The sequence below is a fragment of the Streptomyces sp. NPDC097595 genome (genome assembly GCF_044761525.1).
In the GTDB taxonomy this organism is placed as follows: domain Bacteria; phylum Actinomycetota; class Actinomycetes; order Streptomycetales; family Streptomycetaceae; genus Streptomyces; species Streptomyces drozdowiczii_A.
The window spans coordinates 57,672-171,156 of record NZ_JBIWCN010000013.1 but is presented as its reverse complement, the minus strand read 5'-3'; the positions used below and the strand labels follow the sequence as shown (position 1 = coordinate 171,156).

Sequence of the window (113,485 nt, the reverse complement as noted above, 5' to 3'; positions counted from 1 at the left end):
GGGGGCGGGGGTTAGGAAATGCGCTGGGCGCTCGCACGCCGGAGCGATTAACGAGGCCCCCATGACGAGTGAACTCCCGTCCTGAAGAGGCATGTTGGTACGAAGCACCCCCGGGACTGCGTCATGATCGTCCCGAAATGGTGGACACCTCTCGGGGCGACGCCCCCGCACCCCCTGGCGAAGAGCCGCGCGGCTGCCTCTTCGCGCTTTCCCAGCCCCCTCTGATGATCTTCCTCACGGTCATCGGCAGCCTGCTGCTGATGGCCGCGTTGCACGATCTCTTCCTGCTGTGAGCCGTCAGCCGGCCGCTTCCCGGCGGCGCGCCCGGTACGCGGCCACGTGCAGGCGGTTACCGCAGGTGCGGCTGGAGCAGTAGCGGCGGGAGCGGTTGCGCGAGAGGTCCACGAAGGCGTTCCGGCAGTCCGGCGCCTCGCACCGCCGCAGCCGCTCCGTCTCGCCCGCCACGATGATGAAGGCGAGGGCCATGCCGCAGTCGGCCGCCAGGTGGTCGGCGATCGAGGCGTCCGGCGAGAAGTAGTGCACGTGCCAGTCGTAGCCGTCGTGGGCGGTGAGCTGCGGCGTGGTGCCCGCGGCGGCCACCAGGGCGTTCACCAGCCCGGCGGCGGTGCGCGCGTCCCCGGCGGCGAAGACCTCCGCGAACCGGGCGCGCACGTCGTGCACGGCCTTCAGGTCCCGCTGGTCGAGCACGCCGATCCCGCTCACCCGGTGGCGTACGGCGAACGCGTGGAGCGCCGCGATGTCGGCGAGCCCGTCGGCAGGCGCCCCGCCCCCTTCCGGCTCGCTGTCCGGCGCGGTGTTCACCAGATCGACCACTAGGTCGAGGGCGATCCGGGTGTCGTGGGGGATCAGCACGCTTTCGCTCCCTGGCCTCCGGCGTGCGGGCGCCCGCCGATGCCGGACGACTCTACTGGCTCGGCCGGGACGCGGACCGGCGCCGGTCACCACGGTGGATCCGTGGCACCGGCGCCGGTGTCAGCCGTATGAGGTTGTCCGCGCGACGCCGTCTCCCCGAGTCGGACGGCGTCTCGCAGCTCTCGGCCTGGCTCAGCTCTCGGCCAGGATGTGTGAGAGCTCCGTATCGAGGTCGAAGTGACGGTGTTCGGTGCCCGGTGGAACCGCGGCGTCGGTCCGCTTCAGGAACGACTCCAGGGCCCGTGCCGGGGCCTCGAGCAGTGCTTCGCCCTCTGGGGAGCTCAGCGCGATGCAGACGACGCCCTGGCCGTGACTTCGGGATGGCCAGACACGTACGTCTCCGGTGCCGGTGGGCCGGTGCAGCCCCTCGGCAAGGAGGTCGCGGGCGAAAACCCACTCGACCGTCTCCTCCGCTCCGGTGTGGAAGGTGGCGTGCACGGCATACGGATCGGCCGTGTCATACCGCAGGCCCGCGGGTACAGGCAGTGAGGACTCGCTCGACACAACGAGGCGCAGGTGCAGCTCGCAGCTGACCGTGGTGTTCATAAGCGCCAGGGCCTTTCGCTCAGTGTGCGCTCGGGGATTCGCACGTCGGCGAAATCGACATGCCACCTACGGTGGCGTTGTAAACCCCTCTGACCGTTTTGAGATGCTTCGGGTAGCTCGTACAGCGGTGTGTAACTTTGCGTCATGCGGCCATTCAAGTGAACGCGAGCCGGTCCGGTAAGTTGGATACATGAATGCGGAGAGTGACGAGCGGGACGGTGTCGCCGCGGCGCAGACACCGGCTCCCGCCGCGGGGGAAACGCCCCGCGATGCGACGGGGGACGTCATACCGGGAGTGACCAAGGAGGAGCCGGCGCTCGGCTCCAGAGCGCCCGGCTTCATCAAGGCGTCCCGGGCACTGCACATCAGCTGGCAGGTCGGCGTCTTCGTCGTCGGCCTCGCCGTCGTGGTGGCCGGCATCATCATGCTGCCGCTGCCGGGCCCCGGCTGGCTGGTGATCTTCGGCGGCATGGCGATCTGGGCGACCGAGTTCGTCTGGGCCCAGCTGGTCCTGCGCTGGACCCGGCGGAAGGTCACCGAGGCCGCCCAGCGGGCGCTCGACCCCAAGGTCCGCCGGCGCAACATCATCCTCACGGTCATCGGACTCGTGATCATCGCGGTGCTCGTCGGGATCTACGTGTGGAAGTTCGGGATCGTCATGCCCTGGAAGATCCACGAGTGACCCGAGAAGTGGTCGGGGAGCGCCGCTGACATGGGGTAATGTTTGCTGTGCGCCCGGGCGATTAGCTCAGTGGGAGAGCGCTTCGTTCACACCGAAGAGGTCACTGGTTCGAACCCAGTATCGCCCACCCGGACCGAAGGCCCGGAAGCTCCAAGAGCTTCCGGGCCTTCGGCGTTCCCGCCCTCACCGCATCCGCCCCAGCGCCTCCCTCAGCCGCCGGGCGTCCCGCAGCCGCTTCTCGTACGTCGCCCCCACCGCCAGCAGCAGCACCCCGGCCAGCGCCGGCACCACCCAGCGCGGCAGCGCCCCCGCCACCTGCACCACGTACGGCGCCAGCTCGTGCAGCGCGTCCAGCGCCAGCACCGCACCGCCCAGCACCAGCAGCGCCTGGAGCCGCAGCCGCGCACCCACCAGCGTGACCCCCAGGGCCGCCACCCCGAGGAGCAGCGGACGCGTCCAGTGCGGGTCCGTCCAGGCCGCGCCCAGCGACGGCACCAGCGTCACCGCGAGCCCCGCCCCGTACGCCGCCCACGACGAGGCCGACGGATCACGGCGCCGCCGCAGCACCCCGATCACCAGCGCCGGCACCGTCACCGGCAGGGTGTACGCCTCCGGGGCCGAGACCCCCGACACCGCGAGGCGCACCCACGCCGCCAGCACGAACAGCACCGTCGCCAGGTACCCCGCGAACACCCGCCGCTCCGGGCGCAGCGCCGTCCCCGCCGCGAGCACCCCGCACAGCGCGAGCACCAGCGCCAGGAACCGCGCGTCGCCCACCGCCATGGCGACCGCCACCCCACCCGCCGCCGCACCGGTCACCTCGACCGGCACCGCCACCGGGTGACCCTTCAGCCGCGCCCCCACCAGCACCGTCACCGCCGGCACCACCAGCACCGGCACAGCCGCCTCGTACACCGCGAAGCCCAGCGAGGCCCCCAGTGCGGCCATCGGCACCACCGCGCACGCCACGGCCGCACACGCCGCCGCCGACACCACCACCGGCGAGGCGCCCGCCTGCCGGTCCAGGGCCACCGCCAGCGCCACGAAGGCCACCACCAGCAGACCGAACGCCGTGTATGTGGCCGCCTCCGTCGCCAGCGACAGCAGCCCCGCGCCCACCGCACCGGCCGCCCCGACCGCACCGGCCGTCACCGCCACACCCCGCGCCCCGGCCCGCAGCCCGGCCACCGCCAGGCCGAACGCCGCCACGGCCAGGACCAGCTGCCCCGCCTGGCCCGCCGCGAAGGACAGGTCCAGCGCGGCCGGCAGCACCATCAGCCCCGCCCAGCCCAGCGCCACCCCGGCCGCCCCCGCCGCACCCCGCCACGCGGGCCGGGGCACCGGCACCGGACCGGCCCACCGGAGCAGACCCTCCCACCAGCGGTACGCGGCACCGAGCGCCATGGCCACCAGCAGCAGCACCACCGGGGCGGACGCCATCGCGTCCCACGGCAGGTCCGTCGCACCCGCCGCGCCCCGGGCCCCGCCGCGCGGCGCACCGGACCACACCGCGCCCAGCCGCGACACCGGGCCGACCGCGACCACCATCACCGGAGTGAGCGACACCAGCACCGCGCCGCCCGCCACGACCGCCGACGCCCACGCGAGCCCCCGGGCCGCCGCGACGCCCAGCGGAGCCCGTACGGCCGTCACCAGCGCCCCGGCGCACAGCAGGTACACCAGCACCGGCCAGCCGTCCGGCACCGCCGCGGTGGGCACCCCGCCCACCGCGGCCACCGCCGAGAGACCGGCCACCAGACCGCCGGCCGTCGCGAACGGCACCGGAGCCCGGCGCGCCCCCACCAGGGCGAGCGCCGCACCGGCCAGCAGCAGCGCCCCCGGCGCCACCGCACCGGCGGGCCCGGCGGCCGCCAGCGACTCCACCAGCGCCACCAGCAGCCCCGCCCCGCCGGTCGCGCACAGGGCGACGCACGCCACGACCCGTACCGAAGCCCGCCCAACCGCCAGCGCCACCGCGCCGTCCAGCGCGGCCGTCACCAGCAGCGCCCCCGAGAACCACAGCGGCCCGCCGTCCGCCGCCCACACCCACAGCACCAGCGGCAGCTGCGCCGAGACGACCGCCAGCGGGAGCGGCAGCCGCAGCTTGCCCAGGAGCAGCCCGTAGGCCGCCCACAGCAGCGCGAGCACCGCGGCCGCCGTCCCCGAGTACGCGGCACCGTCCGCGTCCGGCACCGCCACCGCGTACACCGCGTACGCGTCGAGCGCCATCAGCACCGACGCCACCGCCACCAGCGCCTCCGCCGTCGCGGCCAGACCCCGGCGCAGCAGCGTCACCGGAGCGGCCAGCGCCCCGGCCGTCACCGCGGACAGCACCGCGCTGCGCCCGCCGATGCCCATGTCGCCCCAGCTGACCAGGGTGAACGCCAGGGCGGCGACCGCGAGGAGCAGCCCGCCGAGGACCAGCAGCACGTTCTGCACACTGCGCTTCGAGGCCGGACGCGCCGGACCGAACCCGCCGGATCCCCAGGGCGCGACAGAGCCCTGAGGAGGCCCCCAGGGAGCGGGGCCGGTGGCTTCCAGCGCCCGCAGCAGCCAGGCGCGGCGGGTCAGCAGCTGTGCCCGGCGGGCGTCCAGCCGGGCCAGTTCACTATCGAGGAGCGCCAATTCCTCGGCGGGCGGCGGCACATGTTCCATGGACGCGAGTGTGCTGCGCGCCACGCGGCCGAACATGCGTCCGCGTACTCAGATACCCGCCTGAGTACGCGCATCCTGGGGAAATGAACTGGAACCACTACCGATTCGTCAGCGTATGGGAGTTCCGGGCGCCGCCCGACGCCGTGTACGCCGAACTCGAACGCGTCGAGCACTATCCGCAGTGGTGGCCGCAGGTCCGCGAGGCCACCCGGTCCGGCGATGACTCAGGTACGACCCGCATCCGCTCCGTTCTCCCGTACGACCTCGTCACCACCGTGCGCGAACAGCGCCACGACCCGGCGCACGGCGTCCTCGAAGCCGCGCTCGGCGGCGATCTCGACGGCTGGGTCCGCTGGACGGTGACCCCGCACGGCTGCGGTACCCGAGTCGTCTACGAGCAGGAGGTGGAGGTGCGCCGGACGCTGCTGCGGGTCCTCGCGCTGCCCTGCCGGCCGGTGTTCCGCGCCAACCACGCCCTGATGATGCGGGCCGGGCGGCGCGGGCTCGCGGCCCGGCTGGAAGCGGTTTGAACCAGGGCCGCCGGGCCCTGTATGGTTCAACCCGTTCCCGGGCGATTAGCTCAGTGGGAGAGCGCTTCGTTCACACCGAAGAGGTCACTGGTTCGAACCCAGTATCGCCCACCCCGGAGAGGCCGGTCCGTCAGCACCAACGACGGACCGGCTTCTGTGTGTCCGGGCGCCCGACCGCTCACGCCGCCGTGCGCAGCTCCGGGCGCAGCGGCCAGGCCGGGTCCACCGTCTCCGGCGTCCCGCTCCGCGCGAACCACGCCTGGAGCCCCCGCGCCTGAGCGGCGTGCCACACCGCCTGGAGCGTGTGCAGCTCCGCCGGGGTCAGCCGTTCGAGCCGCGTCGAGAAGCGCCGCCCCACCGCCCGGACCAGCTCCAACGAGGCCGCCGCGTCCGCCGCCGCGTCGTGCGCACCGTCCAGCAGCACGCCGTACAGCTCGCACAGGTCCGTGAGCGTGCGCCGGCCCTTGCGGTAGCGGTCCAGGTGCTTGTCCAGCACCCGGGGGTCCAGCACGCACAGCGGCGACCGCTCCAGGTACGTCCCCAGCGACGACGCCCGGTGCCGCTTCAACTCCCGGTCCAGCAGCGTCAGATCGAACGGCGCGTTCATCACGACGAGCGGCCGCCCCGCCGCGCACTGCTCGGCCAGTGCCCGCGCCATCTCCTCCACCGCCGGCGCCGGCCAGCGGCCGTTGCGCTGGAGATGGTCGTCGGTCAGCCCGTGGATCTCCGTCGCCCCCGGAGGCACCGGCACCCCCGGATTCACCAGCCAGCGGGTGACGCGCACCGGTCCGTCCGCCCGGTCCTGGATCACCAGGGCGGCCGAGACGATCCGGTCCTCCTCGACATCCACACCCGTCGTCTCCGTATCGAAAGCGGCCAGCGGCCCTTCGTACCAATGGATCATCGCCGAACTCCTCGCGCACGCACGGCAGATGGCGGGATTCCTCCGCCCGGTTCGGTGATACCCGCACCCTTTGCCTGATACGCCGTTTGCGCACGGTCCCGTGCGGTGACAACACAAGTACCGGCAGCGGAAGTTGACCGCCCGGCACCGCTCGTCCCCAGTTCATCCCCATCGGTACGGCCCGGAAGGCTTACGGAGCCATGGCGCTCGCGCAGCCCGAACCGAGCGGGCTGCTGCCCCAGCGGACCGCACCGCTGCGCGGCGGACTCGCCACCACCGCCTGCATGGAGACCCTCCAGGTGGGCTACCTCCACGCCGTCGCCGCGGCGGCGGGCTGCTCGCTGTCGCAGCCCTTCCCCGACAACGGCATCGACTGGCACGTCAGCCATGGCTCCCCCGGCCATCTCGTGGACGACGAGGTGACCATCAAGGTCCAGCTGAAGTGCACCTACCAGATACCGGCCCGGCCGCCCGGCCCGACCTTCGCCTTCACGCTGGACAACGCCCACCTGGTGAAGCTCGCCCGGACGCCCGTCTCGGTGCACAAGATCCTGGTCGTGATGCTCGTGCCGCGCAGCCAGGACGACTGGCTGCGGGCCGGCCCGGACAGCCTCGACCTGCGGCACTGCTGTTACTGGACCAACCTGGCCGGCCACCCCGTGACCGGCCGTCACCGGACCACCGTGCGGCTCCTGACCTCGCGCGTCTTCGACGACCGTGCGCTCTGCGAGATCATGACCCGCGTCGGGGCGGGAGGGAGACCCTGATGCACGAGTCCGTACGCGTCCACGGCGAGGCCGCCCCGCCCTCCTGGGGCCTGCCCGACCCCGCCCGCGTCGACCCCGCCGTCCTCGGCGCCCTGCTCACCCGGCACGGCTGGCAGCGGCGCGGCCCGGGCACCGGCCCCTACAGCCGCTGGACCCCGCCCGGCGGCACCGCCAGCCTCCTCGTGCCCCGCACCAGGACCTTCCCCGACAGCGAGGACCTGATCGGCGAGGCCCTCACCGCCCTCGCCCACAGCGCCGCCCCCTCCGCCCGCGAGATCCTGGTCGCCCTCGCCGTCCCCAGCGACGAGATCCGCTGGCGCCGCGAGGTCCCCGAACCCGCCGCCGGGGCCGCCGACTGGCTCGGCGCGGAGCAGCTGCACGGCGCCGCCCGGCAGATCCTGCTGGCCGGCGCGCTCGCCGTCCGGGGCCCCGCCGGCTACCACGGCGCCCGCCGCCGCAGCCGCGCCCTCGCCGCCCTCGGCCCCGTACTGACCGGCCCCGGGCCCGGCGGCCGGTCGCTCACCGCCTTCGTCCCCGTCGATCCGGGCCGCCCCGTCGCCGTCCGGCTCCACCACGCCCTGCACGCCACCCGCGAGGCGGTGGATTACCAACGGGCCACCGGCGGCATGGAAGCCTTCGACAACGCCGTCGCGGCGGGCGTCAGCCGGGAGCTGACCGAGGCCGTCGTCGCCCTCGTCCGGGGCTCCGAGGGCGCCGCGATCGCGCTGGACTGGGCGCCCGCCGCCGGAACGCCCGCCGGCTGCCCCGCACGCCCCGAGCCCGTCGAGTTCTCCCCGGGCGACCTGCCCGCGCTGCGCCGGGCCGGCGCCCGCTACCTCCGCGACGAGCCCGCCGTCGCCGTACGGATCACCGGGGCGGTCGTCCGGCTGCGGCGGTCCGGGCCGCGCGGGGCGGGGATCGTACGGCTGCGGGTGCTGGCCGGGGCCGAGGTGCCGCACGTCCGGATCGAGCTGGACGAGGAGGCGTACCGGATCGCGGGCCAGGCCCATCTGGTCGGGCTGCCGGTCCGGGTGGAGGGGCGGCTGGAGAGCCGGGGCGGTTTCCGGCGGCTGACCGGGGCCTCGCAGGTCGTCCCCGTGCAGGTGGACGACGAGGAGCGGGACCGGCTGATGAAGTCGCTCCAGGAGAACGTGGACTTCTTCGAGGAGGCGTGTGCGGGGGAGTAGGGGGAGCAGCACTTTCGCGATGGGGGCCGCAGGCTCGGTACTATCGGTTTTCGCCATGGGGCCACCATGGCTATTCGGGTAGTTTCTGAGTCAGGAGAGACCGGTGTCAGACGTCCGTGTGACCATCCAACGCGATTCCGAGCGGGAAGAGCGCGTGGTGACGACGGGCACTACGGCGGCCGAGCTCTTCCCCGGCGAGCGCACCGTCGTCGCGGTCCGCGTCGGCGGCGAGCTGAAGGACCTCGCGTACGAGCTCAAGGACGGCGAGACCGTCGAGCCCGTCCAGATCTCCTCCGAGGACGGCCTCAACATCCTGCGCCACTCCACCGCGCACGTGATGGCCCAGGCCGTGCAGGAGCTGCACCCCGAGGCCAAGCTCGGCATCGGCCCGCCGGTCAAGGACGGCTTCTACTACGACTTCGACGTCGAGAAGCCGTTCACGCCCGAGGACCTCAAGGCCATCGAGAAGAAGATGCAGGAGATCCAGAAGCGGGGCCAGAAGTTCTCCCGCCGGGTCGTGACGGACGAGGCCGCCCGCGAGGAGCTGGCCGACGAGCCGTACAAGCTGGAGCTCATCGGCATCAAGGGCTCCGCCTCCTCGGACGACGGCGCGGACGTCGAGGTGGGCGGCGGCGAGCTGACCATCTACGACAACCTCGACCCGAAGACCGGCGAGCTGTGCTGGAAGGACCTCTGCCGGGGTCCGCACCTGCCGACCACCCGGTTCATCCCGGCCTTCAAGCTGATGCGGAACGCCGCCGCGTACTGGCGGGGCAGCGAGAAGAACCCGATGCTCCAGCGCATCTACGGCACCGCCTGGCCGACCAAGGACGAGCTGAAGGCGCACCTGGAGTTCCTGGAGGAGGCCGCCAAGCGCGACCACCGCAAGCTCGGCAACGAGCTGGACCTCTTCTCCTTCCCGGACGAGATCGGTCCCGGTCTCGCGGTCTTCCACCCCAAGGGCGGCGTCATCCGCCGGGCCATGGAGGACTACTCGCGCCGCCGGCACGAGGAGGAGGGCTACGAGTTCGTCTACTCGCCGCACGCGACCAAGGGCAAGCTCTTCGAGAAGTCCGGCCACCTGGACTGGTACGCCGACGGCATGTACCCGCCCATGCAGCTCGACGACGGGGTGGACTACTACCTCAAGCCGATGAACTGCCCGATGCACAACCTGATCTTCGACGCGCGCGGCCGTTCGTACCGTGAACTGCCCCTGCGCCTCTTCGAGTTCGGCACCGTGTACCGGTACGAGAAGTCGGGCGTCGTGCACGGCCTGACCCGCTCGCGCGGCTTCACGCAGGACGACGCGCACATCTACTGCACCCGCGAGCAGATGGCGGAGGAGCTGGACCGGACGCTCACCTTCGTCCTGAACCTGCTCCGCGACTACGGGCTCACCGACTTCTACCTGGAGCTGTCCACCAAGGACCCGGAGAAGTACGTCGGCTCCGACGAGACCTGGGAAGAGGCCACCGAGACCCTGCGCCAGGTCGCCGAGAAGCAGGGGCTGCCCCTGGTTCCGGACCCGGGCGGAGCCGCGTTCTACGGCCCGAAGATCTCGGTGCAGTGCAAGGACGCCATCGGCCGTACCTGGCAGATGTCGACCGTGCAGCTCGACTTCAACCTGCCCGAGCGGTTCGACCTGGAGTACACCGGTCCGGACGGCTCCAAGCAGCGCCCGGTCATGATCCACCGCGCGCTGTTCGGCTCCATCGAGCGCTTCTTCGCGGTGCTGCTCGAGCACTACGCGGGTGCGTTCCCGGTCTGGCTGGCCCCGGTCCAGGCGGTCGGCATCCCGATCGGCGACACCCACATCCCGTACCTCCAGGAGTTCGCGGCCAAGGCCCGCAAGCAGGGGCTGCGGGTGGATGTGGACGCCTCCTCGGACCGCATGCAGAAGAAGATCCGGAACCAGCAGAAGAACAAGGTTCCCTTCATGATCATCGCGGGTGATGAGGACATGGCCAACGGTGCCGTCTCCTTCCGCTACCGCGACGGTTCACAGGAGAACGGCATCCCGGTCGACGAGGCCATCGCCAAGATCGCCAAGGCCGTCGAGGACCGCGTCCAGGTCTGATCCGAGCCTTTTCAGGGGCCCCCGGCCGAGCTACCCGCTCGCCGGGGGCTCCTTCTCGTCCTGCCTCCGGAACACCTGGATCAGCCACGACGAGAAGGAGCCCGTCACCGCCCCCAGCAGCGCCAGGCCGCATGCCATCAGGCCCGCCGCGATGATCCGGCCCCCCAAGGTGACCGGCACCACGTCCCCGTAACCCACCGTCGTCAGCGTCTCGCACGCCCACCAGACCGCGTCCCCGAACGTGCGGATCGAGGCGCCCGGGGCGTCGTGCTCCCAGTGGTACACGCTGAGGGCCGCCGAGAGGCCGAGGAGCACGGCCGTCAGGCCGGCGTACGAGATCACCCGCGCGTACAGGCCGAGGCGCGGGCGGTCCCGCTTCTCCTGGACGGCCGTGTAGACCCGCACCATGCGCAGCGGGCGCAGCAGCGGCAGCACGAGGACGACGGTGTCGAGCCAGTGGACGCGGACGAAGCGGGGGCCGAGGCCGCTGAGCCGCAGGCGCACCGCGTAGTCCAGGACGAAGAGCAGCCAGGTCGCGCCGACGAGGGCGAGGGAGATGTCGTGCCAGGGCTCGGCGTCGTACGGGGCGAGGACGCGGAACGCGTAGCCGGCGAGGAAGACCAGGGAGGCGGCGAGGAGCGGGACCTCGGTGCGCCGCTCCCAGCGGGTGAGAGCGGGAGGGGGCCGGTCCGGGGTGCGCGCGCTCATCGGCCCAGCATCGCGGGGCGGGTACGGGATCAGCCCCGGCGACACGCTCCGCACAGGTGAAGCAATATGCTGGCCGGCATGACGAGTGAGCCGGAGCAGCAGATCGGAGTGGGGACGCCCGACGCGTTCCAGCGCCTGTGGACGCCCCACCGGATGGCGTACATCCAGGGCGAGAACAAGCCGACCGGCCCGGAGGCGGGGGACGGCTGTCCGTTCTGCGGGATTCCGGAGAAGTCGGACGAGGACGGGCTCGTCGTCGCGCGCGGTGCGAAGGTGTACGCCGTGCTGAATCTGTACCCGTACAACGGGGGGCACCTGATGGTGGTGCCGTACCGGCATGTCGCGGACTACACGGAGCTGGACGGTCCGGAGACTGCGGAGCTGGCCGATTTCACGAAACGGGCGATGCGCGCGCTGCGGGCGGCCTCCGGTGCGCACGGCTTCAACATCGGGATGAACCAGGGCGCGGTGGCGGGGGCGGGCATCGCCGCGCACCTGCATCAGCATCTGGTGCCGCGGTGGGGTGGTGACGCCAACTTCATGCCGGTGGTGGGGCACACCCGGGTGCTGCCGCAGCTGCTGGCGGACACCCGGAAGATGCTGGCGGACGCCTGGCCGGCCGCTTGATCCGCCTGGGTCCTTTCGCTCGCCGTGCGGGGCGCTCCGGATGTCTTCCGGGGCGCCCCGTTCGCGTACGCGGGCTGCTACGCGTCGTAGAGGTCGGCCTTGCCGGGGATGGGCTGCTGGACGAGGCCGCTCAGGACCGACGAGCGGCTGTTGAAGCGCTCGGTGTCCACGCCGTGCTCCTCCAGGACCTTGATGGCGGCGTTGTGCACGACGCGCAGGACGGGTGTGGCGGCGCGCATGGCGTCGTCGGCCATGAAGCGGTGGCGCCAGGGCTTCTCGGCCCAGGCGTGGCGGAGGCCGAAGGGCTCGGGTAGGGCGATCTTGCCGCCGAGGTAGTCCAGGAGCGGCGGATACCAGGTGAAGGGGGCGCGCAGGGCGAGGCGGGTGACCTCGTGGGCGTCGACCAGGGAGAGGGTGATGTCGCGGGTCTCCCAGAAGCGGACGGTCTTGTTGACGGTCCGGGTCTTCGCTGCGGGCTTGGAGGTGAAGAGGGAGTGGACGGGGCCCAGGGCGTGTCCGGTGACCTCGATGCGCAGGGTCTCGTAGAGGACGGTGACGGTGATCATCATGGTGATGACGAGCTGGCCGTCCCAGAGGGTGAACTGCACGCCGAGGTAGTGGCGGTTGCCGCCGCCGAACTGCTGGTGGTTGCAGATCCGCTGTATCTCGTGGGGCTTGATCTGGTAGGTGGCGACGTCCTCGCCCTGGGGGCGGGTGACGGCGTCGGCGTTCTCCCCGATGGGGGTGACGATCCAGTGGGTGACGGAGGGGGCGGGGAATCCGCCGGTGTTCAGGGGGCCGCGTTCCAGCAGTTTGAGCTGGTCGTGGATGACGCGGATGACGTCCCAGCTGCGGAACTGGTGGATCTCCTTGCCGGGTTCCTTGGGGAGGAGGTCCTCGGCGAGCTGCCAGCTGCCCCAGCGGGTGCCCATGCCGAGGATGCCCTTGGGGCCGGCGTAGAAGACGGAGTTGGACTGCTGTTCGGCGGAGAGCTTCTCCAGTCCCTGGCGCAGGGCCTCGCGGGCGGTCTCGCTGGGGTTCTTCGGGACGGTCTCGGGGATCTTGGCGGTGACGCCGCCGCCGGAGAGCAGGCCCTCCCAGCGGGCGCGCATGTCCTGGGCGGATCGTTCGGCGATCCGTTTGGCGATGTACCAGCCGATGACCGGGGCGACGAACATCGCGCGCAGGTAGAGGCCGAGGAGTCCGGTGAGGGGGAGCCGGACCATCAGGAAGACGATGCCGATGCCGACGAGGGGCAGCAGGCTGTTGCCGAGGGTGGTGAGGAGCCGGTCCTTGGTCTTGGCGAAGCCGTCGCGCAGCCGGAAGACGATGACCCACAGCAGCATGCCGGGCAGGAACAGGAAGCCGAACAGCACGGTGACGGCGGTGAGTCGGGTGTCCCGTGCCTTGCGGAGGCTGTTGGCGGAGAGGCAGTGCTCGACCACGGTCTGCGGGTCGGTGCCGAAGGACTGGATGAGGTCCTTGCGGGCGCCGCCGAGCATGCGCTCCTGTACGGCGCGGGCGAACGCCTCGCCGAGGTTGGGCTTGAAGTAGTCGGACTTGAGGAAGCCGGAACGGCCCCCCTTCACCTCGGACTTGTGCCACTCGCTGTTGGCTTTGAGGATGTCCTCCACCGGGCTGTCGCGGTACGCGGCGGAGGCGAGGGCGTTGGTCGCCACCGCCGCGCCTCCCGAACCCTGGAGCGGAATCTGCGCTCCAGGTGAGAAATCGAATCCGTTGCTGGCCACTGTCGCCCCCACTCGCCACCGAGGAACCGCTCCTGCGGCTGTTTCCCAACTGTCGTGCCCGGCACACTTTCTGAGCTGGGGTCTCAGCGTATCGTCCGGATACGTCCGCCGTCCGGCCCTGTGGACAACGCTCGCGGGAGTGGGCGCTTTCGCGTCACCCCTGCTGGGCGAGGACGCGGTCGGCGAGCCGCGGGGGCATGGGTTCGTGGCGGGCGTACGAGCGGTCGAAGCGTCCGGTGCCGTGGGTGAGGGCGCGCAGGTCCACCGCGTACCGTCCGATCTCCAGTTCGGGCACGTCGGCGCGGACGAGGGTGCGTCCGGAGCCGGACTGTTCGGTGCCGGTGACCCGGCCCCGGCGGCCCGAGAGGTCGCTCATGACCGGGCCGACGTAGTCGTCGGGCACCAGGACGCCGACCTCGGCGACCGGTTCCAGGAGCTGGACGTGCGCCTCGGCGGCGGCCTCGCGCAGGGCCAGGGCGCCGGCGGTCTGGAAGGCGGCGTCCGAGGAGTCCACGGAGTGGGCCTTGCCGTCGCGCAGGACGACCCGGATGTCGACCAGGGGGTGTCCGGCGGCGACGCCCCGGGCGGCCTGGGCGCGGACGCCCTTCTCGACGGAGGCGATGAACGCGCGGGGGACGGCGCCGCCGACGACCCGGTCCTCGAATGCGATGCCGGAGCCCGCGGGCAGGGGTTCGACGTCGATCTCGCAGACCGCGTACTGGCCGTGGCCGCCGGACTGCTTGACGTGGCGGCCGCGTCCGGTGGCGGGTCCGGCGAAGGTCTCGCGGAGGGCGACGCGGTGCGGGACGGTGTCGACCTGGACGCCGTAGTGGTCGCGCAGCCGGTCCAGGGCGACGTCCAGGTGGGCCTCGCCCAGGCACCACAGGACGAGCTGTCCGGTGTCCGGGTTCTGTTCGAGGCGCATGGCCGGGTCCTCGGCGACGAGGCGGGCCAGGCTGTGGGAGAGCTTGTCCTCGTCGGCCTTGCTGTGGGCCCGGACCGCGAGCGGGAGCAGGGGGTCGGGGGTGGTCCAGGGTTCGAGGAGGAGCGGGTGCCCGGTGCCGGAGAGGGTGTCGCCGGTCTCGGCGGTCTCCAGCCGGGCGACGCAGGCCAGGTCGCCGGCGACGCACGCGTCGAGGGGACGCTGCTGTTTCCCGAAGGGTGAGGTGAGGGCGCCGACGCGGGTGCGCTCCTGGTGGCAGGGGATGTCCTCGTGCGTGGGCGATGCGAGGCCGTGGCCGTAGATGTGGACGGTGTCGTCGGGGCGCAGGGTGCCGGAGAAGACGCGGACGAGGGAGAGCCGGCCGACGTAGGGGTCGGAGGACGTCTTGACGACCTCGGCGACCAGGGGCCCTTCGGGGTCGCCGTCCAGGGCGGGGAGCGGGGAGCCGTCCGGGGTGGTGACGGCGGGCAGCGGGTGTTCGAGGGGGGTCGGGAAGCCGCCGGTGATCAGGTCGAGGAGTTCGACGGTGCCGATGCCCTGGCGGGCGCCCTCGGCGGCGGGGGCGGCGGCGAGGACGGGGTGGAAGGTGCCGCGGGCCACGGCGCGTTCGAGGTCGGTGATCAGGGTGCCGGTGTCGATGGTCCCGCCGCCGAGGTAGCGGTCCATCAGGGTCTCGTCCTCGCTCTCCGCGATGATCCCCTCGATGAGGCGGGCCCGGGCCTCGGCCAGGGGGGCCTGCTCGTCGCCGGACGGGGGGTGTTCGGTGCGCGCGCCGCCGGAGTAGTCGAAGATCCGCTGCGTGAGCAGGCCGGTGAGGCCGGTGAGCGGGGCGTGCCCGTCGGCGGCCTCGGGGCCGAGCACGGGCAGGTAGAGGGGGAGTACGGCGTCGGGGTCGTCGCCGCCGAAGAGCTCCCCGCAGATCCGGGTCATGGCGTCGAACGGGGTGCGGGCGGTGTCGAGGTGGGTGACCACGAGGGCGCGGGGCATGGCGACGGCGGCGCACTCCTCCCACAGGGCCCGGGTGGTCGCGGCGACGGCCTCGGCCTCCTGGGCGGCCGAGACGACGAAGAGGGCCGCGTCCGCCGCGCGCAGCCCGGCCCTGACCTCCCCGACGAAGTCGGCGTACCCGGGGGTGTCCAGCAGGTTGATCCGGTGCCCGTCCCAGTCCACGGGGACCAGGGAGAGCTGGACGGACCGGTTCTGGCGGTGCTCGATCTCCTCGTGGTCGGAGACGGTCGTGCCGTCCTCGACCCGGCCCGCCCGGCCGAGGGCGCCCGCGGTCTGCGCGAGGGCCTCGACCAGCGTGGTCTTGCCGGAGCCGCTGTGGCCGACCAGTGCCACGTTGCGCAGGGCGCGGGGGTGGTGGCCGGCCGCCGGTGTCCCTCCGGCGGCTCCGGTGCGTGCGTGTGCCTTGTCGCCCATGATCATGCCTCCCGTCGGTGGCGCACGGGCACGCGCTCAGGGGCGGCGACGCCCGCGGTATTTCGAGCTTGGCACTGCCTGGGGGCCGCGTCCACAGGGGCGTCCGGGGTGCCCGGACGGTGGACGCCGCAGAGCGTGACTACGATGGGCGCGGAGGGTGCTGAAGGCCCTGGCCGGGCTCGCGGCGCCCGGCACGCACGTCTGCGGCGTTGCCGAAACGCCTTCATGGCTCCGCCATGGAGACGCTCCGGCGCCTTGCAGCCGCACGCACCGGCCACCGCTCCCTGATCCGGCCAGGGCCTTCAGCACCCTCCAGCCGGTGGCCGACGGGGTCACGCGGCCCAGCTACCCCTCGGGAAGGCCATGCTGAACAAGTACGCGCGTGCCTTTTTCACGCGTGTCCTCACGCCGTTCGCCGCACTGCTCCTCCGTCTCGGCGTGAGCCCGGACGCGGTCACCCTGATCGGCACGGCCGGGGTGATGGCCGGTGCGCTGGTCTTCTTCCCGATGGGGGAGTTCTTCTGGGGCACGATCGTCATCACGATCTTCGTGTTCTCGGACCTCGTCGACGGGAACATGGCGCGCCAGGCGGGCGTCTCCAGCCGGTGGGGCGCGTTCCTGGACTCCACCCTCGACCGGGTCGCCGACGGTGCGATCTTCGGCGGCTTCGCCCTCTGGTACGCGGGCAGCGGCGACGACAACATCCTGTGCGCGGTCGCGATCTTCTGCCTGGCGAGCGGCCAGGTGGTCTCGTACACCAAGGCGCGCGGTGAGGCGATCGGGCTGCCGGTGGCGGTCAACGGGCTCGTGGAACGCGCCGAGCGCCTGGTGATCTCGCTGGTGGCGGCCGGTCTCGCGGGTCTGCACAAGTTCGGGGTGCCGGGCATCCAGGTCCTGCTGCCGATCGCGCTGTGGATCGTCGCCGTCGGCAGCCTCGTGACGCTGGTCCAGCGGGTCGTCACCGTGCGCCGCGAGTCCGCCGAGGCGGACACGGCGGACGCGGCCGGGCAGTGAGCGTGGCCGGCGCCGACGCGCGGCCCGGCGCGAAGGAGCGGCTGAGCGGCGCGCTGTACGGGCTGGGCTGGGCGGCGGTCAAGACGCTGCCCGAACCGGCCGCCCGGGCCCTCTTCCGTACCCTCGCCGACCAGGTGTGGAAGCGGCGCGGCAAGAGCGTGCTGCGTCTTGAGGCCAACCTGAAGCGGGTCGTGCCGGACGCCGATCCGGCCCGGCTGGCCGCCCTGTCGCGGGCCGGCATGCGTTCGTACATGCGCTACTGGATGGAGTCGTTCCGGCTGCCCACCTGGAGCCCGGCGCGGATCAAGGCGTCGATCGACGTCACGGACGCGCACCGGCTGACGGACGGGCTCGACTCGGGGCGCGGGGTGATCCTCGCCCTGCCGCACCTGGGGAACTGGGACCTGGCCGGGGCGTGGGTGACCACGGATCTGAAGGTGCCGTTCACCACGGTCGCCGAGCGGCTGAAGCCGGAATCGCTGTACGACCGGTTCGTCGCCTACCGCGAGGGCCTGGGCATGGAGGTGCTGCCGCACACCGGCGGTGCCGCGTTCGGGACGCTGGCCCGGCGGCTGCGGTCGGGCGGTCTGGTCTGCCTGGTCGCCGACCGCGATCTGTCCTCGTCGGGCATCGAGGTGTCGTTCTTCGGCGATACGGCCCGGATGCCGGCCGGGCCCGCGCTGCTGGCCCAGCAGACCGGCGCGCTGCTGCTGCCGGTGACGCTCTCGTACGACGACACGCCGGTGATGAAGGCACGCATCCATCCGCCGGTCGAGGTGCCGGAGTCGGGCGACCGGGCCGCGAGGACGTCGGTGATGACACAGGCCCTGGCCGACGCGTTCGCCGTGGGCATCGCCGCGCACCCGGAGGACTGGCACATGCTGCAACGGCTCTGGCTCGCCGACCTCGAACCCCGTGGAGACCGGAGCGGAGACCCGACGTGAAGATCGGCATCGTCTGCCCGTACTCCTGGGACGTTCCGGGCGGTGTGCAGTTCCACATCCGCGACCTGGCCGAGCACCTGATCCGGCTCGGCCACGAGGTGTCCGTGCTGGCCCCGGCCGACGACGAGACACCGCTGCCGCCGTACGTGGTCTCCGCGGGCCGGGCCGTGCCGGTCCCGTACAACGGCTCGGTGGCCCGGCTGAACTTCGGGTTCCTGTCGGCGGCCCGGGTGCGGCGCTGGCTGCACGAGGGCACGTTCGACGTCATCCACATCCACGAGCCGACCTCGCCGTCGCTGGGGCTGCTGACCTGCTGGGCGGCGCAGGGGCCGATCGTCGCCACGTTCCACACGTCCAACCCGCGCTCCCGGGCGATGATCGCCGCGTACGCGATCCTCCAGGCCGCGCTGGAGAAGATCAGCGCGCGGATCGCGGTCAGCGAGTACGCCCGCCGGACCCTGGTCGAGCATCTGGGCGGCGATGCCGTGGTCATCCCGAACGGGGTGGACGTCGACTTCTTCGCGCGGGCCGAGCCCCGCCCCGAGTGGCAGGGCGGCACGATCGGCTTCATCGGCCGCATCGACGAACCCCGCAAGGGCCTGCCCGTGCTGATGCGCGCGCTGCCCGCGATCCTGGCCGCCCGCCCGGAGACCCGGCTCCTGGTGGCCGGCCGGGGCGACGAGGAGGAGGCCGTCGCCTCGCTGCCGAAGGAGATGCGCTCGCGCGTGGAGTTCCTGGGCATGGTGAGCGACGAGGACAAGGCGCGGCTGCTGCGCAGCGTCGATCTGTACGTGGCGCCCAACACCGGGGGCGAGAGCTTCGGGATCATCCTGGTCGAGGCCATGTCGGCGGGCGCGCCGGTCCTCGCCAGCGATCTGGACGCCTTCGCGCAGGTCTTGGACCAGGGCGCTGCGGGCGAGCTGTTCGCCAACGAGAACGCGGACGCGCTGGCCGATGCGGCGGTCCGGCTGCTGGGCGACCCGGAGCGGCGCGCCGGGCTGCGCGAGCGGGGGAGCGCCCATGTGCGGCGCTTCGACTGGTCGACGGTCGGGGCGGACATCCTCGCGGTGTACGAGACGGTGACGGACGGCGCCGCCTCGGTGGCGGCCGACGAACGCACGGGGCTGCGGGCCCGGTTCGGGCTGGCCCGGGAGTGACCGGCCGGGGCCCGCGCCCCGGTAGCCTTGCCGCCCGTGACCGTAACCCTCATCATCTGGGCCGTCGTGGTGCTCGTCGCGATCGGCCTGTACCTCAGCTGGACCGCCGGCCGCCTCGACCGGCTGCACACCCGGATCGACGCGGCCCGGGCGGCCCTCGACGCGCAACTGCTGCGCCGGGCCTCGGTCACCCAGGAGCTCGCCACCTCCGGCGTCCTCGACCCGGCCGCGTCGATCGTGCTGTACGAGGCCGCGCACGCCGCGAGGCAGTCGCCGGAGGACCACCGCGAGGTCGCCGAGAGCGAGTTGAGCACCGCCCTGCGCGCGGTGTTCGGCGAGAGTGCGCAGGTGGAGGCGGTACGGGAGATCCCCGGGGGCCAGGAGGCGGCGTCCGAGCTGGCGGCGGCGGTGCGGCGGGTGCCGATGGCGCGCCGCTTCCACAACGACGCGGTCCGGGCGGCGCGGGCGCTGCGCCGGCACCGTACGGTGCGGTGGTTCCGGCTGGCGGGGCACGCGCCGTTCCCGCTGGCCTTCGAGATGGACGACGAGCCGCCGGTGGCCCTGGCGGACCGGCCGGGCAGCTGACGGACAGTGGCCTGCCCCCGTCCGAGGGGGCGTAGGCGAAAACGATCCACCGGCCTCCTATTGGCCCTTGCTGTGGACTGGTGCGGGGGAGTTTGCTCGGGACCGCGTCATTCGGCGCGTCCGCATTCGCTCCCCCCAGTGAGGTCATCCGTGTCCACGCTTCCCAGCACCCCGCAGTCCGCCGACGCCCCGGCCACCGGCACCGCCCGCGTCAAGCGCGGCATGGCCGAGCAGCTCAAGGGCGGCGTGATCATGGACGTCGTCAACGCCGAGCAGGCGAAGATCGCCGAGGACGCGGGCGCCGTGGCGGTCATGGCCCTGGAGCGGGTGCCGGCGGACATCCGCAAGGACGGCGGCGTGGCCCGGATGTCCGACCCGAACATGATCGAGGAGATCATCGAGTCGGTGTCCATCCCGGTGATGGCCAAGTCCCGCATCGGTCACTTCGTGGAGGCGCAGGTCCTCCAGTCCCTCGGCGTCGACTACATCGACGAGTCCGAGGTCCTGACCCCGGCCGACGAGGTCAACCACAGCGACAAGTTCGCCTTCACCACCCCCTTCGTCTGCGGCGCCACCAACCTGGGCGAGGCGCTGCGCCGTATCGCCGAGGGCGCGGCCATGATCCGCTCCAAGGGCGAGGCCGGCACGGGCAACGTGGTGGAGGCCGTCCGCCACCTGCGCCAGATCAAGAACGAGATCGCCCGGCTGCGCGGCTACGACAACAACGAGCTGTACGCCGCCGCCAAGGACCTGCGCGCCCCCTACGAGCTGGTCAAGGAGGTCGCGGAGCTGGGCAAGCTGCCCGTCGTGCTGTTCTCCGCGGGCGGTGTCGCCACCCCGGCCGACGCGGCGCTGATGCGCCAGCTCGGTGCCGAGGGCGTCTTCGTCGGCTCCGGGATCTTCAAGTCGGGCGACCCGGCCAAGCGTGCCGCGGCCATCGTGAAGGCGACCACCTTCTACGACGACCCGAAGATCATCGCGGACGCCTCCCGGAACCTGGGCGAGGCCATGGTCGGCATCAACTGCGACACGCTGCCCGAGGCCGAGCGCTACGCCAACCGCGGCTGGTAGTCACCGATGAACGACACCCCTGTGATCGGAGTCCTGGCCCTCCAGGGCGACGTACGGGAGCACCTGATCGCCCTGGCCTCGGCGGACGCCCTGGCCAGGCCGGTCCGGCGTCCCGAGGAGCTGGCCGAGGTGGACGGCCTGGTCCTGCCCGGCGGCGAGTCCACCACCATGTCCAAGCTGGCCGCCCTCTTCGGCATGCTGGAGCCCCTGCGCGAGCGGATCGCGGCCGGGATGCCGGTGTACGGCACCTGCGCCGGGATGATCCTGCTGGCCGACAAGATCCTCGACCCCCGGTCCGGCCAGGAGACGCTGGGCGGCATCGACATGATCGTGCGCCGTAACGCTTTCGGGCGGCAGAACGAGTCCTTCGAGGCGGCCGTCGACGTCGCCGGCATCGACGGCGGGCCGGTCGAGGGCGTCTTCATCCGGGCCCCCTGGGTCGAGTCCGTGGGCGCCGGCGCGAAGGTCGTCGCCGAGCACGGCGGTCACATCGTGGCCGTACGGCAGCAGAACGCCCTCGCCACCTCGTTCCACCCGGAACTGACCGGGGACCACCGGCTCCACGCGTACTTCACCGAGATGGTGCGCGCGGCCGGGTGACTCGATCCCGGTAGGATCTCTCGGGTTCGTACGGAATTTGGTGACGCGAAGGAGAAGGCAGATGTCCGGCCACTCTAAATGGGCTACGACGAAGCACAAGAAGGCCGTGATTGACGCCAAGCGCGGCAAGCTCTTCGCGAAGCTGATCAAGAACATCGAGGTCGCGGCCCGCACCGGTGGTGTGGACCCCGAGGGCAACCCGACCCTCGTGGACGCGATCCAGAAGGCGAAGAAGAGTTCGGTCCCGAACAAGAACATCGACTCCGCGGTCAAGCGCGGTGGCGGTCTCGAAGCGGGCGGCGTCGACTACCAGACGATCATGTACGAGGGTTACGGCCCCAACGGTGTCGCGGTGCTCATCGAGTGCCTCACCGACAACCGCAACCGCGCCGCGTCCGACGTCCGGGTCGCCATGACCCGCAACGGCGGTTCGATGGCCGACCCGGGTTCCGTCGCGTACCTCTTCAACCGCAAGGGCGTCGTCATCGTCCCCAAGGGCGAGCTGGCCGAGGACGACGTGCTCGGTGCCGTCCTCGAAGCGGGCGCCGAGGAGGTCAACGACCTCGGTGACTCCTTCGAGGTCGTCAGCGAGGCCACCGACATGGTCGCGGTCCGCACCGCGCTCCAGGAGGCGGGCATCGACTACGACTCGGCCGAGGCCAACTTCCTGCCCACCATGCAGGTCGACCTCGACGAGGAGGGCGCGCGCAAGATCTTCAAGCTGATCGACGCGCTGGAGGACAGCGACGACGTGCAGAACGTCTTCGCCAACTTCGACGTCAGCGACGAGGTCATGGCGAAGGTCGACGCCTGAGCCGCGTCCGACGCAGCCGTTGTGGACGGGCCGGCGGGGGACACACCCCGCCGGCCCGCCGCATTGTCGGTGCCGACCGATAGCCTGCTGAAACACGGGAACAGTTGACCGATCGGCAGGGAGGGACGAGCGTGCGCGTGCTCGGCGTGGACCCGGGACTGACCAGGTGCGGGGTCGGCGTGGTCGAGGGCGTCGCGGGCCGCCCGCTCACCATGCTCGGCGTGGGTGTCGTGCGCACCCCGGCCGACGCGGAGCTCGGCGACCGGCTCGTGGCGATCGAGCGCGGCATCGAACAATGGCTGGACGAGCACCGCCCCGACTGCGTCGCCGTCGAGCGGGTCTTCGCCCAGCACAACGTGCGTACGGTGATGGGCACCGCCCAGGCCAGCGCCGTCGCCATGCTCTGCGCCGCCCGGCGCGGCCTCCCCGTAGCCCTGCACACGCCCAGCGAGGTCAAGGCCGCCGTCTCCGGCAGCGGACGCGCCGACAAGGCGCAGGTGGGAGCCATGGTCACCCGGCTCCTGCGGCTGGACGCCCCGCCGAAACCGGCCGACGCCGCGGACGCCCTGGCGCTCGCCATCTGCCACATCTGGCGCGCCCCCGCCGTCAACCGCCTCCAGCAGGCGCACGCGGCGGCCGCCGCCCGCACCCCGCGCGTCCCGCGCACCGCAGCCGTACCCGTCCGGAAGGTCCCCCGATGATCGCCTTCGTCACCGGCCCCGTCGCCGCGCTCTCCCCGACCACGGCCGTCATCGAGGTCGGCGGCATCGGCATGGCCGTCCAGTGCGCCCCGAACACCCTGGCCACCCTGCGCATCGGCCAGGAGGCCAGGCTCGCCACCTCACTCGTCGTCCGCGAGGACTCGCTGACCCTCTACGGCTTCGCCGACGACGACGAGCGGCAGGTCTTCGAGCTCCTCCAGACCGCCAGCGGCGTCGGCCCCCGGCTCGCCCAGGCCATGCTGGCCACGCACACCCCGGACGCCCTGCGGCTCGCCGTGGCCACCGGTGACGAGAAGGCGCTCACCGCCGTTTCCGGCATCGGCAAGAAGGGCGCCCAGAAGCTCCTGCTGGAGCTGAAGGACCGGCTCGGCGAACCGCTCGGCACCCACGCCCCCGGCCAGGGCATCGGCGCCGCCGTCTCCGCCTCCTGGCGCGACCAGCTCCAGGCCGCCCTGATCGGCCTCGGCTACGCCACCCGCGAGGCCGACGAGGCGGTCGCCGCCGTCGCGCCCCAGGCCGAGGAAGCCCTCGCCGCCGGGGGCCAGGCACCCGTGCCGCAGCTGCTGCGCGCCGCCCTGCAGACCCTCAACCGGGCGCGCTGAGCGGCACGGGCCACCCTTCACACCCGGCCGGGCACCTGCGGCGGGGCACCGAGACATCCGAGGCGGGACAGGACGAGATGAACTGGGACGACACCGGAGCCGGCATGGACGACCGGCTCGACGAGCGGCTGGTCGACGCCGGCGCGGACGGCGACGACACCGCGGTCGAGGCCGCGCTGCGCCCCAAGGACCTCGACGAGTTCGTCGGCCAGGAGAAGGTCCGCGAACAGCTCGACCTGGTCCTCAAGGCCGCCCGCGCCCGCGGCGCCACCGCCGACCACGTCCTGCTCTCCGGCGCGCCGGGCCTCGGCAAGACCACCCTCTCCATGATCATCGCGGCGGAGATGAACGCCCCGATCCGGATCACCTCGGGCCCCGCCATCCAGCACGCCGGCGACCTCGCGGCGATCCTCTCCTCGCTCCAGGAGGGCGAGGTCCTGTTCCTGGACGAGATCCACCGCATGTCCCGGCCCGCCGAGGAGATGCTGTACATGGCCATGGAGGACTTCCGGGTCGACGTCATCGTCGGCAAGGGCCCCGGCGCCACCGCGATCCCGCTGGAGCTGCCCCCCTTCACGCTGGTCGGCGCCACCACCCGGGCCGGCCTGCTGCCGCCCCCGCTGCGCGACCGCTTCGGCTTCACCGGGCACATGGAGTTCTACGCCCCCGCCGAGCTGGAACGGGTGCTCCACCGCTCCGCCCGCCTGCTCGACGTCGAGCTGGACGCCGAGGGCGCCGCCGAGATCGCCGGGCGCTCCCGGGGCACGCCCCGTATCGCGAACCGGCTGCTGCGCCGCGTGCGGGACTACGCCCAGGTCAAGGCCGACGGCCGGATCGACCGGGAGATCGCCTCGGCGGCCCTCCGGGTGTACGAGGTCGACGCCCGGGGACTGGACCGGCTGGACCGGGCGGTGCTCGGGGCGCTGCTCAAGCTGTTCGGCGGCGGTCCGGTGGGCCTGTCCACGCTCGCGGTCGCCGTGGGGGAGGAGCGCGAGACCGTCGAGGAGGTCGCGGAGCCCTTCCTCGTACGGGAAGGACTGCTGGCCAGGACGCCGCGCGGACGGGTCGCCACCCCGGCCGCCTGGGCCCACCTGGGAATGGTCCCGCCGCAGCACGGCGTAACGGGACAACAGGGCTTGTTCGGGGCGTGATGCGTCACAGGTTGACCGGAAGCGGAACCACGGTGCCATGCTGGGCGTTGTTCCATCGATGCGGACTCGCTTAGACTCCGCCGATGCCGCCCGTAACGGGTCGGTGTACCCACCCCCGTAGACCAGGCCGTTCTCCAGTGCGGTCGTGCGAAGGAAATTCGTCCCGTGAATCCCGTGACTCTCCTCCCCTTCATCGTGCTCATCGGGGCCATGTTCCTGATGACGCGGTCCGCCAAGAAGAAGCAGGCGGCGGCTGCGGCCATGCGCAGTGACATGCAGCCCGGCACCGGCGTCCGCACGATCGGGGGCATGTACGCCACCGTCAAGGAGCTTCACGACGACACGGTCCTCCTTGAGGTCGCCCCCGGCGTCCACGCCGTGTACGCGAAGAACGCGATCGGCGCCGTCCTGGACGACGCGGAGTACAACCGCATCGTCCACGGCGACACCCCGGAGCTCGATGTCGACGGCGCGGTCGTGCCCGACGACGCCTCCTCGCTGACCGAGGCCGACGACGCGAAGACCGACCTGGTCAAGAAGACCGACTCGGACGACGACGACGCCGACGCCGAGGCCGCGGACGACAAGAAGTCCGAGGGCAAGGCCGACGGCGAGGCCGACGCGAAGTAGTACGCAGCGACCCGGGGATGCCGTGAGCCCAGAGGCGTCCGGCACCCCGGTCCGCGCGTGGCTTCGCGGGGGCGGGTCCCCACTAAACTTCGTGGCCGCTTGGGCGCATACCCCGCGCGGGGCGGTTGGACAGGGAGAAACGACAAGGTGGCAGCACCGAAGAAGGGCCGAGGCGCGGCCGGCGGTCAGGGGAACCCAGGGCGTTCCCTGGCGCTGATCCTGATCGCCATGGTGGCCCTCACGGGCGGGATGTTCCTGGCCCACCAGCCGACGCCGCGACTCGGCATCGACTTGGCGGGCGGCACCTCCATCACGCTGGAGGCCAAGGCCGAGCCGGGCCAGGAAAAGGCGATCAACAAGACCAACATGGACACCGCGGTCGACATCATGAACCGCCGTGTCAACGGTCTCGGGGTCAGCGAGGCCGAGGTCCAGACCCAGGGCAATCGCAACATCATCGTCAACATCCCCAAGGGCACGAACTCCGCCCAGGCCAGGGAGCAGGTCGGCACCACCGCCAAGCTGTACTTCCGGCCGGTGCTGACCGTCGCCCAGGGCGCGCCCACCCCCGAGCCCAGCGCCTCGCCCTCCGGCAAGGCCAGCGGTTCGCCCTCGCCGAAGGCGTCCGCCTCCGAGAAGGCGACGGACGGTGACAAGGCCACCAGCCCGTCGCCTTCCGCCACCACCCAGGGCCGCGCGGTCACCGGCGCCCTGAAGGCCGACTCCTCGCCGTCGCCGAAGGCCAGCGCCACGCCGAAGGCCAGCGAGTCCGCGTCCGCCGAGGACCAGGCCGCCGCCGCCAAGCTCCAGAAGCAGTTCGAGTCGCTCGACTGCTCCAGCAAGGCGTCCCGCTCCAAGGCGGCCCAGGGCGGCAAGGCCGGCGACACGGTCGTGGCGTGCAGCCAGGAAGGCGACGCCAAGTACGTGCTCGGCCCCGCCGAGGTGTCCGGCACCGAGGTCAAGACCGCCAAGGCCGCCTTCGACCAGCAGCGCGGCATGTGGATCGTCCAGATGGAGTTCAGCGGCAAGGGCTCCAAGCAGTTCCAGACGATCACCAAGAAGCTCTCCACGCAGCAGGAGCCGCAGAACCAGTTCGCCATCGCGCTGGACGGCGAGGTCGTCTCCGCCCCCCGCGTCAGCGAGCAGCTGAGCGGCAGCGCCGAGATCTCCGGCAGCTTCAACCAGGACTCCGCCGAGGCCCTGGCCAACCAGCTCTCCTACGGTGCGCTCCCGCTGTCCTTCAAGGAGCAGAGCGTCACCACCGTCACCGCCGCGCTCGGCGGCGAGCAGCTGAAGGCCGGGCTCATCGCCGGCGCCATCGGCCTCGCCCTCGTGGTCATCTATCTGGTGGCCTACTACCGCGGTCTGGCGTTCATCGCCCTGCTCAGCCTCCTGGTCTCCGGCATCCTCAGCTACACGATCATGTCGCTGCTCGGCCCGGCCATCGGCTTCGCGCTGAACCTGCCGGCCGTCTGCGGTGCCATCGTGGCCATCGGTATCACCGCCGACTCCTTCATCGTGTACTTCGAACGCGTACGGGACGAGATCCGCGAGGGCCGTACGCTGCGCCCCGCCGTGGAACGCGGCTGGCCGCGCGCCCGGCGCACCATCCTGGTCTCCGACTTCGTGTCGTTCCTCGCCGCCGCCGTGCTCTTCGTGGTCACCGTCGGCAAGGTCCAGGGCTTCGCGTTCACGCTGGGTCTCACCACCCTGCTCGACGTCGTCGTGGTCTTCTTCTTCACCAAGCCGCTCATGACGATCATGGCGCGCAAGAAGTTCTTCGCCAGCGGCCACCCGTGGTCCGGTCTGGACCCGAAGCGCCTCGGCGCCAAGCCGCCGCTGCGCCGCTCCCGCCGTGTCAACGCCCCCACCGAACCGAAGGAGGCGTGAGATGTCGCGACTCGGGAATCTCGGCGCCCGTCTCTACCGAGGCGAGGTCGGCTACGACTTCATCGGCAAGCGCAAGATCTGGTACGGCGTCTCCGTCCTGATCACCATCACGGCCATCCTCGGCCTGGTGGTCAGCGGCCTGAACATGGGGATCGAGTTCAAGGGCGGTGCCGTCTTCACCACCCCGAAGACGAGCGTGTCCGTCTCCGAGGCGGAGGACCTGGCCTCGGACGCCTCCGGCCACCAGGCCATCGTCCAGAAGCTCGGCAACGGCGGTCTGCGTATCCAGATCACCGAGGTCGACACCCAGAAGTCCGACGAGATCCAGGACAAGCTCGCCAAGGACCTCGACGTCCCGCGCGAGAAGATCGCGGCCGACCTCGTCGGTCCCAGCTGGGGCGAGCAGATCGCCAACAAGGCGTGGACCGGCCTCGGCGTCTTCATGGTCCTGGTCGTGATCTACCTGGCCATCGCCTTCGAGTGGCGGATGGCGGTGGCGGCCCTCGTCGCACTGATCCACGACATCACCATCACGGTCGGTGTCTACGCCCTGGTCGGCTTCGAGGTCACCCCGGGCACCGTGATCGGTCTGCTCACCATCCTCGGTTACTCCCTCTACGACACGGTCGTCGTCTTCGACAGCCTCAAGGAGGGCACGAAGGGGATCACCAAGCAGACCCGGTGGACGTACAGCGACGTCGCCAACCGCTCCATCAACGGCACGCTGGTCCGCTCGATCAACACCACCGTCGTCGCGCTGCTGCCGGTCGCCGGTCTGCTGTTCATCGGCGGCGGCGTCCTCGGCGCCGGCATGCTGAACGACATCTCGCTCGCCCTCTTCGTCGGCCTCGCGGCCGGTGCGTACTCCTCGATCTTCATCGCCACCCCGCTGGTCGCCGACCTCAAGGAACGCGAGCCGCAGATGAAGGCCCTGAAGAAGCGGGTCCTCGCCAAGCGCGCGGCCTCCGCCGCCAAGGGCGAGACCGATGAGGACGACCGGGACGAGGGCGACTACGAGGACGCCGCCCCCGCCGGTGCGGTCGTCGGACAGCGCCAGCAGCCGAGGGGCCACGGCCGTACCCCGGGGAAGCGCTGATGACCAGCACCACCGAGAGCACCAGGGAGCTCCTGCTCAGCCGCATCCGTGACGTGGCGGACTACCCGAAGCCGGGCGTGATGTTCAAGGACATCACCCCGCTGCTCGCGGACCCGGTCGCCTTCACGGCCCTCACCGACGCCCTCGCGGAGCTGTGCCTGCGGCACGGCGCCACGAAGATCGTCGGCCTGGAGGCCCGCGGCTTCATCCTGGCCGCGCCCGTCGCGGTCCGGGCCGGCCTCGGCTTCGTACCGGTCCGCAAGGCCGGGAAGCTGCCGGGCGCCACGCTCAGCCAGGCGTACGAGCTGGAGTACGGCACCGCCGAGATCGAGATCCACGCGGAGGACCTGTCCGCCGACGACCGGATCATGGTCATCGACGACGTGCTCGCCACCGGCGGCACCGCCGACGCGTCCCTGGAGCTCATCCGGCGGGCCGGCGCCCAGGTCGCCGGGGTCGCCGTCCTCATGGAGCTGGGCTTCCTGGCCGGCCGGGCCCGCCTGGCCGACAGCCTGCGCGGGGCCCCGCTGGAGGCCCTGATCACGGTCTGAGGACCTGCCGCACCGACGCCGACGGGCACCCGGGAACAACCGGGTGCCCGTCGGCGTTGTCAGGGCTCTCACGGTCCCCGGGGGAGGACCGGCCGCCGGGTCGTTACGATGGCCCTTCCGGGTGTGTCCGGATCCGCACGAGGAGCGCTCTTGCCAGACGAGGCCCAGCCAGTCGCCGCCCCGCAGCCCGACAAGCCCGAGGCGGCCTCCGCCACGCCCGCGAAGCAGGAGCCCGCGGAGAAGCCGAAGCCTCCGGCGCCCCAGCCCGGCACGGGCCCGGCGTCCGCCGAGGCCAACGGCCCCGCGCCCGCTTCCCCCGCCCAGCCGGCCGAGCCCGCCCCGACCGCGCCCAAGCCCCCCGCGAAGCCCGCCGCCGGGTCCACCTCGCCCACCGGCCCGGCCTCCCGCTCCGGCGGCTCCTCCAACCGTGTCCGGGCCCGCCTCGCCCGTCTCGGCGTCCAGCGCTCCAGCCCGTACAACCCGGTCCTCGAACCGCTGCTGCGGATCGTCCGCGGCAACGACGCCAAGACCGAGACCTCCACGCTGCGCCAGATCGAGCGGGCCTACCAGGTCGCCGAGCGCTGGCACCGCGGACAGAAGCGCAAGAGCGGCGACCCGTACATCACGCACCCGCTCGCCGTGACGACGATCCTCGCCGAGCTGGGCATGGATCCGGCCACCCTGATGGCCGGGCTGCTGCACGACACGGTCGAGGACACCGAATACGGCCTGGACACCCTGCGCCGCGACTTCGGCGACCAGGTCGCCCTGCTGGTCGACGGCGTCACCAAGCTGGACAAGGTCAAGTTCGGCGAGGCCGCGCAGGCCGAGACCGTGCGCAAGATGGTCGTCGCCATGGCCAAGGACCCGCGCGTCCTGGTCATCAAGCTCGCCGACCGCCTGCACAACATGCGCACCATGCGGTATCTCAAGCGGGAGAAGCAGGAGAAGAAGGCCCGCGAGACGCTGGAGATCTACGCCCCGCTCGCCCACCGCCTGGGCATGAACACCATCAAGTGGGAGCTGGAGGACCTCGCCTTCGCGATCCTCTACCCGAAGATGTACGACGAGATCGTGCGGCTGGTCGCCGAGCGCGCGCCCAAGCGCGACGAATACCTCGCCATCGTCACCGACGAGGTCCAGGCCGACCTGCGCGCCGCCCGCATCAAGGCCACCGTCACCGGACGGCCCAAGCACTACTACAGCGTCTACCAGAAGATGATCGTGCGGGGCCGCGACTTCGCCGAGATCTACGACCTGGTGGGCATCCGCGTCCTCGTGGACACCGTCCGCGACTGCTACGCGGCGCTCGGCACCGTGCACGCGCGATGGAATCCGGTCCCCGGCCGGTTCAAGGACTACATCGCGATGCCCAAGTTCAACATGTACCAGTCGCTGCACACCACGGTGATCGGTCCCAGCGGCAAGCCCGTCGAGCTCCAGATCCGTACGTTCGACATGCACCGCCGCGCCGAGTACGGCATCGCCGCGCACTGGAAGTACAAGCAGGAGGCCGTCGCGGGCGCCTCCAAGGTCCGCACCGACGTCCCCAAGAACACCGGGCGCGGCCAGGACACCGTCAACGACATGGCGTGGCTGCGCCAGCTCCTGGACTGGCAGAAGGAGACCGAGGACCCCAGCGAGTTCCTGGAGTCCCTGCGCTTCGACCTCTCGCGCAACGAGGTCTTCGTCTTCACGCCCAAGGGCGACGTCATAGCGCTGCCGGCCGGGGCCACCCCCGTCGACTTCGCGTACGCCGTCCACACGGAGGTCGGCCACCGCACGATAGGAGCACGGGTCAACGGCCGGCTCGTGCCGCTGGAGTCCACGCTCGACAACGGCGACCTGGTCGAGGTCTTCACCTCGAAGGCGGCCGGTGCCGGGCCCTCCCGCGACTGGCTGGGCTTCGTCAAATCGCCCCGGGCCCGCAACAAGATCCGCGCCTGGTTCTCCAAGGAGCGCCGCGACGAGGCGATCGAGCAGGGCAAGGACGCCATCGCGCGGGCCATGCGCAAACAGAACCTGCCGATCCAGCGCATCCTGACCGGCGACTCGCTGGTCACCCTGGCGCACGAGATGCGGTACCCCGACATCTCGTCCCTGTACGCCGCGATCGGCGAGGGCCACGTGGCCGCCGCCGGCGTCGTGCAGAAACTGGTCCAGGCCCTCGGCGGCGAGGACGCGGCCAACGAGGACCTGGAGGAGAGCACCCCGCCCTCCCGCAGCCGCACCAAGCGTCGCTCCAACGCCGACCCCGGGGTGGTCGTCAAGGGCGTCGACGACGTCTGGGTCAAGCTCGCCCGCTGTTGTACGCCCGTGCCCGGCGACCCCATCATCGGCTTCGTCACCCGGGGCAGCGGCGTCTCCGTGCACCGCGCGGACTGTGTGAACGTCGACTCGCTCTCGCAGCAGCCGGAACGGATCCTGGAGGTCGAGTGGGCGCCCACCCAGTCCTCGGTCTTCCTGGTCGCCATCCAGGTCGAGGCCCTGGACCGCTCCCGGCTCCTGTCGGACGTCACCCGGGTCCTCTCGGACCAGCACGTCAACATCCTGTCCGCCGCCGTCCAGACGTCCCGCGACCGGGTCGCCACCTCGCGCTTCACCTTCGAGATGGGCGACCCGAAGCACCTGGGCCACGTCCTGAAGGCGGTACGGGGCGTGGAGGGCGTCTACGACGTCTACCGGGTGACCTCGGCCCGCCGCCCGTAGCACGCGTACAGCAGAGGGGCCCTTCCGCGTCGTGCGGAAGGGCCCCTCTGCTGCGGTACGGAAGCCGGATCAGCCGCCGAACTCCTCCAGGCCCTTGAGCGCCTGGTCGAGCAGGGCCTGCCGGCCCTCCAGTTCACGGGCCAGCTTGTCCGCGCGGGCGTTGTTGCCCGAGGCACGGGCCGCGTCGATCTGGCCGCGCAGCTTGTCCACGGCCGCCTGGAGCTGACCGGTCAGACCCGCGGCGCGGGCCCGCGCCTCCGGGTTCGTCCGGCGCCACTCGGTCTCCTCGGCCTCCTGGAGCGCCCGCTCCACCGCCTGCATCCGCCCCTCGACCTTCGGACGGGCGTCACGCGGTACGTGGCCGACGGCCTCCCAGCGCTCGTTGATGCCCCGGAACGCGGCCCGGGCCGCCTTCAGGTCCGTCACCGGCGCCAGCTTCTCGGCCTCGTCGGCGAGCTCCTCCTTCAGCTTGAGGTTCTCGCCCTGCTCCGCGTCGCGCTCCGCGAAGACCTCGCCACGGACGGCGAAGAAGACGTCCTGCGCACCGCGGAAACGGTTCCACAGCTCGTCCTCGGCCTCGCGCTGGGCGCGGCCCGCCGCCTTCCACTGGGTCATCAGGTCGCGGTAGCGGGCGGCCGTCGTCCCCCAGTCCGTGGACCCGGAGAGCGCCTCGGCCTCCACGACCAGCTTCTCCTTGACCTTGCGGGCCTCCTCGCGCTGGGCGTCCAGCGAGGCGAAGTGGGCCTTGCGGCGCTTGGAGAACGCCGAGCGGGCGTGCGAGAAGCGGTGCCACAGCTCGTCGTCGGACTTGCGGTCGAGCCTGGGCAGGCCCTTCCACGTGTCCACGAGGGCGCGCAGCCGCTCGCCCGCGGAGCGCCACTGCTCGCTCTGCGCCAGCTCCTCGGCCTCGGCGACCAGGGCCTCCTTGGCGTGCTTCGCCTCGTCGGCCTGCTTCGCCTTCTGGGCCTTGCGCTCCTCGCGCCGCGAATCGACCGTCGCGACGAGCGCGTCCAGCCGCTTGCGCAGCGCGTCCAGGTCGCCGACGGCGTGGTGCTCGTCGACCTGGGTGCGCAGGTGCTCGATGGCGGCCGTCGCGTCCTTCGCGGACAGATCGGTGGTCTTCACCCGCCGTTCGAGGAGGCCGATCTCGACCACAATGCCCTCGTACTTGCGCTCGAAGTAGGCCAGGGCCTCCGCCGGTGAACCGGCCTGCCACGATCCGACAACCTGCTCGCCGTCGGCTGTACGCACGTACACGGTGCCCGTCTCATCGACACGGCCCCACGGGTCGCTGCTCACAGCGCCTCCTCCACCTGATGCCCGCGAGGGGATCACCCCCCTGGCATCGTCCACAGTTTCCTGGGGCGGGCACCGCCCGCCCTGCACGACGCCAATCTAGGCGACGGGCCGCCCGGCTGTCCGCACTCAGCACGGCTGGATTTATTCGCCGCCCGGCGGGCCCGCCCCCGGAATCACACCTTGTCGACGGTCAGCTTCGAGATGTTCACGGCCTTCTTCGGCGCCCCGTCGGGGCCACCGCCGTCCACCCCGGCCTTGCCGACGGCCTGGACGGCCTTCAGCGACTTCGCGTCCATCGTGCCGAACGGCGTGTACGTCGGCGGCAGCTTGCTGTCCTTGTAGACCAGGAAGAACTGGCTGCCGCCGGTGTGCGGCTGACCGGTGTTGGCCATCGCCACCGTGCCCGCCGGGTACGTCACCGAGCCCTCCGAGCCCGCCTTGCCCAGCGCGGTCAGGTTCTCGTCGGGGATGGTGTAGCCCGGACCGCCGGTGCCGTCGCCCTTGGGGTCGCCGCACTGGAGGACGTAGATGTTCTCCGTGGTCAGCCGGTGGCACTTGGTGCCGTCGAAGAACTTCTTGTCGGCGAGCGACTTGAAGGAGTTCGTCGTGTGCGGGGTCTTCGACGCGTCCATGGTGAACGCGATGTCGCCCTGGCTCGTCTTGAGCGACATCGTGTACTCGGCCTTCTTGTCGATCTTCATCGCCGGCTCCGGCTTCGCCTCCTCCGTGGGGGAGGGCGACGCCTCGGCGGACGGGCTCTGGCTCGCCGCCGCGTCCGTCTTGTCCTTGTCGTCGTCCCCGCTGGTGGCGAGGTACGTCGCGCCGCCGATGACCGCCACCACGGCGACCGCCGAAGTGATGGCGAGCGTCAGCCGCCTCGTACGCCGCCGGGCGTCCTCCCGGCGCCGCTGCTGCCGCTCGTACTTCTCCCGGGCGAGCTGCCGCCGCCGCTGATCGCTGGTGACCACCGGGTGTTCTCCTTGTACGTCGTGTGTTCGGGCCTGGGTCGCCCCGTACCGTATATGGGTTAGCTGTGGAATGAGGAGCGCCGGTAGGCTCTGAACTGCTGTGACCTCGCGGTCGCTCTTCCGCGTTGGACTACCGATTGAGGACGATCGTGCTGATTGCCGGGTTCCCCGCCGGGGCCTGGGGGACCAACTGTTACCTGGTCGCCCCCGCCGCGGGTGAGGAGTGCGTGATCATCGACCCGGGCCACCAGGCCGCCGCCGGAGTCGAGGAAACGCTGAGGAAGCATCGGCTCAAGCCCGTCGCCGTCGTCCTCACGCACGGCCACATCGACCATGTCGCCTCGGTCGTCCCGGTGTGCGGCGCGCACGACGTCCCCGCCTGGATCCACCCCGAGGACCGCTACATGATGAGCGACCCGGAGAAGGCGCTCGGCCGCTCCATCGGGATGCCGCTCATGGGCGAGCTGACGGTGGGGGAGCCGGACGACGTCCAGGAGCTGACCGACGGCGCCCGCCTGCGCCTCGCGGGCATGGAGTTCGGCGTCTCGCACGCGCCCGGCCATACCAAGGGGTCGGTGACGTTCAGGATGCCCGAGACTCCGGAGGTCCCCCCGGTCCTCTTCTCGGGCGACCTGCTCTTCGCCGGCTCCGTCGGACGCACCGACCTGCCCGGCGGCGACCACGCCGAGCTCCTCGAGTCGCTGGCCCGTGTGTGCCTGCCGCTCGACGACTCGACCGTGGTGCTGTCCGGCCACGGCCCCCAGACGACCATCGGCCGCGAGCGCGCCACCAACCCGTTTCTGACCGGGATGACCGGTGCGGACGCGCCCCGACGAGGAATGTGACGAGAGCGGAATCGTGAGCACCTTCAAGGCCCCCAAGGGCACGTACGACCTGACCCCGCCGGACTCCGCGAAGTACCTGGCGGTGCGCGAGGCCATCGCCGCCCCGCTGAAGAACTCCGGCTACGGCTACATCGAGACCCCGGGCTTCGAGGACGTGGCCCTCTTCTCACGCGGCGTCGGCGAGTCCACCGACATCGTGACCAAGGAGATGTACACCCTCACCACCAAGGGCGGCTCCCAGCTCGCCCTGCGCCCCGAGGGAACCGCATCGGTGCTCCGCGCGGCCCTGGAGGCCAACCTCCACAAGCTGGGCAACCTGCCGGTCAAGCTCTGGTACTCCGGCTCGTACTACCGCTACGAGCGCCCGCAGAAGGGCCGCTACCGCCACTTCTCGCAGGTCGGTGCCGAGGCCATCGGCGCCGAGGACCCCGCGCTCGACGCCGAGCTGATCATCCTCGCCGACCAGGCGTACCGCGCGCTGGGCCTGCGCGAGTTCCGGATCCTGCTGAACTCGCTGGGCGACAAGGAGTGCCGCCCCGTCTACCGGGACGCGCTCCAGGGCTTCCTGCGCGAACTGGACCTGGACGAGGAGACCCGCCGGCGCATCGAGATCAACCCGCTGCGCGTCCTCGACGACAAGCGCCCCGAGGTCCAGAAGCAGCTGACCGGCGCCCCGGTGCTGCGCGACTTCCTCTGCGACGCGTGCAAGGCGTACCACGAGCAGGTCCGCGACCTGCTCAACGAGGCGGGCGTGATCTACGAGGACGACGAGAGGCTGGTCCGCGGCCTCGACTACTACACGCGCACCACCTTCGAGTTCGTCCACGACGGTCTCGGCTCGCAGTCGGCGGTGGGCGGCGGCGGCCGCTACGACGGGCTCTCCGAGATGATCGGCGGCCCGGCGCTCCCGTCGGTCGGCTGGGCGCTCGGTGTGGACCGCACGGTCCTCGCCCTGGAGGCCGAGGGCATCGAGCTGGACCTGCCCTCCACCACCAGCGTCTTCGCGGTCCCGCTCGGCGAGGAGGCGCGCCGGGTCCTGTTCGGCGTCGTCACCCAGCTGCGCCGGGAGGGCGTGGCCGCGGACTTCGCGTTCGGCGGCCGAGGGCTGAAGGGCGCGATGAAGAGCGCCAACCGTTCCGGCGCCCGGTTCACGATCGTGGCCGGCGAGCGCGACCTGGCCGAGGGCCACGTCCAGCTCAAGGACATGGAGTCCGGCGAGCAGACGCCGGTGCCCGTCTCCGACGTGGTCGAGACGGTCCGGGCGCGCCTGGCCTGAGACGTGGCGGGGGCGGGCCGTGCGCCCGCCCCCTCGCGTCAACGTGGTGGGCGCGGATTCATCCCGCACGGTGATTCCGTCCGTGCGGGATGTGACGCCCGGGGGAGGGGCGCGCGGGACGTGATTCGCCTCGTCGCGGCTTGCGGGGCCCGGGATCCGCTTCCGGACGGGCCCGCCTCGGTGTGTACGCCTTTATGTGCATCGAACGGAAGAGCGGCCGAGCCGTACGGCACAATGACCCTGCCCAGCAGGCTACTCAGTGACGGAAACGGCGATATGACGACTGCAGCGGTTGACCATCCCTCCTCCGACCAGGACGAGAGGGGCGGGAAGCGGACCATCGGCGGCAGCCGCGCGCTGGCCATCCTGCTCATGATCACCGGCGCCGCCGGAACGCTCGCCGCATGGGTCATCACGCTCGACAAGCTCAAGATGATGGAGGACCCCTCCTTCGTCCCCGGGTGCAGCCTCAACCCCGTGGTCGCCTGCGGCAACATCATGAAGAGCGAGCAGGCGTCCGCCTTCGGCTTCCCCAACCCGTGGCTCGGCATGGTCACCTACCCGGTGATCATCGGAATCGGTCTGGCGCTGCTGGCCGGAGCCCGCTTCCGTCCCTGGTACTGGCTCGGCATGAACGCGGGCACGCTCTTCGGCGTCGGCTTCTGCACCTGGCTCCAGTACCAGTCGCTGTACAACATCAACTCGCTGTGCCTGTGGTGCTGCCTGGCCTGGGTCGCCACGATCCTCATGTTCTGCTACGTCACCACGCACAACATCCGGCACGGGATCATCCCCGCGCCCTCCTGGCTGCGCAACGGCCTCACCGAGTTCCACTGGGTGCCCCCGGTGCTCTGGATCGGCATCATCGGCATGCTGATTCTGACCCGCTGGTGGGACTTCTGGACCAGCTGACCCGCCGTGGCGCCGGGCCGGACCATCGGCCCGGCACCGTTGTCAGTGGGGTGGCATAGGCTTCGAGACGTGGAGCCCGACCTCTTTACCGCCGCTGCCGAAGACCGCCAGGAGAAGGACCCGTCCAGCAGCCCGCTGGCCGTCCGGATGCGTCCCCGTACGCTGGACGAGGTCGTCGGCCAGCAGCATCTGCTCAAGCCGGGATCGCCCCTGCGCCGCCTGGTCGGCGAGAGCGGCGGCGGACCGGCCGGCCCCTCCTCGGTCATCCTCTGGGGCCCGCCCGGGACCGGCAAGACCACTCTCGCGTACGTGGTCAGCAAGGCGACGAACAAACGATTCGTCGAGCTCTCCGCGATCACCGCGGGCGTCAAGGAAGTCCGCGCCGTGATCGAGGGCGCCCGCCGCGCGACCGGGGGCTACGGCAAGGAGACCGTCCTCTTCCTGGACGAGATCCACCGCTTCTCCAAGGCCCAGCAGGACTCCCTGCTCCCCGCCGTCGAGAACCGCTGGGTCACCCTGATCGCGGCGACCACGGAGAACCCGTACTTCTCCGTCATCTCCCCGCTCCTCTCGCGCTCGCTGCTGCTGACGCTGGAGCCCCTGACCGATGACGACCTGCGCGGCCTGCTGCACCGCGCCCTCACCGACGAGCGTGGCCTCGGCGGCGCGGTGAGCCTCCCGGTGGAGGCCGAGGAGCACCTGCTGCGCATCGCCGGGGGCGACGCCCGCCGCGCGCTGACCGCCCTGGAGGCCGCGGCCGGGGCGGCGCTGGCCAAGCGGGAGGAGGAGATCACGCTCCTCACCCTGGAGGAGACCGTCGACCGGGCGGCTGTGAAGTACGACCGGGACGGCGACCAGCACTATGACGTGGCCAGCGCCCTGATCAAGTCGATCCGGGGCTCCGACGTCGACGCGGCCCTGCACTACCTGGCCCGCATGATCGAGGCGGGGGAGGACCCGAGGTTCATCGCCCGGCGGCTGATGATCTCGGCCAGCGAGGACATCGGCCTCGCCGACCCGACGGCGCTGCCCACCGCGGTCGCGGCCGCCCAGGCGGTGGCCCTGATCGGCTTCCCCGAGGCGGCGCTCACCCTCAGCCACGCCACCATCGCCCTGGCCCTCGCCCCCAAGTCCAACGCGGCGACGCTGGCGATCTCCGCCGCCCGCGAGGACATCCGCAAGGGGCTGGCCGGCCCGGTCCCGGCCCATCTGCGCGACGGCCACTACAAGGGCGCGGCCAAGCTGGGCCACGCCCAGGGCTACGTCTACCCGCACGACGTGCCCGGCGGCATCGCCGCCCAGCAGTACGCACCGGACGCGGTGAGCGACAAGCAGTACTACCGCCCCACCCGCTACGGCGCCGAGGCGCGGTACGCGGACGTGGTGGACCGGGTCAGGGAACGGCTCGGCCGGACGGACGGCGAGGACGGGACGGGCACGGCCTGAGTCCGTGCCCGGCGGGCGTCCGGGGCGCGCTCCTCAGTGAGCGGCGGCCGCGAAGAGCGTGTGCATGGCGTGGCTGAGCTCCACCACGTCCCGCACCGGCTCGGGGAATTCGAACCGGGCGTCGAAGCAGCCGCCCTCCTGCTCGCAGAAGCGCACCCGCAGCCCGAACCGGTCCAGCACCAGCGGCACCACGGCCGGCCGGTGTTCGGGGCAGGAGCACACGGCCCGCTCGCCGAGCAGCTCGCACAGCGACGCCAGCTCCTCCGTGTGCGAGGAGTAGAGGTGCTGGAGCAGCTCGGCCTCGTGGAGGGCGAGCGGGTCGGGGGCGGCGTCGCGGAAGCTCTCGGCCTCCACGCCCTCCACCCCCCACAGGTCGTCGATGTGCGCCTCGTCCGTCTCCAGGCGCAGCATCATCCGGCCGGGGCCCGCCATCCCGGGGACGGCGGTCAGCCAGCCGCTGACCCGGGCCCGGCCCCGGATACGGTGGGGTACGGAGACCGGGGCGACGTCCGTGATCTCCAGCACGGCCGGCAGCTCGTCGTCCTGGGCGTGCGTCGCGGCCCGTACGGCCGGGGAATCCGCGGGGAATTCCAGGAACAGATCGCCGTCCGGGCCCACGCCGCGGGACAGCGGCATGAGCTGGTCCGAGCCCGCCGCTTCGAGCCCGGGAACGAGCAGTACCGCGGAGCAGGTACTCTGTACGAGAGTTCGTGTGCGCTCGGCTGCTGACGGCATCCGTGTGATTTCAAGCCCGCTGGGACGCGGCTGACCACGATCTGATCGGTCCTCCGTCATCTCGACGCCATCAGGCGCGTCGATGCTGTCTGTGCTGTCCGTGACGTGTGTGGTGTTCCCAGGGCGAGACATGCGATCTCCTTGAGTAAGGTGAGCCTAACCTAACCTACAATGGAGGTCTGGAGAACGTGCCTAATCAGTCGCGTCCCAAGGTCAAGAAGAGCCGCGCGCTCGGCATCGCGCTGACGCCGAAGGCGGTCAAGTACTTCGAGGCCCGCCCCTACCCGCCGGGCGAGCACGGCCGCGGCCGCAAGCAGAACTCGGACTACAAGGTCCGTCTGCTCGAGAAGCAGCGTCTGCGCGCGCAGTACGACATCAGCGAGCGCCAGATGGCGCGTGCCTACGACCGCGCCAAGAAGGCCGAGGGCAAGACGGGCGAGGCGCTGGTCGTCGAGCTCGAGCGCCGTCTCGACGCGCTGGTCCTGCGTTCGGGCATCGCCCGGACCATCTACCAGGCCCGCCAGATGGTCGTCCACGGCCACATCGAGGTCAACGGTGGCAAGGTCGACAAGCCGTCGTTCCGCGTCCGCCCGGACGACGTCGTCCAGGTCCGCGAGCGCAGCCGCTCCAAGGTCCCCTTCCAGGTGGCCCGCGAGGGTGGTTACGACACCGACGGCGAGACCCCGCGCTACTTGCAGGTGAACCTGAAGGCCCTGGCCTTCCGCCTTGACCGGGACCCGAACCGCAAGGAAATCCCCGTGATCTGCGACGAGCAGCTCGTCGTCGAGTACTACGCCCGCTGATCCAGGCGTAGCCGCTCTTCACCGGCGCTCAGGCCCGCCCCTTCCCGCTCTCCGGGGAGGCGGCGGGCTTTCGCGTTCTCCCGCGCCCGGAGCGCCCGGGCGACCGCCGCGTCCGGCGCCAGCTCCCCGCCCGCGCCCAGCGCCGCCGCGTACCGCGCCCCGCCCAGCTCCCGCAGCGCCAGCTCCTCGCAGCGCGCCCTCGGCGCCCCGTAGTACGCCGAACCGAACAGCGGCAGCCCCACCGAGGGCCAGATCCGGTCGGCGGCCCCCTGGAGCAGCGCCGCCTCGGCGGCGTCCCCCTCGGTGACCGTGACCAGGGCCAGCAGTTCGAGGACCAGGACCGTGCCGAGAAGGTCGTGGAAGCCGTGGCTGATCGCCAGCGATTCGAGGAGCAGCCGCCGGGCCCGCTCCGGGTCGCCCCCTTCCAGGGCGGCGTAGGCCAGGACGTAAAGCGCGTAGCTCAGGGCCCATCGCTCGCCGTGGTCCTCGCAGATGTCCCGGACCTCCTCGCAGATCGCGACGGCCCGCTCCGCGTCCCCCAGGAAGCCGGTGGCCATGGCCAGTTCGACCTGGGCCATCAGGACGTTGCTGTTCAGCTCGCCCAGCTCCCGGTAGCGGCCGAGCGCGTCGTCCAGGAGGCCCCGGGCGCGCTCGATGTCGTCGGTGACCAGCGCCAGGCACCCGGTGCGGTGCACGGCGTACGCGGCCGCTGTGGCGTCACCCTCCGCCTCGGCCTCCTCCCGGCACTCCGTCAGCGCGGAGATCGCCCCCACCGGATCCCCCTGGAGGACGGCCACGTATCCCAGCACCCACAGGGCCTTCAGCCGCGAGGAGTCGTACGGGGTCTCCTCCTCCAGTACGTGCTCCAGCCAGTGCCGGCCCTCCGAGAGGCGCCCGCAGCCCACCCACAGGAACCACAGCGTGCCCGCCAGATACTGCGCCAGGTGCGCCTCCTGCGGGCTCTCCAGCGAGCACTCCATGGCCCGGCGCAGATTCGGGAGCTCGCTCTCGGCCCGGGCCGCCACCTCCGCCTGCCGGGGGCTGAACCAGTCCAGCTCGCACCAGGTCGCGAGCCCCAGGAACCAGTCGCGGTGCCGCCTGCGCAGGCGGTCGGTGTCCCCGGTGGCGGCCAGCCACTCGGCGCCGTACTCGCGCACGGTGTCCAGCATCCGGTAGCGGGTGCCGACGGGGGAGTCCTCGCGCAGCACCACGGACTGGGCCAGCAGCCCGGACAGCACGTCGAGCACCGAGTCGGCGGGCAGGTCGGGCCCGCTGCAGATGTACTCGACGGCCTCCAGGTCGAACTGCCCGGCGAAGACCGACAGCCGGGCCCACAGCAGCCGCTGCGGCGGCGCGCACAGCTCATGGCTCCAGCCGATGGCCGTCCGCAGCGTCTGGTGCCGCTCCAGCGCGCCCCGGGTCCCCCCGGTCAGCAGCCGGAAGCGGTCGTCCAGCCGTTGCAGCACCTGCTCGGTCGACAGGGCCCGCAGCCGCCCCGCCGCCAGCTCCAGGGCCAGCGGGATGCCGTCGAGCCGGCGGCACAGCTCCTGGGCGTGGGCGCGGCCGTGCTCGGTCAGCCGGAAGTCGGGGCGCACCCCGGCGGCCCGCTCGGCGAACAGCCGGAGCGCGTCCTCGTCGGTCATGGTCGCGAGCGGGTGGACGGCCTCGCCCGCCAGTTCCAGCGGCAGCCGGCCCGCCGCGAGGACCCGCAGCCGCGGGGCGCGGCGCAGCAGCTCCCGTACCAGTGCGGCGCAGTCGTCCACGAGGTGCTCGAAGCCGTCGATCACCAGCAGGAGGCCGCGGTCCGCGCAGTGCTCCACGATCGCGGCGCGGGGCGGCCGGGTGGTGTGGTCGGTGAGCCCCAGCGCCTCGGCCACGGCGTGTTCCAGCAGCCCGGCGTCGTGGACGGCGGACAGCTCCACCAGCCACACCCCGTCGCAGTACCGTTTCTCCAACAGCGCTGCCGCTCTGGTGACCAGGCGGGTCTTGCCGACGCCGCCCACCCCGGTCACGGTGACGAGCCGCGATTCCTCCAAAGAGCGGGCGAGCGCGTCCAGCTCGCTCTCCCGGCCCACGAAGTCATTGAGCTCGGCGGGCAGATTGCCCGGGTGCGGATTCTGAGGGCGTCGCATGAGACACGCAGAGTACTGGCTTGAAAGCGCTCCGTACAATCTCGCCGACCGGATCCCCGCCGCCCGCCCGGTCATGCGGTGCGGGGCGTGAGCCCCGGCGCGATAGGCTCCGGGGAAGGCGACCGGCCGCTATGACGGCCCTCGCCGCAGAGCAGGAGAACAAGACAGAGACTGACGACAAGCCAGAGAGCGCGGTGCACTGTGTCCGGTGGTGAGGTGGCCGGGATCATCGTGGCCGTCTTCTGGGCGATCCTGGTTTCGTTCCTCGCCGTCGTGCTGGTGAGGCTCGCCCAGACGCTCAGGGCGACCACCAGACTCGTGGCGGACGTGACCGAACAGGCCGTCCCCCTGCTCGCGGACGCCTCCGCGACCGTACGCTCCGCGCAGACCCAGCTCGACAGGGTCGACGCCATCGCGACGGACGTGCAGGAAGTCACCTCCAACGCCTCCGCGCTCTCCACCACGGTCGCCTCCACCTTCGGCGGGCCACTGGTCAAGGTCGCCGCGTTCGGCTACGGCGTCCGGCAGGCCATCGGCCGCCGGTCCGCCCCCGAACCGGAGGCGCGATCCCGGCGCTCGGTGATCGTCGGCCGGACCGTCCCCTCCGCGCGCGGCAGGAAGCGCGGCGGCCGAAATTCCCGCGGATCTAAGGACTGACGCAGCGATGTTCCGCCGTACGTTCTGGTTCACCGCCGGCGCAGCCGCCGGGGTGTGGGCCACCACCAAGGTCAACCGGAAGATCAAGCAGCTGACCCCCGAAAGCCTCGTGGCGCAGGCCGCCGACAAGGCGATCGTGGCCGGTCACAAGCTCAAGGACTTCGCGCTGGACGTCCGCGAGGGCATGGTCAGGCGCGAGGCCGAACTCGGCGAGGCGCTGGGCCTCGAAGCGGCCGATCCCCGCGAACTGCCCCCGGCGCGCCGCCCGGCCGTCGAGGCGGCCGACGCGGACCCGGGCGCGGCCCCCGCCACGTACCGCAAGCTCCCCTACCACTCGTACAACCGGAATGAGGACCACTGATGGAGTCGGCAGAAATTCGTCGCCGCTGGCTGAGCTTCTACGAGGAGCGCGGTCACACCGTTGTCCCTTCGGCGTCGCTCATCGCGGACGACCCGACTCTGCTGCTGGTCCCCGCCGGCATGGTGCCGTTCAAGCCCTACTTCCTCGGCGAGGTCAAGCCGCCCGCGCCGCGCGTCACCAGCGTGCAGAAGTGCGTGCGTACGCCGGACATCGAGGAGGTCGGCAAGACCACCCGGCACGGCACCTTCTTCCAGATGTGCGGCAACTTCTCGTTCGGCGACTACTTCAAGGAAGGCGCCATCGAGTACGCCTGGGAGCTGCTGACCAGCTCCGTGGCGGACGGCGGCTTCGGGCTCGACCCCGAGCGCCTGTGGATCACCGTCTACCTGGACGACGACGAGGCCGAGGCCATCTGGCGGGACAAGATCGGCGTCCCGGCCGAGCGCATCCAGCGCCTGGGCAAGAAGGACAACTTCTGGTCCATGGGCGTCCCCGGCCCCTGCGGCCCGTGTTCCGAGATCAACTACGACCGCGGCCCCGAGTTCGGCGTCGAGGGCGGCCCGGCCGTCAACGACGAGCGGTACGTGGAGATCTGGAACCTGGTCTTCATGCAGTACGAGCGCGGCGCCGGCGAGGGCAAGGACGACTTCCCGATCCTCGGCGACCTGCCCTCCAAGAACATCGACACCGGTCTCGGCCTCGAACGCCTCGCGATGATCCTGCAGGGCGTGCAGAACATGTACGAGACCGACACCCTGCGCGTCGTCATGGACCGCGCCACCGAGCTGACCGGGGTGCGCTACGGCGCCGCCGAGTCCACCGACGTCTCGCTGCGCGTGGTCGCCGACCACATCCGCACCTCCGTGATGCTCATCGGCGACGGCGTCACCCCCGGCAACGAGGGCCGCGGCTATGTGCTGCGCCGCATCATGCGCCGCGCCATCCGGAACATGCGGCTGATGGGCGCCACCGGTTCCGTCGTCCGCGAGCTGGTCGACGTCGTGGTCAACACGATGGGGCAGCAGTACCCGGAGCTGGTCACCGACCGCAAGCGCATCGAGACCGTCGCGCTCGCGGAGGAGGCCGCCTTCCTCAAGGCCCTCAAGGGCGGTACCAACATCCTGGAGACCGCGGTCACCGAGACCAAGGCCTCCGGCGGCACGGTCCTCGCCGGCGACAAGGCGTTCCTGCTCCACGACACCTGGGGCTTCCCGATCGACCTCACCCTGGAGATGGCCGCCGAGCAGGGGCTCTCCGTGGACGAGGACGGGTTCCGCCGCCTCATGCAGGAGCAGCGCGCCAAGGCCAAGGCCGACGCCAAGGCCAAGAAGACCGGCCACGCCGACCTCTCCGCCTACCGCGAGGTCGCCGACAACTCCGGCGTCACCGAGTTCACCGGCTACACCATGACCGAGGGCGAGTCGACCATCGTCGGCCTCCTCGTGGACGGCGTCCCCTCGCCCGCCGCCACCGAGGGCGACGAGGTCGAGATCGTCCTCGACCGCACCCCGTTCTACGCCGAGGGCGGCGGCCAGCTCGCCGACCAGGGCCGCATCCGGCTCGACAGCGGCGCCGTCATCGTGGTCCGCGACGTCCAGCAGCCGGTCCCGGGCGTCTCCGTGCACAAGGGGTCCGTCCAGGTCGGCGAGGTCACGGTCGGCGCGTCCGCGTACGCGAGCATCGACTCCACCCGCCGCCGCGCCATCGCCCGCGCCCACAGCGCCACGCACCTCACGCACCAGGCGCTGCGCGACGCGCTCGGCCCGACGGCCGCCCAGGCCGGTTCGGAGAACTCCCCGGGCCGCTTCCGCTTCGACTTCGGTTCGCCGGCCGCCGTTCCCGGCACGGTCCTCACCGACGTCGAGCAGAAGATCAACGAGGTCCTGGCCCGCGAGCTCGACGTGCAGGCCGAGGTCATGTCGATCGACGAGGCGAAGAAGCAGGGCGCCATCGCGGAGTTCGGCGAGAAGTACGGAGAGCGGGTCCGGGTCGTCACCATCGGGGACTTCTCCAAGGAGCTCTGCGGCGGTACGCACGTCCACAACACCGCTCAGCTCGGCCTGGTCAAGCTGCTCGGCGAGTCCTCCATCGGGTCCGGCGTGCGCCGCATCGAGGCCCTGGTCGGCGTCGACGCGTACAACTTCCTGGCCAAGGAGCACACGGTCGTCGCCCAGCTCCAGGAGCTGGTCAAGGGCCGCTCCGAGGAGCTCCCGGAGAAGATCGCGGGCATGCTCGGCAAGCTGAAGGACGCCGAGAAGGAGATCGAGAAGTTCCGCGCGGAGAAGGTCCTCGCGGCCGCCGCCGGTCTCGTGGACTCCGCGAAGGACGTCCGGGGCGTCGCCCTGGTCACCGGCCAGGTGCCGGACGGCACCTCCGCCGACGACCTGCGCAAGCTCGTCCTCGACGTGCGCGGCCGCATCCAGGGCGGCCGCCCGGCCGTCGTCGCGCTGTTCACCACGGCCAACGGGCGCCCGCTGACCGTCATCGCGACCAACGAGGCGGCCCGCGAGCGCGGCCTCAAGGCCGGCGACCTCGTCCGTACCGCCGCCAAGACCCTCGGCGGCGGGGGCGGCGGCAAGCCGGACGTCGCGCAGGGCGGCGGCCAGAACCCGGAGGCGATCGGCGACGCCGTCGCCGCCGTCGAACGCCTCGTCACCGAGACGGCGTGACGCCGGGCATGACGGAGATGCGCCGCGGTCGCCGGTTGGCGATCGACGTCGGGGACGCCCGGATCGGGGTCGCCTCGTGCGACCCCGACGGGATCCTCGCGACGCCGGTGGAGACCGTGCCGGGACGCGATGTCCCGGCCGCCCACCGGCGGTTGGGACAGATCGTCGCGGAGTACGAACCGATCGAGGTCGTCGTCGGGCTGCCGCGCTCCCTGGGCGGCGGCGAGGGCCCTGCCGCCGTCAAGGTCCGCGCCTTCGCGGATGTGCTCGCCCGAGCGGTCGCACCCATTCCGGTGCGCCTGCTGGACGAGAGGATGACCACAGTGACGGCCAGCCAGGGACTGCGCGCCTCGGGCGTGAAGTCCAAAAAAGGGCGATCCGTCATCGACCAGGCTGCCGCTGTGGTGATCCTTCAGAACGCTCTGGAGTCCGAGCGCGCTTCGGGCCGTCCGCCGGGCGAAGCCGTCGAAGTGGTGGTCTGATCGCAATACGGTAACGTTCCGCGCGATGCGGCGGTGTTCGAACAAACACCGCACAGCAAAGAGGCGGAACATCGTCTCGCGGCTCAAGGGGATCGATGACTGAGTATGGCCGGGGCCCCGGCTCCGAACCGTGGCATCCCGAGGACCCCTTGTACGGGGACCAGGGGTGGGGCGGCCAGCAGCCTGCCCACGGCCAGGCCCAGTACGACGGCCAGAACCAGTACGACGGCACGAACCAGTACGGCGCCCAGCAGCAGTATCCGCAGGGCCAGTACGACCCGTACCAGCAGCAGCCGCAGGACCCGTACGGCGGGCAGTACCAGCAGCAGGACCCGTACGCGCAGCAGCAGCCGCAGCACCATCAGCAGCAGGACCCGTACGCCCAGCAGCAGGCGTACGGGAACCAGCACCCGCAGGATCCGTACGGGCAGCAGCCGCAGCCCGGCTACGACACGGGCTGGGACACGGGCCAGCAGGCGGTGCCGCCGTACGAGGGCCAGCCCGTCGCCACGTACGGCTACGGCGAGACGAACGACTACTACGGCACCCCTGACGCCTACCCGCCGCCGCAGCCCCCCGGCCGCCGCGAGGCCGCTCCCGCCGAGGTGCCCGAGGCGGCCCCGGAGTGGGACCCGGAGGAGCCGCCGGAGGAGACCCACCCCTTCTTCACGGGCGTGGACGAGAAGGACAGCGGCAAGAAGCCCCGGGACGACGACTACGACGACGATGACGACGACCGCGACAGCGGCGGGGGCGGCGAGCGCCGGGGCAAGGGCAAGAAGAAGAAGGGGCGCAGCGGCTGCGCGTGCCTGGTCGTCTCCCTGGTCCTGGTCGCCGGCGTCGGCGGCGCGGGCTACTTCGGCTACTCGTTCTACCAGGACCGCTTCGGCCCCGCCCCGGACTACTCGGGCAGCGGCTCGGGCTCGGTCGAGGTGGAGATCCCGAAGGGCGCGTTCGGGTACGACATCGGCAACATCCTGAAGAAGGCCGGCGTCGTGAAGAGCGTAGACGCCTTCGTCTCGGCCCAGAACGAGAACCCGAAGGGCAAGGGGATCCAGGCGGGGGTCTACCTCCTGCACTCGCAGATGTCGGCGTCCGAGGCCGTGAAGATGATGGTGGACCCGAAGAGCCAGAATCTTCTGGTGATTCCGGAGGGCTCCCGGAATGCCGCCGTGTACGCGATGGTCGATGCGAAACTGGGCCTCAAGAAGGGCACCACCGAGGACGTAGCGAAGTCCAAGAAGTCCGATCTGGGTCTGCCCGACTGGGCGAGCCGGAACAAGGACCTGAAGGACCCGTTGGAAGGGTTCCTCTATCCGGCCGCATATCCGGTCACGAAGGGAACTAAGCCGGAAGCCGTTCTGAAGAGCATGGTCTCGCGCTCCAACGAGGAGTACGAGAAGCTTGACCTCGCAGGGGCAGCCAAGAAGTACAAGTTGGACGGACCGTGGCAGGTGCTCACCGTGGCCAGTCTGGTCCAGGCGGAGGGCCTCACGCACGACGACTTCCGCAAAATGGCCGAAGTCGTCTATAACCGCCTGAAGCCCGACAATACGGCCACGAATCGTAAGCTTGAATTCGACTCCGCGTTCAATTACCTCACCAAGCAGAGCAAGATCAAGATCAAGCTCTCGGAGATCCGCAGTAATCCGGATCCGTACAACACCTATTACCATGCCGGTCTTCCTCCGGGGCCCATCAGTAACCCCGGCGACGAAGCTCTGCGTGCCACGCTGAGCCCCACGAGCAGCGGTTGGATGTTCTTCATCTCGCTCGACGGCAAGAAGACCGAATTCACCAAGACCGCCGCAGAGCATGCGAAACTCACAGCGAAGTTCAATGAAATCCATGGCATCGACTGACGCCCATCACCGCGCCGCCGTCCTCGGCTCGCCCATCGCCCACTCGCTCTCCCCGGTCCTCCACCGGACCGCGTACGCCGAACTCGGCCTCGACGACTGGTCGTACGACCGGTTCGAGGTCGACGAGCAGGCGTTGCCCGGGTTCATCGAGGGGCTGGACGGGAGCTGGGCCGGGCTCTCGCTCACCATGCCGCTCAAGCGGGCGATCATCCCGCTGCTCGATGGGATCACCGACACCGCCGCCTCCGTCGAGGCCGTGAACACCGTGGTCTTCGGCGAGGACGGCCGCCGCACCGGCGACAACACCGACATCCCCGGCATGATCGCGGCCCTGCGCGAACGCGGCGTCGACAAGGTGGAGTCCGCCGCGATCCTCGGCGCCGGCGCCACCGCGTCCTCCGCGCTGGCGGCGCTCTCCGGCCTCTGCGCCGGCCCCGTCACCGCGTACGTCCGCAGCGCGGCCCGCGCCGACGAGATGCGCGGCTGGGGCGAACGGCTCGGCGTCGACATCCGCATCGCCGACTGGGCCGAGGCCGACCGGGCGCTCACCGCGCCCCTCGTTATCGCGACCACCCCCGCAGGCGCGGCCGACGCGCTGGCCGGGGCCGTGCCCGTGTCTCCCGGCACTCTGTTCGACGTGCTGTACGAACCCTGGCCGACAGTGCTGGCCGCTCGCTGGTCGGCCGCCGGAGGAGCCGTCGTGGGTGGCCTCGACCTGCTGGTGCACCAGGCCGTTCTCCAAGTTGAGCGCATGACTGACATCCGGACTGCTCCGCTGGCCGCTATGCGGGCGGCCGGCGAAGGCGCTCTGGGAGTCCCGCGGGCCGTGTAGCCAGAGCACGCCAGGTGCGTAATCCGCGGAGAAGCCGGAATTCTTCGTTCCGGACATAAGGAGTATGACCCTCTTGATCGACGAATCGTGAGCCTTTAGTATTGGCTCAATTATTTCTCGTTCGAGAGGGAAGAGATGCGAAGACTTCTTTATTCGGTTGGGGTTACTGCGGGCCTGCTCGGTGTGACGGTTCTGGCCGGTGCTGCACCTGCGGCGGCGGCTGCCTCGACGCCGCAGGCCGCCTGTGGGGCGGGCTACAGCGTACTCGAGTCCAAAACCGTGGGGTATGACAAGAGTACGGACGCATCTGCAGGTCGAGTCTATCTGCTGTACAACGCCTCAAACGGCTACAACTGCGTCGTGACAATGCACATAAATGGGTATGTTGGTTTTGGCGCCCAGACCGAGGCCGGAATTCTTGTCGAGGGTGAAAGCTGGAAGCGTGATAAAGCCGAATACAGCTACTATGCCGGCCCTGTTTACGTCTACGCCGCCAATAAGTGTGTAAAGTATACGGGCGGGATCCAGTACTACGATAACGGCATATTTTGGGGCAGCTATACCAGTGGCTTCGGCCACTGCGGTTAGCCCGAAGCCGTTCATTTGCGGCCCTGGTGCCCTTCGAGCGGCGTCGCGTTCCATTGGTGCGCCGGGCAGGCTCGCTTCACAGGGCAGTGGAAGGTTTCCCGCGCTGCAGGATGTCCGGCGTTCGGACACTTGCAGAGTCAGTCCCCACACCGTGGGAGGATCGGAGGCGGCGGGCCAGGGCCGCGCACCCGGTCGCGCCGCTGGATTTCAGGCGCGAGCATGAGGAGCACCGTTGAGCAGGTTGCGCTGGCTGACCGCGGGGGAGTCGCACGGCCCCGCACTGGTGGCGACGCTGGAGGGCCTTCCCGCCGGCATCCCGGTCACCACGGAGATGGTGGCGGACGCGCTCGCCCGACGACGGCTCGGTTACGGCCGCGGTGCGCGGATGAAGTTCGAGCAGGACGAGGTCACCTTCCTCGGCGGCGTCCGGCACGGGCTCACCATGGGCTCCCCGGTCGCCGTGATGGTCGGCAACACCGAGTGGCCCAAGTGGGAGCAGGTCATGTCGGCCGACCCGGTCGACCCCCAGGTGCTGGCCGAGCAGGCCCGTAACGCCCCGCTCACCCGGCCCCGCCCCGGCCACGCCGACCTCGCCGGCATGCAGAAGTACGGCTTCGACGAGGCCCGCCCGGTCCTGGAGCGCGCCAGCGCCCGGGAGACCGCGGCCCGCGTCGCCCTCGGCGCCGTCGCCCGGTCCTACCTCAAGGAGACCGCGGGCATCGAGATCGTCAGCCACGTCGTGGAGCTGGCCGCCGCCAAGGCGCCGTACGGGGTCTACCCGGTCCCCTCCGACGTGGAGCGGCTCGACGCAGACCCGGTGCGCTGCCTCGACGCCGACGCGAGCAAGGCGATGGTCGCCGAGATCGACCAGGCCCACAAGGACGGCGACACCCTCGGCGGCGTCGTCGAGGTGCTGGCGTACGGCGTGCCCGTCGGTCTCGGCTCGCACGTGCACTGGGACCGCCGGCTCGACGCCCGCCTCGCCGGCGCGCTCATGGGCATCCAGGCCATCAAGGGCGTCGAGGTCGGCGACGGCTTCGACCTCGCCCGGGTGCCCGGGTCCAAGGCGCACGACGAGATCCTGGCCACCGAGGACGGCATCAAGCGCGCCTCCGGCCGGGCCGGCGGCACCGAGGGCGGGCTCACCACCGGCGAGCTGCTGCGCGTCCGCGCCGCCATGAAGCCGATCGCCACCGTGCCGCGCGCCCTGGCCACCATCGACGTGGTGACCGGTGAGGCCGCCAAGGCCCACCACCAGCGCTCCGATGTCTGTGCCGTCCCGGCCGCCGGCATCGTCGCCGAGGCGATGGTCGCCCTGGTCCTGGCCGACGCCGTGGCGGAGAAGTTCGGCGGCGACAGCGTCACCGAAACCCGCCGCAACGTGACGTCGTACCTCGACCACCTCCAGATCCGATGAGCGGTCCCCTGGTCGTCCTGGTCGGACCCATGGGCGTCGGCAAGTCCACGGTCGGCGAGCTGCTCGCCGGCCGGCTGGGCACCGGCTACCGGGACACCGACGCGGACGTCGTCGCCACGGCCGGCAAGCCCATCGCGGAGATCTTCTACGACGAGGGCGAGGAACACTTCCGGGCGCTGGAGCGGGAGGCCGTCCGCGCCGCCGTCGCCGAGCACACCGGCGTCCTCTCGCTCGGCGGCGGGGCCGTCCTGGACGAGTCGACCCGGGCGCTGCTCGTCGGCCACCCGGTCGTCTACCTCTCGATGGACGTGGACGAGGCGGTCAAGCGGGTCGGGCTCAACACCGCCCGCCCGCTGCTCGCGGTCAACCCGCGCCGGCAGTGGCGCGAGCTGATGGAGGCCCGCCGGCACCTCTACACCGAGGTCGCCCGCACGGTCGTCGCCACCGACGAGCGCACACCCGAAGAGGTCGCCCAGGCGGTCCTCGACGCACTGGAGCTGCCGGACGGGGCCCCGTCCGGCCGGGAGAACACACCATGACCCAGCAGGCACCCATCCGCGTCCGCATCGCCGGCAGCGCGGGCACCGACGCGTACGAGGTACTGATCGGCCGACAGCTCCTCGGCGAGCTGCCCGGGCTCATCGGTGAGCGGGCCAAGCGCGTCGCGGTCCTCCACCCCGAGGCGCTCGCCGAGACCGGCGAGGCGGTCCGCCAGGACCTCGCCGACCAGGGCTACGAGGCCATCGCGATCCAGCTGCCCAACGCCGAGGAGGCCAAGACCGTCGAGGTCGCCGCCTACTGCTGGAAGGCGCTCGGCCAGACCGGCTTCACCCGCACCGACGTCATCGTCGGCGTCGGCGGCGGCGCCACCACCGACGTCGCGGGCTTCGTCGCCGCCTCCTGGCTGCGCGGGGTGCGCTGGATCGCCGTACCGACGACCGTGCTCGGCATGGTCGACGCGGCCGTCGGCGGCAAGACCGGCATCAACACCGCCGAGGGCAAGAACCTCGTCGGTGCCTTCCACCCGCCGGCCGGGGTCCTCTGCGACCTGGCCGCCCTGGACTCGCTGCCCGTCCACGACTACGTCTCCGGCATGGCCGAGATCATCAAGGCCGGCTTCATCGCCGACCCGGTGATCCTCGACCTGATCGAAGAGGACCCGCAGGCCGCCCGTACGCCCGCCGGACCGCACACCGCCGAGCTCATCGAGCGTTCCGTCCGGGTCAAGGCCGACGTCGTCTCCAGCGACCTCAAGGAGTCCGGACTCCGCGAGATCCTCAACTACGGCCACACCCTGGGCCACGCGATCGAGAAGAACGAGCGCTACAAGTGGCGCCACGGCGCCGCCGTCTCCGTTGGCATGGTCTTCGCCGCCGAACTGGGCCGGCTGGCCGGCCGTCTGGACGACGCGACCGCCGACCGGCACCGCGCGATCCTGGAGTCAGTCGGGCTGCCGCTCACCTACCGGGGCGACCAGTGGCCCAAGCTCCTCGAGAACATGAAGGTGGACAAGAAGTCGCGCGGCGACCTGCTGCGCTTCATCGTCCTGGACGGCCTCGGCAAGCCCACCGTCCTGGAGGGTCCCGACCCGGCCGTCCTGCTCGCCGCCTACGGGGAGGTCTCGGCATGACCCGCCGGGTCCTCGTGCTCAACGGCCCCAACCTCGGCCGGCTGGGCTCCCGCGAGCCCGACGTCTACGGCTCCACGTCGTACGCCGGGCTCGTGGAGGCCTGCCGCACCCTCGGCAAGGAGCTCGGCTTCGACGCCGACGTGCGCGAGACCAACGACGAGGGCGAGCTGATCCGCTGGCTCCACGAGGCCGCCGACGGATCGATTCCGGTCGTCATCAACCCCGGTGCCTTCACGCACTATTCGTACGGGATGCGGGACGCGGCCGCCCAGCGCACCGCCCCGCTGATCGAGGTGCACATCTCGAACCCGTACGCACGGGAGGAATTCCGCCACACCTCGGTGATCGCCCCGGTCGCCACCGGGACCGTGGCCGGATTCGGCATCGGCTCCTACCGTCTCGCCCTGCGCGCCTTGGCGGACGAACTCGCGGACTGAGCAGGCGCGTTTCCGGGCAGCGGGCACCTCAGACCCTCCCCGGCCGTTGTCCGTGTGGCGGCCGGGGAAGGTACGGTTGCCGTTGCACCAGCGCCAGTTGCCTGTACGAGACGGAGTTGCACCGGATGCAGCACGCAGTGGGGGCCCCGCTGCCTCCGCCCCAGGGTCCCGGAAACGGCCCCGTCGGCTGGCCGCACCAGGCCCAGCACCCCGGCCCGCCGCACCAGCCCCCGGCCGGCCCGCCCGCCGGGCACCCCGGGCCGCCGCCCGCGGGCCCGCCCGCGCCGCAGGGCCACGGCTGGAGCGGACCGGCGCCGCAGCAGGCCCCGGCCCCGGTCTCCCGGGAGACCACCGGGCACATCCAGCTGCCGCCCGGCAGACCCGTACCGCTGCCCGCGCCGCCCGCCGAGCCCGGCACGGGCAACGCGACGCTCGCGGTGCTCCTCATCGGCCCGGCGGGCGCCGGCAAGACCACCGTGGCCCGGCTCTGGGCGGCCCGCCGCCGGGTGCCCACCGCCCACGTCAGCCTGGACGACGTCCGCGAGTGGGTCTGCTCCGGCTTCGCGGACCCGCAGGCCGGGTGGAACGACCAGTCGGAGGCCCAGTACCGGCTGGCCCGCCGCACCTGCGGCTTCGCCGCCCGCAACTTCCTGGCCAACGGGATCTCCTGCATCCTGGACGACGCGGTCTTCCCGGACCGGCCGGTCGTCGGCCTCGGCGGCTGGAAGCGGCACGTCGGCCCCGGGCTGCTGCCCGTCGTCCTGCTGCCCGGCCTGGAGATCGTCCTGGAGCGCAACGCGGAGCGCAGCGGCAACCGCCGCCTCTCGGACGAGGAGGTCGCCCGTATCCACGGCAGGATGGCCGGCTGGTACGGCTCCGGGCTCCCGATCATCGACAACTCGACGTACGACGTGGAGACCACCGCCCGGGTCCTGGACGACATACTCGCCCGCTCCCTGGCCAGCCCCCCTTCCTGGTAACCGGCGGCGCCGGCCCGACCCCCGGTCGGACGCTCCCGCCGGGCGGGCCGGGCGCCGCGCTCGTACGCTCGACGCATGTCAGAGGTGTACGCCGTCCGACGCGGGCTGCTCCGCGACCGGTGCGCCGCAGTCGGATCCGCGGCCGCCCTGGTCTCCCGCCCCGCCAACGTCCGCTACCTGGCCGGGGGAGCGCCCCCGGGTGCCGTGCTGCTGCTCGGCCCCGGCGAGGACGTCCTGCTCTGCCCCCGGCCGCCCACCGGTGACCCGGCCGACGGGCGCACCGACGATCACGTGCGGGTCGACGCGCTGCCGGTGGCCGGCGGGGACCCCGTGGTCGCCGCCGCCGACCTCGCCGCCGCGGCCGGTGCGGAGTCGCTGGCCGTCGAGGAGCACGACCTGACGGTCGCCCGGCACCGGGCCATGGCCTCGGTCGCCCCGAAGCTGCGGCTGGCGGATCTGGGCGCGACGGTCGAGCAGCTGCGCATCGTCAAGGACGAGGAGGAGATCGGCTGCCTGCGGATCGCGGCCGAGATCACCGACCAGGCCCTGGGCGAGCTCCTGGAATCGATTCTCGTCGGCCGCACCGAACGGCACCTGGCGCTGGAGCTGGAACGCCGGCTGGTGGACCACGGCGCCGACGGCCCCGCCTTCGCGACCTCCGTCGCCACCGGGCCCAACTCCGGCCGGGGCCGCCACCGGCCCTCGGACCGGCGGGTCGAGGAAGGAGATTTCCTCTCCGTCTGCCTGGGCGCCAACTACCGCGGCTACCGCTGCGAGATCGGCCGGACCTTCGTCATCGGAACGGCGCCCGCCGACTGGCAGATCGAGCTGTACGAGCTGGTTTTCGCCGCTCAGCGGGCCGGCCGCGAGGCTCTGCTGCCCGGCGCCGAGTACCGCGACGTGGACCGGGCCGCCCGCCATCTCCTGGACTCCGCGGGCCACGGTGAGGGCCTGGCACCCTCCACAGGCCATGGGGTGGGGCTCGAAATCGACGAGGACCCGCAGCTGGCACCCGCCGCCATGGGTAAACTGGACGCTTGTGTGCCGGTCACCGTCGAACCGGGGGTCCACCTCCCGGGCCGGGGCGGGGTCCGGATCGATGACACGCTCGTCGTGCGCCCCGAGGCGGACGGCGGACCCGAGCTACTCACCATTACGACCAAGGAGCTGCTCGCGCTCTAGCGCGCGTCCCTCGGTCGTTCCACCAGCTTCAGCCCAGGAGATTCCGCAACCGTGGCTTCCACGAACGACCTCAAGAACGGCATGGTGCTCAAGCTCGACGGGGGCCAGCTCTGGTCCGTAGTCGAGTTCCAGCACGTCAAGCCCGGCAAGGGCCCGGCCTTCGTGCGTACCAAGCTCAAGAACGTGCTCTCCGGCAAGGTCGTCGACAAGACCTTCAACGCAGGCATCAAGGTCGAGACGGCCACGGTCGACCGGCGCGACATGCAGTTCTCGTACATGGACGGCGACTACTTCGTCTTCATGGACATGGACACGTACGACCAGCTGATGGTCGACCGCAAGGCCGTCGGCGACACCGCTAACTTCCTGATCGAGGGCTTCACCGCCTCCGTCGCCCAGCACGACGGCGAGGTGCTCTACGTCGAGCTGCCGGCCGCCGTCGAGCTGAAGATCCAGCACACGGACCCGGGCGTCCAGGGCGACCGCTCCACCGGCGGTACCAAGCCGGCCACCCTGGAGACCGGTTACGAGATCGGCGTCCCGCTGTTCATCACCACGGGTGAGACGATCAAGGTCGACACCCGCTCCGGCGAATACATCAGCCGGGTGAACAAGTAGTCGTGGCTGCTCGTAACACGGCGCGCAAGCGCGCCTTCCAGATCCTCTTCGAGGCCGACCAGCGCGACGAGTCCGTGCTGACGGTCCTCGCGGACTGGGTACGGCACTCGCGGTCCGACACCCGGCAGCCGCCGGTCACCGAGTACACGATGGAGCTCGTGGAGGGGTACGCGCAGTACGCGGACCGCATCGACGACCTCATCGTCACCTACGCCGTGGACTGGGAGATCGACCGCATGCCGGTCGCCGACCGGAACATCCTGCGGCTCGGTGCCTACGAGCTGATCTGGGTCGACGCGACCCCGGACGCGGTGGTCATCGACGAGGCGGTGCAGATCGCCAAGGAGTTCTCCACCGACGACTCCCCGTCCTTCGTGAACGGCCTGCTGGCCCGTTTCAAGGACCTCAAGCCGAATCTCCGCCGGGAGCAGTGACCCGGCGGCGTTCCGCCGACGAAGGGCCCATGGCTGAAGCCGTGGGCCCTTCGGCGTGTGCGCGCGGATCTCCCGGGCGTACGAGGTATGAAAAAAGCCGGGTCCGGCGGGGCACCCGTGCGGGGCCCCGCCGAACCCGGCGGCACGTTTCTCCGGGGGCTGCTCAGCCCTCGTCGTGGGCGACGGCGCGGCGCGCGTCCGCGTCGAGCACGCCCCAGCTGATCAGCTGCTCCGTCAGCACCGAAGGCGACTGGTCGTAGATCACGGCGAGCGTGCGCAGGTCGTCCTGGCGGATCGACAGCACCTTGCCGTTGTAGTCGCCGCGCTGGCTCTGGATCGTCGCCGCGTAACGCTGGAGGGGGCCGGCCTTCTCCGGCGGCACGTGCGCCAGGCGCTCCAGCTGGAGGACCAGCTTCGGCGGCGGCTCGGCGGCACCGCCGGGCGTCGTGCCCGGCAGGAGCTCCTGGACCGGGACGCCGTAGAAGTCCGCCAGCTCGGCAAGGCGCTGTACGGTCACGGCACGGTCGCCGCGCTCGTACGAGCCGACCACGACGGCCTTCCAGCGGCCCTGGGACTTCTCCTCCACGCCGTGGAGGGAGAGGCCCTGCTGGGTGCGGATGGCACGGAGCTTGGCCCCGAGCTGTTTTGCGTATTCGCTGGACATAAGGCTCCCCGGACGCTGGAACGTACGCGGCTGGGCCGCGTGGCTGGTAACTCACTGTGAGGTTACGCAGCGTTACTTGGTCGCGTCAAGCTGAGATGGTCCGTACCGGCTTTCCCCGGGGGTGCGGGCGAGCTCCGGCAGCGGCCCTGGTAACGTGGATGACGCAATTTCGACGTCCTTTAAGGTCCGTCCCGTGAGGCGGAGAAGGAGGTCCGTTTCTTATGGACGCACAGTACGACGCCACCGGCAATGCGGCACGCCCCGTTCTCGAGGCTCCCGACATCGCCCGGGTCCTGACCCGCATCGCCCACGAGATCGTCGAGCGCGCCAAGGGCGCCGACGACGTGGTGCTCCTCGGCATCCCGACCCGCGGGGTCTTCCTCGCCCGCCGGCTCGCCGCCAAGCTCGAAGAGATCACCGGCCGCACGATGCCGGTCGGCTCCCTCGACACCACGATGTACCGCGACGACCTGAGGCTGCGCCCCGCGCGCGCCCTGGCCCGCACCGAGATCCCCGGTGACGACATCGAGGGCCGCCTGGTCGTCCTCGTGGACGACGTCCTCTTCTCCGGCCGCACGATCCGCGCCGCCCTCGACGCGCTCGGCGACATCGGCCGGCCCCGCGCGGTGCAGCTCGCGGTCCTCGTGGACCGCGGCCACCGCGAACTGCCGATCCGCGCCGACTACGTCGGCAAGAACCTCCCCACGTCGCTGCGGGAGACGGTCAAGGTCCAGCTCGCCGAGGAGGACGGCCGCGACGCCGTGCTGCTCGGGGTCGAGCAGGCCGCCCCCGCGGGCGAGCGCTAGCTTCCCGGCCGTACGGCCCCGCCCGCCGTGCGGCGGCTTCCGCGCGCCCGCATGCCTGAAACCTCCAGCCACCCGGAGAACACCCAGATGAAGCGTCACCTCATCTCGGCCGCCGACCTCACCCGCGACGACGCCGTCCTGATCCTCGACACCGCCGAGGAGATGGCCAGGGTCGCGGACCGGCCGATCAAGAAGCTCCCGACCCTGCGCGGCCGGACCGTCGTCAACCTCTTCTTCGAGGACTCGACCCGTACCCGCATCTCCTTCGAGGCGGCCGCCAAGCGGCTGTCCGCCGACGTCATCAACTTCTCCGCGAAGGGCTCGTCCGTCTCCAAGGGCGAATCCCTCAAGGACACCGCCCTGACCCTGGAGGCGATGGGCGCCGACGCCGTCGTCATCCGGCACGGCGCCTCCGGAGCCCCGTACCGGCTGGCCACCTCCGGCTGGATCGACGGAGCCGTCGTCAATGCGGGCGACGGCACCCACGAGCACCCCACCCAGGCCCTCCTGGACGCCTTCACGATGCGCCGCAGGCTCGTCGGCGCCGACGCCGGGCTCGGTAAGGACCTCGACGGCCGCCGGATCACCATCGTCGGCGACATCCTGCACAGCCGGGTCGCCCGCTCCAACGTCCACCTGCTCACCACCCTGGGCGCCCACGTCACCCTCGTCGCCCCGCCGACCCTGGTCCCGGTCGGCGTCGAGCAGTGGCCCTGCGACGTCAGCTACAGCCTCGACGAGGTGCTGCCGCAGTCGGACGCTGTGATGATGCTGCGTGTGCAGCGCGAGCGGATGAACGCCGCCTACTTCCCGACCGAGCGCGAGTACTCGCGCCGCTACGGCCTGGACGGCGAGCGGATGGCGAAGATGCCCGAGCACGCCGTCGTGATGCACCCCGGGCCCATGGTCCGCGGCATGGAGATCACCGCCGAGGTCGCCGACTCCGACCGCTGCACGGTCGTGGAGCAGGTCGCCAACGGCGTCTCCATCCGCATGGCCGTGCTCTACCTGCTGCTCGGCGGCTACGAGTCAAGCGCCCCCAGCACCCCCACCGCCGCCCGTACCGAGGAGAACAAGTAACCATGAGCAAGATCCTTATCCGCGGTGCGAAGGTACTCGGCGGCGACCCGCAGGACGTCCTCATCGACGGCGAGACCATCGCCGCCGTCGGCACCGGCCTCGACGCCGGCGACGCCACCGTGATCGAGGCGGCCGGACAGGTCCTGCTGCCCGGCCTGGTCGACCTCCACACCCACCTGCGCGAGCCCGGCCGCGAGGACTCCGAGACCGTCCTCACCGGCACCAAGGCCGCCGCGGCCGGCGGCTTCACCGCCGTCCACGCCATGGCCAACACCTTCCCGGTCGCCGACACCGCCGGTGTGGTCGAGCAGGTCTGGCGCCTCGGCAAGGAGTCCGGCTACTGCGACGTCCAGCCCGTCGGCGCCGTCACCGTCGGCCTGGAGGGCAAGCAGCTCGCCGAGCTCGGCGCCATGCACGACTCCGCCGCCGGCGTGAAGGTCTTCTCCGACGACGGCAAGTGCGTCGACGACGCGGTCATCATGCGCCGCGCCCTGGAGTACGTGAAGGCCTTCGACGGCGTCGTCGCCCAGCACGCCCAGGAGCCCCGCCTCACCGAGGGCGCCCAGATGAACGAGGGCGTCGTCTCGGCCGAGCTGGGCCTCGGCGGCTGGCCCGCCGTCGCCGAGGAGTCGATCATCGCCCGCGACGTCCTGCTCGCCGCGCACGTCGGCTCCCGGGTCCACATCTGCCACCTGTCGACCGCGGGCTCCGTGGAGATCGTGCGCTGGGCCAAGTCCAAGGGCTGGAACGTCACCGCCGAGGTCACCCCGCACCACCTGCTCCTCACCGACGAGCTCGTCCGGTCCTACAACCCGGTCTACAAGGTGAACCCGCCGCTGCGCACCGAGGCCGACGTCATGGCGCTGCGCGAGGCGCTGGCCGACGGCACCATCGACTGCGTGGCCACCGACCACGCCCCGCACCCGCACGAGGACAAGGACTGCGAGTGGGCCGCGGCCGCCATGGGCATGGTGGGCCTGGAGACCGCGCTCTCCGTCGTCCAGCAGACGATGGTCGAGACCGGGCTCCTCGACTGGGCCGGCGTCGCCGACCGCATGTCGGCGCGCCCCGCGGCCATCGGACGGCTCGACGGACACGGCCGCCCCGTCTCGGCCGGTGAGCCTGCCAACCTCACGCTGGTCGATCCGGCATACCGTGGAGAGGTGGACCCCGCGGGCTTCGCCTCCCGCAGCCGCAACACCCCGTACGAGGGGCGCGAGCTGCCGGGCCGAGTGACCCACACCTTCCTGCGGGGCCGTGCCACGGTCGTCGACGGGAAGCTCGCGTGACAACACAGACCCTGTACCAACTGGCCGCCGAGCAGAAGTCGGCGGAAGTGACCGACTGGTCCGCCCGGATCAGCTGGGTGATCGGACTCCTCGTCCTCGTCGCGTTCGTCTACTGGCTGATGCGCCAGGGCTGGAAGTGGCGCGGAAACCTCCAGTCCGACCTGCCCGCCCCGGCCACCGCGCCGGAGGGCTTCGCGGACGGCGAGAAGCTGCTCACCCTCTCCGGCCGCTACCACGCGTCGACCACGGCCGGGCAGTGGCTCGACCGGATCGTCGCCCACGGCCTCGGCACCCGCAGCCGCGTCGAGCTCACCCTCACCGCCGAGGGCCTCGACGTCGTACGGCCCGGCGCCGCGGACTTCTTCGTCCCGGCCGCCGACCTGCGCGGCGCCCGCACCGAAAAGGCACTGGCGGGCAAGGTCCTGCCCGAGGGCGGACTCCTCGTCATCACCTGGGCGCTCGGCGACCGGCTGATCGACTCCGGTTTCCGCTCCGACCACTCGGCCGAACACCCCGCCTGGGTCGACGCCGTCAACCACCTCACCAGCACTACGGAAGGCATCGCACGATGACGACCTCCACCCGGGGAACCCAGGTTCCCGCCGTACTCGTCCTGGAGGACGGCCGCACCTTCCGCGGCCGCGCCTACGGGGCTGTGGGGGAGACCTTCGGCGAGGCGGTGTTCTCCACCGGCATGACCGGTTACCAGGAGACGCTGACCGACCCGTCGTACCACCGCCAGGTCGTCGTGATGACCGCCCCGCACGTCGGCAACACCGGCGTCAACGACGAGGACCCCGAGTCCAAGCAGATCTGGGTCTCCGGCTACGTCGTCCGCGACCCCGCCCGCACCCCCTCCAACTGGCGCTCCCGCCGCACCCTGGACGAGGAGCTGGCGGGCCAGGGCGTCGTCGGCATCAGCGGCGTCGACACCCGCGCCCTCACCCGCCACCTGCGCGAGCGCGGCGCCATGCGCGTCGGCATCTTCTCCGGCGACGCGGTCGCCGACGAGGCCGCGATGCTGGCCCGCGTCCAGGAGGCCCCCGAGATGAAGGGCGCCGACCTGTCCGCCGAGGTCGCCACCAAGGAGGCGTACGTCGTCCCCGCGATCGGCACCAAGAAGTTCACGGTTGCCGCGGTCGACCTCGGGATCAAGGGCATGACCCCGCACCGGATGGCCGAGCGCGGCATCGAGGTCCACGTGCTCCCGGCCACCGCCACCCTGGAGGAGATCTACGCGGTCGCCCCGGACGGCGTCTTCTTCTCCAACGGCCCCGGCGACCCCTCCACCGCCGACCACCCCGTCGCGCTGATGCGGGGCGTCCTGGAGCGGCAGACCCCGCTCTTCGGCATCTGCTTCGGCAACCAGATCCTGGGCCGCGCGCTCGGCTTCGGCACGTACAAGCTGAAGTACGGCCACCGCGGCATCAACCAACCCGTGCAGGACCGCTCGACCGGCAAGGTCGAGGTCACCGCGCACAACCACGGCTTCGCCGTCGACGCCCCCCTCGACAAGGTCTCCGACACCGCCTACGGGCGCGCCGAGGTCTCCCACGTATGCCTGAACGACCAGGTGGTCGAGGGCCTTCAGCTGCTCGACCGGCCGGCCTTCAGCGTCCAGTACCACCCCGAGGCGGCCGCCGGCCCGCACGACGCCGCGTACCTCTTCGACCGCTTCGTTTCCCTGATGGAGGGCCAGCGTGCCTAAGCGCTCCGATATCCAGTCCGTCCTGGTCATCGGCTCCGGCCCGATCGTCATCGGGCAGGCCGCCGAGTTCGACTACTCCGGCACCCAGGCGTGCCGCGTGCTCAAGGCCGAGGGCCTGCGCGTCATCCTGGTGAACTCCAACCCGGCCACGATCATGACCGACCCGGAGATCGCCGACGCCACGTACGTCGAGCCGATCACCCCGGAGTTCGTCGAGAAGATCATCGCCAAGGAGCGCCCCGACGCGCTGCTGCCCACCCTGGGCGGCCAGACCGCGCTGAACACCGCGATCTCCATGCACGAGAACGGTGTCCTGGAGAAGTACGGCGTCGAGCTCATCGGCGCCAACGTCGAGGCCATCAACAAGGGCGAGGACCGCGACCTCTTCAAGGGCGTCGTGGAGGCCGTCAAGGCGAAGATCGGCTACGGCGAGTCCGCCCGCTCGGTCATCTGCCACTCCATGGACGACGTCATCGCCGGCGTCGACACGCTCGGCGGCTACCCCGTCGTCGTCCGCCCCTCCTTCACCATGGGCGGCGCCGGCTCCGGCTTCGCCCACGACGAGGAGGAGCTGCGCCGCATCGCGGGCCAGGGCCTCACGCTCTCCCCGACCACCGAGGTGCTGCTCGAAGAGTCCATCCTCGGCTGGAAGGAGTACGAGCTGGAGCTCATGCGCGACCGCAACGACAACGTCGTGGTCGTCTGCTCCATCGAGAACTTCGACCCGATGGGCGTCCACACCGGCGACTCGATCACCGTGGCCCCGGCGATGACCCTCACCGACCGCGAGTACCAGCGGCTGCGCGACATCGGCATCGCGATCATCCGCGAGGTCGGCGTCGACACCGGCGGCTGCAACATCCAGTTCGCGATCGACCCCACCGACGGCCGCGTCATCGTCATCGAGATGAACCCGCGCGTATCCCGCTCCTCCGCGCTCGCCTCCAAGGCCACCGGCTTCCCGATCGCCAAGATCGCCGCCAAGCTGGCCGTCGGCTACACGCTGGACGAGATCCCCAACGACATCACCGAGAAGACTCCGGCCTCCTTCGAGCCGACCCTCGACTACGTCGTCGTCAAGGCCCCGCGCTTCGCCTTCGAGAAGTTCCCCTCCGCCGACTCCACCCTCACCACCACCATGAAGTCGGTGGGCGAGGCCATGGCGATCGGCCGGAACTTCACCGAGGCCCTCCAGAAGGCGCTGCGCTCCCTGGAGAAGAAGGGCTCGCAGTTCACCTTCACCGGCGACCCCGGCGACAAGGCCGAACTGCTGGCCGAGGCGGTCCGCCCGACCGACGGCCGCATCAACACCGTCATGCAGGCGATCCGGGCCGGCGCCACCCAGGAGGAGGTCTTCGACGCCACGAAGATCGACCCCTGGTTCGTGGACCAGCTCTTCCTGATCAAGGAGATCGCCGACGAGCTGGCCGCCGCCGACAAGCTCGTCCCCGAGCTGCTGGCCGAGGCCAAGCGCCACGGCTTCTCGGACGTCCAGATCGCCGAGATCCGCGACCTGCGGGAGGACGTCGTCCGCGAGGTCCGCCACGCGCTCGGCATCCGCCCGGTCTACAAGACGGTCGACACCTGCGCCGCCGAGTTCGCCGCGAAGACCCCGTACTTCTACTCCTCGTACGACGAGGAGACCGAGGTCGCGTCGCGCACCAAGCCCGCGGTGATCATCCTGGGCTCCGGTCCCAACCGCATCGGCCAGGGCATCGAGTTCGACTACTCCTGCGTCCACGCCTCCTTCGCGCTCAGCGACGCCGGCTACGAGACCGTGATGGTCAACTGCAACCCGGAGACGGTCTCCACCGACTACGACACCTCCGACCGCCTGTACTTCGAGCCGCTGACGCTGGAAGACGTGCTGGAGATCGTGCACGCCGAGTCCCTGGCGGGCCCGATCGCGGGCGTCGTCGTGCAGCTCGGCGGCCAGACCCCGCTGGGTCTGTCGCAGGCGCTCAAGGACAACGGCGTGCCCGTCGTCGGCACCTCCCCGGAGGCGATCCACGCCGCCGAGGACCGCGGCGCCTTCGGCCGCGTCCTGGCCGAGGCCGGCCTGCCCGCCCCCAAGCACGGCACCGCCACCACCTTCGCCGAGGCCAAGGAGATCGCCGACGAGATCGGCTACCCCGTCCTCGTACGCCCGTCGTACGTGCTCGGCGGGCGCGGCATGGAGATCGTGTACGACGAGACCCGGCTCTCCGCGTACATCGCCGAGTCCACCGAGATCAGCCCCACCCGGCCGGTCCTGGTCGACCGCTTCCTCGACGACGCCATCGAGATCGACGTCGACGCCCTCTACGACGGCACCGAGCTCTACCTCGGCGGCGTCATGGAGCACATCGAGGAGGCCGGCATCCACTCCGGCGACTCCGCCTGCGCCCTGCCCCCGATCACCCTCGGCGGCCACGACGTCAAGCGGCTGCGCGCCTCCACGGAGGCCATCGCCAAGGGCGTCGGCGTCCGCGGCCTGATCAACATCCAGTTCGCGCTGTCGGGCGACATCCTCTACGTCCTGGAGGCCAACCCGCGCGCCTCCCGGACCGTGCCCTTCACCTCGAAGGCGACCGCGGTCCCGCTCGCCAAGGCCGCCGCCCGGATCTCCCTGGGCGCGACCGTCGCCGAGCTGCGCGCGGAGGGCCTGCTGCCGAAGACCGGCGACGGCGGCACGCTGCCGCTGGACGCGCCGATCTCCGTCAAGGAGGCCGTCATGCCGTGGTCGCGCTTCCGCGACATCCACGGCCGGGGCGTCGACACCATCCTCGGCCCGGAGATGCGCTCCACCGGCGAGGTCATGGGCATCGACTCGGTCTTCGGCACCGCGTACGCCAAGTCGCAGGCCGGCGCCTACGGGCCGCTGCCCACCAAGGGCCGCGCCTTCATCTCGGTCGCCAACCGCGACAAGCGCTCGATGATCTTCCCGGCCCGCGAGCTGGTCGCCCACGGCTTCGAGCTGCTGGCCACCTCCGGCACCGCCGAGGTCCTCAAGCGCAACGGCATCAACGCCACGGTCGTGCGCAAGCTCTCCGAGGGCGAGGGCCCGAACGGCGAGCGGACCATCGTCCAGCTGATCCACGAGGGCGGTGTCGACCTCATCGTCAACACCCCGTACGGGACCGGCGGCCGGCTCGACGGCTACGAGATCCGCACCGCGGCCGTCGCCCGCTCCGTGCCCTGCCTGACCACGGTCCAGGCGCTCGCCGCGGCCGTCCAGGGCATCGACGCCCTCAACGGCGGAGACGTCGGCGTCCGTTCCCTCCAGGAACACGCGGAACACTTGACCGCGGCCCGCGACTAGGAAGCCCACAGGGGGACACCGGAAACGGTGTCCCCCTCTTCATGAGGACACCGTGATGTACAAGTTCTTCTTCCAACTGGTCTTCAAGCGGATGGACCCCGAGCGCGCCCACTACCTGGCCTTCCGCTGGATCCGCCTGGCCGCCCGCGTCCCCGTGCTGCGCACCTTCGTGGCCGCCGCCCTCGCCCCCCGGTACAAGGAGCTGCGCACCGAGGCCCTGGGCCTGCGGATGCACGGCCCCTTCGGGCTCGCCGCCGGCTTCGACAAGAACGCCGTCGCGATCGACGGCATGGCGATGCTCGGCTTCGACCACGTCGAGATCGGCACCGTCACCGGTGAACCGCAGCCCGGCAACCCGAAGCAGCGGCTGTTCCGCCTGGTCGCGGACCGCGCGCTGATCAACCGCATGGGCTTCAACAACGAGGGCTCCGCCGCCGTCGCCGAGCGCCTGGCCGCCCGCACCCCGGTCTTTGGCACCACCGTCGGCGTCAACATCGGCAAGACCAAGGTCGTCCCCGAGGCCGAAGCCGCCGCCGACTACGTGAAGTCCACCGAGCGCCTCGCCGCCCACGCCGACTACCTCGTCGTCAACGTCTCCTCGCCCAACACCCCCGGCCTGCGCAACCTCCAGGCCACCGAGTCGCTGCGCCCGCTGCTCACCGCCGTGCGCGAGGCGGCCGACCGCACCGTCACCCACCGCCGCGTCCCGCTGCTCGTCAAGATCGCCCCGGACCTCGCGGACCAGGACGTCGACGCGGTCGCCGACCTGGCCGTCGAGCTGGGCCTGGACGGCATCATCGCCACCAACACCACCATCGCCCGCGACGGGCTGGGCCTGAAGTCCCCGGCGGTCCTGGTGAAGGAGACCGGCGGCCTGTCCGGCGCCCCCCTCAAGGAACGCTCCCTGGAGGTCCTGAGCCGCCTGTACGGGCGCGTGGGGGACCGGCTCACCCTGGTGGGCGTCGGCGGCGTCGAGAACGCCGAGGACGCCTGGCAGCGCATCCTGGCCGGCGCCACCCTCGTCCAGGGCTACAGCGCCTTCATCTACGAGGGCCCGTTCTACGCCCGCGCGATCCACAAGGGCCTGGCCGCGCGCCTGGCCGCCTCCCCGTACGCCACACTCGCCGACGCCGTCGGCGCGGAATCCCGGAAGGCAGCGAAATGACCCTGGAACCCTTCGGCGCCCGGCTGCGCCACGCCATGGACACCCGAGGCCCGCTCTGCGTCGGCATCGACCCGCACGCCTCCCTGCTCAGCGCCTGGGGGCTCCCCGACGACGTGGCGGGCCTGGAGCGCTTCACCCGTACGGTCGTCGAGGCGCTGGCCGACCGGGTCGCGGTGCTCAAGCCGCAGTCCGCGTTCTTCGAGCGGTTCGGCTCGCGCGGCATCGCCGTCCTGGAGAAGGCCGTCGAGGAGGCCCGCGCGGCCGGGGCCCTGGTCCTGATGGACGCCAAGCGCGGCGACATTGGCTCGACCATGGGCGCCTACGCGGCGACCTACCTGGACAAGGACTCGCCGCTGTTCTCGGACGCGGTCACCGTCTCGCCGTACCTCGGCTTCGGCTCGCTGCGGCCCGCGCTCGACGCGGCGGCGGTCTCCGGCGCCGGAGTCTTCGTCCTCGCGCTGACCTCCAACCCGGAGGGCGCCGAGGTGCAGCGCGCCACCGCCGCCGACGGCCGTCCGCTGGCGCAGCTGATGCTCGACCACATGGCCGCCGAGAACGCGGGCGCCGCACCGCTCGGCTCGGTCGGCGCGGTCGTCGGCGCCACGCTGGGCGACGCGGGCGTGGACCTCGCGATCAACGGGCCGCTGCTCGCGCCGGGCATCGGCGCGCAGGGGGCGACCCCGGCGGATCTGCCGGGCGTCTTCGGCGACGCGGTCGGCAATGTGGTGCCCAGCGTGAGCCGGGGCGTGCTGCGCCAGGGGCCGGACGTCGCGGGGCTGCGCGAGGCCGCCGAACGGTTCGCGGACGAGGTCCGCGCGGTCGTCTCGGACCGCTGACCCTGCCACGTAACCGTGTGTTGACGGAATCCTGAAGAAAAAACTCGGTGGTTATGCCCGAAAAGTCCTGGTCGGCAGAGGCTGACCAGGACTTTTCGTCTGTTCTCGCTGACTCCGGCGGCCTTGGCCGCTAGTCTCCGTCGAGAGCCGACGAGCACGGGATGTTCGCGGCTCACCAGGTGAGGGGCGATCCCGCTGCCTCACGGTCCGTATCCGACAGATCGACATCCGAGGTGACGTAGGCGTGGCTCTTCCGCCCCTTACCCCTGAACAGCGCGCAGCCGCGCTCGAAAAGGCCGCCGCGGCTCGCCGGGAGCGGGCCGAGGTCAAGAATCGACTCAAGCACTCCGGCGCCTCCCTCCACGAGGTCATCAAGTCGGGCCAGGAGAACGACGTCATCGGCAAGATGAAGGTCTCCGCCCTGCTGGAGTCCCTGCCCGGTGTGGGCAAGGTCCGTGCCAAGCAGATCATGGAGCGGCTCGGCATCTCCGAGAGCCGTCGTGTGCGGGGTCTTGGCTCCAACCAGATCGCATCCCTGGAGCGCGAGTTCGGCGGCACCGCCGCCTGACGTTCTCAGGCACCCCTGAGAACCTGGATAATCGCTCCATGGCTGCAACATCCCGGGGGACGTCCCCCGTACCCCCGGACGTACGTCCGCGGCTGACCGTGCTCTCCGGCCCCTCGGGGGTCGGCAAGAGCACGGTCGTCGCGCATATGCGCAAGGTCCACCCCGAGGTGTGGCTCTCGGTGTCGGCGACGACCCGCAAGCCCCGCCCCGGCGAACGCAACGGCGTCCACTACTTCTTCGTGGACGACGAGGAGTTCGACAAGCTGATCGCCAACGGTGAGCTGCTGGAGTGGGCCGAGTTCGCCGGCAACCGCTACGGCACGCCGCGCCGCGCCGTGCAGGAGCGGCTGGAGGCGGGGGAGCCGGTGCTCCTGGAGATCGACCTCCAGGGCGCCCGGCTGGTCCGCCAGTCCATGGCCGACGCCCAGCTGGTCTTCCTCGCCCCGCCGAGCTGGGAGGAGCTGGTCCGCCGGCTCACCGGCCGGGGGACCGAGGCGCCCGAGGTGATCGAACGCCGGCTCGGCGCCGCCAAGGTGGAACTGGCCGCCGAAGCGGAGTTCGATACGACGCTCGTCAACACCTCCGTCGAGGACGTGGCACGTGAGCTGCTAGCCTTGATGCTGGAGGCTTCCGGCCACCGCGCCGCCGGCGAGTGAACCACCGGCAGCGGGGCCCGGCACCAAGGCCCCTGACTGTCAAAGAATTCTTTGATCTTCATCCCCTTCGGAAGGCAGAGCGTGTCCTCTTCCATCACCACGCCCGAGGGCATCATCAACCCGCCGATTGATGAGCTCCTCGAAGCAACCGACTCGAAGTACAGCCTCGTGATCTACGCCGCCAAGCGCGCGCGCCAGATCAACGCGTACTACTCGCAGCTCGGTGAGGGCCTCCTCGAGTACGTCGGTCCGCTCGTCGACACCCACGTGCACGAGAAGCCGCTCTCGATCGCGCTCCGCGAGATCAACGCGGGCCTGCTCACGTCCGAGGCCATCGAGGGCCCCGCGCAGTAAGCAGCGACGACGCACCTTCACCCCGGGCCCGGCGGATCATCCGCCGGGCCCGAGGTGTGTCTCCTGCTCTCCGGGCCGACCGTCCGGTGCGCCTGCCGGTGAGGCAGCATGGGGGCGTACGCAACCGAGTGCGGGGAGACGCAGTGGACAAGCCGAAGGTCGTTCTGGGGGTCAGCGGCGGCATCGCCGCGTACAAGGCGTGCGAGCTGCTGCGCCGGCTGACCGAGTCCGGCCACGACGTACGGGTCGTCCCCACCGCGTCCGCCCTCCACTTCGTCGGCGCCGCCACCTGGTCGGCGCTCTCCGGCCACCCGGTCTCCACCGAGGTCTGGAACGACGTCCACGAGGTGCCGCACGTCCGGATCGGCCAGCACGCCGACCTCGTCGTCGTCGCCCCCGCCACCGCCGACATGCTCGCCAAAGCCGCCCACGGCCTCGCCGACGACCTGCTCACCAACACCCTGCTCACCGCCCGCTGTCCGGTCGTCTTCGCCCCGGCCATGCACACCGAGATGTGGGAGCACCCCGCCACCCAGGAGAACGTCGCGACGCTGCGCCGCCGGGGCGCCGTCGTCATCGAGCCCGCCGTCGGCCGCCTCACCGGCGTCGACACCGGCAAGGGCCGGCTCCCCGACCCGGGCGAGATCTACGAGGTCTGCCGCCGGGTCCTCGCCCGGGGCACGGCCGCCCCCGACCTCGTGGGCCGGCACGTGGTGATCAGCGCCGGCGGTACGCGGGAGCCCCTCGACCCGGTCCGCTACCTCGGCAACCGCTCCTCCGGCAAGCAGGGCTACGCGCTCGCCCGCACCGCCGTCGCGCGCGGCGCCCGGGTCACCCTGGTCGAGGCCAACACCGGGCTGCCCGATCCGTCCGGTGCCGACGTCGTACGCGCCGGCACCGCGACACAGCTGCGCGAGGCCGTGCTGAAGGCGGCGCGGGACGCCGACGTCGTGGTCATGGCGGCCGCCGTCGCCGACTTCCGGCCCGCCGAGTACGCCACCGGCAAGATCAAGAAGAAGGACGGCCAGGAGCCCGCCCCGATCACGCTCGTCCGCAACCCGGACATCCTCGCCGAGGTCTCTGCCGAGCGCGCCACGCCCGGCCAGATCGTCGTCGGATTCGCCGCCGAGACCGACGACGTCCTGGCCAACGGCCGCGAGAAGCTCCGCCGCAAGGGCTGCGACCTGCTGGTGGTCAACGAGGTCGGGGAGCGCAAGACCTTCGGCTCCGAGGAGAACGAGGCCGTGGTGCTCGCCGCCGACGGCACCGAGACCCCCGTCCCGTACGGGCCCAAGGAGGCCTTGGCCGACACGGTGTGGGACCTCGTCGCGGCGCGCCTCGAATGAATTTCAGGTGACACGCCGGGGCCGGAAGCACCCCCGAGACACGGTCCCGGACCTTGCGGCAGCAGGCTTGGGGGGCCTTCCGGCCCTGGTGGAACACGTCACAGGACGGCCAAAGGGCGAGACACGTTGTCCGACGGCCGGAGTCGACCGATAAACTGCTTCCTGGACCGTGCCGGGCGCAGCTCCCGGACCGTCCGCCCAATGATCAGCCAGCAGCCGCTGCAACCCCAGGGAGCGATGTGTCCCGCCGTCTCTTCACCTCGGAGTCCGTGACCGAGGGCCACCCCGACAAGATCGCCGACCAGATCAGCGACACCATTCTCGACGCGCTCCTGCGCGAGGACCCCTCCTCCCGCGTCGCCGTCGAGACCCTGATCACCACCGGTCTCGTGCACGTCGCGGGTGAGGTCACGACCAAGGCGTACGCCGACATTCCGACGCTGGTCCGCAACAAGGTCCTGGAGATCGGCTACGACTCCTCGAAGAAGGGCTTCGACGGCGCCTCCTGCGGCGTCTCGGTGTCCATCGGGGCCCAGTCCCCGGACATCGCCCAGGGCGTCGACACCGCGTACGAGAAGCGGGTCGAGGGCGACGAGGACGAGCTCGACAAGCAGGGCGCCGGCGACCAGGGCCTGATGTTCGGCTACGCCTGCGACGAGACCCCCGAGCTCATGCCGCTGCCGATCTTCCTCGCGCACCGGCTCTCCCGCCGGCTGTCCGAGGTCCGCAAGAACGGGACCATCCCGTACCTGCGCCCCGACGGCAAGACCCAGGTCACCATCGAGTACGACGGCGACAAGGCCGTCCGCCTCGACACCGTCGTCGTCTCCTCGCAGCACGCCAGCGACATCGACCTCGACTCGCTGCTCGCGCCCGACATCCGCGAGTTCGTCGTCGAGCACGTGCTGAACCAGCTGATCGAGGACGGCATCAAGCTCGACACCGAGGGCTACCGCCTCCTGGTCAACCCGACCGGACGCTTCGAGATCGGCGGCCCGATGGGCGACGCCGGCCTCACCGGCCGCAAGATCATCATCGACACCTACGGGGGCATGGCCCGCCACGGCGGCGGCGCCTTCTCCGGCAAGGACCCGTCGAAGGTGGACCGCTCGGCCGCGTACGCCATGCGCTGGGTCGCCAAGAACGTCGTCGCCGCCGGCCTCGCCGCCCGCTGCGAGGTCCAGGTGGCCTACGCGATCGGCAAGGCCGAGCCGGTGGGCCTCTTCGTGGAGACCTTCGGCACCGCCGCGGTCGAGACCGAGAAGATCGAGCACGCCATCGGCGAGGTCTTCGACCTCCGCCCGGCCGCGATCATCCGCGACCTCGACCTGCTGCGCCCGATCTACGCCCAGACCGCCGCGTACGGCCACTTCGGCCGCGAGCTCCCCGACTTCACCTGGGAGCGCACGGACCGGGTGGACGCGCTGCGCGCCGCCGCCGGTCTGTAAGCACCGCAGAGCGGGTCTTCCGCCGGAGCCCGGACGCCGTCACGGCGTCCGGGCTCCGGCGTTTCACCGCGTGGGGTGACGAGGACGGCCGGCGCCGTTGTCCGAGGCGTCTGGTAGGGATGGAGCTGTGAGCAGCGAGAACGAGGGGCCCGACGAGCCCGGGGCGGGGGCGCCGGAACAGCTTGCGCTGATCCGGGAGGCCGTCCGCCGGGCCGACGTGCCGCGCGCCAAACCGCGCACCTGGCGCGGTGCCGCCCTCGCCGAGGAACTGCCCGTCGCCCGCGTCCTCGTCAACAAGGGCGCGCTCCACCTCGACCAGTACTTCGACTACGCCGTCCCCGAGGAACTGGACGCCGACGCACAGCCCGGGGTGCGCGTCCGGGTCCGCTTCGGCGCCGGAGGCCGCCAGGTGCGCGGCGGCCGGCGCGAGGGCGGCGGGCTCGTGGACGGCTTCCTCATCGAGCGGCTGGCCGAGTCCGATTACCCCGGGGCGCTCGCCGCGCTCGCCTCCGTCGTCTCGCCCGAGCCGGTCCTCGGCCCCGGGCTCCTCGCCCTCGCCCGCGCGGTCGCCGACCGGTACGCGGGCAGCCTCGCCGACGTCCTCCAGCTCGCCGTCCCCCCGCGCAACGCGCAGGCCGAGGCCAAGCCGTCGCCCGCGCCCCTGCCCGCCCCCGCGCCCCCCGCCCCCGGCAGCTGGGAGCGGTACGCGCAGGGGCCCGCGTTCCTCTCCGCGCTGGCCGGCGGGGGCGCACCCCGGGCCGTCTGGACCGCCCTCCCCGGACCGCACTGGCCGGCCGAGATCGCCGCGGCCGTCGCCGCGACGCTGTCCTCCGGGCGCGGCGCCCTCGTCGTCGTCCCCGACGGGCGGACCGCCGCCCGGGTCGACACCGCGCTCACCGCCCTGCTCGGCGAGGGGCGGCACGCGCTGCTCACCGCCGGCTCCGGGCCCGGGAAGCGGTACCGGGAATGGCTCGCCGTGCGGCGCGGCTCCGTCCGGGCGGTCGTGGGGACCAGGGCCGCGATGTTCGCGCCCGTCGCCGACCTCGGGCTCGTCGTCGTCTGGGACGACGGGGACTCCAGCCACAGCGACGACCGCGCCCCCTTCCCGCACGTCCGCGAGGTCCTGGAGCTGCGGGCCACGCACGGGCGGTGCGCCTTTCTGCTCGGCTCCGTCAGCTGCACCGTGGAGGCCGCGCAGCTCGTGGAGAGCGGGTGGGCGCTGCCGCTGCGCGCCGACCGGGAGCAGGTGCGGGTGGCGGCGCCCGTCATCCGCACCGTGGGCGACGGCGAGCTCGCGCGGGACGGGGCGGCCCGGGCCGCCCGGCTGCCCAGCCTCGCCTGGCAGACCGTCCGGGACGGGCTGCGCACCGGTCCGGTACTGGTCCAGGTGCCCCGCCGGGGTTACGCCCCCCGGCTCGCCTGCGAGCGCTGCCGGGAGCCGGCCCGGTGCCGGCAGTGCGCGGGGCCGCTGGAGGCGCCGGACCAGCAGGACCTGAACTGCGCGTGGTGCGGGCGGGCCGAGACGTCCTGGCACTGCGTGGCCTGCGGCGGGCGGCGGCTGCGCGCCCAGATCGTGGGGGCCCGGCGCACGGCGGAGGAGCTGGGCCGGGCGTTCCCGGCGGTGCCGGTGCGGACGTCCGGGCGCGACCATGTCCTCGACTCGGTGCCGGACCAGCCCGCGCTGGTCGTCAGCACGCCGGGCGCCGAGCCGGTCGCCGAGGGCGGGTACGCGGCGGCGCTCCTGCTCGACGGCTGGGCGATGGTCGGGCGGCCCGATCTGCGCGCCGGGGAGGAGGCGCTGCGGCGGTGGACGGCCGCCGCCGCGCTGGTCCGGGGGCGGCCGGAGGGCGGCACGGTGGTCGTCGTCGCCGAGCCGACGCTGCGGCCGGTGCAGGCGCTGGTCCGGTGGGACCCGGTCGGGCACGCGCGGCGGGAGCTGGCGGAGCGGGCCGAGCTGGGCTTTCCGCCGGTGTCCCGGATGGCTTCGGTGACGGGGGAGCCGGAGGCGCTTGCCGCGTTCTTCGCGGTGGCGCGGTTGCCTTCGGACGCGGAGGTGCTGGGGCCGGTTCCGGTGCCGGCGGCTGAGCCGGGGCGGCCCCGGCGGGCGTTCGAGGCGCCGGCGGGGGAGGTCTGGGAGCGGGCGTTGGTGCGGGTGCCGCCCGGGAGTGGGGCGGCGTTGGCTGCGGCGGTGCGTGCTGCGCGCGTGGCGCGGGGTGGGGGTGCGGTGCGGGTGCGGGTGGATCCGGTGGACATCGGCTGAGGTCTTTGTCCTCAAGCGCCGGACGGGCTGGGGTTGGTGCGGCGGGTGTTCGGGTGCGGGCGCGTCTCGGCTGGGGTCTTTGTCCTCAAGCGCCGGACGGGCTGGATTTTGCGGGCGGGCTTGGTTTTGCGCAGGCGCGTTTTGCGCGTGAGCGGCTGATGCGTGAGCGGGCCGCCCCGTCGCGTGTGCGATGGGGCGGCCCGGCCCACACCCGGGTCAGCCGTTGCGGGGGCCCGGGAACGGGTTGGGGCGGTCTGTGGGGGGTTGGGGGGCTCGGGCTGCGGGGACCGTGGGGCCGCGTTGGGGGACGACCTCCGCGGACTCGGGTGCCGTGGGCTGCGGGGTCGCGCGCCGTGAGCCGTAACGGCGGTGGACGGCCTGCTTGGTGACCCCGAGCGCGGAGCCCACCGCGTCCCAGGAGAAGCCCAGCGAGCGGTCGAAGTCCACGGCCGCCGTGACCAGGGTCTCGACGCTGTCCCGCAGTTCCTGGGCCAGTCTCACGGTGGGGGCCGGGGCCCTGCCGTATACGACGAAGCCCGCGGACGGGCCGGTGCGGCGCGGACGGTAGACGTTGCCCAGCTGTGCGGTGAGCGTGCGCAGTGCGTCCACCTGCCGCCGGACCCGCTCGATGTCCCGCACCAGGAGATGCAGGCTGGCCCGCGCTTGGGCGTCGTGGGTTGCGTGGTCGGCCATGAAGAAGCCTCTCGAACCGGCGTTGAAAGGGATCGGGCCGCACCAGGGCGGCTCGCTTCGGTCAATCTCTCTTGACCAACGCCGCACCGGGGGATCTGGTCACGCTCGGGGGGCGTATGCGCACCTGCGAGGGGCGCGCGACTGTGCGTACGCCCCCCGGGCCGCCGCCCCATAGACTTGTGCGTTGCTCGTCACCGTAACGTTTCGGCCTGAGAGTCCGGCCTGAGAGGCAGTCAGCCACCCATGAAGCTCGTCTTCGCCGGCACCCCCGAGGTAGCCGTCCCCGCACTCGACGCCCTGATCGCCTCCGGCCGGCACGAGGTGGCCGCCGTCGTGACCCGGCCCGACGCGCCCGCGGGGCGTGGCCGGCGGCTGGTGGCCAGCCCGGTCGCCGAGCGCGCCGAGGAGGCCGGGATCGAGGTGCTGAAGCCCGCCAGGCCCCGCGACGAGGACTTCCTCGCGCGGCTGCGGGAGATCGCGCCGGACTGCTGCCCGGTCGTCGCGTACGGCGCGCTGCTGCCCAAGGCGGCGCTCGACATTCCGGCGAAGGGCTGGGTCAACCTGCACTTCTCGCTGCTGCCCGCCTGGCGCGGCGCGGCCCCGGTGCAGCACGCGGTGATGTCCGGCGACGAGGTGACGGGGGCGTCCACCTTCCTGATCGAGGAGGGCCTGGACTCCGGACCCGTCTACGGCGTCCTGACCGAGGAGGTCCGCCCGACCGACACCAGCGGCGATCTGCTGACCCGGCTGGCGTTCGCCGGGTCCGGGCTGCTGGCGGCGACCATGGACGGCATCGAGGACGGCACCCTGCACGCCGTACCGCAGCCCGCCGACGGGGTCACCCTCGCGCCGAAGATCACCGTCGAGGACGCCCAGGTCGAGTGGTCCGCGCCCGCCCTCCGCGTCGACCGGGTCATCCGCGCCTGCACCCCCGCCCCCGGCGCCTGGACGCTGTTCCGGGGCGAGCGCCTGAAGCTCGTCCAGGCCACCCCCGCCGTCGACCGGTCCGAGCTGGCGCCCGGTGAGCTGTCGGCGGGCAAGAACAACGTGTTCGTCGGCACCGGGTCGCACGCGGTCGAGCTGCTGTGGGTGCAGCCGCAGGGCAAGAAGCCGATGCGCGCCGCCGACTGGGCGCGCGGAGTGCGCATCGTCCCCGGCGAGCTGGTCGGGAGCTAGCGGACCGGGGGCCCGGGACGGGGACGTAGGCTGGGAGGGTTCGTCCTCTCACCTCCAGCGGAGCACCTTTCACGTGAACGACCAGCCGCGTCGCCGTCCCGCCAAGCCGCACCGCCGTCCCCAGAAGGACCCGGTCCGCTTTCTCGCCTTCGAGGTCCTGCGGGCCGTTGAAGAGCGCGACGCGTACGCGAACCTCGTCCTGCCCCCGCTGCTGAAGAAGGCCCGCGCCAAGGGCGACTTCGACCACCGCGACGCCGCCCTGGCGACCGAGCTGGTCTACGGGACGCTGCGCCGCCAGGGGACGTACGACGCGATCGTCGCCGCCTGCATCGACCGGCCGCTGCGCGAGGTCGACCCGCCGGTCCTGGACGTGTTGAACATGGGCGTGCACCAGCTCCTCGGCACCCGTATCCCGACCCACGCGGCGGTCTCCGCCAGCGTGGAGCTGGCCCGGGTGGTGCTGGGGGAGGGGCGCGCCAAGTTCGTCAACGCCGTCCTGCGCAAGGTGTCCGCCGACGACCTCGACGGCTGGGTCGCGAAGGTGGCCCCGGCCTACGAGGACGACGCCGAGGACCACCTCGCGGTCGTCCACTCGCACCCGCGCTGGATCGTCTCCGCGCTCTGGGACGCGCTCGGCGGCGGCCGCGCCGGGATCGAGGACCTGCTCGACGCGGACAACGAGCGCCCCGAGGTCACCCTCGTCGCCCGCCCCGGCCGCTCCACCACGGACGAGCTCACCGAGGAGCTGGGCGAGGACAACGCCCTCCCGGGCCGCTGGTCGCCCTACGCCGTGCGGATGGCCGAGGGCGGCGAGCCCGGCGCCCTGACCGCCGTGCGCGAGAGCCGGGCCGGGGTCCAGGACGAGGGCAGCCAGCTCGTCGCCGCCGCCTTGGCGGCCGCCCCGCTGGAGGGCAGCGACGCCCGCTGGCTCGACGGCTGCGCGGGCCCCGGTGGCAAGGCCGCCCTGCTCGCCGCCCTCGCCGCGGACCGCGGTGCCGCCCTGCTGGCCGCCGAGAAGCAGCCGCACCGCGCCCGCCTCGTGGAACGCGCGCTGGCCGGCAACCCCGGCCCGTACCAGGTGATCACCGCCGACGGCACCCGCCCGCCCTGGCTCCCCGGCAGCTTCGACCGGGTCCTGGTGGATGTGCCGTGCTCCGGGCTCGGCGCGCTCCGCCGCCGCCCCGAGGCCCGCTGGCGCCGCCGCAAGGAGGACCTGGAGGGCTTCGCGCCGCTCCAGCGCGGGCTGCTCCGCGAGGCGCTGAAGGCCGTACGCGTCGGCGGTGTCGTCGGGTACGCGACCTGCTCGCCGCACCTCGCTGAGACCCGGGTGGTCGTGGAGGACGTGCTCAAGGGGCGCGGCGGGGCGCCCGTGGAGGCGGAGTGGATCGACGCCCGCCCGCTGCTGCCGGGCGTGCCCGCGCTGGGCGACGGGCCCGACGTCCAGCTCTGGCCGCATCTGCACGGCACGGACGCGATGTACCTGGCGCTGCTCCGCCGTACCGCCTGACCGCCTGCCCCTCACCGGGGCGAAACGCCGGGAATGCGCGAACCGTAATGATCCCGTGAGCCTTTGGAGCGCACCGAGGCCGGGAAGTGACGCAGAACATGGCAGGCTTGGCCCATGGCCCAGATCAACCCGAGTATTCTCTCCGCCGATTTCGCGCGCCTCGCCGATGAGGCCAAGGCCGTCGAAGGTGCCGACTGGCTCCATGTCGATGTCATGGACAACCACTTCGTGCCCAATCTGACCCTCGGCGTTCCGATCGTGGAATCGCTCAGCAGGGCCACGGACACGCCGCTGGACTGCCATCTGATGATCGAGGACGCGGACCGCTGGGCACCGCAGTACGTCGAGGCGGGTGCCGGGTCGGTCACCTTCCACGTCGAGGCCGCCGCCGCCCCCGTCCGGCTGGCCCGCGAGATCCGGGCCAAGGGCGCCCGCGCCTCGATGGCGCTCAGGCCGGCGACGCCCATCGAGCCGTACGAGGACCTGCTCCCCGAGCTCGACATGCTGCTGATCATGACCGTGGAGCCGGGCTTCGGCGGCCAGGCGTTCCTGGACATCATGCTGCCGAAGATCCGCCGCACCCGTGAGCTGATCTCCAAGCACGGGCTCGATCTGTGGCTCCAGGTCGACGGCGGCGTCTCCGAGTCCACCATCGAGCGGTGCGCCGAGGCCGGCGCCGATGTCTTCGTCGCCGGCTCGGCGGTGTACGGGGCGGGCGACCCGGCCGCCGCGGTGCGGGCCCTGCGCGCCAAGGCCGACGGGGCCATCGGCGCGGCCGGCTGGGCCTGCGCGCACTGAGTCCCGGGCGGCCGGGGCGGGTGAGCGGCGTCCGGGCCAAGGGCAGATGAACGGGGTCCGACGGGACCCGTCAGGGATCGCCGTATCTGACAGGATGAACGGCGTATCAAGAGCGTGAACAGCAGTGAGGAGAACGCGGTGTCTGCAATGTCGGCGGGCCGGTCCGCCCTGCGGATGGGGCCCGCGGAGCTGGTGCAGGCGGCGGCCATGGCCCGCCGCTTCTACCTCGAGGGCAAGTCCAAGATCCAGATCGCCGAGGAGTTCGGCGTCAGCCGCTTCAAGGTCGCCCGGGTGCTGGAGACCGCTCTGGAGCGCGACCTCGTACGCATCGAGATCCGGGTCCCGGCGGAGCTGGACGCCGAGCGCTCCGACGCGCTCCGGGCCCGCTACGGGCTGCGCCACGCGGTCGTCGTGGAGTCCCCGGCGGAGGAGCAGGACGACGCGGCGGACCCGGAGAACCTGGGCGAGGTCGCGGCCGACCTGCTCGGGGAACTTGTGAACGAGGGCGATGTGCTCGGGCTCGCCTGGGGCCGCTCCACCATCCACATGGCCGCGGCCCTCGACCGGCTCCCCCCGTGCACGGTCGTGCAGCTCACCGGGGTGTACGACGCGGGCACCGCCGAGCGCGGTTCCGTGGAGGCGGTGCGGCGCGCCGCCCAGGTCTCCGGCGGCGAGGCCCACCCGATCTACGCGCCGATGCTGCTGCCGGACCCGGCGACGGCCGCCGCGCTGCGCAACCAGACGGGGATCGCCCGCGCCTTCGAGTACTTCGACAAGGTGACGGTCGCGGCCGTCTCCATCGGTTCCTGGGAGCCCGGGATCTCGACCGTGCACGACATGCTCTCCGACGAGGAGCGCCGGCACTACGCCTCGCTCGGTGTCGCCGCCGAGATGTCGGCCCACCTCTTCGACGCGGAGGGCCGCCGGGTCGGCCGGGACCTCGGCGAGCGGTGCATCACCGTCGAGGCGGACCGGCTGCGCCGGATCCCCGAGGTGGTGGCCATCGCGGGCGGGCAGCGCAAGGCCGCCGCGATCGGCGCGGTACTGCGGTCCGGCCTGGTCACCAGCCTGGTCACGGACACCGCGGCCGCCGACTACCTCCTCACCGAGTCCGCCGCCCCGCGCCGGCCGGCCCTGGAGCGCGCGGACCCGGACGGCGACTGAGACGTACGGGAGAGGGGCGAGCGGTCCGTGACCGCTCGCCCCTCTCCCGTACCTCCGGTGCTCAGTCCTGGGAGACTCCCAGGACCGTCGACTCCAGATACTGCTCGGGCTGCTCGTACTGGCTGACGTCGGCCGGGTTGTACCGGGGCGTCTGCCGGGACCAGTCGAGATTGCCGCGCATCCAGCTGCGCATGCCGTCGAGATACGGCTCCAGCATCGGCGTCAGCTGCGGATACGCCTCCAGCAGCTCGGTCTCCGCCGTCAGGAAGCGCTCCGTCTCGACGGCGATCTCCGCGCAGACGTGCTCCAGCGCCTCCTGCTTGCCGTAGCCGCGGTGGTGGCGGACCAGGTGGACGAGGTTGTGGATCTCGCCGAGCACCTGCTCCTTCTCGTACGAATACACGTCATTGGCCCAGCAGACGTGGTTGCAGGACGCCTCAAGGGCGGTGATGAACCGGGGGTCGTTGTGGATCGAGGAGGGCGCCTCGATGCCCGCGACGATCTCTATCAGGTCCATGCAGACGATGATCGCGCCGGTGTGGCGGCGCTTCTCTATGTACAGCTCCTCCGACGGCACCACGCCCGCCGCCCGGTTCCCGGCCTCCCAGGTGGTGGCGGTGGTGAGGTACTTCTTCAGGTGCCAGGCGAACCTGCGCCGCCAGTGCACCGCCGCGGTCGGCGTCGTACGTTGCCACAGGTCGATGAGGGCCACCACGGCGGCGGGCAGCTCCTCGTTCTCCAGCACACCGGTGCGGGTGCCCTCGACCACCGCCAGCATCAGGGCGACGACGTCCCGCACCCGCTCCGGGCTGCGGCCGAGATGGCCGTCGTCCAGCTGGTCGTCGACGAGGAAGAGCCAGACGAACCAGTCGGCGACCAGGTCCAGATTCTCACGGTCGGCGGTCGGATAGACCATCCCGACGAATGCGCCGAAGTCCGCCTGCTCGAAGCGCTCCCTGGCCGAATCCCGGTGCACCAGCCCGGTGTTGCGGGTCCAGGAGTCCAGATGCTCCCGTACGTGGCCGACGTGCGGGTTCGTCCGCTGGGGGAACGGGCAGTGAATGTCCGGCAGTTCGTTCTCCACGGGCGGGTCGTGATCCTCTCCGGTCGTACGTGTGACGGAAGTTGAGCACGATCCGTCCGTTCCTCCGGGGCGTAGTGGTGACCCACGGGACCTGCGGATTTGAAGCTACCTGACCCCTTGTCACCAGGTCCAGGGCAGATGATCGGGAATGGTTGAAAGCTGTTCGGGTAAGGTCCGGGGGTAAGGCAGGTGGCACTTGCCCGGGACTCCCGCAGCGGTTCCTTCGTAGGAACGTACGAGCGTGGGAGTCATTTGCTGTGTCTTCGTGGAAGCGACCTGCGCCATTTCGTATGAAAAAATGAGTGTTATGCGTTTTCTTGAGCCCGGCACCGGTCGCTATACAGAGTCCCCCTCGGTTCCGTACGACCTCACGTACGACGACGTCTTCATGGTCCCGGGCCGGTCGGCGGTCGGATCGCGCCAGGGTGTCGACCTGTCCTCGCCCGACGGCAGCGGCACCACCATTCCCCTCGTCGTCGCGAACATGACCGCCATCGCGGGCCGCCGGATGGCCGAGACCATCGCCCGCCGCGGCGGCCTCGTCGTCATCCCGCAGGACATCCCGATCGAGGTCGTCACCGAGGTCATCTCCTGGGTGAAGACGCGCCACCTGGTGCTCGACACGCCCATCGAGCTGTCGCCGGGCCAGACCGTCGCCGACGCGCTGTCCCTGCTGCACAAGCGCGCGCACGGCGCCGGGGTCGTCGTGGACGCGGACCGCCGGCCCGTCGGTGTGGTCACCGACCACGACCTGTCCGGCGTGGACCGCTTCACCCAGCTCTCCGAGGTCATGTCCAAGGACCTGGTCGTCCTGGACGCGGACATCGACCCGCGCGACGCCTTCAACAAGCTGGACGGCGCCAACCGCAAGCTCGCCCCCGCCGTCGACGCGGATGGCCGCCTCGTCGGCATCCTCACCCGCAAGGCCGCCCTGCGCGCCACGCTGTACACCCCCGCCACCGACGCGGACGGCAAGCTGCGCGTCGCCGCCGCCGTCGGCATCAACGGCGACGTGGCCGGCAAGGCCAAGCAACTGCTCGACGCCGGTGTGGACACCCTCGTCGTGGACACCGCGCACGGCCACCAGGAGTCCATGATCAGCGCGGTGCGCGCGGTCCGGGCGCTGGACCCGCGGGTGCCGATCGTGGCGGGCAACATCGTCGCCGCCGAGGGCGTGCGCGACCTCATCGAGGCCGGCGCGGACATCATCAAGGTCGGCGTCGGACCCGGCGCCATGTGCACCACCCGCATGATGACCGGCGTGGGCCGCCCCCAGTTCTCGGCCGTGCTGGAGTGCGCCGCCGAGGCGAAGAAGTACGGCAAGCACGTCTGGGCCGACGGCGGGGTCCGCCACCCGCGCGACGTCGCCATGGCGCTCGCGGCCGGTGCGTCCAACGTGATGATCGGCTCCTGGTTCGCCGGTACGTACGAGTCCCCGGGCGACCTCCAGCAGAGCGCCGACGGCCGCTTCTACAAGGAGTCCTTCGGCATGGCGTCCGCCCGCGCCGTGAAGAACCGCACCTCCGACGAGTCCGCGTACGACCGGGCCCGCAAGGCGCTCTTCGAGGAGGGCATCTCCACCTCGCGGATGTTCCTGGACCCGGCGCGCCCCGGCGTCGAGGACCTGATCGACTCGATCATCGCGGGCGTCCGCTCCTCCTGCACGTACGCGGGCGCGGCCTCCCTCGCCGAGTTCGCCGAGAAGGCCGTCGTCGGCGTGCAGAGCGCCGCCGGCTACGCGGAGGGCAAGCCGCTGCACGCCAGCTGGAGCTAGGGCCTCCGGCCGGGGTTCGCCCGGCCCCGGGTGACCCGTGGTCTACTGCCGGGGGACGGCATGCGTCGTCCTCCGGCACAGTCATGCCCGGCTCCGGCCGGGCCACCGCAGAGAAGTGACCCGTACGACGTGCGACTGAACGACCTCGACGAACGCATCGTCCACGCCCTGGCCGAGGACGCCCGCCGCTCCTACGCCGACATCGGCTCGATCATCGGCCTGTCCGCGCCCGCCGTGAAACGCCGGGTCGACCGGCTGCGCGCCGAGGGGGCCATCACCGGGTTCACCGTGCGGGTCAACCCGGCGGCGCTCGGCTGGGAGACCGAGGGGTACATCGAGATCTACTGCAGCCGCAACACGTCTCCGGACTCCATCAAGCAGGGGCTCGCCCGCTATCCCGAGGTCGCCTCCGCGTCGACGGTGACCGGCGACGCGGATGCGCTGGTGCAGGTCTTCGCGGCGGACATGCGGCATTTCGAGCAGGTGCTCGAACGGATCGCGGGGGAGCCGTATGTGGAGCGGACGAAGTCCGTGCTCGTGCTTTCGCCGCTGTTGCGGCGCTTCTCCTCCGGGTCTCCGGGGTAGGGCCGTCCGCTGGGTGGGCCGGGTCCTCCGGCGAGGGTTCCGTCCTCAAACGCCGGACGGGCTGGAATGGGCTGCCGCGGTCGCGAAGCGCGGGTCGGGCCGGAATGGGCCACCCCTGGTCCTCGAAGCGCGGGTCGGGCCGGAGCGGCGCAATAAATCGCCGCGTCCCGCCCGAACCGCGCAACGGATCGGTCGTCGGTGCGCAACGGTCGCGGCTTGTCCGGGCCGAATGGCTGAACGTACCGTTTCTACGTCCCCGCCCCGCCCGTATCGTCCGAGGTCAGCCATGCCGCCGTTGCGCACCGCCCTGCTCCAGAGCTCCGGGCGTCCCGGCTCGGTCGCCGGGTCCGTCGAGCTGCTGGCGGACGCCGCGCGCCGCGCCGCCGCCACCGGAGCCCGGCTCCTGGTCTGCCCCGAGCTGTATCTCACCGGGTACGCCATCGGCGACGACGTCCCCCGGCTGGCCGAGGCCGCCGACGGGCCCGCCGCCCGCGCCGTCGCCGAGATCGCCGTGCGGCACGGGATCGCCGTCCACTACGGCTACCCCGAGCGCGAGGGCGACACCCTGTACAACTCCGCGCAGCTCATCGGCCCGGACGGCACCACGCTCGCCAACTACCGCAAGACCCACCTCTTCGGCGACTTCGAGCAGCGCTGGTTCACTCCCGGCGGGCAGCCCGTGGTCCAGGCCGAGCTGGACGGGGTCCGGATCGGCCTGCTGACCTGCTACGACGTCGAGTTCCCGGAGAACGTCCGGGCGCACGCCCTGGCCGGCACCGACCTCCTGCTGGTCCCGACCGCGCTGATGCACCCCTTCTCGTTCGTCGCCGAGTCCCTCGTCCCGGTCCGCGCCTTCGAGAGCCAGCTGTACCTCGCGTACGTCAACCGGACCGGCCCGGAAGGCGAGTTCGACTTCACCGGGCTGAGCTGCCTGGCCGGACCCGACGGCACCGTCCGGGCCCGTGCGGGGCGCGGCGAGGAGCTGGTCACCGCCGACGTCGACCTCGCCCTGCTGGCCGCCTCCCGGGCCGCCAACCCGTATCTCCGCGACCGCCGCCCCGGCCTGTACGGCTCGCTCGTCTGAGCCCTGCTCCGCCCCCTCACGTCTTCGCCCGTCCCGCAAGGAGCCCGTACCCCATGACCGCCGTGCCCCCCGCCGTCCAGCACCCCGAGGAAGCGGCCCCGCCGATCACCATGTTCGGGCCGGACTTCCCGTACGCGTACGACGACTTCCTCGCCCACCCGGCGGGCCTCGGCCAGATACCGGCGACCGAGCACGGCACCGAGGTGGCCGTCATCGGCGGCGGGCTCTCCGGCGTCATCACCGCGTACGAACTGATGAAGATGGGCCTCAAGCCGGTCGTCTACGAGGCCGACCGCATCGGCGGACGGCTGCGCACCGTCGAGTTCGAGGGCTGCGCCACCGACGGCGAACCGCTCACCGCAGAGATGGGCGCGATGCGCTTCCCGCCCTCCTCGACCGCCCTCCAGCACTACATCGACCTCGTGGGCCTGGAGACCAAACCGTTCCCCAACCCGCTCTGCCCGGCCACCCCTTCGACCGTGGTCGACCTCAAGGGCGAGTCGCACTACGCCAGGACCATCGACGAACTCCCGCAGGTCTACCGCGATGTGATGGACGCCTGGAACCGCTGCCTGGAGGAGGGCGCCGACTTCTCCGACATGAACCGGGCGATGCGTGAGCGTGACGTGGACCGGATCAGGGAGATCTGGTCCCGGCTGGTCGAGAAGCTGGACAACCAGACCTTCTACGGCTTCCTCTGCGACTCCGACGCCTTCAAATCCTTCCGGCACCGTGAGATCTTCGGCCAGGTCGGCTTCGGTACCGGGGGCTGGGACACGGACTTCCCCAACTCCATCCTGGAGATCCTGCGCGTCGTCTACACCGAGGCCGACGACCACCACCGCTCCATCGTCGGCGGCAGCCAGCAGCTCCCGCTGCGCCTGTGGGAGCGGGAGCCGCAGAAGATCACGCACTGGCCGCTCGGCACCTCGCTGTCCTCGCTGCACGGCGGCGAGCCGCGCGGGGCCGTCACCCGGCTGAACCGTACGGCCGGCAACCGGATCACCGTGACCGACGCCTCCGGCGACATCCGCACCTTCCGGGCGGCCGTCTTCACCGGGCAGTCCTGGCTGCTGCTCTCCAAGATCGCCTGCGACGACGCGCTCTTCCCGATCGACCACTGGACGGCGATGGAGCGCACCCACTACATGGAGTCGTCCAAGCTGTTCGTGCCCGTGGACCGGCCGTTCTGGCTGGACAAGGACGAGACCACCGGCCGCGACACGATGTCGATGACGCTGACGGACCGGATGACCCGGGGCACGTACCTGCTGGACGACGGGCCGGACCGGCCGGCGAGCATCTGCCTCTCGTACACCTGGTGCGACGACAGCCTGAAGTGGCTGCCGCTCTCGGCGACCGAGCGGATGGACGTCATGCTGAAGTCGCTCGGCGAGATCTACCCGAACGTCGACATCCGCAGCCACATCACCGGCAACCCGGTCACCGTCTCCTGGGAGAACGAGCCCTGGTTCATGGGCGCGTTCAAGGCCAACCTGCCCGGCCACTACCGCTACCAGCGGCGGCTGTTCACCCACTTCATGCAGGACCGGCTGCCCGCCGACAAGCGGGGGCTGTTCCTGGCCGGTGACGACATCTCCTGGACGGCCGGCTGGGCCGAGGGTGCCGTGCAGACCGCGCTGAACGCCGTGTGGGGCGTGATGACCCACTTCGGCGGCGCGACCGACGCGACCAACCCCGGCCCCGGCGACCGCTTCGACGAGCTGGCCCCGGTCGAACTCCCGGAGGACTGACCGGGACCCCGGTCACGCGTCCGTGGCCGGGGGCTCCTTGTCGTACGCCGAGGTGCCCGAGTCGAGCAGCGGCTCCTGGGTCTTCAGGTGCGCCGGGGCGAAGGCGCGCAGCACGTGGTAGCCGGTGATCACGACGATGGTGCCGAGGGCGATCCCGCTCAGCTCGAAGTTGTCCGTGATCTTCAGGCTGACCCCGCCGACGCCGATGATGATGCCCGCCGCGGCCGGCACCAGGTTCAGCGGATTGCGCAGGTCCACCTTGGCGTTCAGCCAGATCTGGGCGCCGAGCAGGCCGATCATGCCGTACAGGATGACCGTGATGCCGCCGAGCACTCCGCCCGGGATCGCCGCCACGATCGCCCCGAACTTCGGGCAGAGGCCGAAGAGCAGGGCGAAGCAGGCGGCGGCCCAGTAGGCGGCGGTGGAGTACACCCGGGTCGCGGCCATCACGCCGATGTTCTCGGAGTACGTGGTGTTCGGCGGGCCGCCCACCGCCGTCGACAGCATCGAGGCGGCGCCGTCCGCCGCGATCGCCGTGCCGAGCTTGCCGTCCAGCGAACGGCCGGTCATCTCGCCGACCGCCTTCACATGCCCGGCGTTCTCCGCGATCAGGGCGATGACGACGGGCAGGGCGACCAGGATCGCCGACCACTGGAAGCTCGGGGCGTGGAACGAGGGCAGCCCGATCCAGTCGGCCTTCCCGACGCCCGACAGGTCCAGCCGCCAGTGGTCCACCGACTCGGCGCCGCCGGCGGGGGAGTGGATCTTCCCGAAGACCAGGTCGAGCAGCCAGGACAGGACGTAACCGAAGATCAGCCCCAGGAAGATCGCGATCCGCGAGAAGAAGCCGCGCAGGCACACCACGGCCAGACCGGTGAACAGCATCACCAGGAGGGCCGTCCACTGGTCCTGCGGCCAGTACGTCGACGCGGTCACCGGCGCCAGGTTGAACCCGATGAGCATGACCACCGCGCCGGTCACCACGGGCGGCATCGCCGCGTGGATGATCCGCGCCCCGAACCGCTGCACCGCGAGACCGGCCAGGAACAGCACCACGCCGACCACGAAGACCGCGCCGGTCACCACCGCGCTGTCGCCGCCGCTCGCCCGGATGGTCGCGGCGACCCCGACGAACGAGAGCGAACAGCCCAGATAGCTCGGTACCTGGCCGCGCGTGGCCAGCAGGAAGATGGCCGTCGCGACACCCGACATCATGATGGCCAGGTTCGGGTCGAGCCCCATCAGGACCGGCGACACGAACGACGCGCCGAACATGGCGACCACGTGCTGGGCGCCGAGTCCGAAGGTGCGGGGCCAGGAGAGCCGCTCGTCGGGGCGGACCACCGCTCCCGGTGCGGGCGTCTTCCCGTCGCCGTGCAAGGTCCAGCGCACGCCGAGGCCCATGGTTGCTCCCTGTGTGTAGGTGCGTGAGCCCGGGCCGGCCGGCCACGGCGCTCATCGCGGAAAAGATCAGCGCCATGGTAGTGCCGCCCGGCCCGCACCCCTCGGCCGGACCCACCCGTTCCGGTTCGCCGGTTCCGCGAGGCCCGGGGAGGGTCAGGCGCGGGGCTCGGCCGCCGCCGCGTTCGGCACCGCGCCCCCGGCCACCGGCTTGCGGTCACCGGCGCGCAGCACCCCGGCCCCCAGGACCAGGCCGAACGCCAGCACCGTCACCAGGCCGAACGACACGACGAGCGAGGTCGCCTCGGCCAGCGAACCGATCGCCGACGGGGCGATGAGCCCGGAGGTGTACGTGATCGTCGCGACGCCCGCGATGGCCTGGGCCGGCTTGGGCCCGCTGCGCCCGGCCGCCGCGAAGGCGAGCGGGACCACCACGGCGATGCCGAGCCCCATCAGCCCGAACCCGCACATCGCGAGCGCCACGTGCGGGGCGGTGACCACGAGGACCCCGCCGAGCGTCGCCAGGACGCCTCCGGCCCGTACCGTGCGCACCGCGCCGAAGCGGTCCACGATCCGGTCCCCGGCGATCCGGGCGACCGCCATCGTCAGCGCGAACGCGGTGGTGGCCACCGCCGCGAGACCGGCCGAGCTGTCCAGCGTGTCGCGGAGGTAGACCGCCGACCAGTCGAGGCTGGCCCCCTCGGCGAAGACCGCGCAGAAGCCCACCGCACCGATGATCAGGGCCGACTTGGGCGGCAGCGCGAAACGCGGCGGCGGCTCCTCGTCCGGCTCGCTGCGCAGGTCGAACACCCACTGGCAGGCGGTCAGCCCGAGCAGGGTCAGCACCGCGGCGGCTATCACGTGGTGCAGCCGGGCGTCCGTGCCCGCTTGGGCGGCCACCGTGCCCGCCGCCGAGCCCAGCAGGGCGCCCACGCTCCACATGCCGTGCAGCCCGGACATGATCGACTTGTCGAGGCGGTTCTCCACCTCGACGCCGAGCGCGTTCATCGCCACGTCGGACATGCCGGACGAGGCGCCGTACACGAACAGCGCCGCGCACAGGGTGAGCAGATTGGGTGCCAGGGCGGGCAGGACCAGCGCCAGCGTCCACAGGGCCAGCAGGCCGCGCAGGGCGGTCCGCGCGCCGAAGCGGTGGCTCACCGCGCCGGCCAGCGGCATCGCCACCGAGGCGCCGATCGCGGGGAAGGCCAGCGCCAGGCCCAGCTGGCCCGCGCTCACGCCCGCGTGGTCCTGGATCCAGGGGACCCGGGTGGCGAAGCTGCCGGTCACCGACCCGTGCACGGTGAAGACCGCCGCGATGGCATACCTGGCCCGCCGCACCTCCTTGGTGCCGAAGACCGTAGCCGTGGATGTGGTTGTCATACCGCCGTGCCCTCCCCTGAAGTCCTCTTCCACGATGCGGGCGATAAACTATCAGGAACCCTGCCTGATAAATAGACCGTCTGTACGACTCCGGTCCGGCGGTGATCTGGAAGGATTCCGGCATGCCCGCATCACCGAGCACCGCCCGGGCCATCAACGACCGGCTCGCCCTGCGGCTCCTCCAGCAGGACGGCCCCCTGACGGCCACGCAGTTGAAGACCCTGACCGGGCTCTCCCGGCCCACCGTCGCGGACCTCGTGGAACGCCTCCAGGGCGCGGGTCTGATCCATGTCGTCGGCGAGACCGGGGCCGACCGCAGGGGCCCCAACGCCCGGCTCTACGGCATCGTCGCGGACCGCGCGCTGCTGGCCGGGCTCGACGTGCGCACCGACAGCGTCGCCGTCGTCATCGCCGATCTGCTGGGCGCCACGCTGGCCGAGGCGACGCTGCCGGTCGGCGAGACGGAGGGGGACGACGCGGTGGAGCGGGCCGTCGCCCTGCTCGCGGCCACCGTCCGCAACGCGGGGAGCGCACCCCTGCACAGCGTCTGCATCGGCGCGCCCGGGCTGATCGACCCGGTGACGGGGGAGCTGCGGGACAGCAGCGGACTGCCCTCCTGGCACCGCAGCCTCGTCCGGGCGCTCCAGGAGCGGCTGCCGGCGACGGTGCTGGTCGAGAACGAGACGAACCTCGCCGCCGTCGCCGAGCACCGGGTCGGCGCGGCCCGCGACCACGACACGTTCGTCCTGCTCTGGCTCGGCCACGGGGTGGGGGCGGCGGTCATGCTCGACGGGAAGCTGCGCCGGGGGGCCTCGGGCGGTGCGGGCGAGATCGGCTTCCTGCCGGTCCCGGGCACGGCGGGCACGCCCTCGGCCGTCAACTGCGAGGGGGGCTTCCACTCACTGGCCGGCTCGGCACCGCTCTGCGAACTGGCCGCGCGGTTCGGGATCGCCGTTTCGGAGAAGGGCCAGGAGCCCGGTGCGGCGGCGGCCGTCCGGGCGGCGCTCGCGGGGGAGGGCGACAGCGAGGGCTTCCTCGCCGCCCTGGCCGACCGGATCGCGCTGGGCGCCGCCGCGGTGGCCTCGGTCCTCGACCCCGGGCTCGTCCTGCTCTCCGGCGAGGTGGGCCACGCGGGGGGCGACGCGTTGGCCGCCCGGGTCTCGGGGCGGCTGGCCGCGATGTCCCCGCTGCGCACGGGGGTGCGGGCGGGGCTGCTGGGCGGTACGGCGGTGCGTCGGGGGGCGCTGCTCGCGGCGCGCGACGCGGCGCAGGAGGCGATTTTCGCGCCGGGCGCTTGATCCCGGTCCCGGCCCGGGGCCCCCGCGAGTCGCCCCGGACCGGCGAACCGGTTTCGTCCTCAAACGCCGGACGGGCTTGGGTGGTCCGGGGCGAACCGGTTTCGTCCTCAAACGCCGGACGGGCTTGGAAGGCAGGGGCTCAGCAGGTGCCCAGGTCCTGCCAGACGCCCCATTCGCCGGTGGAGCCGGGCTTCTCGCCCTTCGTCCACCACTTCGCCTTCCACTGGTGGCCGTCCTGGCGCACCGTCGTACCGGCGCCGTACTCCGCGCTCGCGCTCCACGCCGCCGCCGCGCACGTGCCGCCCGACGGGTCGGGGCTCGGGCCGGTGGAGCCGGACGGGTCGGGCGTCGGCGTCGAGCCGGTGCCCGGCTCGACCACCGTCGTGCCCCGGGCCAGGTCCGCCGCCAGGGCGTACGACTTGCCGCCGAAGGTCACCGTCCAGTTGGACGGCGTGGACGTCGGCAGGTAGTACACGAAGTCGACCTGGACCGAGGCGCCGGGCGCCAGGCTCTGCCAGGACGGCAGCTTCAGCGAGACGCGGTTGTAGTCGCCCTTCAGCCCGCCGATGTTGTTCGCGGCGGTGTGGTCACTGCGCACGATCGTCGTGCCGAAGCCCGACTGGTCCTTGGCGTTGGCCGGTGCCGAGGTGGAGTAGTCGAACTGGAACTCCGTACCGCCCGGCAGCGTCGCCTTCGTGTGGTTGGTGATCGTCAGCTTGGGGCTGATCGGGTAGTTGGAGTCGCCCAGCGGGAACTGGCCGAAGGAGACGTCGATGTCCAGCGCCTGGGTCGGCAGGTCGATCGTGGAGCGCTTCGCCCCGTACGGCGCCGCCTTCTTGAAGGTGTCGTACATCGTCGAGGTGAGCGTCGAGCCGGGCTCGTACTGGCCCTTGGCCGCGTTCCAGCCGTAGTCGCCGGCCAGCTCCCAGATCATCGTGCCGCCGATGCCCTTGTCGGCCACGTAGTCCGCCTTGGCCTGCACGGACTGCTCGTCCTCGGTGGACAGGAAGACCTTCTTCTGGGCGTTCCACAGCCACGGCGCGACCAGCGTCGAGTCGTAGTTGCGGACGTAGGTGCCGGTCAGCTTCGTGTCCGCGGGGAATCCGTAGTCCGTGACGTAGTCGCCGACGATGCCCTTCTCCAGGTTCTTGGCGTGCCACATCGGGTTGGACCCGGCCGGCGACTCCTTGCCGTTGGTGTCCAGGTCGTGCCAGAGGTTGTCGATGCCGACGGCGCCGTCACCGCACTTGGTCAGCCCCGCGCCGGCCGGGCAGTCGGTCGAAGCTGCCTTGCCCCACAGGCCGTTGGTGCCGCCCTGCACGTTCTTGAAGCCGCGGGTGTAGTACGGCAGGCCGATGTTGATACGGCCGGACGGCATCGAACCGCGGAAGTAGTGGTAGGCCCAGTCCGTGTTGAGGTAGCCGGTGCCGCCGTACTGCGAGGTGGAGTAGACGCTCGCCTGGGCGAGTTCCGCGTCCTTGCCGTCGTCGAAGAGCGCGGCGTTGGGGCCGACGTACTCGTTCCAGGCGCCGTGCAGGTCGTACGACATGATGTTGACGTAGTCCAGGTACTTCTGGACCTGGAACGTCTCCATCCCGCGCAGCAGGTAGCCCGACGAGGGGGCGGCGACGCTGAGCAGGTAGTGGTGGCCGTCGGCGGCGGAGGCCCGGTCCAGCTTCTCGCGCAGGGTCTTCATCAGCGCGGCGTAGCCCTTGACCAGACCGGCGCGGCGGGCGTTGGACAGCGTCCAGTCCAGCGGGTTGCCCGCGTCCTTCATGGTCGTCGGGTACTCGTAGTCGATGTCGACGCCGTTGAAGCCGTACTTCCGGACGAAGTCGACCGCCGAGTCCGCGAAGGTGTTGATCCCGGCCTGGTTGACCGAGCCGTCGGCGTTGGTGGCCATCGCGTAGAAGCCGCCCGAGCCGACCCGCTCGCCGTCGTCGCCGAAGTAGCCGCCGGTCTCGGCCCAGCCGCCCACGGAGACCATCGTCTTCACGTTCGGGTACTGCTTCTTGAACTTGTTCAGCAGGTTGAAATGGCCCTTGTAGGGGAGGTCCGGGTCCATCTCGGCGCCCTTGACGCCCGGCCAGGTCATGCCGGTGGAGGCGTTTTCCGGCCCATCCGCGCCCACGGAGAGCTTGTTGGCCCCGTCGACGTGGGCGAAGGCGTAGTTGAGGTGGGTGACCTTGTCCCAGGGGATGTCGGAGGCCAGATAGGCGGGCTTGCCGTCCTTGCCGGTCCGCCAGTTGGTGAAGTAGCCGATGACGCGCCGGGGGTGGTCGGCGCCCATCTTCTCGCGGCCCTCGGAGTCGTACACGGAGCAGTAGGGGACGGAGACGCCCGGCGTCTCGTAGAGCCCGTCGGGGCGACAGGACTCCTGGTCGGCGGCTTGCGAGGGGGTCGCGGCGAGCGAGCCGATCAGCAGCGCGGCGATGCCTGCGCCGGCGGCGAGGAGCGAGGCTCTCGCACGGGTGGGGGACAGCACGTTCGGTTCCTCCTGGGGAGGTCGGCAGAACACAACTGAACAAAGGGGGGTGGGCCGTGCCTGGTCCCGGGTGTGCGCACACCGCGGAACCGCTCCTCGGAGGTGACGCAGAGATTAAGAGGACTAGACCAGTGCGTCAATAGGTCTGGACCAATTGCGCTCCGGCGTGGTTCATTCCTGTGCGGATGTCCGAAAGAGCCCTTGTCACGTGCTGTCTGTGAGCCACTCCACAGCGTTCACCCGGTTGGCCCCCGCCGGGTCGTGGCACACTGATCGTGTACCAGCAGCAGCGCACTCCGGGGTCGGTGCAATTCCGAACCGGCGGTTACAGTCCGCGACCCGTCCGCATCCAGCGGCCGGTTGACCAGGTGAAATTCCTGGACCGACGGTTAAAGTCCGGATGGGAGGCAGTGCGCGGCGGGCCGTTTCGCGGGTACGCCGCCGTCGGCGGAGGTTCCGGATCACCGGACACCTCCGTGTTTTCCGGCTTCAGGCGTCCCTGTCGTGCGTTCCGCTTCTTCTGTCGTCATCGACAGGCCCCGGAGTCCGTGCCCGAAGAGGCAGGAGGACCCGGTGGACACCGCAGCCGACACCACCGCCATGCGCCGAGCCATCGCGCTCGCCGCCCGCGGCCTCGGCTCCACCAGCCCCAACCCGGTCGTCGGATGCGTCGTCCTCGACACCGCCGGCGAGATCGCGGGCGAGGGCTTCCACCAGCGCGCCGGCGGCCCGCACGCCGAGATCCACGCCCTGCGCGCGGCCGGCGACCGGGCCCGGGGCGGGACCGCCTACGTCACCCTCGAACCCTGTAACCACACCGGCCGCACCGGCCCCTGCGCCCAGGCGCTCATCGAGGCCGGGATCGCCCGTGTCGTGTACGCGGTCGGCGACCCGAACCCGCAGGCCACCGGCGGCGCCGACACGCTCCGCGCCGCCGGCGTCCGGGCCGAGGCGGGCCTCCTCGCCGACGAGGCCGAGGCGGGCAACGCCGCCTGGCTCACCTCCGTCCGCCTCGGCCGCCCGCACCTCACCTGGAAGTACGCGGCGAGCCTGGACGGCCGGGTCGCCGCCGCCGACGGCACCAGCCGCTGGATCAGCTCCGCCGAGTCCCGCGCCGACGTGCACCGGCTGCGCGCCGAGGCCGACGCGGTCCTCGTCGGCTCCGGCACCGCCCGCGCCGACGACCCCCAGCTCGGGGTGCGCGGCATCGACGGCGCCTCCCAGCCCCTGCGCGTCGTCATGGACACCCGCGCCACCGCCGTACGCCCCGGCGCCCGGGTCCTCGACGCCACCGCGCCCACCCTGGTCGCGGTCGCCGAGGACGCGGACACCGGCCACCTGCCCGACGAGGTGGTCCTGCGCCTGCCCCGCGCGGCCGGCGGGCCCGGACTGGACCCGGCCGCCCTGCTCACCGCCCTCCACGAGCGCGGTGTGCGCTCCGTACTCCTCGAAGGCGGCCCGGTCCTGGCCGGCGCCTTCGTCGCTGCGGGACTCGTCGACAAGGTCGTCGGCTATCTCGCCCCCGTCCTCATCGGCGCGGGCCCCGCCGCCCTCGCCGACGCCGGAATCTCCACGATCACCGAGGCGTTGCGCCTCGACGTGACGGAGACCGTCCGCATCGGCCCCGATCTGCGCGTCACCGCCGTCCCCGGCCCCGCCCGGAAGGAGAACTGAATGTTCACCGGAATCGTCGAAGAACTGGGCGAGGTCACCGCCGTCGAGCAACTGGACGACGCCTCCCGCTTCCGCCTGCGCGGACCCGTCGTCACCGAGGGCGCCAAGCACGGCGACTCGATCGCCGTGAACGGCGTCTGCCTGACCGTCGTGGACCTCGGCGAGCACGAGTTCACCGCCGACGTGATGGCCGAGACGCTGAACCGCTCCAGCCTCGGCGCCCTGACGACCGGCTCCCGCGTCAACCTCGAACGCCCGATGGCGCTCGGCGGACGGCTCGGCGGCCACATCGTCCAGGGCCACGTCGACGGCACCGGACACATCCTGGAGCGCCGGCCCTCCGAGAACTGGGAGATCGTCAAGATCTCGCTCCCGGCCGCCCTCACCCGGTACGTGGTGGAGAAGGGCTCGATCACCGTCGACGGCGTCAGCCTGACCGTGGTGGACGCCGGACCGGACTACTTCACCATCAGCCTCATCCCCACCACCCTGGCGCTGACCACCCTCGGCCTCAAGGGGCCCGGCGACCCGGTCAACCTCGAAGTGGACGTCATCGCGAAGTACGTCGAGCGGCTGCTCGGCAACGGCGCGCCGGAGACCGGGGAGGACGCGAAGTGAGCGCCCTGCACTGGCTGAACTCCGAGGCGTTCACCGTCCTCGACCAGCACATCATCTGGTCCGACATGATCGGCAACACCGTCGGCCTGATCGCCCTCGCGCTCGGCTGGCTGCGCTCCATCTGGACCTGGCCCGCCCAGCTCCTGTCCGGCGTCGTGCTGGTCGCCGCCAACGTCTCCGTCCAGCAGGCGGGCAGCGTCGGCAAGCAGGTCATCGTCATCGCGGTCGCCGTCTGGGGCTGGCAGCAGTGGACCCGGGGCCGGCAGCAGGCGCAGGACGGCTCCCTAGCGGTCCGCTTCGCAACCTGGCGCGAACGCGGCTACCTGGTCGGCGGGGCGGCCCTCGGCACCCTCGCGGTCGGCGGCCTGTTCACCGCCTTCCCCTCGCTCTCCTGGAGCCCGTGGGCGGACGCCTACATCTTCGCGGGCACGCTGGTCGCGATGCTCGCCCAGGCGCGCGGCATGGTCGAGTTCTGGTTCGCCTGGCTCCTGGTCGACCTCGTCGGCGTCCCGCTGAACTTCCACAGCGGGCTCGCCTTCTCCGGCCTCATCTACGTCGTCTACGGCGCCCTCGTCCTGTGGGGCATGCGCGACTGGTGGCTGCGTACGCGGACACCCGCTCTGGAAGGAGCCACGGCATGACTGCCCAGCCCACCTGGTTGCACCGGGAACACGAAGCGCCCGTCGAGGACCTGGCCCTGGACCCCGTCGAGCAGGCGATCCGCGACATCGCGGCCGGCCGGCCCGTCGTGGTCGTGGACGACGAGGACCGCGAGAACGAGGGCGACCTCGTCATCGCCGCCGAGAAGGCCACGCCCGAGATCGTCGCCTTCATGATGAGCGAGTGCCGCGGACTGATCTGCGCGCCCATGGAGAGCGACGAGCTGGAACGGCTCGAACTGCCCCAGATGGTGGACCACAACACCGAGTCGATGAAGACCGCCTTCACCGTCTCCGTCGACGCCACGGCCGCCCACGGCGTCTCCACCGGCATCTCCGCCGCCGACCGCGCCACCACGCTCCGCCTACTCGCCGACGGCACGGCCGGCCCCGGCGACTTCGTCCGCCCCGGCCACGTCTTCCCGCTGCGCGCCCGCTCCGGCGGGGTCCTCGTGCGCAACGGCCACACCGAGGCCGCCGTCGACCTGGCCCGGCTCGCCGGGCTCCGGCCCGCCGGGGCCATCGTGGAGATCGCCGGCGAGGACGGCGTCATGCTGCGGCTGCCCCAGCTGGTGCCGTTCGCCCGCAAGCACGGCCTCACGATCATCTCCATCGAGGACCTGATCGCGTACCGCCGCAGCAACGAGCCGACCGTCCGCCGCGAGGCCGAGGTCCGGCTCCCCACCCGCTTCGGCGCGTTCACCGCGTACGGCTACCGCTCCACCGTGGACGGCGTCGAACACGTCGCGCTGGTCCACGGCGAGATCGGGGACGGCGAGGACCTCCTCGTCCGGGTCCACTCCGAGTGCCTGACCGGCGACATCTTCGCCTCCGAGCGCTGCGACTGCGGCCCCCAGCTGCACGCCTCCATGGAGCGGATCACGGACGAGGGGCGCGGCGTCGTCGTCTATCTCCGCGGCCACGAGGGCCGGGGCATCGGCCTGCTCTCCAAGCTCCGCGCGTACGAGCTCCAGGAGCGCGGCGTCGACACGCTCGACGCCAATCTGGAGCTCGGCCTGCCCGCCGACGCCCGGGACTACGGGGCGGGCGCCCAGATCCTCGCGGACCTCGGCGTGCGCAGCCTGCGCCTGATGACGAACAACCCGGACAAGACCGCCGCGCTCACCCGGCACGGCCTGACCGTCACCGGGCGCGAGCCGATGCCCGTCCAGGCCGGCGAGCACAACCTGCGGTACCTGCGCACCAAGCGCGACCGCATGGGACACGATCTGCCCTGGCTCGACGCGGTCCCCGCGTCCGCCTGCGGCAACCAGTAGCACACCCGTACAGAGAACCCAGGAGAGACATGAGCGGCAAGGGCGCACCCGAACTGTCCGTACGCAACTGCGGTGACCTCCGTGTGGCGGTCGTCGCCGCGCAGTGGCACGAGAAGGTCATGGACGGGCTCGTCGACGGCGCCCTGCGCGCCCTGCACGAGCTGGGCATCGACGAGCCGACCCTGCTCCGGGTCCCGGGCAGCTTCGAGCTCCCCGTCGTCGCGAAGGTGCTGGCCGGGCGCGGGTACGACGCGATCGTCGCCCTCGGGGTGATCATCCGCGGCGGCACCCCGCACTTCGAATACGTGTCCCACGGCGTCACCAACGGCCTGACCCAGGTCGCCGTCGACACCGGCGTCCCGGTCGGCTTCGGCGTACTCACGTGCGACAACGAGGAGCAGGCGCTCGACCGCGCCGGCATCGAGGGGTCCAACGAGGACAAGGGGCACGAAGCGGTCACCGCCGCGGTCGCCACCGCCGCCACACTGCGCTCGGTCAGCGAACCCTGGCGCTGAGTGCGGGCGCGGCACCCCGTATTCTGAGCACATCATGGCGAACAAAACCTTCGAAGAGCTCTTCGCCGAGCTGCAGCTCAAGGCCGCCAACGGCGACCCCTCCACCTCCCGCACCGCCGAACTGGTGGAGAAGGGGGTCCATGCCATCGGCAAGAAGGTCGTCGAGGAGGCCGCCGAAGTCTGGATGGCCGCCGAGCACGAGAGCAAGGACGCCGCCGCCGAGGAGATCTCGCAGCTGCTCTACCACGTCCAGGTGATGATGGTCGCGCGCGGGATCTCCCTCGACGACGTCTACGCCCACCTCTGAGCCAGGCCCCGCACCCTCCCGTACGTCATCCCGCCACCCCTTTCGCAAAGGAAACCCGACCTCATGCTGCGCATCGCCGTCCCCAACAAGGGTGCTATCTCCGGGCCTGCGATGGCGATGCTCCATGAGGCGGGCTACAAGCAGCGCAAGGAGTCGAAGGAACTCGTCCTGGTGGACCCCGCCAACGAGGTCGAGTTCTTCTACCTGCGCCCCCGCGACATCGCGATCTACGTCAGCTCGGGCCGCCTCGACATCGGCATCACCGGCCGCGACCTGCTGCTGGACTCCGGTGCCGAGGCCGAGGAGATCCTCCAGCTCGGCTTCGCCCGCTCCACCTTCCGCTACGCCACCAAGCCCGGGACCGTCGCGGGCCCCGAGGGCTTCGACGGCCTGACGATCGCCACCTCCTACGAGGGCATCGTCGCCCAGCACCTCGCCGAGGCCGGTGTCGACGCCTCCGTCGTCCACCTCGACGGCGCCGTCGAGACCGCGATCGAACTCGGCGTCGCCCAGGTCATCGCGGACGTCGTGGAGACCGGCACCAGCCTGCGCAATGCCGGCCTGGAGGTCATCGGCGAGCCCATCATGACCTCCGAGGCCGTCGTCATCCGGCGCACCGGCGCCCCCGCCGACGAGCCCAAGGTCCAGCAGTTCCTGCGCCGCCTCCAGGGCGTCCTGGTGGCCCGCAGCTACGTGATGATGGACTACGACTGCCGCGTCGAGCACCTGGAGCGCGCCGTCGCCCTCACCCCGGGCCTGGAGTCGCCGACCATCTCCCCGCTGCACCACGAGGGCTGGGTCGCCGTCCGCTCCATGGTCGCCGCCGCCGAGGCGCAGCGGATCATGGACGACCTGTACGACCTCGGCGCCCGCGCCATCCTCACCACCGCGATCCACGCCTGCCGGCTCTGACGGCGGGAGAGGAAGAAGAGCACGATGTCAGGCCCCACACCCCCGCCCGGCCCGCCGGCCCTGCCGGTCACCTTCCGGCCGACCCGCACCCGGGTGGTCCTGCTGACCGTCGGCGCGGTGATGTTCGCCGTCATCACCGTCGTCGCCTTCACCCTCGAACAGCTCAGCGGGGGAGAGCGGGTCAGCTTCGTCTTCACCGCGCTGCTCTTCTTCGGCGTCCTGGCGCTGCTCAGCCGCCCCAAGGTCGTCGCGGACGAGGAGGGCGTCACGGTGGTCAACCTCACGCGCAGCCGCCGGCTCTCCTGGGCCGAGATCGTCCGCGTCAATCTGCGGGCCGGCGACCCGTGGGTCTTCCTCGACCTCAGCGACGGCACCAGCATGCCCGCCCTCGGCATCCAGCCCGGCATCGCCAAACAGCGCGCCATCCAGGACGCCCGGGCCCTGCGCGCCCTCGCCGAGAACCACGGCACGGGCACGGACAAGCGCTGAGCCCCCTGCCCCGTACGGCCTCCCGTTGATTACTCTGGAGGGCGGTGGCGCCCCGTGCGCGCCCCGCCCCGCCCGAAGGCCCACGCGGCCGGCGGGGATTTTCCTGCGACCCGAGGAGTGACTCCCTCCAGCAATGGACGGATCGTCCGGTAGTACCTGCGCCGCCCCCTCCGTGGAGGCGGCGGCATGACAACCCCCCTGTTGCTGCTCAGCGCGGCATTCCTTCTCATCCTCGCCAACGGCTTCTTCGTGGCGGCCGAATTCGGTCTCGTCACCGTGGAACGCGCGGACGCCGAGCGCGCCGCCGCCGAAGGCGACCGGCGGGCCCGCACCGTCACCGACGCCCTGCGCGAGCTCTCCTTCCAGCTCTCCGGCACCCAGCTCGGCATCACCATCACCTCCCTGGTGGTCGGCATGCTCGCCGAACCGGCCCTCGCCCAGCTGCTGGACGGCCCCATCGCCCTGACCGGGCTGCCCGACGGCGCCGTCCCCACCGTCAGCGTGGTGACCGGCATGCTGCTCGCGGCGGCCGTCCAGATGGTCATCGGCGAACTCGTCCCGAAGAACTGGGCGGTCTCCCGCCCGCTCACCGTCGCCCGGTTCGTCGCCGGACCGCAGGCCCGCTTCACCCGCCTCTTCCGGCCGGTGATCGGCGCCCTGAACACCGCGGCCAACCGGCTCGTACGCCTCCTCGGCGTCGAGCCCACCGAGGAGCTGGCCTCCGCCCGCACCCCGGGGGAGCTGGTCTCCCTCGCCCGGCACTCCGCCGAGGCGGGCACCCTCGAACAGGACACCGCCGACCTCTTCGTACGGACCCTGTCGCTCGCCGGGCTCACCGCCCAGCACGTCATGACCCCGCGCGTGAAGGTCAGCGCCCTGCAGACCTCAGCCACCGCGGAGGACGTCCTCAACCTCACCCGCGCCACCGGCCTGTCCCGCTTCCCGGTCTACCGGGAACGCATCGACGAGGTCGTCGGCATGATCCACCTCAAGGACGCCCTGGCCGTCCCGGCCCCCGACCGGCTGCGCACCACGGCCGGCCGGATCGCCGTGCCGCCGCTCCTGGTGCCCGAGACGCTGCCCGTCGAACAGCTGCTCCAGCGGCTCCGCAAGGAGCAGCCGATCGCCGTCGTGGTCGACGAGTACGGCGGCACCGCCGGGGTCGTCACCCTGGAGGACATCATCGAGGAGCTGGTCGGCGAGGTCCGCGACGAGCACGACGCGGAGGGCGCCGACCGCCCCGAGCTGGCCCCCGCCCCGCCCGAGGACGGCAACCCCGCCTGGGACGCCGAGGGCAGCTGCCGGGTCCTCACCCTGCGCCGCATAGGACTCGACGTGCCCGACGGCCCGTACGAGACGGTCGCCGGGCTCGTCGCCGATCTGCTGGGCCGCATCCCCGCGCCCGGCGACCGGGCCGAACTCCCCGGCTGGCGGATCGCGGTCCGCCAGGTCGGCCACTACCGGGCCGAGAAGGTCCGCTTCGTGCGCGTGGCCGAGCAGGCCGGCGCGGACACCTCCGAGCCCGCGGTCCTGGAGGCGGCGCGATGAGCCTCGTCCAGCTGGTCTTCGCCGGACTCCTGGTCCTCGCGAACGGCTTCTTCGTCGGCGCCGAGTTCTCCCTCGTCTCCGTGCGCCGCAGCCAGATCGACCCCCTCGCCGCGGCCGGTTCCGGCCGCGCCCGCCAGGTGCTGTACGGCCTGGAGAACCTGCCGCAGATGATGGCGGCGGCCCAGTTCGGCATCACCGTCTGCTCCCTGACCCTGGGCGCCGTCGCCGAACCCACCGTCGCCCACCTCCTGGAACCGGTCTTCGCCGCCGTGCACCTGCCCGAGGGGCTGATCCACCCGCTCGGTTACGTCCTCGCGCTCGTCCTCGTCGTCTTCCTCCACCTCGTCATCGGCGAGATGGTCCCGAAGAACCTGGCGATGGCCGCGCCCGAGAAGACCGCGCTCTGGCTGAGCCCCGGCCTCGTCGGCTTCGCCCGGCTCTGCCGCCCGGTCACCGCGGCGCTCGGCGCCTGCGCCCGGCTGGTGCTCCGCCTCTTCGGCGTCGAACCGAAGGACGAGGTGGAGGCCGTCTTCACCAGCGAGCAGCTCAACCGCCTCGTGGAGGACTCCGGGCAGGCCGGCCTCATCGAGCCCGAGGCGCAGGAACGCCTGGAGGACGCCTTGGAGCTGGGCAGCCGCCCCGTCACCGACGTGCTGCTGCGCCGGGCGTCCCTGGTGACCGTGGACCCCTCGGTCACCCCGCGCCGCATCGAGGAGCTGACGGTCCGCACGGGCTTCTCACGCTTCCCGGTCTGCGCCGAGGGCGGCGGCCCCTTCATGGGCTACCTGCACGTCAAGGACGTCCTCGACCTGGAGGACCGGGAGCGCGCGGTGCCGCAGCAGCTGTGGCGCCCGATGGCCACCGTACGGGCCGAACTCCCACTGGACGACGCCCTCACCGTGATGCGCCGCGCCGCCACGCACCTCGCCCAGGTCGCGGACGCCTCCGGCCGGGTGCTCGGCCTGGTCGCGATGGAGGACGTCCTGGAGACGCTGGTCGGCGAGGTCCGCGACCCCGCGCACCGGGTGGCGGAGCCGCGCCGCACGGAGGAGCGGACGACGGACCCGGACGGGGCGACGGCCCTGGTGGGATGAGCCGTGTGCGTACACCGGCCACCGGAACCTCCGGTGGCCGGCCGTACGGCTCACAGCGCCGGCGGCTCCTGCTGCCCCCGGCCCACCGGTCCGCGCCCCGACAGGACCTCGCCGTACGCCTGCATCAGGTCCGGCAGCCGCAGCGTTGCCAGGTCGTCCCGGGTGGGCATCGTCGTACAGCCGGAGAGCCGCAGATCACGGTAGGCGCAGCTCTTCTCGTACAGCGTCCGCAGGAAGCGGCCGTTGCCCAGCTCGTCCAGCCAGCCCTGGTCCACCACATGGCCGCTGATCGAGCGCAGCTCCTCCAGCGACTCCTCGTCCCACGCATCGCCGTTCTCGGCGGCCAGCACCTCACCGATCGCGGTGAGTTCGAGAGGCCGGTAGCTGGGGAAGTCCACCCGGGTGGTGAAGCGCGAGGAGAGCCCGGGGTTGGTGGACAGCAGCCGGTCCATGCCCTCCGGATAGCCGGCCAGGATGACGACCAGGTGGTCCCGGTTGTCCTCGGCCCGCTTGAGCAGCACCTGAAGCGCCTCGTCGCCGTACGCGTCGCCCTTGCTGTACCCCGTGTTGGACAGGCTGTACGCCTCGTCCACGAACAGCACCCCGCCCAGCGCCGAATCGATCAGCTCGTTCGCCTTCACGGCGGTCTGGCCCAGGAACTCACCGACCAGGTCCGACCGCTGCGCCTCCACCAGGTGGTCGCCGCCTAGCAGGCCCAGCGCGTAGAAGACCCGGCCCAGGATGCGGGCCACCGTCGTCTTGCCGGTCCCGGACGGCCCGGAGAACACGAAGTGCCGCTTCGGCGGCTGTACGGGCAGCCCCTGGCCCGCCCGAAGGCGCGCCATGTTCAGCTGCGCCGACAGGGCCTTGACCTGGCGCTTCACCGGTTCCAGACCGACCATCCGCTCCAGCTCGGCCAGCGCCTCGGCCAGCAGCGCCGGGTCGCTCGGCCCGGCCGGGAACGGCTGCGGCGCCGGGGACTTCGCCCGCACCCCGCCGGGCAGCGGGACGCCCCCGGCGCCGGGCACGTCCTGCGGTTCACCGCCGGGCGGCAGCTCCCGCCCGTCCGCCTGGTCGGCGCCCGGCGCAGGGGCGCCCTCCGCGTAGAACGCGTCCGCCTCCACGCCGGACAGGGATACGGAGGCCAGCCCGGGCACGTCCTCGGTGCCGTCGAGTCCGTCGTAGTCCGCGATGGCCGCGAGGCGCGCGGAGGTGTCCATGAAGGCCGGGTCGATGCGGTGCACGGCGCGGTAGAGGGGGAGGGCGGCGGCGCTGCGGCCGGTGCCCTCGTGGGCGCGGGCCAGCCAATAGCGGAGCTCCTTGCGCTGCGGCTGCTCGCTGCGGCACCGCATCAGGGCCGTCGCGAGCATCGGCTCCGCCTGCCCGTACATCTCAAGGCGCACCCGGGCCATCCCGCCGAACAGCCCCGCCTCGATGCCCAGCAGGGGGTCGTCGATCAACTGCTCGGTGTGGCGCACGAGCTGCTCCCAGTCCTTGACCAGGTAGGAGCGGCAGGCGTGCAGGAAGCGGACCTGCGGGTCGGTCTCCACCGGCGGCAGGGCGGCCAGCGCCCGGTCGAGCTCGGCGACATGGCGGCCGTCCAGCCAGTGCGAGGCGTGCGCGAGGAGCAGATCGCGCGGGCTCTCCAGGACCGGCTGCACCCACCAGCCGAGCCAGTACCAGGAGTTGAGCGTGCGCCGGTAGCGGGTGCGCTGTTCGCCGAAGCGGTCGCGGTGGCGGTGCATGTGCAGCAGCGCCGAAGCCGTGTCGACGCGCAGCGCGTGCAGGCCCAGCCAGGCGTCCGCCATACCGGGGTCCTGGCCCACAGCCGCCCGGAACTCCTCCTCGGCCTGCGGATACGCGCCCATCGTGTAGGCGTCCACGCCCCGCAGCCAGGCGAGGTCGGCCGGGGCCTGCGCGCCCTGCGTACCGAAGTCCATCAGGTCCCCCACGAACGTGCCCCCAGGATGTCCCGCCGCCCGAAAGCGCGCCCAGGGCCTGCCGTAGGCGCGCCGAATCGCTGTGCCGTGGACGGGAATTGACCGCACCGAGAGGCATCGTACCTGTGCGGTGCGTATCCGACGAAGGGTGCCGCAGGCCGAAGAGGAGTCGTGACCCAGGGTGAGAAACGGGGCGCCCGGCAGGCGCCCGGAGCACAGGACGAAGCCCCCGGTCACGGGGGAACAACCGGGGGCTTCGCGTCTGTGGGGGCTCCGAAAAGCCGCACATTGAGAACGTAAGACCTGTACCGCCCCCGGGTCAAGCGGAGTTGAGGTGCTTCCGAGCCGTTTTCCGGCGGCACGATAGGGCGGCGCGAGCCGGTCACACCGGGTGACGGAACGGTTCAGCGCCGCTGCCGCACGGGTCCCTCCAGCCACTCGTACCCCACGGGCAACTGCCGTACCAGAACGTCCGCCCAGGGGCGCGAGCGGTCGGCCGCGAAGTGCGCGGTCTCGGCCGCCGTCCAGCCGTCCCAGAAGGCGCGCAGCGCGGGACCGTCGCGCCGCCGGCCGCGCGCCCAGGACTCCTCGGCGGGCAGGTCCATCCACAACAGCCGTGCCAGCAGCGGCCGCAGAGCCCGCCGGCCGGCCCCGACGCCCTCGATCAGGACGACGGGCGCCGGCTCCAGGGTCCTGACCGGCCCGAAGGTCCGTGCCGCCCAGTCGTACGGCGCGTAGCGCGCGGGCTCGCCGCGCGACAGCGGCCCCGTCACCTGCTCGCGCAGCCGGTCCGTCCAGGCGAACAGCTCCTCGTGCGTGGCCAGATCGTCCAGGTGCAGCACGGGTGCCCCACCCAGCGCTTCCGCGAGCCGGCCGGCGAAGGTGCTCTTGCCCGATCCCGCGTGGCCGTCGACGGCGACCAGCCGCACGGGCCCGCAGGACGGCGGGAGGGCGGAGAGTCGCGCGGCGTGGAGCGCGAGAGCGTTCATGCGTCCAGCGTACGAGCCGGGGCGGGCGGTAGGCCGTTCGGCCCAGCCGCAGGTCACGCCAGTGGTAGAGACCAATATTGGTTGATCGGCACGGGTCGAATCGCTGGCCGAACCGGGACGCGAACCGCGATAGTTGGCGCACTGTCGTGCACCGCAGCCCCAATCCGCAGACGACGACCGGGGGTCTCGCCCATGCCCAGTCCCACCTCACGCCGAACCGTGCTTGCCGCCGCCGTCGCCGCGGCCGCCGGAGCCGGAGCGCTGTCGTCCGCCGCCTCCGCGTCCGCCGCCCCGCGCCGCGCCCGGCCCGCGCCGCCCTTTGTGGACAACCACGCCTGGACCACGTACACCGACTGGCGCTTCGGTCGGAACGCCGGGACCCGCGCGGTCGCCGGCCGCCGCGCCGGTCTGGTCATCGCCCACCCGCTGGGCCGTACGGACTACACCGACCCGCACACCGGCACCACCGCCGCCTGGGAGTACGCGACCTGGACCTCACCCGTCCACCGCTCCCGGGTCCCCGCGACCGAGGTCATCGCCTCCTGGAACGCGGAGACCCCGGCCGGCACCTGGATCCAGATCGAGCTGTCGGGCCGCTACTCGGACGGCACCGAGACCCCGTGGTTCGTGATGGGGCGCTGGGCCGCCGGTGACGCGGACATCCGCCGCACCTCGGTGGACGACCAGAGCGACGGCAAGAGCTCCATCTGGACCGACACCTTCTCGGTGGACGACGCGGCGAGCGGCCTGCGGCTGCTGTCCTACCGCCTCCGGCTGACCCTGTACCGCACCCCGGGCAGCCGCCTCACCCCCACGGTGTGGCGGGTGGGCGCGATGGCCTCGGACATCCCGGACCGCTTCACGGTGCCCGCGAGCACGCCGGGCCTGGTCCGCGAGCTGCCGGTGCCGCGCTACTCGCAGAACGTCCACGTCGGCCAGTACCCGGAGTACGACAACGGCGGCGAGGCGTGGTGCAGCCCCACCTCGTCGCAGATGATCATCGAGTACTGGGGCCGCAAGCCCTCCGCCGAGGACCTGTCCTGGGTGGAGCCCGGCATACAGGACCCCTCGGTGTGCCACGCCGCCCGCTTCACGTACGACAACCAGTACGAGGGCTGCGGCAACTGGCCGTTCAACGCGGCCTACGCGGCGACGTACCCCGACATGAGCTCCGCCGTGACCCGCCTCGGCTCCCTGAAGGACGTGGAGACCCTGGTCCGCGCGGGCATCCCCGTCATCACCTCGCAGTCCTTCCTGAAGGAGGAGCTGACCGGGGCGGGCTACGGCACGTCGGGCCACCTGATGACGGTGATCGGCTTCACCGCCGAGGGCGACGTCATCGCCAACGACCCCGCGTCCCCGAACGACGACGCGGTCCGCCACGTCTACAAGCGCCACGAGTGGGAGACGATCTGGCTGCGGACGAAGCGGTACGACGCGAGCGGCAACGTCAAGAGCGGGACCGGCGGGGTCTGTTACGTCTACTGGCCCGCGCAGCCGACGCCGGCGCAGCGGTGGGCGCTGCGGTCGTTCGGGCTGATCTGAGCCCGGCGCTTCGGGAAGGGGACCCATGCGTGCCGTGACCGTCCGGCCCTCGGCCGGGAAGAGCCTTGAGGTCTGCGAGGTGCCCGACCCCGTGCCGGGCGCGGGGGAGCTCCTGGTCGACGGGATCTCCGTGGGGGTCTGCGGCACGGACAGGGAGATCCTGGCCGGGGGGCTCGGGCGGGCGCCGAAGGGCGAGGAGCGGCTCATCATCGGGCACGAGTCGCTGGGCCGGGTGCGGCAGGCGCCCACGGGGAGCGGCTTCGCGGCCGGGGACCTGGTCGTGGGTGTCGTGCGGCGCCCCGATCCGGAACCGTGCGGTGCCTGCGCCCGGGGCGAGTTCGACATGTGCCGCAACGGGCGCTACACGGAGCGCGGGATCAGGGAACTGCACGGTTACGCCAGCCGGTTCTGGACCGTCGGGAGCGACTACGCGGTCCGGCTCGACCCGTCCCTGGAGCGCGTCGGCGTCCTGCTCGAACCGGCCACCGTGCTGGCCAAGGCGTGGGAGCAGGTCGAACGGATCGGCGCGCGCTCCTGGTTCGAGCCGGAGCGGGTCCTGGTCACCGGCGCCGGGCCGATCGGCCTGCTCGCCGCGCTCCTCGGCCGGCAGCGCGGGCTGGACGTCCATGTGCTCGACCGGGTGACCACAGGGCCGAAGCCCGCTCTGGTGGCCGGCCTGGGCGCCACCTACCACAGCGGCTCCATCGACGAGGTGGCCTCCGCCCTCCGGCCCGACGTGGTGATCGAGACGACGGGCGCCGGAGACGTGGTCCTGGGGGCGATGCGGGGGACCGCGAGCTACGGGATCGTCTGCCTGCTCGGTGTGTCGCCCGACGCCCGCCGGCTGCCGGTGGAGGCCGGCGCGCTCAACAACGAGCTGGTGCGGGGCAACGTCGCCGTGGTGGGCTCCGTCAACGCCAATCTGCGCCACTACCGCGCGGGCGCCGAAGCCCTCCGCCGCGCCGAGCCGGCCTGGCTGGAACGGATGATCACCCGGCGGGTGCCGCTGCGGGACGCCGCCGAGGCGTTCACCGCGCAGGACGGTGACATCAAGGTCGTCATCGACCTGGACTGACGCGCCCCCCCGGCCGCCGCGCGCGCCGTCAGTCGACGCCGTAGGCCGCCGCGATGCCCGCGATCACCAGGCCGAGCGCTTCCTCGTAGTGCTGCTCGTAGTCCGCGAAGATCTCCGCACCCGCCGCGGCGGTCAGCGGATAGGCGGCGAGCATCCGCGCGCGCTCGTCCACGTCGAAGCCCTCCCGGCGCAGCCCCGGCAGCGGCTCGGCGCCCTGCTGCTCGATGACGAAGCCGAGCGTGAACATGTACGTCGTGGTGGCCGCCCGCACCGCCTGGGCGAGGGTGAACCCGGCGGCGGTGAGCAGGCGCAGGCTCTCCTCCATCTGCTCGGCGTGCACCGCGCCCGTGAAGCGCGAACCGCTGAACACCTTGGCGCCGTCCCGGTAGCCGAGCAGTGACGTCCGCAGGGCGTGGTTGGTCTTCCGCAGCAGCTCCCGCCAGGTGTCGGCCGGGTCCAGGGGCGTGCCGGCGAGCATGCGCCGGTACATCTCGGTCGCCATCTCGTCCAGCAGGGCCTGCTTGTCCTTGAAGTGCCAGTACAGGGCGGGCGCCTTGACGTCCAGCTCCTTCGCGATGGCGCGCAGGGTCAGCCCGTCCAGGCCCACCTCGTTCAGCAGCGTCAACGCCGTGTCCGCGACCCGTCGGCGGTCGAGGGGGGCGCGTCGTTCGGTACTCACGCTTGACAGCTTAACGCCGTTAAGGACATCCTCGGAACCACGGAGCACTTAACAGCGTTAAGGGGAATCGTCATGAACGCGGATGTCCTGATCGCCGGCGCGGGCCCCACCGGTCTCGCCCTCGCGGTGGACCTGGCCCGGCGCGGTGTGCACGCGCTCGTCCTCGAACGGGCGGAGCAGCTGTTCCCCGGCTCCCGGGGCAAGGGCCTCCAGCCCCGCACCATGGAGGTCTTCGACGACCTCGGGGTGATCGACGCGATCCACGCGGCGGGCGGCACCTACCCGGTCGGCATGGTCTGGCGGAACGGTGAGCGCGTCGGCGAGCACCACATGTTCGACCCGGTCGAGCCGAGCGAGGACGCGCCGTACAACAAGCCGTGGATGGTGCCCCAGTGGCGCACCCAGGAGATCCTGGCCGAGCGGCTGGCGGAGCTGGGCGGCGAGGTCGCCTTCGGCCGGGAGGCCACCAGTCTGACGCAGGACGCGGAGGGCGTCACCGTGCGTCTCGCCGACGGCGGTACGGTACGCGGCCGCTATCTGGTCGCCGCTGACGGCGGCCGGTCGGCGGTGCGCCGCGCGCTGGGCATCGGGATGACCGGAGAGACCGTCGACCCGAACCCGACGCTGGTCGCGGACGTCCGGCTCACCGGCCTGGACCGCGACAACTGGCACATCTTCCCGCCCCACGACGGCGGGGACTTCCTCGCCGTCTGCCCGCTGGCCGGCACGGAGGACTTCCAGCTGACCGCCCGCTTCCCGGAGGGCACCGACGTCGACCTCACCCCGGACGGCATCCGCAAGGTCCTCGCCCAGCGCTCGCACCTCCCCGCCGAAGCCCTGACCGAGGTGCGCTGGGCCTCGGACTTCCGCCCCCGCGCCGCCCTGGCCGACCGCTTCCGCGCGGGCCGGGTCCTCCTCGCCGGGGACGCCGCGCATGTGCACTCCCCGGCGGGCGGACAGGGCCTGAACACCAGCGTCCAGGACGCCTACAACCTGGGCTGGAAGCTGGGCGCGGTCCTGACGGGCGGCGCCCCGGACGCGCTCCTGGACAGCTACGAGGAGGAGCGCCGCCCGATCGCCGCCCAGATGCTCGACCTGTCCACCGGCGTCCACCGCGGCGAGGTCCGCCGAGGCGGCGCCACCCGCCAACTGGGCCTCGGGTACCGCGATTCGCCGCTCACCGAGGAGACGCGCGACGCGGTCCCGGAGGACACGCCCCGGGCCGGTGACCGCGCACCCGACGCGACCGTGGACGGCGTACGGCTCTTCGACGCCTTCCGGGGACCGCACTGGACGCTGCTCGCGCTCGGGACCGACGCACCCGGCGGCGCGCGCGGACCGGTCGCCCGGGTCGTGAGCGGGAGCGCGCCCGCCGCGTACGGCACCGGTCTCTTCCTCGTACGTCCGGACGGGTACATCGGATGGGCCTCCACCACACCGGACGGGCTCGACGGCTACCTGCGCCGCTTCGGCTCCGCAGGCTGAGGCAGCCGAGGCCGGAAGGCGTGGGCGAGGGTGCCGGGGCGCCCGCGGTGGGCGGCGGGCGGGCATTGCTGGTTCACTCGGAGTATGTGCCCGGCGCGCCGGTGGTGGTGCGGGACGGGCTGCCTGGAGGGCGACGGTCCGCGATGCCGAGACTCTTGATCGTGGAGGACGACCCGGCGTCGGCCCTGGCGTTGCGCGAGCTGCTCGCGGGGGACGGGTACGAGGTGCTGGACGCCGCCGACGGCCGGGACGCGCTGCGGCTGCTGTTCGAGGAGCGGCCGGCCCTGATGCTGCTCGATCTCGGAGTGCCCGGGCTCGACGGCTGGCGGGTGCTGGCCCGGACCCGGGACATGAGCGACCTCCCCGTCATCGTCCTCTCCGCCCGCGACGACCTCGCGGACCTGGTGCGCGGGCTGCGCGGCGGCGCCGACGACTACGTGGTCAAGCCGTTCCGGAACGAGGAGCTGCTGGCCCGGGTCGAGGCGCTGCTGCGCAGGTCGGGCGCGCGGCGGCGGCCGGGCGGCGAGGTCAGCAGCCACCTCAGGCTCCTCGCGGACCGGCGGACCGTCCTGTGGCACGGGGCCGAGGTCCGCCTCAGCGACATCGAGTACCGGCTGCTGCAACTGCTCGTACGCAACCGGGGTGCCGTCGTCACCACGGACACCCTGCTCGACCGGGTGTGGCACGACACGACCGCACTGGGCCGGGACCGGGTGAAGTTCGCCGTGCTCCGGGTGCGCCGCAAGCTGGCATCGGCGGCCGGTGACGGGGTGCCCGACCCGGTGGAGTCGGTGCGGGGCGTCGGCTACCGCTTCGTCGGGGGCGCCGAGCCGGGACCTCGGTGAGTCCATGGCCGGGACCTCCGTGGGTCCACCCAGGGCAGAACGGCCCTGTCGTACGTCCCCGATGACCGCCCCCGCACCGGAAGCAACCGTTCGACAACGTTGTCGCAGCTGTTCTGGCAACCATGTTCATCAACACTCGGGGGCATGGCTACCCTCCCCTCCCACAGCGTCGCAGTCGTCCTCGGCACCCGCCCCGAGCTGGTCAAACTCGCCGAGCTGATCCGGGTCCTCGGACCCGCCGCCCGGGTCGTGCACACCGGCCAGCACTACGACGAGGGCCTGTCCGGGGGCTTCCTCGACGAATTCGGGCTGCCCGAGCCGAGATTCCTCACCGGCGTCGGCGGCCGGCCCAGGGCGGTCCAGGTCGGCGCCGCACTCACCGGTCTCGACCAGCGGTTCGCGGCGGACCCGCCGCGCGCGGTCGTCGTCCAGGGCGACACCAACGCCGCCCTCTCCGGGGCCCTCGCCGCCAACGCGCGCTCGCTGCCGCTCGTCCACGTCGAGGCGGGGCTGCGCAGCCACGACCGGAACATGCCCGAGGAGCACAACCGGGTCCTGATCGACCGGCTCGCCGACGTGCTCTGCGCCGCCACCCCCGACAACCGCGCCCACCTCATCGAGGAGGGGATCGACGCGGACCGCATCGCCGTCACCGGCAACACCGTGGTCGAGGCGGTCCACGACCATCTGCCGCCGCCGGACGAGCGGACCCGGCTCCTCGCGGACCACGGGCTCGAAGCCGACGGCTATGTCCTGGCCACCGTGCACCGCCCGGAGAACACCGACGACCCGGCCGTGCTGGCCGTCGTGCTCGGCGAACTCTCGGGTCTCGCCAAGCGGCTGCCCGTCGTCATGCCCCTGCACCCGCGCACCCGCGCCCGCATCGAGGAGGCGGGACTGTGGCCGCTGCTCGACGCGATCACCGTCGTGCCGCCCACCGGCTACGGCGCCTTCCTGGCCCTTGCCCGGCACGCGGCGCTGATCATCTCCGACTCGGGCGGCATCCAGGAGGAGGCCACCGTCCTCGGCCGGCCGCTCGTCGTCGTCCGCCGGTCCACCGAACGGCCCGAATCGCTCACCGACTTCGCGGACCTCGTGGAGCCCGGCCTCGGCATCGAGACCGCCGCGCGCCGCAGGCTCGCCGAGGGCCCGGACGGCCTGCGGCGGCTCGCCGGACTGCCCAGCCCGTACGGCGACGGCAGCGCCTCGCGCCGGATCGCGGACCTCACCGCGGACGTGGCACTGCCGGACGGCGTGCCCGCCCCGGTCCCCGCCTGAGCCCCGGAGCGCCCGCCCCCGTCCGCCGCCTCCCAGGAGCCTCGCATGGTCCTCGATCTCTTCCTCTACGTCTTCCCGTTCCTCCTCCTCGCCTTCTTCCTCGTCTACTGGGCCGGCGCCCGCCGCGCCTACGCGCGCCGGCAGCCCTCCCGTACCGGCGATCCCGCCGCCTTCGGCTGGCACTTCTTCGTGCCCTGCCGTGACGAGGAGGCCGTCATCGAGACCACCGTGACCCGGCTGCGTGCCGACTTCCCGGGCGGGCACGTCTGGGTGATCGACGACGCGAGCGAGGACCGGACGGGCTCGATCGTCGGCGCGCTGGCCGCCCGGGACGACCGGGTGCACCTCGTCTCCCGGCGGCTGCCCGACGCCCGCAACGGCAAGGGCGCCGCGCTCAACGCCGCGTACGCGGCACTCGCCGGGGAGCCGGACCGGGACCGGCTCGTCGTCTGCGTGGTCGACGCCGACGGCAGGCTGTCGCCGGACGCGCTCGCCCACGCGGCCGGCCCCGACGCCTTCGGCGACCCGGAGACCGGCGGGGTGCAGATCGGCGTCCGGATGCGCAACGTCGAGGACGCCCGCCCGCTGCCCGGCCGGGGCAGGCTCGCCAACGCCTACGCCCGGCTCCTGATCCGCATGCAGGACGCGGAGTTCGCCGTGTCCAACACCGGCATGCAGCTCCTGCGCCGCCGCACCGGCTCGGTCGGCCTCGGCGGCAACGGCCAGTTCACCCGGCTCACCGCGCTCGACCGGATCGCCGCGGAGCACGGCCGGCCGTGGGCGCGCGCGGCGCTCCTGGAGGACTACGAACTGGGCGTCCAGATGCGGCTGGCCGGCTACGGGGTCACCCATCTGGCGGACACCTGGGTGACCCAGGAGGCCCTGCCGCGCACCCGGCGCTTCCTCACCCAGCGCACCCGCTGGGCGCAGGGCAACATCCAGTGCGTGCGGTACGCGGGCCGGATCACCGGCTCCCGGCACTACTCGGCCAAGGGCGTGCTGGAGTGCCTGTACACCTTCTTCCAGCCGGTCGCCCATCTCACGACCCTGCTGCTGAGCGTCCTCATGCTGACCGCGCTCGTCATCGACGGAGAGGCCGCCCATGTGGTGCTCTCCGCCTGGCCGGTCGCGCTCGCCCTGGGACTCCTGTCGATCGTCCCGTTCGTGCTCTGGGGACCGGTCTACCGCCGCGAGTTCGCCCCCGGGCGGTCCCGGCTCACCGGGGTGCTCTGGGGGATCGCGCTCTGGCTGTACGCGTACCACCTGTTCCTCGTGTCGGCGCGCGGCTTCGTCCGGCTGCTGCGGGGCCGTACGGGCTGGGCGAAGACCCGGCGCAACGCCGAGACCGCGGCCGACGGGCGGGTCGCCATCGAGGTCTGAGACGCCCGCGACCGGGACGCCCGCGGAGGGAGAGCCATGAAGAACCCGAGAATGCCGGCCTTCAAGTATCTCGACTGCGGTGGCGCGTGGGCCGTACTCGCCGTCGCCCTGCTCGATCTCGTGCTGGGGGAGGAGGTGAGGCTGCTGGCCCTCTACTCCGTGGGGCCGGTCGTCGCCTCGGCGCGCGGCCGTGTCCCGGCCGTCGCCGGCACGGGCCTGTTCGCCGCGGTCTGGGCCGCGGTGCTGGCGTACCACGACGACGTGCTCGCCTCGCCCCGGGCGGTCGTGTCGCTGGTGGCCGTCGTCGTGGTCACCGCCGTCGCCGCCGCGGGGGCGCGCATCCGCCAGGGCCACGAGAGCGGGCACGCCGTGATGCGCGACGTGGCCGCCACCGCCCAGGACGCCCTGGCCCCGTCGCTCCCCGAGACGGCGGGGCCCGTGCACATCGCGGCGTCGTACGAGTCCGCGGCGGACGCGGCCAGGATCGGCGGGGACTTCTACGAGGTGGTGCCCGTCCGGGGCGGCGTCCGGGTGCTGATGGGGGACGTCCAGGGCAAGGGGCTGCGGGCCGCCGGGCTGGCGGCCGCCCTGCTGGGCGCGTTCCGGGAGTACGCGGCGGTGTCGCCGAGCCTGGACGAGGTCGGGGTGCGCATGGGATGCGCCCTGGCACGCCGGCCCGACGAGGAACGGTTCGCCACCGCCGTACTCGCCGAGGTGACCTCGGACGGCCGGATGACCGTGCTCAACTACGGTCATCCGGCGCCGCTGGTGGTCCGGGCGGGCGGCGGGGTGACCTGGACCGAGCCGGACCGGCCCGGCATGCCGCTCGGGCTCGACGCCCTGGGGGACGGCCGGCCGGGACGCCACCGGGGGCTGCTGCACGACGGGGACCGGGCGCTGTTCCACACCGACGGACTGGCCGAGGCCCGGGACGAGGACGGCCGCTTCTACCCGCTGGGCTCGCACAGCGGACTGCTGCGCGACGGGCCGGTCGGCCGCTGCCTGGCCAGGATGCGCGAGGACGTGCACCGGCACGCCGCGCCATGCGGGGCGGACGATTCGGCGTTGCTGCTGCTGGAGTACGAGGGTCCGGCGGGGGCCGTCGCCGCCCCGAGGGGAGGCGGGGCCCGGGTCTCGCTCCGGACGGCGGAGCTCGGGTGCGATGTGTGCGCCGTGCGGGACTGCCCGATCGCCGCCCGGCTGAGGGCCTGACAGCGCACCGCCCTCCCCGCCACCGGGCGGCGGGGAGGGCGGACGAAGGGAGCGTCAGGAAGGCAGCTTGGCCAGGACGACCTTGGTCGAGCCGCCGTCCTCCAGGTCCATGGCGTAGTACGCCGCCTCGCCCCGGTTATTGATGTCGATGCCCTCCAGCGGAACGAAGCGCGAGGAGCCGGTCATGGCCGACAGCTCGTACATGCGGCCCTCCGGGTCCCACACGACCGCGGTCTCCACGTCCGGCGCGGTCTGGGCGGTGCCCATGATCCAGCCGGCGTCGTTCACCGCGAGCGCCTTCGCGTCGAAGCCGAAGTCGGGCAGCCGGGTCATCGAACCGCCGGGCTTCAGGACGAACGCGTCGTCACCGCTGGCGCCGACGATCGTGCCGGAGGCGTTGACCGACTCGGCGTAGCTGTCGGGCATGCCCGGCAGTGTGCCCAGGTCGGTGATCTTGCCGTCCG

Annotated in this window: 103 protein-coding genes, 2 tRNA genes and 1 riboswitch (1 of these 106 running past the window's edge); of the genes, 84 read left to right on the top strand and 21 right to left on the bottom strand. The window is 71.9% G+C overall.

Annotated elements, in window-relative coordinates:
* The first annotated feature begins 137 nt into the window (after positions 1-137).
* Positions 138-293 (top strand): hypothetical protein, encoded by a 156-nt coding sequence (locus ACIQZN_RS21305; RefSeq protein ID WP_202542324.1) that lies wholly within the window; start codon positions 138-140, stop codon positions 291-293.
* Positions 294-297: 4 nt separating this feature from the next.
* Here the strand turns inward: ACIQZN_RS21305 and ACIQZN_RS21300 are convergent, their stop codons facing one another.
* Both ACIQZN_RS21300 and ACIQZN_RS21295 read right to left on the bottom strand, forming a co-directional pair.
* The gene (locus tag ACIQZN_RS21300; protein WP_403996004.1) at positions 298-873 is read right to left on the bottom strand and encodes a CGNR zinc finger domain-containing protein; all 576 of its coding nucleotides are present in this window, start codon (positions 871-873) and stop codon (positions 298-300) included.
* 192 nt (positions 874-1,065) lie between these two features.
* Entirely contained in the window at positions 1,066-1,479 is a 414-nt protein-coding gene (locus ACIQZN_RS21295; protein WP_003959770.1) for an SsgA family sporulation/cell division regulator, read from the bottom strand.
* A 190-nt stretch (positions 1,480-1,669) separates the two neighbouring features.
* On the opposite strand from ACIQZN_RS21295, the gene ACIQZN_RS21290 reads away from it, so the two are divergent.
* Together ACIQZN_RS21290 and ACIQZN_RS21285 are read left to right on the top strand one after the other, a co-directional pair.
* Positions 1,670-2,161: a TIGR02611 family protein gene (locus ACIQZN_RS21290; RefSeq protein WP_403996001.1), complete on the top strand. Its 492-nt coding sequence runs from the start codon at positions 1,670-1,672 to the stop codon at positions 2,159-2,161.
* Between the two features lie 55 nt (positions 2,162-2,216).
* Positions 2,217-2,288 (top strand) — tRNA-Val (locus ACIQZN_RS21285).
* A 56-nt stretch (positions 2,289-2,344) separates the two neighbouring features.
* On the opposite strand, the gene ACIQZN_RS21280 is transcribed toward ACIQZN_RS21285, so the two are convergent.
* Entirely contained in the window at positions 2,345-4,816 is a 2,472-nt protein-coding gene (locus ACIQZN_RS21280; RefSeq protein ID WP_403995998.1) for an SCO7613 C-terminal domain-containing membrane protein, read from the bottom strand.
* A gap of 83 nt (positions 4,817-4,899) precedes the next feature.
* Here ACIQZN_RS21280 and ACIQZN_RS21275 point away from each other — a divergent pair, with 83 nt between their 5' ends.
* The gene (locus ACIQZN_RS21275) at positions 4,900-5,346 is read left to right on the top strand and encodes an SRPBCC family protein (protein WP_403995995.1); all 447 of its coding nucleotides are present in this window, start codon (positions 4,900-4,902) and stop codon (positions 5,344-5,346) included.
* Positions 5,347-5,385: 39 nt separating this feature from the next.
* A tRNA-Val gene (locus ACIQZN_RS21270) sits at positions 5,386-5,457 on the top strand.
* 67 nt (positions 5,458-5,524) lie between these two features.
* Here the strand turns inward: ACIQZN_RS21270 and ACIQZN_RS21265 are convergent.
* Positions 5,525-6,250, bottom strand: a complete 726-nt coding sequence (locus tag ACIQZN_RS21265) for a 3'-5' exonuclease (protein WP_403995992.1) — start codon at positions 6,248-6,250, stop codon at positions 5,525-5,527.
* 200 nt (positions 6,251-6,450) lie between these two features.
* Here ACIQZN_RS21265 and ACIQZN_RS21260 point away from each other — a divergent pair, with 200 nt between their 5' ends.
* From ACIQZN_RS21260 to thrS, 3 genes are all read left to right on the top strand, one after another.
* Positions 6,451-7,017: a DUF4365 domain-containing protein gene (locus ACIQZN_RS21260; RefSeq protein WP_265545343.1), complete on the top strand. Its 567-nt coding sequence runs from the start codon at positions 6,451-6,453 to the stop codon at positions 7,015-7,017.
* Complete coding sequence (locus tag ACIQZN_RS21255) at positions 7,017-8,204, top strand: hypothetical protein (protein WP_403995989.1); 1,188 nt, start codon at positions 7,017-7,019, stop codon at positions 8,202-8,204. Before ACIQZN_RS21260 ends, ACIQZN_RS21255 begins: the two co-directional genes overlap by 1 nt.
* Before the next feature lie 103 nt (positions 8,205-8,307).
* Positions 8,308-10,284 (top strand): threonine--tRNA ligase, encoded by a 1,977-nt coding sequence (gene thrS, locus ACIQZN_RS21250; RefSeq protein WP_403995986.1) that lies wholly within the window; start codon positions 8,308-8,310, stop codon positions 10,282-10,284.
* 30 nt (positions 10,285-10,314) lie between these two features.
* On the opposite strand, the gene ACIQZN_RS21245 is transcribed toward thrS, so the two are convergent.
* On the bottom strand, positions 10,315-10,992 hold the full coding sequence (locus ACIQZN_RS21245; protein WP_403995983.1) for a potassium channel family protein: 678 nt from the start codon (positions 10,990-10,992) through the stop codon (positions 10,315-10,317).
* A gap of 66 nt (positions 10,993-11,058) precedes the next feature.
* Between ACIQZN_RS21245 and ACIQZN_RS21240 the strand changes: the two genes are divergently transcribed.
* The gene (locus ACIQZN_RS21240) at positions 11,059-11,619 is read left to right on the top strand and encodes an HIT domain-containing protein (protein WP_161209369.1); all 561 of its coding nucleotides are present in this window, start codon (positions 11,059-11,061) and stop codon (positions 11,617-11,619) included.
* A 77-nt stretch (positions 11,620-11,696) separates the two neighbouring features.
* On the opposite strand, the gene ACIQZN_RS21235 is transcribed toward ACIQZN_RS21240, so the two are convergent.
* Together ACIQZN_RS21235 and ACIQZN_RS21230 are read right to left on the bottom strand one after the other, a co-directional pair.
* Positions 11,697-13,367 (bottom strand): hypothetical protein, encoded by a 1,671-nt coding sequence (locus ACIQZN_RS21235; RefSeq protein WP_403995980.1) that lies wholly within the window; start codon positions 13,365-13,367, stop codon positions 11,697-11,699.
* Between the two features lie 154 nt (positions 13,368-13,521).
* A complete protein-coding gene (locus ACIQZN_RS21230) occupies positions 13,522-15,732 on the bottom strand; it encodes an elongation factor G-like protein EF-G2 (protein WP_403995977.1) in 2,211 nt (736 codons plus the stop codon).
* A gap of 363 nt (positions 15,733-16,095) precedes the next feature.
* On the opposite strand from ACIQZN_RS21230, the gene pgsA reads away from it, so the two are divergent.
* The 15 genes from pgsA (at position 16,096) to ACIQZN_RS21155 (ending at position 31,268) form a co-directional block, all read left to right on the top strand.
* A complete protein-coding gene (gene pgsA / locus ACIQZN_RS21225; RefSeq protein WP_403995974.1) occupies positions 16,096-16,746 on the top strand; it encodes a phosphatidylinositol phosphate synthase in 651 nt (216 codons plus the stop codon).
* The gene (locus ACIQZN_RS21220) at positions 16,743-17,690 is read left to right on the top strand and encodes a phosphatidylinositol mannoside acyltransferase (RefSeq protein WP_403995972.1); all 948 of its coding nucleotides are present in this window, start codon (positions 16,743-16,745) and stop codon (positions 17,688-17,690) included. The genes pgsA and ACIQZN_RS21220 overlap by 4 nt, the downstream gene beginning before the upstream one ends.
* A complete protein-coding gene (locus ACIQZN_RS21215) occupies positions 17,687-18,847 on the top strand; it encodes a glycosyltransferase family 4 protein (protein ID WP_403995970.1) in 1,161 nt (386 codons plus the stop codon). The genes ACIQZN_RS21220 and ACIQZN_RS21215 overlap by 4 nt, the downstream gene beginning before the upstream one ends.
* 36 nt (positions 18,848-18,883) lie before the next feature.
* Positions 18,884-19,432, top strand: a complete 549-nt coding sequence (locus ACIQZN_RS21210; protein ID WP_018103869.1) for a membrane protein — start codon at positions 18,884-18,886, stop codon at positions 19,430-19,432.
* A gap of 150 nt (positions 19,433-19,582) precedes the next feature.
* The gene (gene pdxS, locus ACIQZN_RS21205; RefSeq protein ID WP_018103870.1) at positions 19,583-20,503 is read left to right on the top strand and encodes a pyridoxal 5'-phosphate synthase lyase subunit PdxS; all 921 of its coding nucleotides are present in this window, start codon (positions 19,583-19,585) and stop codon (positions 20,501-20,503) included.
* A 6-nt stretch (positions 20,504-20,509) separates the two neighbouring features.
* Positions 20,510-21,103 carry a pyridoxal 5'-phosphate synthase glutaminase subunit PdxT gene (pdxT, locus tag ACIQZN_RS21200; RefSeq protein ID WP_403995968.1) on the top strand — a complete coding sequence of 198 codons (594 nt, stop codon included), beginning with the start codon at positions 20,510-20,512 and terminating at the stop codon, positions 21,101-21,103.
* Between the two features lie 61 nt (positions 21,104-21,164).
* Positions 21,165-21,917 (top strand): YebC/PmpR family DNA-binding transcriptional regulator, encoded by a 753-nt coding sequence (locus ACIQZN_RS21195; RefSeq protein WP_403995965.1) that lies wholly within the window; start codon positions 21,165-21,167, stop codon positions 21,915-21,917.
* A gap of 131 nt (positions 21,918-22,048) precedes the next feature.
* Positions 22,049-22,618 (top strand): crossover junction endodeoxyribonuclease RuvC, encoded by a 570-nt coding sequence (gene ruvC / locus ACIQZN_RS21190; RefSeq protein WP_403995962.1) that lies wholly within the window; start codon positions 22,049-22,051, stop codon positions 22,616-22,618.
* Positions 22,615-23,241, top strand: coding sequence for a Holliday junction branch migration protein RuvA (ruvA, locus tag ACIQZN_RS21185; protein ID WP_403995960.1), 627 nt, complete (start codon positions 22,615-22,617; stop codon positions 23,239-23,241). Before ruvC ends, ruvA begins: the two co-directional genes overlap by 4 nt.
* Before the next feature lie 77 nt (positions 23,242-23,318).
* Complete coding sequence (gene ruvB, locus ACIQZN_RS21180) at positions 23,319-24,392, top strand: Holliday junction branch migration DNA helicase RuvB (RefSeq protein ID WP_403995957.1); 1,074 nt, start codon at positions 23,319-23,321, stop codon at positions 24,390-24,392.
* Positions 24,393-24,557: 165 nt separating this feature from the next.
* Entirely contained in the window at positions 24,558-25,022 is a 465-nt protein-coding gene (gene yajC, locus ACIQZN_RS21175) for a preprotein translocase subunit YajC (protein ID WP_403995954.1), read from the top strand.
* A 147-nt stretch (positions 25,023-25,169) separates the two neighbouring features.
* Complete coding sequence (gene secD, locus ACIQZN_RS21170; RefSeq protein ID WP_403995951.1) at positions 25,170-26,912, top strand: protein translocase subunit SecD; 1,743 nt, start codon at positions 25,170-25,172, stop codon at positions 26,910-26,912.
* Position 26,913: 1 nt separating this feature from the next.
* Positions 26,914-28,008, top strand: coding sequence for a protein translocase subunit SecF (gene secF, locus ACIQZN_RS21165; RefSeq protein WP_403995948.1), 1,095 nt, complete (start codon positions 26,914-26,916; stop codon positions 28,006-28,008).
* Complete coding sequence (locus ACIQZN_RS21160; protein WP_073864348.1) at positions 28,008-28,559, top strand: adenine phosphoribosyltransferase; 552 nt, start codon at positions 28,008-28,010, stop codon at positions 28,557-28,559. Before secF ends, ACIQZN_RS21160 begins: the two co-directional genes overlap by 1 nt.
* A 150-nt stretch (positions 28,560-28,709) precedes the next feature.
* Positions 28,710-31,268: a RelA/SpoT family protein gene (locus tag ACIQZN_RS21155; RefSeq protein ID WP_403995944.1), complete on the top strand. Its 2,559-nt coding sequence runs from the start codon at positions 28,710-28,712 to the stop codon at positions 31,266-31,268.
* A 69-nt stretch (positions 31,269-31,337) separates the two neighbouring features.
* Here the strand turns inward: ACIQZN_RS21155 and ACIQZN_RS21150 are convergent, their stop codons facing one another.
* Together ACIQZN_RS21150 and ACIQZN_RS21145 are read right to left on the bottom strand one after the other, a co-directional pair.
* Positions 31,338-32,567: a DUF349 domain-containing protein gene (locus tag ACIQZN_RS21150; RefSeq protein ID WP_403995942.1), complete on the bottom strand. Its 1,230-nt coding sequence runs from the start codon at positions 32,565-32,567 to the stop codon at positions 31,338-31,340.
* Positions 32,568-32,740: 173 nt separating this feature from the next.
* Positions 32,741-33,535 (bottom strand): peptidylprolyl isomerase, encoded by a 795-nt coding sequence (locus ACIQZN_RS21145; RefSeq protein ID WP_403995939.1) that lies wholly within the window; start codon positions 33,533-33,535, stop codon positions 32,741-32,743.
* A 149-nt stretch (positions 33,536-33,684) separates the two neighbouring features.
* Here ACIQZN_RS21145 and ACIQZN_RS21140 point away from each other — a divergent pair, with 149 nt between their 5' ends.
* The 4 genes from ACIQZN_RS21140 to ACIQZN_RS21125 all read left to right on the top strand — a co-directional run bounded on the left by ACIQZN_RS21140 (position 33,685) and on the right by ACIQZN_RS21125 (position 38,014).
* Positions 33,685-34,380 carry an MBL fold metallo-hydrolase gene (locus ACIQZN_RS21140; protein WP_143624514.1) on the top strand — a complete coding sequence of 232 codons (696 nt, stop codon included), beginning with the start codon at positions 33,685-33,687 and terminating at the stop codon, positions 34,378-34,380.
* Between the two features lie 13 nt (positions 34,381-34,393).
* A complete protein-coding gene (gene hisS / locus ACIQZN_RS21135) occupies positions 34,394-35,656 on the top strand; it encodes a histidine--tRNA ligase (protein ID WP_403995936.1) in 1,263 nt (420 codons plus the stop codon).
* Between the two features lie 276 nt (positions 35,657-35,932).
* Complete coding sequence (locus ACIQZN_RS21130) at positions 35,933-36,568, top strand: vitamin K epoxide reductase family protein (RefSeq protein WP_018524222.1); 636 nt, start codon at positions 35,933-35,935, stop codon at positions 36,566-36,568.
* A 69-nt stretch (positions 36,569-36,637) separates the two neighbouring features.
* The gene (locus tag ACIQZN_RS21125; RefSeq protein ID WP_403995933.1) at positions 36,638-38,014 is read left to right on the top strand and encodes a replication-associated recombination protein A; all 1,377 of its coding nucleotides are present in this window, start codon (positions 36,638-36,640) and stop codon (positions 38,012-38,014) included.
* A 33-nt stretch (positions 38,015-38,047) separates the two neighbouring features.
* On the opposite strand, the gene ACIQZN_RS21120 is transcribed toward ACIQZN_RS21125, so the two are convergent.
* Complete coding sequence (locus ACIQZN_RS21120; protein ID WP_403995930.1) at positions 38,048-38,749, bottom strand: DUF2470 domain-containing protein; 702 nt, start codon at positions 38,747-38,749, stop codon at positions 38,048-38,050.
* A 188-nt stretch (positions 38,750-38,937) separates the two neighbouring features.
* Here ACIQZN_RS21120 and rpsD point away from each other — a divergent pair, with 188 nt between their 5' ends.
* On the top strand, positions 38,938-39,552 hold the full coding sequence (gene rpsD / locus ACIQZN_RS21115; protein ID WP_018524225.1) for a 30S ribosomal protein S4: 615 nt from the start codon (positions 38,938-38,940) through the stop codon (positions 39,550-39,552).
* On the opposite strand, the gene ACIQZN_RS21110 is transcribed toward rpsD, so the two are convergent.
* The gene (locus ACIQZN_RS21110) at positions 39,540-41,684 is read right to left on the bottom strand and encodes an ATP-binding protein (protein ID WP_403995926.1); all 2,145 of its coding nucleotides are present in this window, start codon (positions 41,682-41,684) and stop codon (positions 39,540-39,542) included. The two genes, rpsD and ACIQZN_RS21110, sit on opposite strands and share 13 nt — an antisense overlap.
* Positions 41,685-41,900: 216 nt before the next feature.
* On the opposite strand from ACIQZN_RS21110, the gene ACIQZN_RS21105 reads away from it, so the two are divergent.
* The 15 genes from ACIQZN_RS21105 (at position 41,901) to nusB (ending at position 55,833) form a co-directional block, all read left to right on the top strand.
* The gene (locus ACIQZN_RS21105) at positions 41,901-42,341 is read left to right on the top strand and encodes a DUF948 domain-containing protein (protein ID WP_403996133.1); all 441 of its coding nucleotides are present in this window, start codon (positions 41,901-41,903) and stop codon (positions 42,339-42,341) included.
* 7 nt (positions 42,342-42,348) lie between these two features.
* Positions 42,349-42,702 (top strand): DUF6167 family protein, encoded by a 354-nt coding sequence (locus ACIQZN_RS21100; protein WP_403995923.1) that lies wholly within the window; start codon positions 42,349-42,351, stop codon positions 42,700-42,702.
* Positions 42,702-45,371 carry an alanine--tRNA ligase gene (alaS, locus tag ACIQZN_RS21095; protein ID WP_403995918.1) on the top strand — a complete coding sequence of 890 codons (2,670 nt, stop codon included), beginning with the start codon at positions 42,702-42,704 and terminating at the stop codon, positions 45,369-45,371. Before ACIQZN_RS21100 ends, alaS begins: the two co-directional genes overlap by 1 nt.
* Before the next feature lie 8 nt (positions 45,372-45,379).
* A complete protein-coding gene (gene ruvX / locus ACIQZN_RS21090; RefSeq protein ID WP_330311268.1) occupies positions 45,380-45,853 on the top strand; it encodes a Holliday junction resolvase RuvX in 474 nt (157 codons plus the stop codon).
* A gap of 95 nt (positions 45,854-45,948) precedes the next feature.
* A complete protein-coding gene (gene mltG / locus ACIQZN_RS21085; protein ID WP_403995915.1) occupies positions 45,949-47,715 on the top strand; it encodes an endolytic transglycosylase MltG in 1,767 nt (588 codons plus the stop codon).
* Positions 47,702-48,547, top strand: a complete 846-nt coding sequence (locus ACIQZN_RS21080) for a shikimate dehydrogenase (RefSeq protein ID WP_403995912.1) — start codon at positions 47,702-47,704, stop codon at positions 48,545-48,547. Before mltG ends, ACIQZN_RS21080 begins: the two co-directional genes overlap by 14 nt.
* A gap of 135 nt (positions 48,548-48,682) precedes the next feature.
* Positions 48,683-49,135 carry a hypothetical protein gene (locus ACIQZN_RS21075; RefSeq protein WP_403995909.1) on the top strand — a complete coding sequence of 151 codons (453 nt, stop codon included), beginning with the start codon at positions 48,683-48,685 and terminating at the stop codon, positions 49,133-49,135.
* A 232-nt stretch (positions 49,136-49,367) separates the two neighbouring features.
* Positions 49,368-50,552: a chorismate synthase gene (gene aroC, locus ACIQZN_RS21070; RefSeq protein ID WP_403995906.1), complete on the top strand. Its 1,185-nt coding sequence runs from the start codon at positions 49,368-49,370 to the stop codon at positions 50,550-50,552.
* Entirely contained in the window at positions 50,549-51,091 is a 543-nt protein-coding gene (locus ACIQZN_RS21065) for a shikimate kinase (protein WP_403995902.1), read from the top strand. The genes aroC and ACIQZN_RS21065 overlap by 4 nt, the downstream gene beginning before the upstream one ends.
* Positions 51,088-52,182 (top strand): 3-dehydroquinate synthase, encoded by a 1,095-nt coding sequence (gene aroB, locus ACIQZN_RS21060; RefSeq protein ID WP_403995899.1) that lies wholly within the window; start codon positions 51,088-51,090, stop codon positions 52,180-52,182. Before ACIQZN_RS21065 ends, aroB begins: the two co-directional genes overlap by 4 nt.
* Entirely contained in the window at positions 52,179-52,619 is a 441-nt protein-coding gene (gene aroQ / locus ACIQZN_RS21055) for a type II 3-dehydroquinate dehydratase (protein ID WP_018103898.1), read from the top strand. Before aroB ends, aroQ begins: the two co-directional genes overlap by 4 nt.
* Before the next feature lie 125 nt (positions 52,620-52,744).
* On the top strand, positions 52,745-53,599 hold the full coding sequence (locus ACIQZN_RS21050) for a Pro-rich N-terminal domain-containing protein (protein WP_403995895.1): 855 nt from the start codon (positions 52,745-52,747) through the stop codon (positions 53,597-53,599).
* 75 nt (positions 53,600-53,674) lie between these two features.
* Positions 53,675-54,781 carry an aminopeptidase P family protein gene (locus tag ACIQZN_RS21045; RefSeq protein WP_403995892.1) on the top strand — a complete coding sequence of 369 codons (1,107 nt, stop codon included), beginning with the start codon at positions 53,675-53,677 and terminating at the stop codon, positions 54,779-54,781.
* Positions 54,782-54,832: 51 nt separating this feature from the next.
* Positions 54,833-55,399: an elongation factor P gene (efp, locus tag ACIQZN_RS21040; RefSeq protein ID WP_018103901.1), complete on the top strand. Its 567-nt coding sequence runs from the start codon at positions 54,833-54,835 to the stop codon at positions 55,397-55,399.
* A gap of 2 nt (positions 55,400-55,401) precedes the next feature.
* A complete protein-coding gene (gene nusB, locus ACIQZN_RS21035; RefSeq protein ID WP_328899232.1) occupies positions 55,402-55,833 on the top strand; it encodes a transcription antitermination factor NusB in 432 nt (143 codons plus the stop codon).
* Positions 55,834-55,996: 163 nt separating this feature from the next.
* Here the strand turns inward: nusB and bldD are convergent, their stop codons facing one another.
* Positions 55,997-56,497 (bottom strand): transcriptional regulator BldD, encoded by a 501-nt coding sequence (bldD, locus tag ACIQZN_RS21030; RefSeq protein ID WP_018103903.1) that lies wholly within the window; start codon positions 56,495-56,497, stop codon positions 55,997-55,999.
* Between the two features lie 221 nt (positions 56,498-56,718).
* Between bldD and pyrR the strand changes: the two genes are divergently transcribed.
* From pyrR to ACIQZN_RS20960, 14 genes are all read left to right on the top strand, one after another.
* Positions 56,719-57,303, top strand: coding sequence for a bifunctional pyr operon transcriptional regulator/uracil phosphoribosyltransferase PyrR (gene pyrR / locus ACIQZN_RS21025; RefSeq protein WP_403995887.1), 585 nt, complete (start codon positions 56,719-56,721; stop codon positions 57,301-57,303).
* 87 nt (positions 57,304-57,390) lie between these two features.
* On the top strand, positions 57,391-58,383 hold the full coding sequence (locus ACIQZN_RS21020) for an aspartate carbamoyltransferase catalytic subunit (protein ID WP_403996129.1): 993 nt from the start codon (positions 57,391-57,393) through the stop codon (positions 58,381-58,383).
* Positions 58,384-58,385: 2 nt separating this feature from the next.
* Positions 58,386-59,672, top strand: coding sequence for a dihydroorotase (locus ACIQZN_RS21015; protein WP_161211725.1), 1,287 nt, complete (start codon positions 58,386-58,388; stop codon positions 59,670-59,672).
* Positions 59,669-60,244 carry a hypothetical protein gene (locus ACIQZN_RS21010; protein WP_018103907.1) on the top strand — a complete coding sequence of 192 codons (576 nt, stop codon included), beginning with the start codon at positions 59,669-59,671 and terminating at the stop codon, positions 60,242-60,244. The genes ACIQZN_RS21015 and ACIQZN_RS21010 overlap by 4 nt, the downstream gene beginning before the upstream one ends.
* Positions 60,241-61,380, top strand: coding sequence for a glutamine-hydrolyzing carbamoyl-phosphate synthase small subunit (gene carA, locus ACIQZN_RS21005; protein ID WP_403995883.1), 1,140 nt, complete (start codon positions 60,241-60,243; stop codon positions 61,378-61,380). Before ACIQZN_RS21010 ends, carA begins: the two co-directional genes overlap by 4 nt.
* Positions 61,373-64,681: a carbamoyl-phosphate synthase large subunit gene (gene carB, locus ACIQZN_RS21000; RefSeq protein ID WP_403995880.1), complete on the top strand. Its 3,309-nt coding sequence runs from the start codon at positions 61,373-61,375 to the stop codon at positions 64,679-64,681. Before carA ends, carB begins: the two co-directional genes overlap by 8 nt.
* A gap of 55 nt (positions 64,682-64,736) precedes the next feature.
* Complete coding sequence (locus ACIQZN_RS20995; protein ID WP_403995877.1) at positions 64,737-65,846, top strand: quinone-dependent dihydroorotate dehydrogenase; 1,110 nt, start codon at positions 64,737-64,739, stop codon at positions 65,844-65,846.
* Entirely contained in the window at positions 65,843-66,682 is an 840-nt protein-coding gene (gene pyrF / locus ACIQZN_RS20990) for an orotidine-5'-phosphate decarboxylase (protein WP_403995874.1), read from the top strand. Before ACIQZN_RS20995 ends, pyrF begins: the two co-directional genes overlap by 4 nt.
* Positions 66,683-66,926: 244 nt before the next feature.
* On the top strand, positions 66,927-67,250 hold the full coding sequence (locus ACIQZN_RS20985; protein WP_018103912.1) for an integration host factor: 324 nt from the start codon (positions 66,927-66,929) through the stop codon (positions 67,248-67,250).
* A gap of 38 nt (positions 67,251-67,288) precedes the next feature.
* Positions 67,289-67,906, top strand: a complete 618-nt coding sequence (gene gmk, locus ACIQZN_RS20980) for a guanylate kinase (RefSeq protein WP_026171628.1) — start codon at positions 67,289-67,291, stop codon at positions 67,904-67,906.
* Between the two features lie 81 nt (positions 67,907-67,987).
* Positions 67,988-68,260 (top strand): DNA-directed RNA polymerase subunit omega, encoded by a 273-nt coding sequence (gene rpoZ, locus ACIQZN_RS20975; RefSeq protein ID WP_003970369.1) that lies wholly within the window; start codon positions 67,988-67,990, stop codon positions 68,258-68,260.
* Positions 68,261-68,403: 143 nt separating this feature from the next.
* Positions 68,404-69,606, top strand: coding sequence for a bifunctional phosphopantothenoylcysteine decarboxylase/phosphopantothenate--cysteine ligase CoaBC (gene coaBC / locus ACIQZN_RS20970; protein WP_403995869.1), 1,203 nt, complete (start codon positions 68,404-68,406; stop codon positions 69,604-69,606).
* Between the two features lie 239 nt (positions 69,607-69,845).
* Entirely contained in the window at positions 69,846-71,054 is a 1,209-nt protein-coding gene (gene metK / locus ACIQZN_RS20965) for a methionine adenosyltransferase (RefSeq protein ID WP_073967766.1), read from the top strand.
* 127 nt (positions 71,055-71,181) lie between these two features.
* Positions 71,182-73,314, top strand: a complete 2,133-nt coding sequence (locus tag ACIQZN_RS20960) for a primosomal protein N' (RefSeq protein WP_403995864.1) — start codon at positions 71,182-71,184, stop codon at positions 73,312-73,314.
* A gap of 216 nt (positions 73,315-73,530) precedes the next feature.
* Here ACIQZN_RS20960 and ACIQZN_RS20955 read toward each other — a convergent pair whose 3' ends face one another.
* A complete protein-coding gene (locus ACIQZN_RS20955) occupies positions 73,531-74,007 on the bottom strand; it encodes a hypothetical protein (protein ID WP_403995861.1) in 477 nt (158 codons plus the stop codon).
* Between the two features lie 243 nt (positions 74,008-74,250).
* Here ACIQZN_RS20955 and fmt point away from each other — a divergent pair, with 243 nt between their 5' ends.
* The 4 genes from fmt to ACIQZN_RS20935 all read left to right on the top strand — a co-directional run bounded on the left by fmt (position 74,251) and on the right by ACIQZN_RS20935 (position 78,652).
* A complete protein-coding gene (gene fmt, locus ACIQZN_RS20950) occupies positions 74,251-75,183 on the top strand; it encodes a methionyl-tRNA formyltransferase (protein WP_403995858.1) in 933 nt (310 codons plus the stop codon).
* Positions 75,184-75,256: 73 nt separating this feature from the next.
* Positions 75,257-76,690: an RsmB/NOP family class I SAM-dependent RNA methyltransferase gene (locus ACIQZN_RS20945; protein ID WP_403995855.1), complete on the top strand. Its 1,434-nt coding sequence runs from the start codon at positions 75,257-75,259 to the stop codon at positions 76,688-76,690.
* Positions 76,691-76,804: 114 nt separating this feature from the next.
* Complete coding sequence (gene rpe / locus ACIQZN_RS20940; RefSeq protein ID WP_393770383.1) at positions 76,805-77,488, top strand: ribulose-phosphate 3-epimerase; 684 nt, start codon at positions 76,805-76,807, stop codon at positions 77,486-77,488.
* A 147-nt stretch (positions 77,489-77,635) separates the two neighbouring features.
* Positions 77,636-78,652, top strand: a complete 1,017-nt coding sequence (locus ACIQZN_RS20935) for a sugar-binding transcriptional regulator (RefSeq protein WP_161208503.1) — start codon at positions 77,636-77,638, stop codon at positions 78,650-78,652.
* A 61-nt stretch (positions 78,653-78,713) separates the two neighbouring features.
* On the opposite strand, the gene ACIQZN_RS20930 is transcribed toward ACIQZN_RS20935, so the two are convergent.
* Positions 78,714-79,736, bottom strand: a complete 1,023-nt coding sequence (locus ACIQZN_RS20930) for a terpene cyclase (protein ID WP_403995852.1) — start codon at positions 79,734-79,736, stop codon at positions 78,714-78,716.
* A 307-nt stretch (positions 79,737-80,043) separates the two neighbouring features.
* On the opposite strand from ACIQZN_RS20930, the gene ACIQZN_RS20925 reads away from it, so the two are divergent.
* From ACIQZN_RS20925 to ACIQZN_RS20910, 4 genes are all read left to right on the top strand, one after another.
* Positions 80,044-81,510 carry a GuaB1 family IMP dehydrogenase-related protein gene (locus ACIQZN_RS20925; protein ID WP_403995849.1) on the top strand — a complete coding sequence of 489 codons (1,467 nt, stop codon included), beginning with the start codon at positions 80,044-80,046 and terminating at the stop codon, positions 81,508-81,510.
* Positions 81,511-81,639: 129 nt separating this feature from the next.
* Positions 81,640-82,095: an Lrp/AsnC family transcriptional regulator gene (locus ACIQZN_RS20920; RefSeq protein WP_403995846.1), complete on the top strand. Its 456-nt coding sequence runs from the start codon at positions 81,640-81,642 to the stop codon at positions 82,093-82,095.
* Between the two features lie 286 nt (positions 82,096-82,381).
* Positions 82,382-83,179: a carbon-nitrogen hydrolase family protein gene (locus ACIQZN_RS20915; protein ID WP_403995843.1), complete on the top strand. Its 798-nt coding sequence runs from the start codon at positions 82,382-82,384 to the stop codon at positions 83,177-83,179.
* Between the two features lie 53 nt (positions 83,180-83,232).
* Complete coding sequence (locus ACIQZN_RS20910) at positions 83,233-84,933, top strand: flavin monoamine oxidase family protein (RefSeq protein ID WP_403995840.1); 1,701 nt, start codon at positions 83,233-83,235, stop codon at positions 84,931-84,933.
* A gap of 12 nt (positions 84,934-84,945) precedes the next feature.
* On the opposite strand, the gene ACIQZN_RS20905 is transcribed toward ACIQZN_RS20910, so the two are convergent.
* Complete coding sequence (locus tag ACIQZN_RS20905; protein WP_403995837.1) at positions 84,946-86,337, bottom strand: uracil-xanthine permease family protein; 1,392 nt, start codon at positions 86,335-86,337, stop codon at positions 84,946-84,948.
* A 153-nt stretch (positions 86,338-86,490) separates the two neighbouring features.
* Complete coding sequence (locus ACIQZN_RS20900) at positions 86,491-87,717, bottom strand: MFS transporter (RefSeq protein ID WP_403995834.1); 1,227 nt, start codon at positions 87,715-87,717, stop codon at positions 86,491-86,493.
* Positions 87,718-87,839: 122 nt separating this feature from the next.
* On the opposite strand from ACIQZN_RS20900, the gene ACIQZN_RS20895 reads away from it, so the two are divergent.
* Positions 87,840-89,015, top strand: coding sequence for an ROK family transcriptional regulator (locus tag ACIQZN_RS20895; protein ID WP_403995831.1), 1,176 nt, complete (start codon positions 87,840-87,842; stop codon positions 89,013-89,015).
* A gap of 139 nt (positions 89,016-89,154) precedes the next feature.
* On the opposite strand, the gene ACIQZN_RS20890 is transcribed toward ACIQZN_RS20895, so the two are convergent.
* Positions 89,155-91,500, bottom strand: a complete 2,346-nt coding sequence (locus ACIQZN_RS20890) for a chitinase C-terminal domain-containing protein (RefSeq protein ID WP_403995828.1) — start codon at positions 91,498-91,500, stop codon at positions 89,155-89,157.
* Positions 91,501-91,787: 287 nt separating this feature from the next.
* Positions 91,788-91,918: riboswitch (FMN riboswitch) on the top strand.
* Between the two features lie 155 nt (positions 91,919-92,073).
* On the opposite strand from ACIQZN_RS20890, the gene ribD reads away from it, so the two are divergent.
* The 10 genes from ribD (at position 92,074) to ACIQZN_RS20840 (ending at position 100,593) form a co-directional block, all read left to right on the top strand.
* A complete protein-coding gene (gene ribD / locus ACIQZN_RS20885) occupies positions 92,074-93,174 on the top strand; it encodes a bifunctional diaminohydroxyphosphoribosylaminopyrimidine deaminase/5-amino-6-(5-phosphoribosylamino)uracil reductase RibD (protein ID WP_403995825.1) in 1,101 nt (366 codons plus the stop codon).
* Entirely contained in the window at positions 93,175-93,792 is a 618-nt protein-coding gene (locus tag ACIQZN_RS20880; RefSeq protein ID WP_403995822.1) for a riboflavin synthase, read from the top strand.
* A complete protein-coding gene (locus ACIQZN_RS20875) occupies positions 93,789-94,433 on the top strand; it encodes a nicotinamide mononucleotide transporter family protein (protein WP_161212273.1) in 645 nt (214 codons plus the stop codon). Before ACIQZN_RS20880 ends, ACIQZN_RS20875 begins: the two co-directional genes overlap by 4 nt.
* Positions 94,430-95,728, top strand: coding sequence for a bifunctional 3,4-dihydroxy-2-butanone-4-phosphate synthase/GTP cyclohydrolase II (locus ACIQZN_RS20870; RefSeq protein ID WP_403995818.1), 1,299 nt, complete (start codon positions 94,430-94,432; stop codon positions 95,726-95,728). The genes ACIQZN_RS20875 and ACIQZN_RS20870 overlap by 4 nt, the downstream gene beginning before the upstream one ends.
* A 29-nt stretch (positions 95,729-95,757) precedes the next feature.
* Positions 95,758-96,243, top strand: a complete 486-nt coding sequence (gene ribH, locus ACIQZN_RS20865) for a 6,7-dimethyl-8-ribityllumazine synthase (protein WP_018103936.1) — start codon at positions 95,758-95,760, stop codon at positions 96,241-96,243.
* Positions 96,244-96,277: 34 nt separating this feature from the next.
* Entirely contained in the window at positions 96,278-96,550 is a 273-nt protein-coding gene (locus tag ACIQZN_RS20860) for a phosphoribosyl-ATP diphosphatase (protein ID WP_018103937.1), read from the top strand.
* 63 nt (positions 96,551-96,613) lie between these two features.
* Positions 96,614-97,462 (top strand): ATP phosphoribosyltransferase, encoded by an 849-nt coding sequence (gene hisG / locus ACIQZN_RS20855; RefSeq protein ID WP_403995813.1) that lies wholly within the window; start codon positions 96,614-96,616, stop codon positions 97,460-97,462.
* Between the two features lie 24 nt (positions 97,463-97,486).
* Positions 97,487-97,951, top strand: coding sequence for a PH domain-containing protein (locus ACIQZN_RS20850; RefSeq protein WP_403995810.1), 465 nt, complete (start codon positions 97,487-97,489; stop codon positions 97,949-97,951).
* Positions 97,952-98,137: 186 nt separating this feature from the next.
* Positions 98,138-99,499 (top strand): hemolysin family protein, encoded by a 1,362-nt coding sequence (locus ACIQZN_RS20845; protein WP_403995807.1) that lies wholly within the window; start codon positions 98,138-98,140, stop codon positions 99,497-99,499.
* Positions 99,496-100,593 carry a hemolysin family protein gene (locus tag ACIQZN_RS20840; RefSeq protein ID WP_403995804.1) on the top strand — a complete coding sequence of 366 codons (1,098 nt, stop codon included), beginning with the start codon at positions 99,496-99,498 and terminating at the stop codon, positions 100,591-100,593. The genes ACIQZN_RS20845 and ACIQZN_RS20840 overlap by 4 nt, the downstream gene beginning before the upstream one ends.
* 50 nt (positions 100,594-100,643) lie before the next feature.
* Here ACIQZN_RS20840 and ACIQZN_RS20835 read toward each other — a convergent pair whose 3' ends face one another.
* Entirely contained in the window at positions 100,644-102,533 is a 1,890-nt protein-coding gene (locus ACIQZN_RS20835) for an AAA family ATPase (RefSeq protein WP_403995801.1), read from the bottom strand.
* A gap of 404 nt (positions 102,534-102,937) precedes the next feature.
* The gene (locus ACIQZN_RS20830; protein ID WP_403995798.1) at positions 102,938-103,522 is read right to left on the bottom strand and encodes a uridine kinase; all 585 of its coding nucleotides are present in this window, start codon (positions 103,520-103,522) and stop codon (positions 102,938-102,940) included.
* Positions 103,523-103,714: 192 nt separating this feature from the next.
* Here ACIQZN_RS20830 and ACIQZN_RS20825 point away from each other — a divergent pair, with 192 nt between their 5' ends.
* Entirely contained in the window at positions 103,715-105,067 is a 1,353-nt protein-coding gene (locus tag ACIQZN_RS20825) for a peptidase C39 family protein (protein ID WP_403995795.1), read from the top strand.
* Positions 105,068-105,092: 25 nt separating this feature from the next.
* Entirely contained in the window at positions 105,093-106,142 is a 1,050-nt protein-coding gene (locus ACIQZN_RS20820; RefSeq protein WP_403995792.1) for a glucose 1-dehydrogenase, read from the top strand.
* Positions 106,143-106,170: 28 nt separating this feature from the next.
* Here the strand turns inward: ACIQZN_RS20820 and ACIQZN_RS20815 are convergent, their stop codons facing one another.
* Entirely contained in the window at positions 106,171-106,821 is a 651-nt protein-coding gene (locus tag ACIQZN_RS20815; protein WP_403995789.1) for a TetR/AcrR family transcriptional regulator C-terminal domain-containing protein, read from the bottom strand.
* 72 nt (positions 106,822-106,893) lie between these two features.
* On the opposite strand from ACIQZN_RS20815, the gene ACIQZN_RS20810 reads away from it, so the two are divergent.
* From ACIQZN_RS20810 to ACIQZN_RS20790, 5 genes are all read left to right on the top strand, one after another.
* On the top strand, positions 106,894-108,306 hold the full coding sequence (locus ACIQZN_RS20810) for an FAD-dependent oxidoreductase (protein WP_403995786.1): 1,413 nt from the start codon (positions 106,894-106,896) through the stop codon (positions 108,304-108,306).
* A 143-nt stretch (positions 108,307-108,449) separates the two neighbouring features.
* Positions 108,450-109,151, top strand: a complete 702-nt coding sequence (locus ACIQZN_RS20805) for a response regulator transcription factor (protein ID WP_403995783.1) — start codon at positions 108,450-108,452, stop codon at positions 109,149-109,151.
* Positions 109,152-109,295: 144 nt separating this feature from the next.
* A complete protein-coding gene (gene wecB / locus ACIQZN_RS20800) occupies positions 109,296-110,429 on the top strand; it encodes a non-hydrolyzing UDP-N-acetylglucosamine 2-epimerase (protein WP_403995779.1) in 1,134 nt (377 codons plus the stop codon).
* A 45-nt stretch (positions 110,430-110,474) separates the two neighbouring features.
* Positions 110,475-111,809 carry a glycosyltransferase gene (locus ACIQZN_RS20795; protein ID WP_403995776.1) on the top strand — a complete coding sequence of 445 codons (1,335 nt, stop codon included), beginning with the start codon at positions 110,475-110,477 and terminating at the stop codon, positions 111,807-111,809.
* 36 nt (positions 111,810-111,845) lie between these two features.
* Positions 111,846-113,021: a PP2C family protein-serine/threonine phosphatase gene (locus tag ACIQZN_RS20790; protein WP_403995773.1), complete on the top strand. Its 1,176-nt coding sequence runs from the start codon at positions 111,846-111,848 to the stop codon at positions 113,019-113,021.
* Between the two features lie 54 nt (positions 113,022-113,075).
* Here ACIQZN_RS20790 and ACIQZN_RS20785 read toward each other — a convergent pair whose 3' ends face one another.
* Positions 113,076-113,485 carry the end of a S8 family serine peptidase gene (locus tag ACIQZN_RS20785; protein WP_403995770.1) on the bottom strand. 3,865 nt of this gene lie beyond the right edge of the window, so 410 of the gene's 4,275 nt are visible here — the last part of the coding sequence; its start codon lies off the right edge, out of view; the stop codon is at positions 113,076-113,078.

Bases quoted from the DNA above. Each gene is read 5' to 3' on its own strand.
- ACIQZN_RS21305 (WP_202542324.1), top strand. From the start codon at position 138: ATGGTGGACACCTCTCGGGGCGACGCCCCCGCACCCCCTGGCGAAGAG.
- ACIQZN_RS21295 (WP_003959770.1), bottom strand. From the start codon at position 1,479: ATGAACACCACGGTCAGCTGCGAGCTGCACCTGCGCCTCGTTGTGTCG.
- ACIQZN_RS21290 (WP_403996001.1), top strand. From the start codon at position 1,670: ATGAATGCGGAGAGTGACGAGCGGGACGGTGTCGCCGCGGCGCAGACA.
- ACIQZN_RS21280 (WP_403995998.1), bottom strand. From the start codon at position 4,816: ATGGAACATGTGCCGCCGCCCGCCGAGGAATTGGCGCTCCTCGATAGT.
- ACIQZN_RS21275 (WP_403995995.1), top strand. From the start codon at position 4,900: ATGAACTGGAACCACTACCGATTCGTCAGCGTATGGGAGTTCCGGGCG.
- ACIQZN_RS21265 (WP_403995992.1), bottom strand. From the start codon at position 6,250: ATGATCCATTGGTACGAAGGGCCGCTGGCCGCTTTCGATACGGAGACG.
- ACIQZN_RS21260 (WP_265545343.1), top strand. From the start codon at position 6,451: ATGGCGCTCGCGCAGCCCGAACCGAGCGGGCTGCTGCCCCAGCGGACC.
- ACIQZN_RS21255 (WP_403995989.1), top strand. From the start codon at position 7,017: ATGCACGAGTCCGTACGCGTCCACGGCGAGGCCGCCCCGCCCTCCTGG.
- ACIQZN_RS21245 (WP_403995983.1), bottom strand. From the start codon at position 10,992: ATGAGCGCGCGCACCCCGGACCGGCCCCCTCCCGCTCTCACCCGCTGG.
- ACIQZN_RS21240 (WP_161209369.1), top strand. From the start codon at position 11,059: ATGCTGGCCGGCATGACGAGTGAGCCGGAGCAGCAGATCGGAGTGGGG.
- ACIQZN_RS21230 (WP_403995977.1), bottom strand. From the start codon at position 15,732: ATGGGCGACAAGGCACACGCACGCACCGGAGCCGCCGGAGGGACACCG.
- pgsA (WP_403995974.1), top strand. From the start codon at position 16,096: ATGCTGAACAAGTACGCGCGTGCCTTTTTCACGCGTGTCCTCACGCCG.
- pdxT (WP_403995968.1), top strand. From the start codon at position 20,510: ATGAACGACACCCCTGTGATCGGAGTCCTGGCCCTCCAGGGCGACGTA.
- ACIQZN_RS21195 (WP_403995965.1), top strand. From the start codon at position 21,165: ATGTCCGGCCACTCTAAATGGGCTACGACGAAGCACAAGAAGGCCGTG.
- ruvA (WP_403995960.1), top strand. From the start codon at position 22,615: ATGATCGCCTTCGTCACCGGCCCCGTCGCCGCGCTCTCCCCGACCACG.
- ruvB (WP_403995957.1), top strand. From the start codon at position 23,319: ATGAACTGGGACGACACCGGAGCCGGCATGGACGACCGGCTCGACGAG.
- secF (WP_403995948.1), top strand. From the start codon at position 26,914: ATGTCGCGACTCGGGAATCTCGGCGCCCGTCTCTACCGAGGCGAGGTC.
- ACIQZN_RS21160 (WP_073864348.1), top strand. From the start codon at position 28,008: ATGACCAGCACCACCGAGAGCACCAGGGAGCTCCTGCTCAGCCGCATC.
- ACIQZN_RS21130 (WP_018524222.1), top strand. From the start codon at position 35,933: ATGACGACTGCAGCGGTTGACCATCCCTCCTCCGACCAGGACGAGAGG.
- ACIQZN_RS21120 (WP_403995930.1), bottom strand. From the start codon at position 38,749: ATGCCGTCAGCAGCCGAGCGCACACGAACTCTCGTACAGAGTACCTGC.
- ACIQZN_RS21110 (WP_403995926.1), bottom strand. From the start codon at position 41,684: ATGCGACGCCCTCAGAATCCGCACCCGGGCAATCTGCCCGCCGAGCTC.
- ACIQZN_RS21100 (WP_403995923.1), top strand. From the start codon at position 42,349: ATGTTCCGCCGTACGTTCTGGTTCACCGCCGGCGCAGCCGCCGGGGTG.
- alaS (WP_403995918.1), top strand. From the start codon at position 42,702: ATGGAGTCGGCAGAAATTCGTCGCCGCTGGCTGAGCTTCTACGAGGAG.
- ruvX (WP_330311268.1), top strand. From the start codon at position 45,380: ATGACGGAGATGCGCCGCGGTCGCCGGTTGGCGATCGACGTCGGGGAC.
- mltG (WP_403995915.1), top strand. From the start codon at position 45,949: ATGACTGAGTATGGCCGGGGCCCCGGCTCCGAACCGTGGCATCCCGAG.
- ACIQZN_RS21080 (WP_403995912.1), top strand. From the start codon at position 47,702: ATGGCATCGACTGACGCCCATCACCGCGCCGCCGTCCTCGGCTCGCCC.
- ACIQZN_RS21075 (WP_403995909.1), top strand. From the start codon at position 48,683: ATGCGAAGACTTCTTTATTCGGTTGGGGTTACTGCGGGCCTGCTCGGT.
- ACIQZN_RS21065 (WP_403995902.1), top strand. From the start codon at position 50,549: ATGAGCGGTCCCCTGGTCGTCCTGGTCGGACCCATGGGCGTCGGCAAG.
- aroB (WP_403995899.1), top strand. From the start codon at position 51,088: ATGACCCAGCAGGCACCCATCCGCGTCCGCATCGCCGGCAGCGCGGGC.
- aroQ (WP_018103898.1), top strand. From the start codon at position 52,179: ATGACCCGCCGGGTCCTCGTGCTCAACGGCCCCAACCTCGGCCGGCTG.
- ACIQZN_RS21050 (WP_403995895.1), top strand. From the start codon at position 52,745: ATGCAGCACGCAGTGGGGGCCCCGCTGCCTCCGCCCCAGGGTCCCGGA.
- ACIQZN_RS21045 (WP_403995892.1), top strand. From the start codon at position 53,675: ATGTCAGAGGTGTACGCCGTCCGACGCGGGCTGCTCCGCGACCGGTGC.
- bldD (WP_018103903.1), bottom strand. From the start codon at position 56,497: ATGTCCAGCGAATACGCAAAACAGCTCGGGGCCAAGCTCCGTGCCATC.
- pyrR (WP_403995887.1), top strand. From the start codon at position 56,719: ATGGACGCACAGTACGACGCCACCGGCAATGCGGCACGCCCCGTTCTC.
- ACIQZN_RS21020 (WP_403996129.1), top strand. From the start codon at position 57,391: ATGAAGCGTCACCTCATCTCGGCCGCCGACCTCACCCGCGACGACGCC.
- ACIQZN_RS21015 (WP_161211725.1), top strand. From the start codon at position 58,386: ATGAGCAAGATCCTTATCCGCGGTGCGAAGGTACTCGGCGGCGACCCG.
- carA (WP_403995883.1), top strand. From the start codon at position 60,241: ATGACGACCTCCACCCGGGGAACCCAGGTTCCCGCCGTACTCGTCCTG.
- ACIQZN_RS20995 (WP_403995877.1), top strand. From the start codon at position 64,737: ATGTACAAGTTCTTCTTCCAACTGGTCTTCAAGCGGATGGACCCCGAG.
- pyrF (WP_403995874.1), top strand. From the start codon at position 65,843: ATGACCCTGGAACCCTTCGGCGCCCGGCTGCGCCACGCCATGGACACC.
- gmk (WP_026171628.1), top strand. From the start codon at position 67,289: ATGGCTGCAACATCCCGGGGGACGTCCCCCGTACCCCCGGACGTACGT.
- ACIQZN_RS20955 (WP_403995861.1), bottom strand. From the start codon at position 74,007: ATGGCCGACCACGCAACCCACGACGCCCAAGCGCGGGCCAGCCTGCAT.
- fmt (WP_403995858.1), top strand. From the start codon at position 74,251: ATGAAGCTCGTCTTCGCCGGCACCCCCGAGGTAGCCGTCCCCGCACTC.
- rpe (WP_393770383.1), top strand. From the start codon at position 76,805: ATGGCCCAGATCAACCCGAGTATTCTCTCCGCCGATTTCGCGCGCCTC.
- ACIQZN_RS20935 (WP_161208503.1), top strand. From the start codon at position 77,636: ATGTCGGCGGGCCGGTCCGCCCTGCGGATGGGGCCCGCGGAGCTGGTG.
- ACIQZN_RS20925 (WP_403995849.1), top strand. From the start codon at position 80,044: ATGCGTTTTCTTGAGCCCGGCACCGGTCGCTATACAGAGTCCCCCTCG.
- ACIQZN_RS20915 (WP_403995843.1), top strand. From the start codon at position 82,382: ATGCCGCCGTTGCGCACCGCCCTGCTCCAGAGCTCCGGGCGTCCCGGC.
- ACIQZN_RS20910 (WP_403995840.1), top strand. From the start codon at position 83,233: ATGACCGCCGTGCCCCCCGCCGTCCAGCACCCCGAGGAAGCGGCCCCG.
- ACIQZN_RS20905 (WP_403995837.1), bottom strand. From the start codon at position 86,337: ATGGGCCTCGGCGTGCGCTGGACCTTGCACGGCGACGGGAAGACGCCC.
- ACIQZN_RS20900 (WP_403995834.1), bottom strand. From the start codon at position 87,717: ATGACAACCACATCCACGGCTACGGTCTTCGGCACCAAGGAGGTGCGG.
- ACIQZN_RS20895 (WP_403995831.1), top strand. From the start codon at position 87,840: ATGCCCGCATCACCGAGCACCGCCCGGGCCATCAACGACCGGCTCGCC.
- ACIQZN_RS20880 (WP_403995822.1), top strand. From the start codon at position 93,175: ATGTTCACCGGAATCGTCGAAGAACTGGGCGAGGTCACCGCCGTCGAG.
- ACIQZN_RS20870 (WP_403995818.1), top strand. From the start codon at position 94,430: ATGACTGCCCAGCCCACCTGGTTGCACCGGGAACACGAAGCGCCCGTC.
- ribH (WP_018103936.1), top strand. From the start codon at position 95,758: ATGAGCGGCAAGGGCGCACCCGAACTGTCCGTACGCAACTGCGGTGAC.
- ACIQZN_RS20860 (WP_018103937.1), top strand. From the start codon at position 96,278: ATGGCGAACAAAACCTTCGAAGAGCTCTTCGCCGAGCTGCAGCTCAAG.
- hisG (WP_403995813.1), top strand. From the start codon at position 96,614: ATGCTGCGCATCGCCGTCCCCAACAAGGGTGCTATCTCCGGGCCTGCG.
- ACIQZN_RS20850 (WP_403995810.1), top strand. From the start codon at position 97,487: ATGTCAGGCCCCACACCCCCGCCCGGCCCGCCGGCCCTGCCGGTCACC.
- ACIQZN_RS20845 (WP_403995807.1), top strand. From the start codon at position 98,138: ATGACAACCCCCCTGTTGCTGCTCAGCGCGGCATTCCTTCTCATCCTC.
- ACIQZN_RS20840 (WP_403995804.1), top strand. From the start codon at position 99,496: ATGAGCCTCGTCCAGCTGGTCTTCGCCGGACTCCTGGTCCTCGCGAAC.
- ACIQZN_RS20835 (WP_403995801.1), bottom strand. From the start codon at position 102,533: ATGGACTTCGGTACGCAGGGCGCGCAGGCCCCGGCCGACCTCGCCTGG.
- ACIQZN_RS20830 (WP_403995798.1), bottom strand. From the start codon at position 103,522: ATGAACGCTCTCGCGCTCCACGCCGCGCGACTCTCCGCCCTCCCGCCG.
- ACIQZN_RS20825 (WP_403995795.1), top strand. From the start codon at position 103,715: ATGCCCAGTCCCACCTCACGCCGAACCGTGCTTGCCGCCGCCGTCGCC.
- ACIQZN_RS20820 (WP_403995792.1), top strand. From the start codon at position 105,093: ATGCGTGCCGTGACCGTCCGGCCCTCGGCCGGGAAGAGCCTTGAGGTC.
- ACIQZN_RS20810 (WP_403995786.1), top strand. From the start codon at position 106,894: ATGAACGCGGATGTCCTGATCGCCGGCGCGGGCCCCACCGGTCTCGCC.
- ACIQZN_RS20805 (WP_403995783.1), top strand. From the start codon at position 108,450: ATGCCGAGACTCTTGATCGTGGAGGACGACCCGGCGTCGGCCCTGGCG.
- wecB (WP_403995779.1), top strand. From the start codon at position 109,296: ATGGCTACCCTCCCCTCCCACAGCGTCGCAGTCGTCCTCGGCACCCGC.
- ACIQZN_RS20795 (WP_403995776.1), top strand. From the start codon at position 110,475: ATGGTCCTCGATCTCTTCCTCTACGTCTTCCCGTTCCTCCTCCTCGCC.
- ACIQZN_RS20790 (WP_403995773.1), top strand. From the start codon at position 111,846: ATGAAGAACCCGAGAATGCCGGCCTTCAAGTATCTCGACTGCGGTGGC.